This is a genomic window from Rhizobium sp. No.120 (assembly GCF_054558365.1).
Genome location: NZ_BAAJNQ010000015.1, coordinates 1 through 110715, shown reverse-complemented (window position 1 = coordinate 110715; position 110715 = coordinate 1). Strand labels below are relative to the sequence as shown.

The 110715-nt window shown below is 58.8% G+C and carries 99 protein-coding genes, 2 pseudogenes and 1 riboswitch; of the genes and pseudogenes, 36 read left to right on the top strand and 65 right to left on the bottom strand.

Features of this window, described 5'->3' with window-relative positions; translation table 11 throughout:
• From ACYJRZ_RS27815 to ACYJRZ_RS27765, 11 genes are all read right to left on the bottom strand, one after another.
• Positions 1 to 1149, bottom strand: a 1149-nt coding sequence (locus tag ACYJRZ_RS27815) for an ABC transporter substrate-binding protein (RefSeq protein WP_459464129.1), incomplete at its 3' end; no start/stop codon positions are given.
• Positions 1150 to 1165: 16 nt separating this feature from the next.
• Positions 1166 to 2218, bottom strand: coding sequence for a CobW family GTP-binding protein (locus tag ACYJRZ_RS27810; RefSeq protein WP_459464127.1), 1053 nt, complete (start codon positions 2216 to 2218; stop codon positions 1166 to 1168).
• On the bottom strand, positions 2208 to 2540 hold the full coding sequence (locus tag ACYJRZ_RS27805; RefSeq protein WP_459464125.1) for a hypothetical protein: 333 nt from the start codon (positions 2538 to 2540) through the stop codon (positions 2208 to 2210). Before ACYJRZ_RS27805 ends, ACYJRZ_RS27810 begins: the two co-directional genes overlap by 11 nt.
• A gap of 45 nt (positions 2541 to 2585) precedes the next feature.
• A complete protein-coding gene (locus tag ACYJRZ_RS27800) occupies positions 2586 to 3467 on the bottom strand; it encodes a polysaccharide deacetylase family protein (RefSeq protein ID WP_459464124.1) in 882 nt (293 codons plus the stop codon).
• A gap of 32 nt (positions 3468 to 3499) precedes the next feature.
• Positions 3500 to 4603, bottom strand: coding sequence for an ABC transporter ATP-binding protein (locus ACYJRZ_RS27795; protein WP_459464122.1), 1104 nt, complete (start codon positions 4601 to 4603; stop codon positions 3500 to 3502).
• A 78-nt stretch (positions 4604 to 4681) separates the two neighbouring features.
• Positions 4682 to 5914, bottom strand: a complete 1233-nt coding sequence (locus tag ACYJRZ_RS27790; protein WP_459464120.1) for an ABC transporter substrate-binding protein — start codon at positions 5912 to 5914, stop codon at positions 4682 to 4684.
• Between the two features lie 97 nt (positions 5915 to 6011).
• On the bottom strand, positions 6012 to 6779 hold the full coding sequence (locus ACYJRZ_RS27785; protein WP_459464118.1) for an SDR family NAD(P)-dependent oxidoreductase: 768 nt from the start codon (positions 6777 to 6779) through the stop codon (positions 6012 to 6014).
• A gap of 13 nt (positions 6780 to 6792) precedes the next feature.
• The gene (locus tag ACYJRZ_RS27780) at positions 6793 to 7557 is read right to left on the bottom strand and encodes an SDR family NAD(P)-dependent oxidoreductase (protein ID WP_459464116.1); all 765 of its coding nucleotides are present in this window, start codon (positions 7555 to 7557) and stop codon (positions 6793 to 6795) included.
• Positions 7557 to 8402 carry an ABC transporter permease gene (locus ACYJRZ_RS27775; RefSeq protein ID WP_069610139.1) on the bottom strand — a complete coding sequence of 282 codons (846 nt, stop codon included), beginning with the start codon at positions 8400 to 8402 and terminating at the stop codon, positions 7557 to 7559. Before ACYJRZ_RS27775 ends, ACYJRZ_RS27780 begins: the two co-directional genes overlap by 1 nt.
• 2 nt (positions 8403 to 8404) lie before the next feature.
• On the bottom strand, positions 8405 to 9304 hold the full coding sequence (locus ACYJRZ_RS27770) for an ABC transporter permease (protein ID WP_459464114.1): 900 nt from the start codon (positions 9302 to 9304) through the stop codon (positions 8405 to 8407).
• 48 nt (positions 9305 to 9352) lie between these two features.
• Positions 9353 to 10426, bottom strand: coding sequence for an ABC transporter ATP-binding protein (locus tag ACYJRZ_RS27765; protein ID WP_459464112.1), 1074 nt, complete (start codon positions 10424 to 10426; stop codon positions 9353 to 9355).
• Positions 10427 to 10980: 554 nt separating this feature from the next.
• Between ACYJRZ_RS27765 and ACYJRZ_RS27760 the strand changes: the two genes are divergently transcribed.
• Positions 10981 to 11991: a GntR family transcriptional regulator gene (locus ACYJRZ_RS27760; protein WP_459464110.1), complete on the top strand. Its 1011-nt coding sequence runs from the start codon at positions 10981 to 10983 to the stop codon at positions 11989 to 11991.
• 75 nt (positions 11992 to 12066) lie between these two features.
• Here ACYJRZ_RS27760 and ACYJRZ_RS27755 read toward each other — a convergent pair whose 3' ends face one another.
• Genes ACYJRZ_RS27755 through ACYJRZ_RS27735 form a run of 5 tightly spaced genes read right to left on the bottom strand, consistent with a single transcriptional unit; the run spans position 12067 to position 16320 of the window.
• Entirely contained in the window at positions 12067 to 13038 is a 972-nt protein-coding gene (locus ACYJRZ_RS27755; RefSeq protein ID WP_459464108.1) for a 5-oxoprolinase subunit C family protein, read from the bottom strand.
• Positions 13028 to 13903, bottom strand: a complete 876-nt coding sequence (locus ACYJRZ_RS27750) for a 5-oxoprolinase subunit B family protein (RefSeq protein ID WP_459464106.1) — start codon at positions 13901 to 13903, stop codon at positions 13028 to 13030. The genes ACYJRZ_RS27755 and ACYJRZ_RS27750 overlap by 11 nt, the downstream gene beginning before the upstream one ends.
• Positions 13903 to 15288 (bottom strand): acetyl-CoA carboxylase biotin carboxylase subunit, encoded by a 1386-nt coding sequence (locus tag ACYJRZ_RS27745; RefSeq protein ID WP_459464104.1) that lies wholly within the window; start codon positions 15286 to 15288, stop codon positions 13903 to 13905. Before ACYJRZ_RS27745 ends, ACYJRZ_RS27750 begins: the two co-directional genes overlap by 1 nt.
• A complete protein-coding gene (locus tag ACYJRZ_RS27740) occupies positions 15285 to 15527 on the bottom strand; it encodes an acetyl-CoA carboxylase (protein WP_113409448.1) in 243 nt (80 codons plus the stop codon). The genes ACYJRZ_RS27745 and ACYJRZ_RS27740 overlap by 4 nt, the downstream gene beginning before the upstream one ends.
• Complete coding sequence (locus tag ACYJRZ_RS27735) at positions 15514 to 16320, bottom strand: 5-oxoprolinase subunit PxpA (protein WP_459464101.1); 807 nt, start codon at positions 16318 to 16320, stop codon at positions 15514 to 15516. Before ACYJRZ_RS27735 ends, ACYJRZ_RS27740 begins: the two co-directional genes overlap by 14 nt.
• Before the next feature lie 259 nt (positions 16321 to 16579).
• Here ACYJRZ_RS27735 and ACYJRZ_RS27730 point away from each other — a divergent pair, with 259 nt between their 5' ends.
• Positions 16580 to 17488, top strand: a complete 909-nt coding sequence (locus tag ACYJRZ_RS27730) for a LysR family transcriptional regulator (RefSeq protein ID WP_459464099.1) — start codon at positions 16580 to 16582, stop codon at positions 17486 to 17488.
• Between the two features lie 282 nt (positions 17489 to 17770).
• Here the strand turns inward: ACYJRZ_RS27730 and ACYJRZ_RS27725 are convergent, their stop codons facing one another.
• The 14 genes from ACYJRZ_RS27725 to ACYJRZ_RS27660 all read right to left on the bottom strand — a co-directional run bounded on the left by ACYJRZ_RS27725 (position 17771) and on the right by ACYJRZ_RS27660 (position 30140).
• Positions 17771 to 18415, bottom strand: a complete 645-nt coding sequence (locus ACYJRZ_RS27725) for an NrsF family protein (RefSeq protein ID WP_459464097.1) — start codon at positions 18413 to 18415, stop codon at positions 17771 to 17773.
• A gap of 145 nt (positions 18416 to 18560) precedes the next feature.
• Entirely contained in the window at positions 18561 to 19073 is a 513-nt protein-coding gene (locus ACYJRZ_RS27720; RefSeq protein WP_459464095.1) for a DoxX family protein, read from the bottom strand.
• On the bottom strand, positions 19070 to 19873 hold the full coding sequence (locus ACYJRZ_RS27715; protein ID WP_459464093.1) for an HvfC/BufC N-terminal domain-containing protein: 804 nt from the start codon (positions 19871 to 19873) through the stop codon (positions 19070 to 19072). The genes ACYJRZ_RS27720 and ACYJRZ_RS27715 overlap by 4 nt, the downstream gene beginning before the upstream one ends.
• Complete coding sequence (gene bufB / locus ACYJRZ_RS27710) at positions 19860 to 20771, bottom strand: MNIO family bufferin maturase (protein ID WP_459464145.1); 912 nt, start codon at positions 20769 to 20771, stop codon at positions 19860 to 19862. Before bufB ends, ACYJRZ_RS27715 begins: the two co-directional genes overlap by 14 nt.
• Before the next feature lie 63 nt (positions 20772 to 20834).
• Positions 20835 to 21140, bottom strand: a complete 306-nt coding sequence (locus tag ACYJRZ_RS27705; protein ID WP_069610701.1) for a BufA1 family periplasmic bufferin-type metallophore — start codon at positions 21138 to 21140, stop codon at positions 20835 to 20837.
• A gap of 278 nt (positions 21141 to 21418) precedes the next feature.
• The gene (locus ACYJRZ_RS27700; protein WP_459464091.1) at positions 21419 to 21976 is read right to left on the bottom strand and encodes a sigma-70 family RNA polymerase sigma factor; all 558 of its coding nucleotides are present in this window, start codon (positions 21974 to 21976) and stop codon (positions 21419 to 21421) included.
• Positions 21977 to 22105: 129 nt separating this feature from the next.
• Positions 22106 to 22726 carry a TetR/AcrR family transcriptional regulator gene (locus ACYJRZ_RS27695; protein ID WP_459464089.1) on the bottom strand — a complete coding sequence of 207 codons (621 nt, stop codon included), beginning with the start codon at positions 22724 to 22726 and terminating at the stop codon, positions 22106 to 22108.
• Between the two features lie 483 nt (positions 22727 to 23209).
• On the bottom strand, positions 23210 to 23836 hold the full coding sequence (gene ribB, locus ACYJRZ_RS27690) for a 3,4-dihydroxy-2-butanone-4-phosphate synthase (RefSeq protein WP_459464087.1): 627 nt from the start codon (positions 23834 to 23836) through the stop codon (positions 23210 to 23212).
• Between the two features lie 112 nt (positions 23837 to 23948).
• A riboswitch (FMN riboswitch) is annotated at positions 23949 to 24096 on the bottom strand.
• A 100-nt stretch (positions 24097 to 24196) separates the two neighbouring features.
• Positions 24197 to 24979: a glucose 1-dehydrogenase gene (locus ACYJRZ_RS27685; protein WP_459464085.1), complete on the bottom strand. Its 783-nt coding sequence runs from the start codon at positions 24977 to 24979 to the stop codon at positions 24197 to 24199.
• 76 nt (positions 24980 to 25055) lie between these two features.
• Positions 25056 to 25793, bottom strand: a complete 738-nt coding sequence (tpiA, locus tag ACYJRZ_RS27680) for a triose-phosphate isomerase (RefSeq protein ID WP_459464084.1) — start codon at positions 25791 to 25793, stop codon at positions 25056 to 25058.
• A gap of 4 nt (positions 25794 to 25797) precedes the next feature.
• A complete protein-coding gene (locus tag ACYJRZ_RS27675) occupies positions 25798 to 26586 on the bottom strand; it encodes an SDR family oxidoreductase (RefSeq protein WP_459464082.1) in 789 nt (262 codons plus the stop codon).
• A 20-nt stretch (positions 26587 to 26606) separates the two neighbouring features.
• Positions 26607 to 28085, bottom strand: a complete 1479-nt coding sequence (locus ACYJRZ_RS27670) for a sugar ABC transporter ATP-binding protein (RefSeq protein WP_459464080.1) — start codon at positions 28083 to 28085, stop codon at positions 26607 to 26609.
• Between the two features lie 28 nt (positions 28086 to 28113).
• Entirely contained in the window at positions 28114 to 29043 is a 930-nt protein-coding gene (locus tag ACYJRZ_RS27665) for a sugar ABC transporter substrate-binding protein (RefSeq protein ID WP_113353195.1), read from the bottom strand.
• Between the two features lie 116 nt (positions 29044 to 29159).
• Entirely contained in the window at positions 29160 to 30140 is a 981-nt protein-coding gene (locus ACYJRZ_RS27660) for an ABC transporter permease (protein ID WP_459464143.1), read from the bottom strand.
• Positions 30141 to 30363: 223 nt separating this feature from the next.
• On the opposite strand from ACYJRZ_RS27660, the gene ACYJRZ_RS27655 reads away from it, so the two are divergent.
• From ACYJRZ_RS27655 to ACYJRZ_RS27595, 13 genes are all read left to right on the top strand, one after another.
• Positions 30364 to 31173 (top strand): transketolase, encoded by an 810-nt coding sequence (locus ACYJRZ_RS27655; protein ID WP_459464141.1) that lies wholly within the window; start codon positions 30364 to 30366, stop codon positions 31171 to 31173.
• The gene (locus ACYJRZ_RS27650; protein ID WP_459464077.1) at positions 31173 to 32129 is read left to right on the top strand and encodes a transketolase family protein; all 957 of its coding nucleotides are present in this window, start codon (positions 31173 to 31175) and stop codon (positions 32127 to 32129) included. Before ACYJRZ_RS27655 ends, ACYJRZ_RS27650 begins: the two co-directional genes overlap by 1 nt.
• Positions 32130 to 32306: 177 nt before the next feature.
• Positions 32307 to 33773, top strand: coding sequence for an FGGY family carbohydrate kinase (locus ACYJRZ_RS27645; protein ID WP_459464139.1), 1467 nt, complete (start codon positions 32307 to 32309; stop codon positions 33771 to 33773).
• A gap of 21 nt (positions 33774 to 33794) precedes the next feature.
• Entirely contained in the window at positions 33795 to 34748 is a 954-nt protein-coding gene (locus ACYJRZ_RS27640) for a sugar-binding transcriptional regulator (protein WP_069614393.1), read from the top strand.
• Positions 34749 to 35088: 340 nt separating this feature from the next.
• Positions 35089 to 35703, top strand: a complete 615-nt coding sequence (locus ACYJRZ_RS27635) for a cupin domain-containing protein (RefSeq protein WP_459464138.1) — start codon at positions 35089 to 35091, stop codon at positions 35701 to 35703.
• Positions 35704 to 35825: 122 nt separating this feature from the next.
• Positions 35826 to 36767 (top strand): ABC transporter substrate-binding protein, encoded by a 942-nt coding sequence (locus tag ACYJRZ_RS27630; RefSeq protein ID WP_459464075.1) that lies wholly within the window; start codon positions 35826 to 35828, stop codon positions 36765 to 36767.
• An 89-nt stretch (positions 36768 to 36856) separates the two neighbouring features.
• Positions 36857 to 37654, top strand: a complete 798-nt coding sequence (locus ACYJRZ_RS27625; RefSeq protein WP_459464073.1) for an ATP-binding cassette domain-containing protein — start codon at positions 36857 to 36859, stop codon at positions 37652 to 37654.
• A gap of 2 nt (positions 37655 to 37656) precedes the next feature.
• Complete coding sequence (locus tag ACYJRZ_RS27620; RefSeq protein WP_459464136.1) at positions 37657 to 38664, top strand: ABC transporter permease; 1008 nt, start codon at positions 37657 to 37659, stop codon at positions 38662 to 38664.
• A gap of 5 nt (positions 38665 to 38669) precedes the next feature.
• Positions 38670 to 39758, top strand: a complete 1089-nt coding sequence (locus ACYJRZ_RS27615) for a phosphotriesterase family protein (RefSeq protein WP_459464134.1) — start codon at positions 38670 to 38672, stop codon at positions 39756 to 39758.
• A 26-nt stretch (positions 39759 to 39784) separates the two neighbouring features.
• Positions 39785 to 40555, top strand: a complete 771-nt coding sequence (locus ACYJRZ_RS27610) for a glutamine amidotransferase (protein ID WP_459464071.1) — start codon at positions 39785 to 39787, stop codon at positions 40553 to 40555.
• A gap of 5 nt (positions 40556 to 40560) precedes the next feature.
• Complete coding sequence (locus tag ACYJRZ_RS27605; protein ID WP_459464069.1) at positions 40561 to 41475, top strand: PfkB family carbohydrate kinase; 915 nt, start codon at positions 40561 to 40563, stop codon at positions 41473 to 41475.
• Positions 41472 to 42314 carry a BtpA/SgcQ family protein gene (locus ACYJRZ_RS27600; protein WP_459464067.1) on the top strand — a complete coding sequence of 281 codons (843 nt, stop codon included), beginning with the start codon at positions 41472 to 41474 and terminating at the stop codon, positions 42312 to 42314. The genes ACYJRZ_RS27605 and ACYJRZ_RS27600 overlap by 4 nt, the downstream gene beginning before the upstream one ends.
• Positions 42311 to 43552 carry a Zn-dependent hydrolase gene (locus ACYJRZ_RS27595; RefSeq protein WP_459464065.1) on the top strand — a complete coding sequence of 414 codons (1242 nt, stop codon included), beginning with the start codon at positions 42311 to 42313 and terminating at the stop codon, positions 43550 to 43552. Before ACYJRZ_RS27600 ends, ACYJRZ_RS27595 begins: the two co-directional genes overlap by 4 nt.
• 229 nt (positions 43553 to 43781) lie before the next feature.
• Here ACYJRZ_RS27595 and ACYJRZ_RS27590 read toward each other — a convergent pair whose 3' ends face one another.
• The 3 genes from ACYJRZ_RS27590 to ACYJRZ_RS27580 form a co-directional block, all read right to left on the bottom strand.
• Positions 43782 to 44279, bottom strand: a complete 498-nt coding sequence (locus ACYJRZ_RS27590) for a GNAT family N-acetyltransferase (RefSeq protein ID WP_459464063.1) — start codon at positions 44277 to 44279, stop codon at positions 43782 to 43784.
• Positions 44276 to 44572, bottom strand: a complete 297-nt coding sequence (locus ACYJRZ_RS27585; RefSeq protein ID WP_459464061.1) for a type II toxin-antitoxin system TacA family antitoxin — start codon at positions 44570 to 44572, stop codon at positions 44276 to 44278. The genes ACYJRZ_RS27590 and ACYJRZ_RS27585 overlap by 4 nt, the downstream gene beginning before the upstream one ends.
• 276 nt (positions 44573 to 44848) lie before the next feature.
• The gene (locus ACYJRZ_RS27580) at positions 44849 to 45625 is read right to left on the bottom strand and encodes an SDR family oxidoreductase (RefSeq protein ID WP_459464059.1); all 777 of its coding nucleotides are present in this window, start codon (positions 45623 to 45625) and stop codon (positions 44849 to 44851) included.
• 786 nt (positions 45626 to 46411) lie between these two features.
• Between ACYJRZ_RS27580 and ACYJRZ_RS27575 the strand changes: the two genes are divergently transcribed.
• From ACYJRZ_RS27575 to ACYJRZ_RS27560, 4 genes are all read left to right on the top strand, one after another.
• Positions 46412 to 47395 carry an arabinose ABC transporter substrate-binding protein gene (locus tag ACYJRZ_RS27575; RefSeq protein ID WP_459464057.1) on the top strand — a complete coding sequence of 328 codons (984 nt, stop codon included), beginning with the start codon at positions 46412 to 46414 and terminating at the stop codon, positions 47393 to 47395.
• A gap of 71 nt (positions 47396 to 47466) precedes the next feature.
• Positions 47467 to 48972, top strand: coding sequence for an L-arabinose ABC transporter ATP-binding protein AraG (araG, locus tag ACYJRZ_RS27570; protein ID WP_459464055.1), 1506 nt, complete (start codon positions 47467 to 47469; stop codon positions 48970 to 48972).
• Positions 48973 to 48988: 16 nt separating this feature from the next.
• Positions 48989 to 49945: an L-arabinose ABC transporter permease AraH gene (araH, locus tag ACYJRZ_RS27565; RefSeq protein WP_459464053.1), complete on the top strand. Its 957-nt coding sequence runs from the start codon at positions 48989 to 48991 to the stop codon at positions 49943 to 49945.
• A gap of 119 nt (positions 49946 to 50064) precedes the next feature.
• Positions 50065 to 50847, top strand: a complete 783-nt coding sequence (locus tag ACYJRZ_RS27560; protein ID WP_459464051.1) for a FadR/GntR family transcriptional regulator — start codon at positions 50065 to 50067, stop codon at positions 50845 to 50847.
• 9 nt (positions 50848 to 50856) lie between these two features.
• Here the strand turns inward: ACYJRZ_RS27560 and ACYJRZ_RS27555 are convergent, their stop codons facing one another.
• The 8 genes from ACYJRZ_RS27555 to ACYJRZ_RS27520 form a co-directional block, all read right to left on the bottom strand.
• Positions 50857 to 51747, bottom strand: a complete 891-nt coding sequence (locus ACYJRZ_RS27555) for an aldose 1-epimerase (protein WP_459464049.1) — start codon at positions 51745 to 51747, stop codon at positions 50857 to 50859.
• Entirely contained in the window at positions 51747 to 52502 is a 756-nt protein-coding gene (locus tag ACYJRZ_RS27550) for an SDR family oxidoreductase (protein WP_459464047.1), read from the bottom strand. The genes ACYJRZ_RS27555 and ACYJRZ_RS27550 overlap by 1 nt, the downstream gene beginning before the upstream one ends.
• 7 nt (positions 52503 to 52509) lie before the next feature.
• Positions 52510 to 53241 carry an ATP-binding cassette domain-containing protein gene (locus tag ACYJRZ_RS27545; RefSeq protein ID WP_459464045.1) on the bottom strand — a complete coding sequence of 244 codons (732 nt, stop codon included), beginning with the start codon at positions 53239 to 53241 and terminating at the stop codon, positions 52510 to 52512.
• Positions 53238 to 54221, bottom strand: a complete 984-nt coding sequence (locus ACYJRZ_RS27540) for an ABC transporter permease (protein WP_459464043.1) — start codon at positions 54219 to 54221, stop codon at positions 53238 to 53240. The genes ACYJRZ_RS27545 and ACYJRZ_RS27540 overlap by 4 nt, the downstream gene beginning before the upstream one ends.
• Before the next feature lie 67 nt (positions 54222 to 54288).
• On the bottom strand, positions 54289 to 55263 hold the full coding sequence (locus ACYJRZ_RS27535; RefSeq protein ID WP_459464041.1) for a substrate-binding domain-containing protein: 975 nt from the start codon (positions 55261 to 55263) through the stop codon (positions 54289 to 54291).
• Positions 55264 to 55300: 37 nt separating this feature from the next.
• The gene (locus tag ACYJRZ_RS27530; RefSeq protein ID WP_459464039.1) at positions 55301 to 55993 is read right to left on the bottom strand and encodes a GntR family transcriptional regulator; all 693 of its coding nucleotides are present in this window, start codon (positions 55991 to 55993) and stop codon (positions 55301 to 55303) included.
• Positions 55994 to 56076: 83 nt separating this feature from the next.
• On the bottom strand, positions 56077 to 57279 hold the full coding sequence (locus ACYJRZ_RS27525; protein WP_459464037.1) for a mandelate racemase/muconate lactonizing enzyme family protein: 1203 nt from the start codon (positions 57277 to 57279) through the stop codon (positions 56077 to 56079).
• Positions 57279 to 57941 (bottom strand): FadR/GntR family transcriptional regulator, encoded by a 663-nt coding sequence (locus ACYJRZ_RS27520; protein ID WP_120296601.1) that lies wholly within the window; start codon positions 57939 to 57941, stop codon positions 57279 to 57281. Before ACYJRZ_RS27520 ends, ACYJRZ_RS27525 begins: the two co-directional genes overlap by 1 nt.
• A 174-nt stretch (positions 57942 to 58115) precedes the next feature.
• Here ACYJRZ_RS27520 and ACYJRZ_RS27515 point away from each other — a divergent pair, with 174 nt between their 5' ends.
• From ACYJRZ_RS27515 to ACYJRZ_RS27500, 4 genes and pseudogenes are all read left to right on the top strand, one after another.
• Positions 58116 to 59009 (top strand): SMP-30/gluconolactonase/LRE family protein, encoded by an 894-nt coding sequence (locus ACYJRZ_RS27515; RefSeq protein ID WP_459464035.1) that lies wholly within the window; start codon positions 58116 to 58118, stop codon positions 59007 to 59009.
• Positions 59010 to 59062: 53 nt separating this feature from the next.
• Entirely contained in the window at positions 59063 to 59845 is a 783-nt protein-coding gene (locus ACYJRZ_RS27510; protein WP_459464033.1) for an SDR family NAD(P)-dependent oxidoreductase, read from the top strand.
• Positions 59846 to 59873: 28 nt separating this feature from the next.
• On the top strand, positions 59874 to 61121 hold the full coding sequence (locus ACYJRZ_RS27505) for an enolase C-terminal domain-like protein (RefSeq protein WP_459464031.1): 1248 nt from the start codon (positions 59874 to 59876) through the stop codon (positions 61119 to 61121).
• Positions 61122 to 61263: 142 nt separating this feature from the next.
• Positions 61264 to 62252, top strand: a pseudogene (locus ACYJRZ_RS27500) (IS5 family transposase).
• Between the two features lie 218 nt (positions 62253 to 62470).
• Here the strand turns inward: ACYJRZ_RS27500 and ACYJRZ_RS27495 are convergent.
• The 8 genes from ACYJRZ_RS27495 to ACYJRZ_RS27460 form a co-directional block, all read right to left on the bottom strand.
• Positions 62471 to 62920, bottom strand: a complete 450-nt coding sequence (locus ACYJRZ_RS27495; protein WP_459464029.1) for a MaoC/PaaZ C-terminal domain-containing protein — start codon at positions 62918 to 62920, stop codon at positions 62471 to 62473.
• 4 nt (positions 62921 to 62924) lie between these two features.
• A complete protein-coding gene (locus tag ACYJRZ_RS27490) occupies positions 62925 to 64004 on the bottom strand; it encodes a Gfo/Idh/MocA family protein (protein WP_459464027.1) in 1080 nt (359 codons plus the stop codon).
• The gene (locus ACYJRZ_RS27485; RefSeq protein ID WP_459464025.1) at positions 63997 to 64326 is read right to left on the bottom strand and encodes an L-rhamnose mutarotase; all 330 of its coding nucleotides are present in this window, start codon (positions 64324 to 64326) and stop codon (positions 63997 to 63999) included. Before ACYJRZ_RS27485 ends, ACYJRZ_RS27490 begins: the two co-directional genes overlap by 8 nt.
• Before the next feature lie 13 nt (positions 64327 to 64339).
• On the bottom strand, positions 64340 to 65452 hold the full coding sequence (locus tag ACYJRZ_RS27480; protein ID WP_459464023.1) for a mandelate racemase/muconate lactonizing enzyme family protein: 1113 nt from the start codon (positions 65450 to 65452) through the stop codon (positions 64340 to 64342).
• 11 nt (positions 65453 to 65463) lie between these two features.
• Complete coding sequence (locus tag ACYJRZ_RS27475; protein WP_459464021.1) at positions 65464 to 66561, bottom strand: ABC transporter ATP-binding protein; 1098 nt, start codon at positions 66559 to 66561, stop codon at positions 65464 to 65466.
• Between the two features lie 5 nt (positions 66562 to 66566).
• A complete protein-coding gene (locus tag ACYJRZ_RS27470) occupies positions 66567 to 67433 on the bottom strand; it encodes a carbohydrate ABC transporter permease (protein ID WP_459464019.1) in 867 nt (288 codons plus the stop codon).
• 2 nt (positions 67434 to 67435) lie between these two features.
• Positions 67436 to 68329: a carbohydrate ABC transporter permease gene (locus tag ACYJRZ_RS27465; RefSeq protein WP_459464017.1), complete on the bottom strand. Its 894-nt coding sequence runs from the start codon at positions 68327 to 68329 to the stop codon at positions 67436 to 67438.
• 183 nt (positions 68330 to 68512) lie between these two features.
• Positions 68513 to 69823, bottom strand: a complete 1311-nt coding sequence (locus tag ACYJRZ_RS27460; RefSeq protein WP_459464016.1) for a type 2 periplasmic-binding domain-containing protein — start codon at positions 69821 to 69823, stop codon at positions 68513 to 68515.
• A 166-nt stretch (positions 69824 to 69989) separates the two neighbouring features.
• Here ACYJRZ_RS27460 and ACYJRZ_RS27455 point away from each other — a divergent pair, with 166 nt between their 5' ends.
• The gene (locus ACYJRZ_RS27455) at positions 69990 to 70775 is read left to right on the top strand and encodes an IclR family transcriptional regulator (protein WP_459464014.1); all 786 of its coding nucleotides are present in this window, start codon (positions 69990 to 69992) and stop codon (positions 70773 to 70775) included.
• 124 nt (positions 70776 to 70899) lie between these two features.
• On the opposite strand, the gene ACYJRZ_RS27450 is transcribed toward ACYJRZ_RS27455, so the two are convergent.
• The 3 genes from ACYJRZ_RS27450 to ACYJRZ_RS27440 are packed head-to-tail and all read right to left on the bottom strand — an operon-like array spanning position 70900 to position 73766.
• Positions 70900 to 72048, bottom strand: coding sequence for an extracellular solute-binding protein (locus ACYJRZ_RS27450; protein WP_459464012.1), 1149 nt, complete (start codon positions 72046 to 72048; stop codon positions 70900 to 70902).
• Positions 72045 to 73205, bottom strand: coding sequence for a CaiB/BaiF CoA transferase family protein (locus ACYJRZ_RS27445; RefSeq protein ID WP_459464010.1), 1161 nt, complete (start codon positions 73203 to 73205; stop codon positions 72045 to 72047). The genes ACYJRZ_RS27450 and ACYJRZ_RS27445 overlap by 4 nt, the downstream gene beginning before the upstream one ends.
• 6 nt (positions 73206 to 73211) lie before the next feature.
• Positions 73212 to 73766, bottom strand: coding sequence for a MaoC family dehydratase (locus tag ACYJRZ_RS27440; RefSeq protein WP_459464008.1), 555 nt, complete (start codon positions 73764 to 73766; stop codon positions 73212 to 73214).
• 252 nt (positions 73767 to 74018) lie between these two features.
• Between ACYJRZ_RS27440 and ACYJRZ_RS27435 the strand changes: the two genes are divergently transcribed.
• The gene (locus ACYJRZ_RS27435; RefSeq protein WP_459464006.1) at positions 74019 to 74270 is read left to right on the top strand and encodes a hypothetical protein; all 252 of its coding nucleotides are present in this window, start codon (positions 74019 to 74021) and stop codon (positions 74268 to 74270) included.
• Positions 74271 to 74677: 407 nt separating this feature from the next.
• Here the strand turns inward: ACYJRZ_RS27435 and ACYJRZ_RS27430 are convergent, their stop codons facing one another.
• From ACYJRZ_RS27430 to ACYJRZ_RS27400, 7 genes are all read right to left on the bottom strand, one after another.
• Positions 74678 to 75535, bottom strand: coding sequence for a transporter substrate-binding domain-containing protein (locus ACYJRZ_RS27430; protein ID WP_459464004.1), 858 nt, complete (start codon positions 75533 to 75535; stop codon positions 74678 to 74680).
• A 34-nt stretch (positions 75536 to 75569) separates the two neighbouring features.
• The gene (locus ACYJRZ_RS27425; RefSeq protein ID WP_459464002.1) at positions 75570 to 76337 is read right to left on the bottom strand and encodes an ABC transporter ATP-binding protein; all 768 of its coding nucleotides are present in this window, start codon (positions 76335 to 76337) and stop codon (positions 75570 to 75572) included.
• Positions 76334 to 77074 carry an ABC transporter permease gene (locus ACYJRZ_RS27420; protein WP_459464000.1) on the bottom strand — a complete coding sequence of 247 codons (741 nt, stop codon included), beginning with the start codon at positions 77072 to 77074 and terminating at the stop codon, positions 76334 to 76336. The genes ACYJRZ_RS27425 and ACYJRZ_RS27420 overlap by 4 nt, the downstream gene beginning before the upstream one ends.
• Positions 77074 to 77793 (bottom strand): ABC transporter permease, encoded by a 720-nt coding sequence (locus ACYJRZ_RS27415; protein ID WP_459463998.1) that lies wholly within the window; start codon positions 77791 to 77793, stop codon positions 77074 to 77076. The genes ACYJRZ_RS27420 and ACYJRZ_RS27415 overlap by 1 nt, the downstream gene beginning before the upstream one ends.
• A gap of 79 nt (positions 77794 to 77872) precedes the next feature.
• Positions 77873 to 78727 carry a transporter substrate-binding domain-containing protein gene (locus ACYJRZ_RS27410; protein ID WP_459463996.1) on the bottom strand — a complete coding sequence of 285 codons (855 nt, stop codon included), beginning with the start codon at positions 78725 to 78727 and terminating at the stop codon, positions 77873 to 77875.
• 59 nt (positions 78728 to 78786) lie between these two features.
• On the bottom strand, positions 78787 to 80463 hold the full coding sequence (locus ACYJRZ_RS27405; RefSeq protein WP_459463994.1) for a M28 family peptidase: 1677 nt from the start codon (positions 80461 to 80463) through the stop codon (positions 78787 to 78789).
• Positions 80456 to 81880, bottom strand: a complete 1425-nt coding sequence (locus tag ACYJRZ_RS27400; protein ID WP_459463992.1) for a M20 family metallopeptidase — start codon at positions 81878 to 81880, stop codon at positions 80456 to 80458. Before ACYJRZ_RS27400 ends, ACYJRZ_RS27405 begins: the two co-directional genes overlap by 8 nt.
• A gap of 176 nt (positions 81881 to 82056) precedes the next feature.
• Between ACYJRZ_RS27400 and ACYJRZ_RS27395 the strand changes: the two genes are divergently transcribed.
• Entirely contained in the window at positions 82057 to 82698 is a 642-nt protein-coding gene (locus tag ACYJRZ_RS27395) for a GntR family transcriptional regulator (protein WP_459463990.1), read from the top strand.
• 168 nt (positions 82699 to 82866) lie between these two features.
• Here ACYJRZ_RS27395 and ACYJRZ_RS27390 read toward each other — a convergent pair whose 3' ends face one another.
• Entirely contained in the window at positions 82867 to 83805 is a 939-nt protein-coding gene (locus ACYJRZ_RS27390; RefSeq protein ID WP_459463988.1) for a LysR family transcriptional regulator, read from the bottom strand.
• Between the two features lie 177 nt (positions 83806 to 83982).
• Here ACYJRZ_RS27390 and ACYJRZ_RS27385 point away from each other — a divergent pair, with 177 nt between their 5' ends.
• From ACYJRZ_RS27385 to ACYJRZ_RS27355, 7 genes are all read left to right on the top strand, one after another.
• On the top strand, positions 83983 to 84816 hold the full coding sequence (locus tag ACYJRZ_RS27385; protein WP_459463986.1) for an ABC transporter ATP-binding protein: 834 nt from the start codon (positions 83983 to 83985) through the stop codon (positions 84814 to 84816).
• Positions 84806 to 85618 carry an ABC transporter permease gene (locus ACYJRZ_RS27380; protein WP_459463984.1) on the top strand — a complete coding sequence of 271 codons (813 nt, stop codon included), beginning with the start codon at positions 84806 to 84808 and terminating at the stop codon, positions 85616 to 85618. The genes ACYJRZ_RS27385 and ACYJRZ_RS27380 overlap by 11 nt, the downstream gene beginning before the upstream one ends.
• Before the next feature lie 30 nt (positions 85619 to 85648).
• Positions 85649 to 86620: an ABC transporter substrate-binding protein gene (locus ACYJRZ_RS27375; protein WP_459463982.1), complete on the top strand. Its 972-nt coding sequence runs from the start codon at positions 85649 to 85651 to the stop codon at positions 86618 to 86620.
• A gap of 22 nt (positions 86621 to 86642) precedes the next feature.
• On the top strand, positions 86643 to 87476 hold the full coding sequence (locus ACYJRZ_RS27370) for a nucleoside phosphorylase (RefSeq protein ID WP_459463980.1): 834 nt from the start codon (positions 86643 to 86645) through the stop codon (positions 87474 to 87476).
• Positions 87473 to 88480 carry a nucleoside hydrolase gene (locus ACYJRZ_RS27365; RefSeq protein WP_459463979.1) on the top strand — a complete coding sequence of 336 codons (1008 nt, stop codon included), beginning with the start codon at positions 87473 to 87475 and terminating at the stop codon, positions 88478 to 88480. Before ACYJRZ_RS27370 ends, ACYJRZ_RS27365 begins: the two co-directional genes overlap by 4 nt.
• 13 nt (positions 88481 to 88493) lie before the next feature.
• Complete coding sequence (locus ACYJRZ_RS27360) at positions 88494 to 89099, top strand: deaminase (RefSeq protein WP_459463977.1); 606 nt, start codon at positions 88494 to 88496, stop codon at positions 89097 to 89099.
• A gap of 166 nt (positions 89100 to 89265) precedes the next feature.
• Positions 89266 to 93792 carry a molybdopterin cofactor-binding domain-containing protein gene (locus ACYJRZ_RS27355; RefSeq protein ID WP_459463975.1) on the top strand — a complete coding sequence of 1509 codons (4527 nt, stop codon included), beginning with the start codon at positions 89266 to 89268 and terminating at the stop codon, positions 93790 to 93792.
• Positions 93793 to 94391: 599 nt separating this feature from the next.
• Here the strand turns inward: ACYJRZ_RS27355 and ACYJRZ_RS27350 are convergent.
• From ACYJRZ_RS27350 to ACYJRZ_RS27335, 4 genes are all read right to left on the bottom strand, one after another.
• Complete coding sequence (locus tag ACYJRZ_RS27350) at positions 94392 to 94925, bottom strand: invasion associated locus B family protein (RefSeq protein ID WP_459463973.1); 534 nt, start codon at positions 94923 to 94925, stop codon at positions 94392 to 94394.
• 92 nt (positions 94926 to 95017) lie between these two features.
• Positions 95018 to 103168: an MBG domain-containing protein gene (locus ACYJRZ_RS27345; RefSeq protein WP_459463971.1), complete on the bottom strand. Its 8151-nt coding sequence runs from the start codon at positions 103166 to 103168 to the stop codon at positions 95018 to 95020.
• A gap of 10 nt (positions 103169 to 103178) precedes the next feature.
• Positions 103179 to 104930, bottom strand: a complete 1752-nt coding sequence (locus ACYJRZ_RS27340; protein WP_459464131.1) for a ShlB/FhaC/HecB family hemolysin secretion/activation protein — start codon at positions 104928 to 104930, stop codon at positions 103179 to 103181.
• A 255-nt stretch (positions 104931 to 105185) separates the two neighbouring features.
• Positions 105186 to 106058 carry a hypothetical protein gene (locus ACYJRZ_RS27335; RefSeq protein ID WP_459463969.1) on the bottom strand — a complete coding sequence of 291 codons (873 nt, stop codon included), beginning with the start codon at positions 106056 to 106058 and terminating at the stop codon, positions 105186 to 105188.
• 402 nt (positions 106059 to 106460) lie between these two features.
• Here ACYJRZ_RS27335 and ACYJRZ_RS27330 point away from each other — a divergent pair, with 402 nt between their 5' ends.
• Together ACYJRZ_RS27330 and ACYJRZ_RS27325 are read left to right on the top strand one after the other, a co-directional pair.
• Positions 106461 to 107768 carry an MFS transporter gene (locus ACYJRZ_RS27330; protein WP_459463967.1) on the top strand — a complete coding sequence of 436 codons (1308 nt, stop codon included), beginning with the start codon at positions 106461 to 106463 and terminating at the stop codon, positions 107766 to 107768.
• Positions 107769 to 107964: 196 nt separating this feature from the next.
• Entirely contained in the window at positions 107965 to 108561 is a 597-nt protein-coding gene (locus ACYJRZ_RS27325; protein WP_459463965.1) for a TetR/AcrR family transcriptional regulator, read from the top strand.
• Between the two features lie 299 nt (positions 108562 to 108860).
• Here ACYJRZ_RS27325 and ACYJRZ_RS27320 read toward each other — a convergent pair.
• Positions 108861 to 109356: pseudogene (locus ACYJRZ_RS27320) on the bottom strand (IS6 family transposase); the annotation flags it as partial.
• A gap of 83 nt (positions 109357 to 109439) precedes the next feature.
• Here ACYJRZ_RS27320 and ACYJRZ_RS27315 point away from each other — a divergent pair.
• Positions 109440 to 110563 (top strand): IS3 family transposase gene (locus ACYJRZ_RS27315; RefSeq protein WP_459463963.1). Its coding sequence is split into 2 segments (ribosomal slippage): positions 109440 to 109692 and positions 109692 to 110563, totalling 1125 coding nucleotides; the frame shifts between segments, so codons are not numbered across the junction.
• The last annotated feature ends 152 nt before the right edge of the window (positions 110564 to 110715 follow it).

Sequence of the window (110715 nt, the reverse complement as noted above, 5' to 3'; positions counted from 1 at the left end):
GATGCAATTGGCGCGCTGCCAATAGGATCCGCCGCTGCGCACCGAACCTTTCCTGATCCGCATCTGCCCATCCGGGCCAGGCAAGTCTTCGGTGGCCGCCGCACCTTCATACCAGTAATCCCATTCCGCCTGCGTCATGAACTGGCGCGAGCGCTGCGGCGTCGAAATATAATAGCCCTGCCGCGCCACGACGGCACCCGGCCAGCCCGATATCCACCAGTTCAGATAGTCGTAGGCAACGTCGAGGAGGCGACCGCTCAAGTGTTTCGAAAGGCACAAGCCGCCATGCCAAGCGCGATAGCCTTCGGCGGGCACGGCCTGCTCGACCGGCACACCCTTCGAATTCAGGATACCGATACCGGGCGACCACATGCTCTGGACGCAGGTCTCCCCAGCGATCATCAGCCGTGCCGCATCCTCGGCAGTTTTCCAGAAATCCCGGAAGAAACCAGCCTTCTTGCGCTCCTCCAGGAGATCGATCAACTGATCGATCTCCTGAATGGACATGTTGCCGATATCGTCGAACGACATGAGCCCGGCCGCCTGAGCCGCCAGCGCCGCATCGAAAATGCCGATAGCAGGCTCATCGACCAGCGCCACCCTGCCCGCCCAGCGCTCATCGAACAGCGCGCCCCAGGAATGCATCCCCACGCCATTCGGCGCCAGATCCGTCCGGTAGGCGAAACTGTCGAAATTATGAGTCGTCGGCAGCATCGAGATGAAGCGCGACGGCGTATCGCCCAAGGCGAGGTTCGGTTGCACGAAGAGCTTTTTCGCCGGCACATCGCCAAGCCCCATTCGCGGGTTGGGGCCGATATGGCCGGTCTTGGTGAGATCGTTGACCTCATCCCAGAGCACGATGCGCTGGGTGTCCACGGGCTGGATCGCGCGCCAATGCCAGACGATATCGAGATTGTGGAAGCATTGGTCGTAGATATCGTAGGTTTCCGGCTCGCGGGCCGCCTTGTACTGCGTCGTCAGGAAATCGTTGTTGTCGAAGGTGACATCGATGCCGAGATCGTCCTGTGCGCGCAGGCGCAGTTCCTCCAGCAGCGAAATTGCGGTGCCGAGCACGCGCAGGCGCGGCCGGCCTTTCAGATGCAGGGCGGGAGCGGACACGCTTTTAGCCACGGATTCATGCTTGTTCATGGAGATCCCAATTGTCTCATCGCGCCGCAGCGATCGGGTAAGACGCGGCAGGCACGCGCGCCAATGTGAAGGCTTCGAAGGAGCGTTTCAAGAGAGTGCCGTCGAGCCCATCCAGGATGAAGACCAGTCGCGAAGCGCGGTCTTCCGAGGGCCATCCGTCCATGTGCACCGGCGTGTGAACCAGATGCTGGACACCATGAACCGCAACCGGGCGCTCCTCGCCACTGAGATTGAGAATACCCTTCACACGCAGCACCCGTTCGCCATGCCGATTGAGCAGCATGGTCAGCCAGAGCCCGAAAGCGGTCCAATCGACAGGTCTGTCTATGACGAGCGAAATCGAGGAAAGGGCGGCCTGATGCGGCGCGCCATCCGATGAGACGAGCTGTATCGGTTCCTCACAATAGAAGCCGCTCTGCGACAGGCTACTGCTTTGCGAGGCCTTATTCTGGGCGGCAACAAGCGAGGAGAGATCGAGATCCGGGTCAGCCGCTATCAGGATCGGCGCATCGGGATTGAGCGTTCGAAGGCGAGCATGGAGACCACCTTCACCATCATCGGCCTGAAGATCCGTCTTAGTCACGATTAACCGGTCCGCGACCGCCGCCTGCCTGTTGGATTCGATATAGGTGTCGAGCTGACGCAGCCCGTTCACCGCATCGACCGTCGTAATGACGTTGCCGGCGCAGAAGTGATGACGAAGGACGGGATCGGCCTTGATGGTCGAAAGCACGGGGAAAGGATCGGCAAGGCCGGTGCTTTCGATGATGACGCGCCGGAATGGTGGCACCAGCCCGCGCTCGCGGCGGGAGTAGAGTTCCTTGAGTGCTGTCGCAAGGTCGTCACGCACCGTGCAGCAGACGCAGCCGGAGCGCAGCAGCACCATCTCGCCCTCGACGCTTTCGACGAGATCGTGATCCAGCCCAATCTCGCCGAATTCGTTGATGAGCACGGCGGTATCGGCGAAGGCCGGATCCGCCAGGATGCGCTTGAGCAGTGTCGTCTTGCCGGAACCGAGAAAACCTGTCAGCAGATTGATCGGCAGGAAGCCGCCCGCCTCAATCGACATGCCGCGCCTCCATCCTTGCGACGAAAGCAAGGTCGAGCGGGTCACAGGGCCGGCCGACGAGCCTTTCGGCCGCCGGCCAGAGATGACCGAGATCCTCGATGATCTCACTCCTGCCTGTTCGCGTCGACAAGACGAAGGAGGCGCCCTGCCAATCGGAGAGGACAAGGCCGAAACCCGAGAGCATTTCGTTGGCGGCGCGCACGCGCTCGGCACGCTCACGCCGCCGGTCAAAACTGGCATGATTGCGCGTGAACACACCTGGCCGTGCCGCGGCATCCGTCCAGTGCTCATTGCCGCCGAGCACGCCACACAGTGAACACATGGCAATCGCCTCCAACCTGATGCTTCGATACTTCAGCCTAGCCGGCTATTTCTTGCGCGGAAAGCGGGCTGCGAAATCGTCGGCAATCTCATTCATCGTAACGAACTTGACGCCGGGATGCTTCACCATATGCGCATAGAGCCGCTCCAGCATCATCAGCACCTGCGGCCGGCCGGCGACGTCGGGATGGATGGTGATCGGGAAGACGGCATAATCCATCTCGCGATAGACCCAGTCGAACTGATCGCGCCACATCTGCTCGATATGATGCGGATTGACGAAGCCATGGCTGTTCGGAGATTTCTTGATGAACATCATCGGCGGCAGGTCGTCGAGGTACCACGAGGCCGGGATTTCGATCAGATCGGTCTCCTGGCCGCGTCTCAGCGGCACCATCCAGTCCGACGGCTTGCGGGAATAGTCGATCTTCGTCCAGCTATCACCGACACGCACATAATAGGGCGTGAAATCATTGTGCATCAGCGAGTGATCGTACTTGATGCCGCGCTCCAGAAGCAGCTCATTGGTCACATTGGAGAATTCCCACCACGGTGCGACATAACCGGTCGGGCGCTTGCCGGAAAGCTTGGTGACCAGTTCGATGCACTTGTCGAGGATTTCCGTCTCCTGCTCGCGTGTCATGGCAATCGGGTTTTCATGGCTATAGCCATGGATGCCGATTTCATGGCCGGCATCGGCCACCGCCTGCATCTGCTCGGGGAATGTCTCGATCGAGTGGCCGGGAATGAACCATGTGGTCTTGATGCCGAAGCGTTCAAAGAGCTTCACCAGCCGCGGGCTGCCGACTTCGCCGGCAAAAAGGCCGCGCGAGATGTCGTCAGGCGAATCCTCGCCACCATAAGAGCCGAGCCAGCCGGCCACGGCATCAACGTCGATGCCAAAACTGCACAAGATTTCCTTTGCCATGGGATAACCTCCTTCGATTTAAGTTTCTGTAATCAATGAGCTGGGATGACGGTCGCGTCGGCCGGATCCCAGGTAAGCATGACCTCGGTGCCTAGGGGAAAGGCGCCGGGCCGGTATTTGTCGACATGCGCTTCCAGCGCCAAGCCTCGGCCATCAGGCAGGCTGATGCCGATCTGCGAGATATGACCGACCACGTCGAAGCGCTCGATGCGTGCGCCGACCACATTGCCGCCGAAAGCCCGTGCGAGATGTTCGCGTGCCGAGCCACCCGCCGCATGAACCTCGATCGCCTCCGAAGGAATGACGATGTTGACCTTGCTGGAGAGGCCGCCATTGGCACAGCCCGACAGGGTACCAAACGCGGTCGACACGAATGTGTTACCGACCTCGGTGCCGGCGACCTCGCCTTCGAAGATGGTATTGCGGCCAATGAACTGCGCCACGAATGGCGTGTCGGGGCGCGTATAAAGCTGAGCCGGCGGACTGATCTGCTCCACCCTGCCCTGGTTCATGACGACGATGCGGTCGGACAGCGCCATTGCCTCGGACTGAGCGTGCGTGACAAAAACGAAGGTCACCCCGAGCTTCTTCTGTAGCAGCTTCAGCTCATTCTGGATCGCCTTGCGCAGATTGGCATCCAAAGCACCCAGCGGCTCGTCGAGAAGCAGCACATCCGGCTCCACCGCGAGGCCGCGGGCAAGCGCGATGCGCTGGCGCTGGCCGCCGGAGAGCTTGTCCGGCTTGCGCTCGGCAATATCCTCCAGCCCGAGGGTCGCGAGAATACGGTCGACCCGCGCATCCCGCTCGGCCTTCGCCATGCCCTTGACCTCGAGACCATATCCGACATTCCGCCGGACGGTCATATGCGGGAACAGCGCATAGTTCTGGAAGATCATCGATGTCGGCCGCCTCTGCGGTCTGACATCGTTCATACGCTCGCCCTTGATCATCATGTCGCCGGAGGAAATGCTTTCAAAGCCAGCGATCATACGGAGAGTCGTCGTCTTGCCGCAGCCCGACGGGCCGAGGAAGGCGATGAATTCGCCCTTTCTGATCGATAGATTGAAGTCGATGACGGCGGGCGTGCCATTGTCATAGACTTTGCCGACATCGATGAGTTCCAAGTCATATATCATGGGAGATCTCCGGGCGTGGACGAGGAGGCGGACATCGCCTCCCCGCGCGGCATAGGATAGCTAGCGGCAGCCATCGGATCAGGCATTGAGGAATTCATCCCATTTCTGGACGAGATGGTCGTATTCATCCGGCCACTGGTGCCAGTAGGCAACGTTCTTGGCGCGTTCCGCCAGCGAGCCGCCGTCGCGCAGGTCGCCTTCCTTGATGCCGCGCTCGGCAGCACCGACCCAAGGCTTGCCCTCGTACCAGAAGGCATATTTCTCCGGCGCCATGACCTTCTGGATATTGGTCGACGGCGAATAATAGCCCTGTTCGGAAACGGTGATGCCGGGCTCGCCCGAGAGCCAGTAATCGGCATAGGCGATCACGGCTTCCTTGTTCGGCGTGCCTGCGATCATCGACGGGCCGATCGCCCAGCCGCGATAGCCTTCCTTCGGCACGGCATATTTGCATGCCTTGCCCTGGGCTTTGACCGCCATAACAGCCGGCTGCCAGGCGTCGCAGACGACCATCTCGCCCGATGCCATCAGGTTGACCAGCTCGCCGAAGTCACCCCACAGAGCGCGGAACTGCCCGTCCTTCTTCTTCGAAACGAGGAACTTCGCCGCTTCGTCGATCTCGGCCGTGCTCGGATTGCCGGGATTCTTGACATTCAGAAGGCCAAGCGTATTCATGGCCATGATGGCCTGACCGAAGGCGATCAGCGGATCGGTATTGAGGCCGGACTTGCCCTTCCACTTCGGATCGAAGATCGCCGACCAGGTATTGGCTTCCTCGGCGGAGAGAACCTCCGGATTGTAGCCGATGGAATCGTAGTTGTAGACCGCAGGCACCATGTTCAGCGTGGTCTTGGCGTCATCGGCCCAGATCTGGCCGACGATCTGTTGCTTCCGCTCCCACTTATCGGAAGGCGTGGTGAAGGTATCGCGGATATTGGCCCAGTTCTTCAAGGAGGCGGCCGGAACCGGCTCGACATTATTGGTCATGACGATCGACGGCAAGCGCTCGCCGATGATCTCCCAGCAATCGTAATCCTTGGAGCCGGACAGGATCTTGGTCTGTGCGTCCGGAAAGGTCGCTGCCGTGCCGGAGGTTTGCCCGACGCCGCTCACCTTGCGGAAGTCATCGAGGATCCGCTCCTGAACGGTGACCGAAAGGCCGATGGTGCGCAGCTGCTCCTTGGCGAGATTGGCAGCCTGTGCGTAAGCCGCGCGCGATGACAGGAAGGGTGTGCCGCCGCCGATCGCAAGCGCCATAACGCCGGCGGAATGCTTCAACAGAGAGCGTCTATTCAATTCCATTTTGGACATTTTTGTTCTCCAGTGCTGATTGCTGTTCCCTTGGCCCTTGCTGGACCTCTTCATTGCCGTATCGCCCTTCACCCGGTCGTTGCCGGGACGATGACGATCAGTACCGCCCCACAAGGAGGCCGCCATCCACGACCAGAACCTGGCCGGTCATGTATCTCGCGCCCTTAGAGGCGAGGAATGCGATCACGTCGGCGATGTCTTCCGGCTCGCCGAGCCGGCCCATCGGAATGAACTCGGCGGCCTTCTCCGCGCCTGCGGGGCCGAGCGAATTTTCTTCCGAAAGAAGCTGAGCCGTGCGGATATAGCCCGGCGCAATGCCGTTGACCCTGATGCCGTCCTTCGCCAGCTCGACGGCGAGCCCGCGCACCAATCCCACGACACCGGATTTCGCCGCCGAATAATGGACATGCTCGTCCCAGCCATAGGCGACGCCCATGATCGAGGAGAGCGCGACGATGCTGCCCGATCCGCGGGCACGCATGCCGGGTACCGCGGCACGCACCAGCTTGAAGATGCCCTTTAGGTCGACATCCATGGTCAGGTCCCACTTGTCGTCGGTGAGATTGTCGAGGGGCGTGCGATGGGCGATGCCGGCATTGGCAACGATGACATCGATCTTGCCGAAGCGTGCCTCGACATTGGCGACAAGTCGGTTGGCGGCTTCCGTCGAGCGGACGTCGTAGAGATGGAATTCGGCACAGTCGCCAGCGGCGATAATATCGCGAACGGTCTGCTCGCCTTCCTTCTCGAGGATGTCGGTGACGACGACATGGTCGCCGAGCGCTGCAAATGCCTTTGCTGTCGCCTGGCCGATACCGATGCCCGCCCCCGTGACGATGACGATCCGCTTTTCCATACTGTCCATCTGCTTGTCTCCCTCAGAGCATCACATCGCCGGAATTCGGCCCAAGCGTCTGGCCGACGAAAAGGCTCGCTGCCGGCGACGCCAGAAACGCCACGGTCGCCGCCACCTCTTCCGGTTCGCCGAAGCGGCCGAGCGGCAATTCGCGCTTCTTGCGTTCGCGCCATTCTTCGGAAAGACCCCGCACCAGCGGCGTGTTGATCGGTCCCGGCGCTACGGCGTTGACGCGCACGCCCCGGCTCGAGACCTCGCGAGCGAGCGCCTTGGTCATGCCGATGATCGCAGCCTTGGCACCGGAATAGTGAACCAGCTCGATGCCGCCGATCTGGCCGAGCTGGGAGGCGACGTTGACGATAACGCCCTCACCGCGCGCCAGCATCGAAGGGATGACGGCCTTGGTCATCAGGAAGGTACCGCGCACATGCACCGCGAACATCCGGTCGAAATCCTCAAGCTCGAGGTTTTCGAATGCTGCCTGATGCGCAATACCGGCATTATTGACGAGAAGGGCGACGTCGCCGTGCGAGGCCTTGGCAGCAGCATGGATAGCCGCCACATCCTCAGGCTGCGCGACGTCGCCGGCGATCGCGGCCGCCGCACCGCCCGCCTTGGTGATTTCCGAGGCAACAGTCTTGGCCCGCTCGCCCGAGAGGTCGTTGACCAGAACCGCATAGCCGTCCGCGGCAAGGCGCAGCGCAATGGCGCGGCCGATCCCAGAGCCGGCACCGGTGACGATGGCAGAGAGGGAAGCACAGATTGGAACGGAAACCTTCTCAGCCATCACGCGTCCTCCTGGATGCGGACGCGCTTGGCGCGCCTGACCGACAGACCCATCAGGATCGCGTAGGTGCCGAGAAGCGCGAAGGAAAACAGCGTGGTCAGCACCCCGAAAGCGAAGACGTTCGGATGCACCTCGACGGAGAAGGTGCCATAGATGGCAAGGGGCAGCGTCAGCTCGCGGCCGGAAGCAAACAGGGTGCGCGAGAACTCGTCATAGGAGAGCGTGAAGGCAAAGAGCATGGCCGAAAGCACGCCCGGGAAGATCAGCGGAAAAGTGACCTTGCGGAAGGTGCGTGCCGGCGTGACGCCGAGCGACCATGAGGCCTCCTCCATGCTTGGGTCGAACCTGTTGAAGATGGCGAGCATGACGAGGAAAGCAAAGGGGAAGGTGTAGACGACGTGCAGGACGAAGGCCGTGCTCCACCAGTGACGATCGATGCCGAAGGCATTGGCGACAAGCGCCATGCCGAGGCCGACAAGCACGCCCGGCACCATCATGCCGAGAACGATCAGATAGAAAGCGACGCCCGAGCCGCGGAACTTGCGACGAAAGGCCTGGGCGGACATGACGCCGAGCACCGTCGAGACGATCATGGTCATCAGCGCCAGAAAAAGCGAGCGGATCAGCGCCTGGTCGATCGGCAGGGGCGCGATTCGCGAGGGCGGCGTCAGACCGAAGAGATGCCGGTACCAGTAGGTGGACCATTCGATGATCGGGAATTGCGGACCGCCCTCCGGTCCGGTCTGGAACGACAGGATCGCCAGGACGACGAGCGGTCCGTAGAGGAAGATCAAAAAGAGGGTCGTATAGACGCCCAGGCCAAGCTTGATGCCACCGGCATTCATGATCAGAGCTCCTTTCTGAGGTCGACGACCTTGAGCAGGGCTGCGACAACAGCTCCCATGATGATCGTGAGCACAACGCCGGCGACTGCGGCAAAGGCCCATTTCAGCGAGCCGACCTGGGTGACGATGATATTGCCGAGCAGATTGACCTTGCGGCCGGACAGGGCAGCGGACGTTGCGAATTCACCGAGAACCATGACGGAGACGAAGATCGCGCCGACCACCACGCCCGGCATGGACAACGGCAGGATGATTGTGCGGAAGATGCGCCAGAAGCCGGCACCGAGATCCTGCGCCGCCTCGATGACAGAGGCGTCGATGCGACCCATCATGAAGGCGATCGGCCCGACCATGAAGACGCAGTAGATCTGTGTCATGCCGATGATCACGGACAGCTCCGAAAACAGCAGCACCTCGATCGGCTGCTGCACGATGCCGAGCTTCATCAGGATCATGTTGATGGCGCCCTCGGTGCCGAGCATCGGCCGCCAGGCAAGCACACGGATCAGGAAGGAGGTCCAGAACGGGATGACGCAGAGCACGAGCAACACGGTCTGCAGCGTCTTGTTCTTGATGAGAAGCCCGACGAAGAGCGCCGCCGGATAGCCGACGACAAGCGTCGATACCAGCACCAGCAACCAGATGCGGATCGTCGTCCAGAGCGCGCCGAGATAGGTGGGGCTCGTCAGGAAGGTGACCCAGCTCTGCAATGTTAGCGTCGGCTCGATCTTGAACGTCGTCTGTGTCCAGAAGGAAACATAGACCATCATCAGCATCGGCAGGACGAGGAAGGCCACCATCCAGATCATGCCCGGCGCCAGAAGCCAGAGCGTCTTGTTCGATTTCCGGCGTCTGGTTGCGCCTTCCTGCACGGCTTCCTCTGATGTCGCGACCATGGTCATCTCTCGCTCTCCTTGGAGGGTCCGGCGGAAGGGTTGGAAAAAGTCACATCAGCCGAAGACAAGGGCATCCTCCTTCTTCCAGACGAGCGCATAGCGATCCTTTTCGACAAAGACCGGCGGGCGGGCATGGCTCAGATGAGATTCGACCTCGAAGACGTGGCCGCCATCGAGCGCAAAGAAGGAGTTGACCGCCGCACCGGAATATTCGCTGGCGATGAAATCCGCCTCGATGCGCACTTCGTCATCCGATAGCACCGCATCGCGAGAGCGGATCGAAACGCGATCATAGCGGATTGCATAAGCCGGCTGCGGCGCCTTTCGGCGCGAACCATTCAGAGGGAAACGACCGGCCGGCCCGACGAAAGCATCCGCGACGACATCGCCGGCAAAGAGGTTATAGCAATTGAGAAAGCGGGCGACCGAGGCCGTGGCTGGGCTATTGTAGAGGACATCCGAAGCGGCGGCCTGCGCGATGCGGCCACGATCGAGAACAAGCACTAGGTCCCCCATCGCCAAGGCTTCGCTCTCGCTGCCAGTAACATGCAGGAAGGTCACGCCGCAGCGCTCGCGGATGATCTTGAGTTCGCTGCGCATACGGCCGCGCAGATTGGCGTCGAGCGCACCGAGCGGCTCGTCCAGCAGCACCATCTTCGGCTCCGTCACCAGTGTACGTGCCAGGGCGACGCGCTGGCGCTGACCGCCTGAAATCTGCGTCACGGCGCGGTCGTCAAACCCCTTGAGGCCGACCAGCGATAGCATGTCCTGAACGCGCTTTGCCAGGATGCGCGCATCCGTCACCGGATTGACCCTCCGATTGCGCAGGCCGAAGGCAACGTTTTCGGCAACGGAAAGATGCGGAAACAGAGCGAAGTTCTGAAAGACGAAGCCGATGCCGCGATCATGCGGCTCGACGCCATCGAGCCGTTTGCCATGGAAGAGGATCGAGCCGGCATCCGGCTCCTCGAAGCCGGCAATGACGCGCAGCAGTGTCGTCTTGCCGGAGCCGCTGGGGCCTAGCAGCGAGATATACGCATTGTCGGGCAAAGAGAAATCTATCCTGTCCAGCGCGGGCGCCGCGCCATAGGACTTGGTGACTTGGCTGAGCTGAAGAACGGTCGACACCGAATTCCCACCAGTTTCAAGGCAAGGATCATCCTTCGGGCAGAGCTCCGCCTTCGCCCGGATCACAAGTATCCGGACCTTCAGACGTCTGCCTGCGTTCGCGCATGCTCACATGCACGTCAAAGAGATGTTCCTTGGCGTTTCAAAGAGTTCCACCTGCGACGCTTCTGACGAGCGCCTTGATGTTGAGAGCATTGCATAAATGATTTTTGTATTCAATAGACTTTTTTACGAAAAAGCCGAGCTCCAAAGCACCATTTAAACAAGGGGTAATCGGCACAAGGTGGCGACGTTGGCGAGCACCCTCGCCTTCGCGTAGAATTGGCGAAAAAGCAGGCATTACGGGCGCCCGAGCGAGACGCGCCGCACCCGAATATCATTCAGAAAATAGCGCCAATCGAGGCGCTATGGGTCAGCAACCAGCAAAAAGAGATTCACCGTACTTGCTCGCAAAAACATATTTTGTATTCAATAATCATTTATTTTTGCGCTATGTTACAATTACAAAACGCGTAAGAGTGAGGCATCAGAACGACGTGAGTCCATTGCATCAGATGACCGAAAACCGTGCGCGCCCTAATGCGCAAAAGCGCTACGAGATCGCCGAGGATGTTCTGCGTGGCAATATCGAGGACAACACGCTGCCGCAGGGCGTGGTGCTGCTCGAAGGGCCGATCGCCGACATCCTGCAGATTTCGCGCGCGCCCGTGCAAAGGGCGCTGCAGACGCTGGAGAGCGAAGGGCTGGTGCATCGCTTCAACGGACGCGGCTATCTCGTCGGTCCCGCCGGCCAAGGCATCGAGCCGAAGCGCACCGATATCAAGACCCTCGGCCTGACCATTCCGCGCCACGCAGACGAAGCCTTGCAAAGCCGCGCCTCCTGGGAACGCATCTACAATACCGTCGAGGCCGATGTCGCCGGCTGCGTCGTCTTCGGCCAGTACCGCATCATCGAGATCGAGCTTGCCGATCATTTCAACGTCAGCCGCACCGTCGTCCGCGATGTGCTGACGCGGCTGCGCGAGCGTGGCCTCGTGCGCAAGAACCAATCGTCCCACTGGATCGCCGGCCCGCTGACGGCGCAAATGATCAAGGATCATTACGGCCTGCGCGGTATGCTGGAACCGCCGGCGCTTGTCGCTGGCGCGAGCCACGTCGACCGGGAGCGGTTGAACGATCTGTTTCTGCGCCTTTCCGATCTCGAACGGCACGAACCGGCGGATCATCTTGCGGCGCTGGAAGCCATCCATGCCGACTTCATCGACATCTGCATCCTTGCGACGCCGAACGAGCGGCTGAAGGAATCCATCCGCAATAACCTGCTGCCCGTCACGGCGACGGAGCGGTTGCTGCGGCGCCTCGGCTTGCCCGGAGATCCCGCCATCATCACGGAGCTCCGCCTGATCGCGGAACTGTTGCTGCGCGGCGCCGTCAAGGCGGCGGCAGCGATGATGGAGAACCATCTTGAAGCTTCCGTCGACCGCACGATCGCACAGATGAAGATCGTCGCGATCATCCCAGGCCCCGGCGTGACGGCCGCTTATCTCACCCGCGTTCTCGAGTAAGATGCAGGCGATCCCTGACCTATGCCATCTGTGCCGGAAACGCGGGATCGAAGGGGCAGCCATCCGCTTGATCCCTTACGCCAGAGTAGCGCGAAGGCGCGCAAGCAATGCCTGCCGGTCCGCCCGGGCCGCCAGCGCCTGATCCATGGAGACCTCCACGAATTGCGTTGGCGTATGCGGCTGCAGTTGGGCGATCAGATCCATGTCGGCCGAGATCACCGTTCCCAGCATGAAATAACCGCCGCCGGAGACGGCGTCGCGATGCAGGATGATCGGCTCGGTTCCGCCCGGCACCTGGATCGAGCCATATGGATAGCAGCTGTCGACGATATTCGACGGATCCGAGCCTGCACCGAAGGGCTGCTTGCGCTCGACGAATTCGAGCTTGCGGCCGCCGCGGAAGCGATACCCCATGCGATCGGCCTCCGGCGCCACCTTCCATTGATCGGCAAAGAAGTTGCTCTTCGTTTGCTCTGTCAACCGATCCCAATAGAGCCCCGGCAGAACCCGGAGCTCCGCCGGTGTACCGGGCTTGCGGCGCAGCTCCTCGGCAATGGATAGCCCCTCGTTCTTCATGGAACCGGAGCCAACGGGAAGCTCATCTCCGCCAGCGATAGCCTTACCATTCAGGCCGCCGAGGGCGCCGATCACATAGGTCGACCGGCTGCCCAGCGCTTCGGGAACATCGATGCCGCCCGACACCGCAATGCAGATCCGCGCCCCGGACCTCAGAAAGTCGAAGCTTACGGTCTGCCCCGCCCTGACCTTGAGTGCCGTCCATCCCGGTTGGAGCTCGTCATCGATCCTGACGGGCATGTCGGCGCCGGTAACCGCAATCAGCGCGTCGTCGAGAAATTCGAGCTTGGGCCCCATGAAGACGGCTTCGAGACCGGCCGCACCCTCATCATTGCCGACGAGAAGATTTGCCGCCCGCATCGCATAACGATCCATGGCGCCCCCAACGGGAATGCCGAGATGGAAATAGCCGGGTCGTCCGAGATCCTGAATCGTAGTGGAAAGGCCGTGATGAAGAACCTTAATGGCCATGCAGCGCGCCCTCCAGCTTGGCGTTGTAGCCGTCTATATCGGCCTGGTATTGCCTGAGATCGAAACTGACGTCGCGGATCGGCGGCGCGAAGCGGCCCTTGTCGACATCCTCGACCGCCTGGTCATAGCCGTCACGATCGATAGGCCGGAACTTCACGATATCGCCGGGACGGAAGAACACCATGAAGTCGCGGAGATAGCTCGTCGTTTGCGTGGGGTCGAAGATCGGCATCGGCGTGATGCCGAACATCTGATAGCCGCCTGCCCCGCGCACCGAATAGATGCAGCCGAAGCAGCCGCCGTGTCCCACCGTCAACCGTGGTGTGTCGGTTCGCGGGCGCAGATATTTCGGCACCTCGATCTGCCGCTGCCGCTCCACCATCTGGTACATGAACGGCAGGCCGGCAACGAAGCCGACCATCGAAACGAACCAGGGCGAGCCGGTATGAGCCGAAATAAAGTCCTCGACCGTATCATAGCCATTGATCCTGGTAGCGTAGTCGAGATCGGTCCCCGTCGGCTCCTGATGCCGCTCGCGGAAGCGCATCAGCGTCTCATGCGTCCAAGGATCATTGTAGAAAACAGGGATTTCGACGATGCGGGTGGTAATGAGCGGCTCCGCCTTTTCAGCCTCGCTCTCGATTGCCTTGACCTCGCGCAGGAGATCGTCCGGCTTGATTATGTCGGGATCGAACTTGATCTGAAAGGAGGCGTTGGCAGGGCAGATTTCGGTGACACCTTTGATGGCGCTCTCGCGCACCCCCTTGGCCATCGACAGGCTCTTGAAGAAGGCTTCGAGGGACATCTCGTCGCTGCATTCGACGAAAAGATGCTCGTCACCTCCGAACGTAAAGCGAGCAGGCATCAGGCAACCTCCGCCGATACGCCGTCAACCGCGGCAAAATCGGTCTCCAGCCAGGTTTCGAGAAAACGTGTGTGGAATGCGCCCTTGCGCACCGACGGGTCGCGGGCGAGCGCGAGATGCAGAGGGATCGTCGTCGGCAAGCCTTCGATCGCCAGATTGGAAAGAGCGCCGGCCAACCTGTGGAGGCAGGCATCGCGATCCTCGGCCCAGACGATCAGCTTGCCTAGCAGGGAGTCGTAGAAGGGCGGCACGGTATAGCCGGCGTAGAGCATCGTATCGAAGCGAATGCCTTCGCCTTCCGGAACCGAGAGCCGCGTCACAGTGCCGGGCGTCGGCAGAAAGCCCCTGGCCGGGTCTTCGGCATTGATCCTGCATTCGATGGCGTGACCGCGTGCCCGAATATCGGATTGAGAGAGCGACAAGGGAGCGCCGCCGGCCACCCTGAACATCTCCTGCACCAGATCGATGCCGGTAATCATTTCAGTTACCGGATGCTCGACCTGGATGCGAGTATTCACTTCGATGAAGTAGAATTGCCTGGTATCCTCGTCGTAGAGATATTCCACCGTGCCCGCGCCGCGATAACCGACTTCGGCGGCAAGCGCCACGGCGCTGGCGCAAAGGCGCTGCCTGATGTCATCGGGCAGCGTGGAGGCTTGCGCTTCCTCCCACACTTTCTGACGGCGACGTTGCAGCGAGCACTCACGTTCGAAGCAATGGACGAAATTCCGTCCATCGCCGAAAATCTGCACCTCGATGTGGCGGGCGCGGGTGATGACCTTCTCCATGTAGAGGCGGCCATCGCCGAAAGCGGCCGCCGCCTCCGCCGAGGCGAGCGGAAACTGTTCCCTGAGTTCGGTAAGTGACTGGACGATGCGGATACCACGTCCACCGCCGCCGGCGGCCGCCTTAATCATGACGGGAAAGCCGATGCGTTCGGCAATCGCTTCTGCAGCCGCAATATCCGCCACGCGACCATCACTTCCCGGCACCGTCGGGACGCCGGCCCGTTTCGCAATCTCGCGGGCTGCCACCTTGTCGCCGAGCAGCCGGATGGCCTCGCCGCTCGGTCCAATGAAGATCATGCCCGCCGCGTCGACGGCATCGGCGAAATCTCCGTTTTCGGACAGAAACCCATAGCCCGGATGAACGGCATCCACGCCCACCGACCGCGCCGCCGAGACGATGGCGTCGATGTTCAAATAGGATTTCTTTGGAGCCGGCGAGCCGATATCGATCGTCTCGTCCGCCAGTTTAACCGCCAGCATGTCGGCATCAGCGGCACTATGAACCTGCACGGTGCGAATGCCGAGCGCTTTAGCCGCCTCTATGATCCTGACGGCGATCTCGCCGCGATTGGCGATCAGAACGGAGCGGATCGTCATGGGTCCACCTCCGCTATGATCTGGCCGGCCATGACAGGCTCTTCATTATCGACGAGAAAGGTGATGTTCTTGCCATCGAGCCCAGCAGGGATCTGCTGGAAGGTTTTCATGACCTCGATGAGGCCGATCGTATCACTGGCAGCAACGGCATCGCCATCGGCCTTGAAGGGCGGCGTGTCCGGAGAGGAAGCCCGGTAGAAGGTTCCCGGAAGGGGTGATCTGATCTCAAGCTTGCTCATGGGACCTCCGCGCTGCGTCGCTGTTCAAAATCTGTGAAACGGGTGCAATCCTGATACCCTCGGCAATGAGGGCTTCGCGCATGTGGCGCACGATATCGAGCGCACCCAAAGTATCGGAATGAAAACAGATGGAATCGAAGGCGATGGGGATATCTGCACCGTTGACGGTACGCACGACACCTTCGGTGCAGGCTTTCACGACCTTGCGGGCAATTGCCTTTGGATCAGGGCGACCGGCATCCCTGGTAAAGACGATCCAGCCCGTATCATCGTAGTCTCGATCAGCATAGAACTCGCGCACGATAGGTTGGGCGGCCTCCTGCGCAGCAAGGCAGGTTGCCGAGCCATCCATACAGAACACGAACATGTTCGGCGCCACGGTGCGCATATATTGTATGAAGATCTGCGAGAGATCGGCGTTCGCCGCCAATTCCATATAGAGAGCGCCATGCGGCTTTACATGCTGGACGGGCACGCCATGACGTCTGGCAAATTCGCGTAGCGCACCGACCTGATAGACCAGATCATTGACGATCTCGCGGCTGGTGCCGTTGATCTTGCGTCGTCCGAAGCCCTGGAGATCATTATAGCCGGGATGAGCTCCGACGCCGACGCCGTGGGCGGCGGCCATCCGTACGGTCTCATCCATCAGATTGGGATCGCCGGCGTGAAATCCGGTGGCAATATTGGCCGAACTGATGAGCGAGATAAGCTCCTCGTCATGCGCATCGCCGATCCGCCACCGGCCGAAGGCCTCCCCCATGTCGCAATTGATATCGACAGCTTCCTTCAAACGCCTTCCCTCGCACCTGCATTCCAATCGGGACCGATATGTGAACGCTAGAGGCAAAGGCTGTCGTTGAAAAATACAATTTTTAAAACCATGATATCTGATAAACTGATATCTATGCTCAAAATAGCATCACAAAATATATTGTAATATCAACTATATATTAGAGTTGCGTACGGTTCTATCGAAAATCAGCTCGTTTTAGATCCATGAAATCTGAATCGCAGCAGATGTTTTCAGATAAATAGATGGGAAGAACTTCATGAGCTTGAGCCTGCGGCAGCTTCGCTACTTCGTCGCAACGGCGGAATATGGACAGATCTCGCATGCGGCCGTCAGCCTGTCGATCTCCCAATCTGCCGTCACTGCGGCGATCAAGGATCTCGAACTCACGGTCGGCGTCTCTCTGTTCAACCGCACGCCACAGGGCATGGACCTGACGACAGCAGGCCGGCAATTCCTGTCCCATGCCTATGAGATCTTGGCGAAAGTTGACGAGGCGACCCATCTCAACCTCGTTAGCAGCGACATCGAAGGCGAACTCGTCGTCGCAGCGACCTACACCGTCATCGGCTATTTCCTGCCGATGCACATCGAGCGTATCCGCCGCCTCTATCCGAAGCTGAAAATTCAGCTCTACGAAGTCAATCGCGAGTCGATCGAAGAAGGCTTGCTGACCAATCGCTACGACATCTCGGTCTTGCTGACCTCGAACATCCTCAATCCGATGCTGATGACCGAGACGCTTCTGAGTTCGGTCAGGCGCCTCTGGTTGCCAGCCGGCCACGACCTGCAACGTCGCGACGGGATAGGCCTGCGTGAAATCGCCGAAGAACCCTACATCATGTTGACGGTCGATGAGGCGGCACATTCTTCGCTGCGCTATTGGAGCCAGAGTTCCTATCAGCCCAAGGTGCTCCTGAGGACCAGTTCGATCGAGGCTGTCAGGTCAATGGTGGCAAACGGCCTCGGCGTCGCCATCCTTTCGGACATGGTGCACCGTCCCTGGTCGCTTGAGGGAAGGCGCATCGAGACCGTCAATATACAGGACCCGGTTCCGCCTATGGATGTAGGACTCGCCTGGCGAGCCAATGTCGACTTCAGCCCGCCCATGCTTGCCTTCCGCCGTTATTTCCAACAGGCCTACAGCCTGCCGGGTACGAACGCATAAATACCTGGCGGGTAAAACCAATGTAACGCAAGGAGCACCGCGACCTTTGAAGAAGCGAAACAAATTGGCTGTTATCAGGACGGAGAACATCTGTGCTCTTGACTGGATTCGAACCAGCGATCCGCGCGCTTAATGCACTAAGCGATTGAAAACCCGATCCGTTGATTAAGCGGAGCGTTGTTTGCAGCGTAATCAACATTTTGAAACTAAGTGACTGATGTTACTGGGATAATGGAGTCCGAATTATCTGAGTCTCATAGTAAATATGGAAATCGCAGCTGACTACCACCGTAGGAAACGTTTGCCCGCCAAATAGCTGATCGTCACCACGATAAGGGTCGCCAAAGGATACCAGGTGGTAACGAACAGCGGACTGTCGTCAAAGCAGTTCGTCGCGTAGAGTGTGGCAGCGATCCCGACTGAAACAAGGCCTGCAAGTGCGCCGGCGAGGCCTGGGTTTTCTGGCGCGCCTTGACGCATGGCGAGGAACAGAAACGTGCCGGGGAACGCAGATAGCGCCGGTATGATCGTGAGGCAATGCAAAGAGTTATGGCCTATCAATTTATCGAGCCAGACATCGGACGGCGTGACCAGTAACTCCAGGGCGGTTGCTGCGAGCAAAAGAACTGGCGCGATTAAAAGCAGAAACCGTCTCTTGCCAACATCCCTGCCCGGTCGAATTACCGGCCCCGTCAGGGATAACGCAGCCACAAAAAGGGAGAGAGTGACAACAAATTTGAAGCCGAACCGCACAGTCTCGATTGCCTGGCCGATGTCGTGTCGAAAGCCCAGCGTCAAAAAGAAGACAAGGCCGGAAACCAAAGAGCCAGCCGCAACGGCGACCGATAAATTTAAGGTCAAGTTGACGGGTCGCCGCGTGTCCTCTGCTATCAGGTTTATCAGATCTTCTGTTTTCACGCCGCTCATCCTACCGGACGATCCGATAGCACCGGATCGCAATCATCACCGCCTGTAATGGCACATATGATGTTTTACGCCAAAAGCATCAAGCGCCGTGTCTTCAACCTGGCCATCGCCACTCTGGCCTGGTCTGGGTTCCTAGTTATGGCTGTTATTCGCGAGCGACGATCCATCTTGAGAGAAGGTGGTCGACCGAGAATTTTCCGGGGCCCCAGGCCATCAACGACAACGCCATGGCTGCCCAGGTAATGTGGATCGGCCACCCATCCGGCACAGTCAGCTCGACGATCAGTGTCATGAGCAGTAGGCCAGTCGCGGCAAAACGGGTGGCGAAGCCAAGGACGAGCAGTATCGGAAGCGTGATCTCCGCTGAACCGGAAAGGAAGGCCATGGTCATCGGCGCCGGATACGGGTAAGGACCGCCCGGCAGATGCAACATGAACTCGTCGGTAAACAGGGTGACGGCCGTGTCGTTCAGCTGCAGAAAGCCGTCCCATTTCAGAATGCCGGATTTCCAGAAGGGCACGGCGAGAGCAAAGCGCATGACTGCTTGGACAATCGTCGGCTGCGCAACTGTGCGCACAGCGGTCTGGGCGAGCTCCACGAGCGTTACGATTGGCTGCAAGACCTTGATCGAAGATTGCGGAGGGGTGGTCGATGTCATGCTACGTCTCCCAGAGTGACTGAAGAAAATACGCCCGCTTCGACCATGCCCGCGACGCTGGCCGCGATATCAAAGGATGGGCAGGCTTCGATGGCCCTGGCTGCGGCAACGCCCAACGGCTCGCCAGAAACGAGGTAGCCCAGAAAATCCGCTCCGCCGGGAGGAAGGTGGCGCACCACCACCTCCATATCGGGTCGCGTGATCAGCGCGTCTTCCGGCTCAGTTGCTTCGATCTGACCGACCGGCTTGTCGCTGCGATTTGCGGCGAAGATTGTCAGCGCTGGGTAGCGGGAGCGAACGATCCTGGCGGACGGATGCGGCAGGAAGATCAGATCTGCGAGACGATCCGGCGGTACGGACGCCAGCACATCGGGTTGGAGCGGCTGCACATCCGCAGCATGGTAGGCGTCGAGCCAAGCTCGCTCAATTCTCGCGACATCGGCGAGCCATGGCAATGACTGGGCGTATTCATATCGCTCAATGAATGCCGGAAATTCTCGTCCATATTCGAAGAGCAGTGGCGAACTCGGCGGCGTTTCTCTGAGATGGAAACGCGCCATCGCCCGGAAGAAATCAGGACCGGTGAGGCGCTGGACAGCGGGGAAAATCCCTGCAAGGGCGTCGATCAGGCTGACGGTGACGTTGTTGCGGTAGACATTGTAGCGCTTGACAGCACCCTTGCCGTTCGGGCCGACAACGTCGGCGGGCGTGTCAACGTCGGGGTTCGTCAGGGCCGGCGCAAAGTCAGCGGCGTAGCTGAGGAGATTCGTCCGGCCGGACGGGATATCAGGCTGCTGCATAGCTTTGATCCGGTAAGGCGATGGACAGGTGGCGGTCGAGGATTGCCTGAGCGGCGAGCGCTTCGCTGCGTAACACCGGCCAATCCGGAATATTGCTGTCCCATTCGATAAGGGTCGGGATCGGACCGCAGCGGCTGATAACGATCTCATAGAGCTTCCAGACCGCGTCCGCGACCGGCCCGTCATGACTATCGATCAGCAGCAGATCGCCCTCGTCGTCGGCCTGTTCGGCATGGCCCGCGAGGTGGATCTCTCCGACCGCGGCAAGCGGAAAACCGGATAGATAATCCAGTGCCGAAAAGCCGTGGTTGGTCGCGGACACAAACACGTTGTTGACGTCGAGCAGAAGACCGCATCCGGTGCGTCGAGCGATTGAGCCGATGAAGTCGGTCTCGCTCATCGTGGATTGTCTGAAAGTCACATAAGTCGAAGGGTTCTCCAGAAGGATCGGCCGGCCGATGGCTTCCTGCACCTCCTCGATATGCTCACAAACCCGCGCGAGGCTTTCCGGTGTATATGGCAGGGGAAGCAGGTCGTTGAGAAAGGTCGTCTGATGCGTCGACCAGGCAAGGTGCTCTGATACAAGGGCAGGCTCATAGCGTTCGACGAGGGATCGGAAGCGCTCAAGATGCGCTTTGTCCAGCGGCTGAGGCCCGCCGATCGACATGCAAACGCCATGAAGCGACACTGGATTAGCGGTCCGGATCTGTTCGAGCGCTCGGTGCGGCGGCCCGCCTGCGCCCATATAGTTTTCCGCGTGGACTTCGAAGAAGCCTCTATGCGGGCCATCTGCGACGATCGCCGGAAAATGTTCATGTTTGAAACTGGTCCCCGCCAGACCTGCAATCGGGTGGGTCGGAAAGCGGAAAGGAAGCTCCGCTGATGGTGATGCGGCCATGGTTGTGTGGATCTGTTTCATGGTTCTTCTCCGCTTTCCAATTCTGTTGGCTTTCGTTTTGACTTAGATCGCCTTCAAAGAGCCGTGCTTGCCATTTGGCAGAACAATCGACGTGCAGGTGCCGCCCTGAACGAACTTCCAGGAATTGCCTTGGAAATCGACCGTCGATGTGCCCTGGCAGGTCGTTCCCGGACCAGCAGCACAATCGTTTTGTCCCTTAAGAGCGACGCCGAAGCACTTTTCCTTGTGAGCGGCGACGGCGGCACTCGCCTCTGCTTTCGTAAGCGGGGCAGCGCTGACCATCGAAGCAAGAGCGGTTGTGACCGCACCGGCGAGCACGGCACTATTGATGGCGGTTTTGATGGACATTTGATTCTCCTTGTCGAAACGACGCTCTGGTTGAGCGCATAAGGAGTTCGCAAAGCGCGAGGCGGATGTTACCGAAGTGATCATCACATGATCGTGATTGCCTCACGTGCCGTTTCCCAGATGGGCTCGCGCAAATCAGCAGCGGCTCCCACGGCTCTCACTCCAAAATGAGCCGTAGGCCTAGACTGCGCAAACGTCAGGAACAGCTTTCGGAAGCGAATTAGGCCCTGCTCAAAATGAGGCACTTTGTGCAATCCGCGAGATAAGGTCCTCTGTCTTCAATTTGTCGTTCCCACATACCGGGCCGAGAGGGCCTTTAATGCGCGATGGAGTGAAACCCGCACGGCCACCTCTGTCATGCTCATTCGTTCCGCAGTTTCCCGAACACTTATTCCTTCTATTGAAATCGATTGCACGATTGTTCGCTGAGGCTCTTTGAGACGAGCAAGCATCTTCTCAACATCCAGGCGATCCCCGGCATCCAGCCGCTCCTCGCTTTCCAGGAGCGTGATCACGTCCTCTAGCGGAACTCTGATTTCGTTGCCTCTACGCCGAAGGCTGTCCACCAATTTGTTGCGAACCAGAGCAGCCATCCACGGGCCTAGCGGCCGGGATCGGTCCCAGGTTCCGCGTTTAAGATGGATAGCTAGCAATACCTCCTGAACGACATCCTCAGCCTCACTTGCTGGCGCGCCGTATTGCTCGCACCGTCTGCGCGCCATGACACGAAGGTGGGGCGTCACGGCAGTTAGCAGCTTATGATAGGACCGTGCATCTCCGGCAATTGCCGACCGCATCCACCGCGCCCATTCTTCTTCACGCGCCGGATTTCTCATCCGATGCATCCTGTTTCGAGACCGAGAGGAGAATTGATACAGGCGGGATCGCTTTTTTTGCCATGGATATATCAGTGCGATGGAAAGAGCTCGCGATGAACGGAATGTGATGCGGATCTGACGTCTGGGTCACGTTGTGGCATTTGGTTCGAGAAGCCAGAAAACCGGCCTGATCAGCCCTTCGAGCAGTTCCCTTTCAGGCCGCGTACGTGCAAGAACCCGGATGCCGAGTAACGTACTCAAAAGCGTGCGAGCAAGGTCCGACGCGTTTAGCCGATCGCTTATGGTCCCGTCATCTTGGCCTTTCCGAACACATCGCCCAAAGAAGCCTTCGACTTGTAACAATACTCCTGCCACGACCCGTTGGAATTCTTCGTCGTGAGGCGCAACCTCGAGCGCAGAATTCACAAGCATGCAGCCCTTTCGTTTTACGTCGCCCAGCGAGCGGTCGATGATTTCATCAAAAAAGGCCTTGATCGCAAGCAGCGGTGGTTTTGATTCAAATCGCCCGACGCGGTCGCCAAAACTTCGCTCGACATAAAAATCAAGCGCTCGGCGGTAAACAGTTCGCTTATCGCCAAAGGCGTTGTAAACGCTCGCTGTCGTCAACCCCATGGCGTTCGCAAGATCTCGGATGGATGTTGCTTCGTATCCCTGTTCCCAGAACTGCTCCACCGCCAACTCAAGCACTCTTTCTTCATCGAACTCTCGTGGCCGAGCCATAGAATCAACTCTCAGGAATTCGGTCATGCATCCGGCAGATCCGTACTTCGCATTGGGATTTTATAACGCTCGATTTAAAATGCAACTCGTCATGCAAGGACGAGCGCGCGTGTGATTGCTGAAGGTTTAATTTGATCTGGATATGAACGAATTGGCCCTTATCAAACCTGGCTTCTTCCCAGATCGACTTCGCACTTATGGGACAAGCTCTCGGAAGAATCCCTTATCTGTACTCTTGATAGGATTCGAACCTGCGATCCGCGCGCTTAATGCGCTAAGCGATTGAAAACCCGATCTCCTGATTAAGCGGAGCGTTGTTTGCAGCGTAATCGGATTTATGGAACCGGCGAGAAGCGTGGCCTCGGTTGAAGGATCGAAGCCCGCTGCAGACCTCCAAGAATATTACGATTGAGGCGCTATACCTGGGCTTCGAGGCGCATCGCGTTCTTTCAGATTCGTTTCTGCGCTTTGGCGATCGGCCCTGGCCTGCTGGCGGAACGACCCGACAGGTCAAGCCGCTTTCTCAGGCATGTTCGCCAACCGATAGGCGATCAGGTCCTCGATGGTGATCAAGTGAAGATGGTGACGTTCGGCGAATACCTCGAGTTCCGGTAGCCGGGCCATCGTGCCGTCGTCATTTGCCACTTCACAAATCACGCCGGAAGGTGCCAAGCCGGCAAGTCTGGCAAGATCCACAGCTGCTTCAGTATGGCCGGGACGGGACAAGACGCCATTCGGGTGTGCGCGAAGCGGGAAAATATGACCGGGACGGGCAAATTCCTCCGGGCGTGAACCATCCGTGACGAGAGCTTTGACGGTTGCTGCTCTGTCAGCGGCGGATATTCCGGTGGTCGTTCCGGGGATGTAGTCGACCGAAACGGTGAAGGCAGTCTTGAGGACCTCCGTGTTGCGCGGCACCATCAACGGAATGTCGAGCTCGTCAAGCCTTTCGCCTTCCATCGGAACGCAGATGAGACCGCGGGCGTGGTTCATCATGAAGGCGATCGCCTGCGGTGTGACCGCTTCCGCAGCGATCACCAGGTCGCCTTCGTTTTCGCGGTCACGATCATCGACAACCACGATGATCTCGCCCCGCGCAATTGCAGCGATCGCATCTTCAATTTTCGAAATTGCCATTTTCCTGCCTTTCAAGGGTTGCCGTTTAAAACGGCGTGCATGGCCGGTCAAAGCCACCATTTTCCCTTGGGCGAACAAGCATGTGAACGCCACGGCGAAGCGGCGTCTCCTGCGTTGCTCTCTTCCATCCGGACTATGACCGTCGGCTCCGGCATCTCACCGGATCTGCTGACCCTTCCGAAAGCTCGAAAGGCGCTCGCGGGCTCAAGGAAACTCCTCATACCGCCGGTGGGGAATTACACCCCGCCCTGAGAACGATTGAAAGATAAGGGATCAATGCCTCATTCCGCAAGAGGCTTTGATCGCCAAATCGTCGAGAATCCGATCCACCCAATGAACGCACCGTTCCTCATTGTCGAACTACGACATGATCAAGCCGCCATCGACATTGATCGTCTGGCCGGTGATATAGGCCGCATCGTCGCTGGCAAGGAAAGTGACGAGACCTGCGACATCTTCGCCCGATCCGGCCCGTTTCATCGGAATGCCCTCGACCCATTCTTTCATGAGCTCGCCGGGGCCGTAATTGCCCAAAAGCTTGCCCCAAGCCTGGTCGTTATAGGCCCACATGTCGGTTTCGATGATACCAGGGCAAAAGGCGTTCACAGTGATCCCTTCGGTCGCAACTTCCTTGGCGAGGCTCTGGGTAATGCCGACGACACCCATCTTGGATGCCGCATAGTGCGGCGTGTAGATAAAGCCGTCTCGCGCCTGGCCGGAAGCCGTGTTGATGATACGGCCGCCGCGGCCATGCTTGCGCATGCGGGCAATTGCTTCCTGGGCGCAGAGAAAGACACCCTTTGTATTCACCGCCATGACCTTATCCCATTCGCGCTCGGTCATATCCTCGATGCGGGCAATGGTGATGACGCCGGCATTCTGGATGGAGACATCGACAGCGCCGAAGGCCGTCTCGGCCGCATCGTAGAGACCCTTCACGCTGGCCTTGTCGGTCACGTCACCGACGAAAGAAATCGCCTTTCCGCCGTCAGCCTTGATCGCATCGGCGACCGTTTGGACGGAATCCTCATTGGCCGAGACTACGAGATTGGCGCCCTCACGCGCGAACCGTTTGGCGATCGCGGCCCCGATGCCGCGGCTTGCGCCGGTAATGACGACAGTCTTGTTTTCGAAGCGTTGCATTCTCTATTCCTTTCGCGATGACAGCCACGCAAGGCGCCGGCTCAGGGGCCGATCGCCCCGCCTGTTGCTGGCGATTTCAAGCGGCCGCCGTAATAATCCCGGCAAACTCCGATGCCTTCAGCGACGCACCTCCGACGAGAGCGCCATCGACGTTGGAAACGCCGAAGATCGCCTTTACATTCGACGCCTTGACCGAGCCGCCATAGAGGATTCTGACACCCTGCCCATTTTCTCCCAGCCGCTTTTCAAGCGCCTGGCGGATAGACAAATGTATCTCCTCGATCTGTTCCAGGGTCGGAACCAGTCCTGTTCCGATCGCCCATACTGGTTCATAGGCGATCGTCGTGTTCGAACTGGTTGCAGTGTTGGGAATTGATGCTTCTAGCTGGGCACGAACCACTTCGATCGCCCTGCCCTCGTCCCGTTCTTCTCGCGTCTCGCCGACGCAAATGATGCTTACCAGCCCCGCCCCATGGACGGCGACGGCCTTGCCTGCGACCAAGGCATCCATCTCCTTGTAAGCCGAACGCCGTTCGGAATGTCCCAAGATTATAAAGCGAGCGCCGATTTCGACGAGCATCTCGGCAGAAACATCTCCGGTATAGGCGCCTGAGGTCTGCGCGTGGCAATCCTGTGCCCCGATGGCAATCCCCGACCCCCGCGCCCGTTCGACAGCTTTCTCGACCAGCGTGAAGGGCGGGCAGACGACGATGTCACACGCCGCCTCGCCCGTTAGCCCCTTCAGCGCCTCGATCTCAGCCAGGGAGGAAGCGAGACCGTTCATTTTCCAGTTGCCGACAATCAGTTTCTTCATCACATCACCAGCAGCAGAAGCCACCGTCGACGAGCAGATCGACGCCCGTCACGAAGCTCGCGGCATTCGACAGCAGGAAGACGGCGGGGCCGACCATCTCATCGACCGTTGCCATGCGGTGCATCGGCGTCTGCTCTTCGAAAAGTTTGGTCTGGTGAACCATTTCCGGACGCGTGTTCATCGGCGTCGCCGTATATCCCGGCGAGATGGTGTTGACGCGGATGCCGCGACCGACCCACTCCATCGCCAGCGACTTCGACATGTGGATCACACCGGCTTTTGAGGCGTTGTAATGGGCCTGGCTCAGGCCGCGATTGACAATGACGCCGGACATGGAGGCAATATTGACGATCGATCCGCGTCCATTTTTCAGCATGGCGCGCGCTTCTGCTTGGCAGGACAGGAAGACGCCCTTCAGGTTGATGTCCATCAGCGTCTGGTATTGGTCCTCTTCCATCTCCTCCGCAGGGTTGGCGTTGGCGATACCGGCGGCGTTGACGGCAAGCGTCAAGGCGCCAAGCTCCGCCTCTGTGCGGGCAATCGCATCCGCAAGAGAAGATTTGCTGGTGACATCAGCCGCGATCTGGATGGAATGGCGACCGGCCGCTTCGATATGCGAAGCCGTGTTCGCTAGACCATCGTCGGATCGACGGTCCAGAAGCGCGACGTTGGCGCCGCACTGCGCAAGGCCGATTGCGATGCGCTGCCCAATCCCGCTTCCAGCGCCGGTCACAAGCGCGACCTGTCCCTCAAGATCGAAAAGCTTCGGGGCGTTCAGAGTGATGTCGGACACCGCTCTTCCTTTCTGTTTGTCTAGATTGTCGCAAGTTCCATGACAGAGACGTCATTGGCCTCGTCACGATTGAGAATGCCTGCCTGTTTGCCCTGTGCAAGCACGAGAATTCGGTTAGAGACACCAAGAACCTCCTCGAGATCGGAGCTGACGACGATGACGGCTACCCCCTGCTTTGCGAGGTTGACGATGATGTCGTAGATGCTGGCTCGCGCGCCGACATCGATGCCACGGGTCGGCTCGTCGAGGACGACGACCTTGGGATCGCGCATCAGCCACTTTGCGATGACGACCTTTTGCTGGTTGCCGCCCGACAGGTCCGAGGCATATTGCTCGGCCCGGCCCTTGACACCGAACTTCGCCACAGCCTTTTCGGCGAAAGCACGTTTGATGCGTGATGTGATCCAACGCCCACCGAGTTTGTCGAGGTTGGCATAGATGATGTTCTCGCTGATGCGATGACCCACGACCAGGCCCTGTTCCTTGCGATCCTCGGGCACCATGACGATGCCCTTGGCGATCGCATCCGCCGGATCGCGAAGCTTGAGCTCTTCACCCTCCAGCCTGATCGAACCGGCGCTGATCGGATCAGCGCCAGAAATGGCGCGAACGAGTTCGGTGCGGCCGGCACCAACCAGCCCGGCAATGCCGAGGATCTCACCGGCGCGAACATCGAACGTCACGTCCCGGAAAGACCCGTCAGCCGAACTCAATCCGCTGACCTGCAAAACAGGGCGATCCGTCGGTTCGGGAAGAGCCGGGAACATCCGGTCCAGCGAACGGCCGACCATGCTTTCGACGATGGTACGGACGGGTGTGGCGCTGTCGGCAAACTCCTGGACGCGCTCGCCATCGCGCAGGACGACGATGCGATCGGTGATCTGCTTGATCTCTTCCATGCGGTGGGAAATGTAAACAATGCCGACACCTTCGGACCGAAGCTTTCTCACCTGCTCGAACAGCGCTTCCGTCTCCGCGCCACCAAGCGCGGCCGTCGGTTCGTCAAGGATCAGCAGCTTGGCATTGAGCGCCAGCGCCTTGGCGATTTCGATGAGCTGCTGATTGGCCGTCGACAGGCCCGCGACCTTTCGCGTCGCTGGAATATGCAGGTTCAGGCGGGCAAGCTGTTCCTGCGCACGCCGAACCATCTGGGGGCGATCGACAGCCCCGTTCTTCATCGGCCATCGCCCAATAAAGACATTTTCAGCGATCGAAAGATGTGGCAGGAGCTGCAATTCCTGATGGATCAGGACGACGCCCTTGTCGATCGCCTCGCGTGGAGTGGCCGGGGCATAGGGCTGCCCCAGCCATGTCATCGTTCCCTCGGAAGGCGTGCGTGATCCGGCGATAATGCCCGACAATGTCGATTTGCCGGCGCCGTTTTCGCCGAGAAGCGCGACCACTTCACCCGGATAGACATCAAGGCTGACATTCTTCAGCACCTGAAGCGGTCCGTAGCGCTTGGATATGCCTCTCAGGGAAAGAACGGGCTCAGTCACGGCACACCTCCTCAAGATTCCAGGACGATTACGGATGGTTGGCGATAAAGCCGGCCACGTTTTCCTTGGTCGTCAGCGTGGCGTCCATGAGTTGCACTGCGGGCACCTTCTCGCCGGCGACGAGCTTGACCGCATTGGCGACCGCATCGCGACCCATCTTCTGCGTCTGCTGTGTCGCAGTGACGTCGAAGACACCCTTGCTGAGTGCTTCGAGAGCGGCGGTATCGCCGTCAAAGCCGCCGACAACGATCTTCTGGGACGGGTTTGCAACCTTGATCGCCTGCGCTGCGCCGAGTGCAAGCGCGTCGGCCTGAGCAAACACGATCGATACGTCAGGATTTGCCTGCAGCATGTTCTGCATGATCTGGAATCCCTCGTCCTGGGCCCACATGTTGGAATACTGCTCGGCAACCACCTTCACGCCGGGATTCGCCTTCAGCGATTCAGCGCAGCCCTTGCTGCGGTCAACTTCAGGCGTCGTGCCCTTCTGACCGTGAATGATGACCATCTTGCCCTTGCCGCCGGCTTGTTTGAGGATGTAGTCGCAAACGGCCTTGGCGGACGCGACGGAATCCGTGGCGAGGAAGGTGTCGCCGGGGGCGCCGTCGGCGTTGCGGTCGACGTTGACAACCGGAATGCCGGCATTCTTGGCAAGCTTTACGGGAACGCTCGCGGCCGCAGCGCCGGCCGGAATATAGATCAAGGCATCTATGTTCTGGGTCAGCAGATCCTGGATCTGGTTGATCTGGGTCGGGCCATCGCCCTTAGCATCCACGGTAACCACCTGGATGCCGCGCTTCTTGGCTTCATCCTCGACGGATTGCTTGATCTGGTTGAAGAAGTTTGCCTGCAGGTTTGCGACGGCAAGGCCGATCTTCTTGGTGTCTTTTGCCTGAACAGAGCCCAATGACATCGCCAGCACGGCGGCCGAGGCCAGAAGAATGCGCGCAAGTTTCATTTCATTTCCTCCTTTTTTAGTGAACCCTTGGGCATATCCTCCCCCTCGGGCAAATGATCCGCTCCAAGCCTTTCGGAGAGGAAATCGCTAGGATCCGCCGGACGCGAACTCGAATATCAGGCCCGCCGCCTGCGGATCGTTTCCGCACCAACCGCAAGCACAATGACGATGCCGATGATGACCTGCTGCAGGAATGGCGAGACGTTGAGCAGATTGAGGCCGTTGCGCAGGACGCCGATGATCAGGACGCCGATCAGCGTGCCGCCGATACCGCCGGATCCACCGGAGAGCGAAGTGCCGCCAATGACGACGGCCGCAATCGTGTCGAGTTCGTATCCAAAGCCGCTGGATGGCTGAACGGAATCGAGGCGGGCCGCCAGCACGATGCCGGCCAGACCGGCGAGCGCTGCGCTTGCGACATAGACCGCTATCGTCACGAGCTGGACATTGATACCGGCAAGACGAGCCACTTCCGGGTTGCCCCCCACGGCATAGAGCATGCGCCCCTCGGAGCGGAAGTGCAGGAACACCCAGGCCACGGCGACGACCGCCAGCATCAGGAAGACCGTTGCTGTCAGCACACCGAAATGGCGATCGATCGCGAGCATCATGAACCAGTCGGGAAATCCGACGATTTGCTGCCCATCAGTGATCATGTTCGCGACGCCGCGTGCAGCCGACATCATCGCCAATGTCGCGATAAAGGCCGGAACCCTGAAAAGAGTAACGAGAAGTCCGACGATCAGTCCGCTCACCGCAGAGGCGACAAGTGCGACGGCAATCCCGGCTGCAAGCGGCAAGCCGGCAATATTTGCCGTCCAGCCCATGACCATCATGGACAGCGCAAGAACCGAGCCAACGGAAAGGTCGATGCCACCGATCAGGATGACGAAGGTCATACCGACGGCCATGATCCCAAGCACGGTGATCTGATCGAGAATGTTGAGGCCATTGCGGAGCGAAAGAAACGCGTCGGTGCTGATGCTCAGGAAAACGCAAAGAGCGAGCAATCCGACAAGTGGCCCGGTAGCGCCGGTGAGCTTTTTCAGCCACGCCACGGTCGGACGGCTCTGTTCATTGACGTCGATCGCCACCATCATTCCTCCCAGGGACCTGAGGCTAGCGGCCATGCCTGGCGGCTAGGTTTTCAAATTAGAATATTTATTCACATATGCTGGAAAATTCATTACCAACTCACCTTGGCGCTGTCAACCGAGTCTTTTCGGCCTGTTTTGACAACAACTCATCCACGGGGGCTTGACTAACGATCTTCCTGTGCAAAAATATAAATAGATGAATATTTATTCACACGAGGAAATGATGGAGCCTTCCGAACTTGAACGCGTTGCTCGGCAGATACGTCTGCGAGACCTCCAGGCAGTCTACGAGGCAGGGGCCGGACATATCGGCGGCGAGATGTCCGTGATCGATCTCCTGACCGCGCTGTATTTCCGCGTTCTGCGCGTCTGGCCGGATCAGCCGAAACACCCCGATCGGGACAGGTTTGTGCTGTCGAAGGGACATACGGCATGCGCGCTTTACGTCACTCTGGCGAAACGCGGCTTCATTCCGGAAGACGAGATTTCAACGTTCCTGAAGCCGCACTCGCGCCTCAATGGCCACCCCAATTGCAACAAGGTGCCGGGCGTCGAAACCAATACCGGTCCTCTCGGACACGGCTTGCCGGTTGCTGTTGGCATGGCCAAGGCGGCGAAACTATCGGGCGCCGGCTACCATACCTACGTGATCACCGGCGATGGCGAGATGCAGGAGGGCTCCAACTGGGAAGCGATCATGGCCGCGGCGCAGTTCCGGCTTGATAACCTCACCCTGATTGTCGACCACAACCGTTTCCAGCAGGGTGCCGCGCTTTCGGATACGAATGACATAGCACCTCTTCGTCCTAAGCTCGAAGCCTTTGGCTGGGAGGTTACCGAAATCGACGGCAACAACATGCATGAGGTCGTCCCGGCGCTCGAGCACCGAAGCGACCGTCCCCACTGCATTGTGGCCCACACCAACAAGGGACACGGAATCTCTTTCATGCAGGACCGCGTCGACTGGCACCACAAGGTTCCGAACAAGGAACAGTACGAAGTCGCATTGGCAGAATTGTCGGAGGCACTTTAATGAACGCGCCCGTGAATGCACCCAAGCTCCATGACTGCCGAGACGCTTTCGCATTAACGCTCGAACGCCTTGCCGCCGAGAACGAAACGATCGTCGCAGTCTGCAACGATTCGGTCGGATCTTCGAAGCTCGGCGGCTTCAAGTCGAAGTTTCCCGACCGCCTGGTCAATGTCGGCATTGCCGAGCAGAACATGGTCGGCGTCGGCGCAGGCCTCGCCAATGGCGGACGCCTCCCCTATGTCTGCGGCGCCTCGCCATTCCTCACAGGTAGATCGCTAGAGCAGATCAAGGCCGACATCTCCTACTCGAATGCCAACGTCAAGCTCGTCGGTATTTCCTCTGGAATGGCCTATGGAGAGCTCGGCCCGACCCATCACTCCATCGAGGATTTCGCCTGGACGCGCGTTCTGCCCAACCTTCCCGTGATCGCGCCATGCGATCGCATCGAGACGGCGGCCGCGGTGGAATGGGCGGCAAATTACAATGGTCCATGCTTCCTGCGCCTGTCGCGGGTCGGCGTGCCCGACCTGCTGCCGGAGGATTATAAGTTCGAGCTTGGAAAGGCCAATCTCTTGCGTGAAGGTTCCGATGTCACGCTCATTGCGAACGGAACGTTGACCCATCGCATGGTGAACGCCGCCGATATCCTCGCGCAACGCGGCATAGAGGCCAGGGTGATCAATCTCGCCACGGTTCGTCCGATCGACGAGGATGCCATCATTGCCGCCGCCAAGGAAACCGGCGCGATCGTGACGGCGGAAGAACATTCGATCTTTGGCGGGTTGGGATCGGCCGTGGCCGAGGTTGTCGTCGACAACGCCCCCGTGCCGATGACGCGCCTCGGCGTTCCCGGCATCTACGCGCCGACCGGTTCTGCCGAATTCCTGCTCGATGAATTCGGCATGGCCCCACCAGCTATTGCCGACGCCGCGCAAGCGCTTATCAGGCGCAAATAGACGAACAGCACGCATTGGAACCGAGGCGGATTACCGCCCGTCCTTGTCATTAGAGCCGGATGATTTTAGCTCGAATCGAGCTAAAATCTGAATCCGCTCTGAAATCAAAGAAGTAGAGCATGATGTCGCCCGAGAACCGCTCACACGTTTCGGCACCATGCTCCGGTGGAGGATATGATGCGGGCCATTCTGGCAATCGACCAGGGAACCACCAATTCCAAGGCGGTACTGGTCTCCGAGAGCGGAGACATCATGGCCAGAGGCTCGGCTCCGGTGGGCATCTCCTATCCGCAGCCCGGTTGGGTCGAACAGGATCCCGATCGGATTTACGCATCCGTCTGTGAAGCGATCGCACTATGCCTGCAAAGCGCGCCAGGCGCGACAATCGGGGCAATAGCGATCTCCAATCAGCGGGAATCCGTCACTATATGGGATGCCGAAACGGGCAAGGCGCTTGGGCCGGTTTTGAGCTGGCAATGCCGGCGCACGGCGCCGGATTGCGAGCGTCTCATCGCGGACGGACATCTCAAGCGCGTCGAGGCGTTGACCGGCCTCCCCCTTGATCCGATGTTTCCTGGCGCGAAGTTCCGATGGCTTCTCGATCGGGTCGCGCATGGGAAAAAGGTCCGCATCGGAACGATCGACAGCTGGCTGATTCACTGCCTTACCGGCGGCCGCAAGCATGTCTGCGACGCTTCGAATGCCGCGCGAAGCCAGTTGTTCGACCTTGAGGCCCAAGCCTGGAGCGAGGAACTGGGCGCGATTTTCGGAGTCGATATCCGGCTCCTCCCCCAAGTGCTCGACAGTTCCGAGGACTTCGGAACAACGCATGGTCTTGCCGGCGTTCCGGATGGCACGCCGATCAGATCGGCTATCGGTGACAGCCACGCAGCATTGTTCGGCCACGGAGCCTTCAAGCCGGGCGACGGCAAGGCGACCTTCGGAACGGGGTCATCCGTCATGACCACACTTCCGCGTTTCATCGCACCGCGCAATGGCATTACCACAACGGTCGCCTGGCGCATCGCCGGACAGCCAACCTTCGCATTCGAAGGCAATATTCTTGTGTGCGCCGCGAGTCTGCCCTGGATGGCCGGCATCCTGGGTCTTCCGGATGTTGGCTCCCTTATCGACCTAGCGGCGACCGCTGAGCCCGATGGCCCGGGCTTCGTGCCCGCCTTCGTCGGTCTGGGCGCCCCGTACTGGAATTCCGACGCCCGTGCCCTTTTCTCGCAGATCAACTTCAGCACCACGCGCGCGCAGATGGCGCGCTCGGTCACCGACTCGATCGCTTTCCAGGTTCATGATGTAATTACGGCGATGCGGGCACAGAGCGGTGGCGATCTCGGCACGCTTTACGTCGACGGCGGCCCGAGCCAGAACCGCTTTCTCATGCAGTGCGTATCAAACCTGGTAAAACACGCTGTCATCCAGTGCGAGGCACCGGAAGCCTCGGCGCTTGGAGCAGCCTATCTTGCAGGTCTTTCGATAGGCCTGTGGCCGGATCTCGATGCCATCGCGGCGCTTCCGAGAAACAATAAGGTCATCGAGCCGGAAAACATCGACAGTATGGGCCTCCTGAACAGGTGGAATGATGCGCTGGCCCGCTCGACGTTGCGCGCAACACCGGTTAAAGGTGAATAAAAATTCACCCCGGGATCAACGATGGCTCGCCTTAACGAACTCCGCCTCATCTCAAGAGTTGCCCAGATGTATCACATAGAGGGCAAGCGGCAGGCGGACATCGCGCAGCACCTTCGCCTGTCGCAGGCAACCGTGTCGCGAATGCTGAAGCGGGCCGAGGCGGAAGACATCGTGCGGACAAGCGTCATTCCGCCCGTCGGCACCTACAGCGAACTCGAAGGAGCGCTGCGCGAGAAATACGGTCTCCCCGAGGCAATCGTCGTCGAATGCACCGAGGACCGGGACGGCGCCATCATGGCCCGGATCGGCGAAGCTGCCGCGCATCTTCTGGAGGTGACGCTTGCGCCCGGCGAAATCATAGGTGTGTCGAGCTGGAGCCAGACGATCTTCAGGATGGTGGAAAACATTCATCCGCAGAAGAGCGCCCAGGCCAAATATGTCGTTCAGACGCTTGGCGGGATGGGCGACCCGTCGGTCCAGACGCATGCCACCCAGTTGACCACCCGCCTTGCCCGACTGACGGGTGCCGAGCCGAAGCTTCTTCCCGTGCAGGGCGTCACGACCTCACGCGAGGCCAAACTCCTGATGCAGGCGGATCCGTTCGTGCGGGAGACCATGGATCTTTTCGGCAGCATCACCCTCGCCATCGTCGGTATCGGCGCCGTCGAGCCATCGGAACTGCTGGCAAGATCCGGCAATATCTTCTCGTCGCGAGAGCTTGCCGATCTTGCCGAGGCAGGTGCAGTCGGCGATATATCGCTGCGGTTCTTCAACAAGGATGGCAAACCTGTCAAAACGCCGCTCGACGAGCGTGTCATTGGCTTCCCGCTTGAAGATCTGGAACGAGTCGATCGGGTCATCGCGCTTGCCGGCGGAGCGAAGAAGACCGCAGCAATCGCCGGAGCCCTCAGGATCGGAGTTATCGATACGCTGATAACGGACAAATTCAGCGCCGAGCGCCTGATCGAACTCTAGTCAATGACCGACGGCAACCTCCGGTCAGCAGCAATTGCCGCCTATCTGGCGACATGAAGAGCATTTTGTCGTTTTGCATTTAATCGGTGCGGTCACCATGCGGACAAAGATGCGAGCGGCGGCATTCGGCAGCGCGGTACGAACAAGGCTTGCTGGTGATAATCCGCTTGAGTAGCTGCCTGCCTTCTTCAATAGCCTGATCAGCAATCGCCTCGTGGCTTTCGTATCATGCCGGCTTTGAACCATCTCGAGAACTTAGCCGCTTTTCGTGATAGCTAGACAGACGCAGAGGGCTGGCGTTAAGCTTCAGCTTTGCAACAGCGATACCAGAACCATGAATATGATTGGATCCCCGGGGAAATCGGGAGAAGACAACGAGGAAAAGATACTGACCAATCCGGCGCGGCTTGGAGGCCGTCTGAGGCTTGCCAGGCAAACCCGGGGCTTGACCCTTAAGGCTCTCGCCCTGGCCGCGGATTGCTCAGAAAGCCTGCTGTCGAAAATTGAGAACGGCAAGGCTTCGCCGTCGTTACCGATGTTGCATAGACTTGTCGGTGTTCTGGGTACGAATATTGGCTGGATGTTCGAGGAGGCCGACGGCGAAGAAGGTATTGTCTTCCGTTCCGGGACAAGGCCTTTGATTGGACTAGACCCGTTGCGCCGAGGGGAAGGCATCTCTCTCGAACGGATAATCCCCTATTCGCAAGGTCATTTGCTTCAATGCAACATCCACCATATTGAGGCTGGCGGCCAAAGTGCCGGGCCGATCCAGCATGTCGGCGAGGAGGTTGGATACGTTCTTGCCGGCGAGATCGAACTCATGGTCGACGAACGGACATTCCGGCTTTCCGTCGGCGACAGCTTCGTCTTCAACTCCGAACTGCCCCATTGGTATCGCAATGTCGGATCGGAGCGCGCAAGCATCTTCTGGGTCAATACGCCGGCGACTTTCTAGCGCCGCCACTGCCCTGAAAACGAACTCGCGATCATCTTCAAAATCATCAATTCAAGTCACTTGACAATCATTCAAGTTACTTGAATACTCCCCTTGCAATCCAAAAAACATGGGGAACGATCATGCATCTCAAGAAATATCTGTTCGGTTGCGCGATTGGCGCAACCGTCGCACTTGCCTGCAGTGCCGGCGCCGCGATGGCGAATACGCTGGCTCTCGTGACGATCAACCAGCAGGCTCTTTTCTTCAATCAGATCAATGACGGCGCCAAGGAGGCAGCAAAGAAAGCCGGCGCCGATCTCGTCATATTCAACGCCAACAACGTGCCTAGCGCGCAGAATGACGCCATCGAAAACTACATCACCCAGAAAGTCGACGGCATCATTTTGGTCGCCATCGACGTAAACGGTGTGAAGCCGGCAATCACCGCCGCCAAGAAGGCCGGCATCCCGGTCATCGCGATCGACGCCCAGATTCCGAACGGCGACAACATAGCCTTCGTGGGTGTCGACAATACCAAGGCTGGTGAGGAGATCGGCAAGTTCTATTCCGATTACGTCAAAGACAAGATGGGCGGCAGCGCCAAAGTCGGCGTTGTCGGCGCACTCAATTCCTTCATCCAAAATCAGCGTCTTGATGGCTTCAAGGCGGCGGTAAAGGCTCGCGGCCAGAAGGTCGACTTCCTTGATACCGTGGATGGCCAGAACGTGCAGGATGTCGCGCTCAGCGCGGCGGAAAATCTCATTACCGCCAATCCCGACATGACGACGCTCTATGCGACCGGCGAGCCAGCACTCCTCGGCGCCGTTGCGGCCGTCACCAGCCAGGGCAAAACAGGTAACGTGAAGGTCTTCGGCTGGGATCTGACCAAGCAAGCGATCGAGGGCATCGATCAGGGTTGGGTGACGGCCGTTATCCAGCAGGATCCGGCCGGCGAAGGCAAGGCGGCCGTCGAAGCCCTCGTCAAGGTGAAAAAGGGCGAGAAGATCGATCCGATCATCAATGTGCCTGTCACCATCGTCACCAAGGAAAATGTCGACAAGTTCCGGGGCATGTTCAAGTAGCTCCCGCATCTCGTCACGTCATGGCCGATCGCGTCGGCCATGACGTTGTGGCATCATGGCTGAGGCCATTTCCGCAAGGCAGCATTGATATGACAAACGCTGATACCTACCGCGTCAGGATGACCGGCATTTCCAAACGCTATGGCACGATGCAGTCGCTGGACAATGTATCGTTGACCTTGAAGCCGGGCGAGGTCCTCGGCCTTGTCGGTGACAACGGCGCCGGCAAATCGACCTTGAGCAAAGTGCTTTCGGGCGCGGTGATCCCGGATTCAGGAACGATCGAGATCGACGGAAAACCAGTTTCCTTTGCCTCGCCCGCTGATGCGCGCGCCGCGCATGTCGAGATGGTCTACCAAGATCTGTCCCTTTGCGACACCGTTGACGTGGCAGGAAATCTCTTTCTGGGGCGTGAACCGAAATGGAAGCTTGCGGGCATTCCGATACTCGACAAGAAGACCATGCATGAACGGGCGCGCCATATGCTGGAAGGGCTCGGCATCGTCATTCCGGACACGCTTCTGAAGGTCGAGAATCTCTCAGGCGGCCAACGCCAGTCGATTGCGATCGGACGTGCGGCGTCGTTCAATCCTTCGGTCCTAATCATGGACGAGCCGACGGCGGCGCTTGCAGTTGCCGAAGTCGAGGCGGTACTGGAGCTCATCCGCACGGTCAGCGCCCGCGGCGTCAGCGTCATTCTGATCACGCATCGCCTCCAGGATCTCTTCCTCGTCTGCGATCGCATCCAGGTGATGTATGAGGGACAGAACGTTGCCGAGCGCCTTATCGCCGAAACGAATATCGAAGAAGTCGTCAACCTGATCGTCGGTCGCAAGTTCTCCGCGCGCTCGGCCGGCCAACATACCGAGCGAGGCGCGTCCGTATGACCATGACATCCTCTCACGCCCAAACCGCCCCTTCATCCCGTTTGCGGAAGGCACGCCTCTATGACAAGGCCATAGCCAATGGCGGCATTGTTTCGATCGCTCTGTTTTTCATCGCGGTCTGCATTTTCTTCTCCCTCTTTACAAATGTCTTTCTGACCGCTCCCAATCTCTTGAACGTGGTCAGACAATCCGCTCCCTTGTTGATCGTGGCCGCGGCCATGACCTTCGTCATCACGACAGGCGGTATTGATCTTTCGGTTGGATCCGTATTGGCCCTTGCCGCAACGCTTTCAGCGGCCTGCCTGCAGGCCGGTATCCCATGGCCGCTGGTTGTCGTTCTGATGATGCTCCTTGGCGCGGCGACCGGCCTGATCCAGGGATATTTCGTCGCCTACGAACGGATTCCAGCTTTCATCGTCACGCTGGCCGGGCTATCGGTCATCAGGGGCCTCGCACTACTTATCACCGGCGGCTACTCGATTCCCATCGATCCGCAGAGCCCGTTCACCGCGATTGGCCAGGCCTGGTTCTTTGGCATCCCTGCCCCCGCGATGATCGCGATCGTTGCCCTCGTCGCGGCCTATATCGCTTTCAACGAAACGCCGTTCGGGCGATATGTCACCGGCATCGGTGCCAATGCCGAGGCGGTGCGCCGCGCCGGCGTCAACACGCGGCGCGTCACCCTATTCGTCTATGTGATATCGGGGGTAGCAGCCTCCACCGCCGGCATCATTCTTGCCGCGCGCCTGGGATCCGGCTCTTCAAATGCCGGGCAAGGCTTCGAGCTCGATGTCATTGCCGCAGTTGTACTGGGCGGTACGAGCCTGTTCGGCGGGCGCGGTTCAGTGGTCGGAACGGTGCTCGGAGCACTGACGGTTGCCGTTATCGCCAACGGCCTGATCCTTTCGCACATGTCGCCCTTCTTCACGCCGATCGTCACCGGGGTCATCATCCTCGTGGCAATCTGGTTGAACTTCCGCCTTTTCAAAGGCGCAGCAAGGGGCCGCTGAGCATGATGGATCATCTCTTTGCCGAGGCGGCCAGAACGCGTCATGCCATTGGCGTCCACACCGGATGCGCAATGACCGTGCTTGGCCCCATTCCGGTCGCGGACATGGGCTTGACGCTCATGCATGAGCACATCTTCCTTGACGGAGCGACCTCATGGAAGTGCCCTTGCCATCCAGACGAAAAGGCGATCGCCGAACAGCCGGTTGGAATAGAGATCATCGGCGAGTTGCGGATGAACCCCTATATGAACCGCGACAACGTCTCGCTGGATGATCGGGATCTGGCCCTAGCCGAACTTTCCCGCTTCCAGAAGCTTGGCGGCCATACCGTGGTTGAAACCACCAACTTTGGCATAGGGCGTGATGCCGAACAATTGGCCCGCATCGCCCGCATGTCCGGCCTGAAGATCATCATGGGGACCGGCTTCTACCTGGAGCATACGCATCCGGAGTGGCTGAAGGGCATGGATCTGGACGAAGTTGCCGCCTTCATCGTCAACGACGTCGGCGGTGGCGAAACCCAGCCTGACATCATGGCTGGCATCATCGGCGAGGTTGGCATCAGCAAGGACTTTACGGCAGAGGAGCAGAAGTCTCTCAGGGCATCGGCGCGAGCTGCCCGGTTGACTGGCCTGCCTCTATCCATCCATTTGCCGGGATGGGAGCGCCTTGCCCATCGGGTGCTTGATGTGGTCGAGGACGAAGGCGCGGACCTGCGTCACACTGTGCTCTGCCACATGAATCCCAGCCATAATGATCTTCAATATCAAAAGAGCCTCGCAGAGCGCGGTGCCTTCCTGGAATACGACATGATCGGCATGGATTATTATTACGCCGATCAGAATGCTCAATCGCCGTCGGACGAGGAGAACGCCAGGGCAATCAGGGCGCTCATAGACCTGGGCTATGCCGATCGGCTGCTTCTATCTCAGGACGTCTTTCTCAAGATCATGCTGACCCGCTATGGCGGCTTCGGCTATGGCTACATTCTCAAGCATTTCCTGCCGCGACTGAAGCGTCACGGTGTCGATCAGCAGGCGATCGACCAAATGCTGATCACCAATCCCCAATCGGTATTTTCCGCCTCGGCCTGAAGGTCGGGTGCATTCAAGGAGCAGACATGAGCAAGAAAAAGGTTCTTCTGGCGGGTGAATCATGGGTTTCGACCGCCACCCACATCAAGGGTTTCGACCAGTTTCCGACGGTGACCTATCACACCGGTGCCGACGAATTGCTGAAGGCATTGAAGGACAGCGCCTTTGATGTCACCTTCATGCCGGCCCATGAGGCTCAGCGTGATTTTCCGCTGAGAGCCGAAGCACTCGCGGAATATGACGCGATTGTTCTGTCCGATATCGGCGCAAACACGCTGCTATTGCACCCTGACACCTGGATTCATTCCAGGAGGACCCCGAACCGGCTGAAGCTGCTGCGCGATTACGTTACAAATGGCGGCGCGTTGCTGATGTTCGGCGGCTATTACAGCTTCCAAGGCATCAATGGCGGCGCGCGCTATCATAAAACACCGGTGGAGGAGGTGCTGCCGGTAACCTGCCTTGCCTTCGATGACCGCGTTGAAGTTCCCGAGGGGCTTTCGCCCGTCGTGACGGGCAATGACACCCACCCGGTTCTCAAGGGCCTCGGAAAAGACTGGCCCTACCTTCTCGGTTTCAATGAGGTGAAGGTGAAGCCAGGAGCCGACGTGCTTGCGACGGTTTCAGACGAATATGGTTCGCAGCCACTTTTGGTAACCGGCACTTATGGCGCCGGCAGAACACTCGTCTGGACTTCGGATGTCGGCCCGCACTGGCTGCCGCCGGAGTTCATTGCATGGAACGGCTACAAGACGCTCTTCGAGCAGATGCTGGCCTGGGCAACACTCAAGGACTGACGCCCATGCGCCTCCATGTCGTCGGCAATGTCTGCGTCGATACGAGCTTCAGCCTGCCGCGCCTGCCGCGTCCAGGGGAAACGCTTAATGCGAGTTCGATCGTTGAAGGCGTCGGAGGCAAGGGTGCCAATCAAGCCGTGGCGGCGGCGCGAAGCGGGGCAGCGGTGTGCTTCTGGAGCGCGCTTGGCGACGACGCCATGGCGGGTGGCGTGATCGAGATGCTGAAGAGCGACCTCGAGGTTGATCGGCTGATCCGCCTGCCTCTTTCCACCGACCGTTCGACGATCCTGTTGGAAGAAGGCGGCGAAAATGCCATCGTCAGCGCCGTCGCCTGTGCGCGGGCCTTCGATCCAATCCGGCAATCGGCCCTGACGCAGACCTGGAGCAAGGGCGACATCCTTCTGATGCAGGGCAACCTCTCCGGGGAGGTCACCGCCACCTGTCTGGAGCTTGCCGGAAGGTCGGGCCTGAAGACGGTGCTCAATGCCAGTCCACCATCGGACATGACCGTCGAGGATCTTGCCGATGTGGATATCGTCATCGTCAATCAAGGCGAAGCCGCGGCGCTGACGGGCATGGAAAGCCCAACGGCAGCGGCAAAGCTGCTCTTCGGCAACGGAGCGAGAAGCGCCGTCGTGACGCTTGGAAGCCAAGGCAGCCTCATATGGGATCGGGCGGATCATGCGCCTGTTATCCTCGCAGCACCCGAGAGTGCGGTGGTTGACACCAGCGGTGCGGGTGACTGCTTTGCGGGCGTCCTCGTTGGCCTGCTCGCACAAGGAAAATCCCTGACTGCAGCTGCGAAAGTGGCCACCAAGGCCGCCGGCATCTCAGTCGGTCGCCTTGGAACGCTCGCCTCCTACCCCTCACGGGCGGAAATTTCGGACATCATCAAGATATCAGAACTGGAAAACACATGAGTGGGACAATGAAGCCCATTGGGCAGGTAGCTGGCAACGCGCTCATCGATCTTTTCGGGCGCGAAAAGGCGATAATAGGCGTCGTTCACTTGGCGCCTCTTCCCGGTGCGCCGCGTTACTCCGGCGAGGAGATTGAGACCGTCTACCAGCGCGGACTTGACGATGCTCGCGCCTACCTTGCCGGCGGCTGTGACGCCGTGATCATCGAGAACCACGGCGATATTCCCTTTTCGAAACCGGATGATATCGGTCCCGAGACACCGGCCTACATGGCTGTCGTTTCCGATCGCATCCGCCGCGAACTCGGGGGGCCGATCGGCATCAATGTTCTTGCCAATGCCGCCATTCCGGCGCTTGCAATCGCCAGCGCGGCAGGTGCGGGCTTCGTACGCGTCAATCAATGGGCGAACGCCTATGTCGCCAATGAAGGCTTCATCGAGGGAGAAGCTGCCCGCGCAATGCGCTATCGCGCACGGCTCAATGCTCATGGCATCCGCATCTTCGCCGATGCCCATGTCAAACATGGAGCACATGCCATTGTTGCGGATCGACCCGTCGAGGAACAGGTCAAAGATCTTGTCTTCTTTGACGCAGACGTGGTCATTGCCACAGGTCAAAGGACAGGACATGCAGCCGATCTCGACTACATCAGAATGATCAAGCATGCGGCGGGCCTGCCGACGCTCGTCGGCAGTGGTGTGACGCCTGAGAATGGGAACGACATACTTTCGGTTGCCGATGGCGTGATCATTGCAAGCTCGCTGAAGTATGATGGCGTCTGGTGGAACGCAGTCGATCCGCAACGCGTGAAAGACTTCGTGACGGGCATCCATCGATGACGTCATGCCCAAAAATCAATGCGCAGCGTCTGCTGCGGCGCATTGCCGATTTTGCAACGATAGGAGCGACGCCAGCGGGAGGGGTTAATCGTCAGACGTTGAGCATCGAGGACAGGGCGGCGCGGCGCCTGCTTGCGGACCTAGCCATTGCCCGCGGATTCAGCGTCCACCAGGATGCGATAGCGAACCTCTTCATCCGACGTGAAGGACGCAATCCCTCGGCTGCGCCAGTCCTGATCGGCAGCCATCTCGACAGCCAGCCCACGGGAGGCAAGTTCGACGGTGCGCTTGGCACGCTGTCCGCCTTCGAGGTACTGGAAGCCCTTGAGGATGCCGGAGTCGCTACGGAACGATCCGTCGAAGTTGTGTCTTGGACCAACGAGGAAGGGAGCCGCTTCTCTCCCGGCTGCATGGGATCCATGGCCTTTGTTGGCGCGGGCGACATGGCTGGGTGGCAGGATATGCGCGGCACCGACGGGGCGACACTTGGCAATGAATTGACAGCGACATTGAAGGCATTGCCGGAAGCCAAGGTACAGCCGGTTGGCCATGCCGTGTCTGCCTTCGTTGAGGTGCATATCGAGCAGGGACCCGTGCTCGAGCGCGCGGGCATCCCGATCGGCCTCGTCGCTGGCGTGCAGGGAACCAGGTGGTTTCAGATTTCCTTCAACGGCGAAGCCGCCCATGCCGGCACAACGCCGCTGGAATTCCGCAGAGATCCCATGGCGGCCGCTGTCGCGGCGATTGCACGACTCCAGCTCGTCGTTATGCCAGCCGATCCGATGGCGCGGCTAACTGTCGGACGAATGAGCGTCGAGCCCAGTTCCGTCAACGTCATTCCGAGCAGCGTTACATTCACCATCGACATCCGACATCCTCAAGAAGACGTGCTTTCTTCCATCGAGGCCCAGATCGATACAGAATGCCGCGCGTCAGCTAAGCGCCATAGGGTCCAATTGCACATCGAAAAGCGCTTCGACTTGGCGCCTGGAAAGTTCGACACGACAGTTCTCGATGTAATCGATAATGCGTGCGAAAGGGTCGGCGTTCCCAACATGAAATTGGTCTCCGGCGCCTTCCACGATGCACTTTTCATCAGCAGGGCTGCACCGACTGCGATGATCTTTGTTCCATGCCGAGACGGTATCAGTCACAACGAAGCTGAATTCGTCACCTCGGAGCATATCGAGATAGGCGCGAAGGTGCTGCTCGAGACCACCCTTTCTTTGACCCGATGAGCAATGGTCTATGCCACTTAAAGGCATGAGACAACGGCGATCAAAGAATAAAAACTGACGGTGCAAACACATGCCCTCGTAGAACACCAACATTTGAATGAAGTTCGATGTATGCTCTTGAAGGGATTAGAACTTGCGGCCTCATTTGAGGTCGGGACCATCTGCCGCAAATTCAGCGACTTAGAGCAGAGATAGAATGCATCCAACCGAAATTACTGATGAGTTTCGCTTAAGGGTTCAGCGCCTGATTGAGGTCATGCAATCCGACCATCAGCATCATGGGGTCGGACGGAGAAGACAGAAAGCCCACGGCCTCGTAGAAGGCTCGTGCGTCATCTGAAATCGCATGAACCAGCATGCCTCGGATGCCAAGCACTTCAGCGGCATTGAGCAGGCGCAGGCCCGCATCGCGCACTAATGCCCTGCCGAGACCACGCCCCTGGTAGGACTGATCAATGGCGAGGCGACCAAGCACAGCGACCGGGATTGGATCAGGCATATTGCGTCGAAAACGGCCGGGCGCTTCCGGCGGTTTGACTGCGCCCGAGGCGAGCGCGTAATAGGCGATGACGCGGCTCTCCTCGCACACGACGAAGGTCCGCGATGCGCCGCTCGTTTGATTAGAACGCGCGCGGCGTCGCAGCCAGTCGTCCAGCTCAAGGACACCGGAATTAAACTCGGCCAGCTGATGATGATCGGCCAGGGGTGCCGGTGCGCTGAGGGTCACGCCTCATCCCACGGTGCTTTGGTCGACATGGTGCGTGCCAGACGCTCATTGTGCTGCGTAGGTGCATCGAGCCGGGCAAGATATTCAGCATAGATTTCGGGGCTTACCGTGAAGATAGTGCGATCGAGCAGCACTTCCTCTGCTCGCCGCTCGGAAGCCTCCAACATGAAATCCGTGCGCGTCTTACCAAGCAACTCAGCGGCGCGATCGATCAAGTTGCGGGTCGCAGGCTTGATCCGCATATTCAGCGGTACGCTTGCGTCCGGGCTTTTGCTCGTGTGTGAGGTAGACATGTCAAACTCCTGTTTGCACCTCACATAGCGTAATGACATCATCTTTACAAGAGCCGCAACGACATTGTCGTTACACTCACCCAGCCCTCCACCCAAGGTGGAGGTTTGTTTATCGATATAATTATGCCGTCCATGCAGACGGCTCGTAGCACACTCCGTTCCACGCATCATTTGTTCAAGAACGCGGCTGCTGATCCCGCGGCGCCATTACCGCGAAACTGCCCCGCAATGATCGCAAGAACCTCACTGGCAAGCCGACAGTCTTCTCTCCATTTGTCATTGATGCTGCAGCACGCTTAGACCGCCATCGATCGTTAGGCAGGTGGCATTCATAAAGGAGCATTCGTCCGAGATCATGAAAACCGCAGCGAGAGCGATTTCCCGTGGCGTAGCGATGCGTCCGCTCGGATGCAATTTCATGGTCTCCGCTTTTGCCTTCTCCGGATCGGGAAAACTGTTCCAGTAGTCAATGACCTTTTGGGTTTCGACATAGCCAGGTGCCAAAGCGTTTACGCGGACATTCTTAGCTGCATATTCGATCCCGAGCGACTTGGTCATGCCGAGGAGAGCGTGCTTGGCAACTGGGTAAGGGAAGGTATGCGGAATGATCGTGAAGGCGTGGGTCGACGCGATGTTGAGGATAACCCCTCCTCCCTGGGCGATCATATTGGGCAGTACGGATCGGCAGCAGTTCCAGGCGCCTTTAACGTTGATGTCGAAGCATCGTTCCCAGTCCTTGTCCGTCGTTCGCAGTGGCTCAGTGAAGACGTTGGCGCCAGCATTGTTTACGAGCGCGTTGACGCTGCCAATTTCGCTCGCCGCCTTTAAGACCGCTGCCTGTATGCTTTCCGCATCGGTAATGTCGGCGGTTTGATAGCCAAGGCTGGCACCGTCTTTCTTCAGCCTTCCGGCGGCTTGTTCCAGTAGAGCTTCGTCTCGATCGATTAGGAAAAGGCTCGCATCTTCGGCCGCGCACGCCTCCGCGATTGCCAATCCGATGCCCTGTCCGGCGCCGGTGATGAAGATCCGCTTTCCTGAAAGCCGATTTGGCATTTACTGCTCCTCTCTGCAGTGGGACGACATTCTCCGATAGCCGCGCGCTGGCCTATGTGGATCTTTTATGGCCGCAGGCAGATCGATCCCGCAAGTAACTCTTCTGATTCCAGGATCTTCATATCTGAGAATCTGGACGGTTGTGCGTATTGGGTGGTGGGACATGGGTTCGAAGCGGCAATAGTTATGGCAAAAGATCGGCTTGGATCTGGTGTCGCGAATGACCACGAATGCATGTCGATAGGCGTGTCGACAGTCAGCAGCCGGCCAGGACGTCTCTCTGTAAGCTGAAATTTGGTGCATTCTCCCCGCGCCGGCCTTCCGTCTCAATCCACAAACGCTGCGACGGCGCAAAGTGCGGCGTTTGAGAGGTGTAGGGGCAGGCCTCAAGAACGCAATCCACGCCCGTCATCCACTTCTAGCAATAAGCAAGCAATACATTGCCAAGGTTGGTACGCAAACCGAAAGCAGCTCTTCTTGCAACTCGATGATACCCATTGGATGCACGCGTCCCGCCTATATACCCAGAGCGTCCTGAGCCGAAAGATTCGCTGCGATCAAGACCCCGCCTATCAATAAATATGATTTATTTTTTAAGTTGACCCGCGTCATTTGCCCGATTCCCGAAATTTCGCCTCGCAGTTTGAGTTAACAGCGTATTCCTTTCAACCATCTTTGCTGCATCAGTATAAATAATCCTACATAAATATTGACCTGTATGATTTTTATTCGTAATCAAACGCTGCTGCCGACCAATGGCAGAGCGAGGTTTTAGGGAGAGAGATCATGCGCCTTTTCAAAGCGGCAATCCTTGCCGGCACTTTTGCCATTCTGACGGCCGGCTCTGGTTTCGCGGGCGACGTCAAAATCGGGTTCATCGTGAAACAGCCCGAAGAACCGTGGTTCCAGGACGAATGGAAATTCGCCGACCAGGCGGCCAAGGAGAAGGGCTTCACGCTCGTCAAGATCGGCGCCGAGGATGGCGAGAAGGTTCAGTCGGCGATCGACAATCTCGGTGCGCAAGGTGCGCAGGGCTTTATCATCTGCACGCCGGACGTAAAGCTCGGCCCCGGAATCGTTGCCAAGGCTGCCGCCAATCAGCTGAAACTGATGACGGTCGACGACCGCCTGGTGAATGCCGAGGGCAAGCCGCTTGAAGATGTGCCGCATATGGGCATTTCCGCAACGAAGATCGGCGAGACCGTGGGCCAAGCGATCGTTGACGAAATCAAGAAGCGCGGCTGGGACAGGAAGAATGTCGGCGCGATCCGCGTGTCCTACGATCAGCTGCCGACCGCCGTCGACCGCGTCGAAGGCGCGATCTCGGTTCTGAAGGCCGCAGGCTTCCCGGCTGCGAATATCTACGACGCCCCGCAGGCCAAGACCGATACGGAAGCAGCGCTCAACGCTGCGACCACCGTTCTCAACAAGCATGCCGATATCAAATACTGGGTTGCCTTCGGCCTTAACGACGAAGCTGTGCTCGGCGCCGTCCGCGCCTCGGAATCGGTCGGCATTCCCGCAACGAACATGATCGGCGTTGGTATCGGCGGCGCGGATTCGGCGATCAGCGAATTCAAGAAGCCCGCCGCGACCGGCTTCTTCGGCACGGTCATCATCTCACCGAAGCGCCATGGCTATGAGACGGCGCTCAACATGTATGACTGGATCGCCAACAGCAAGGAGCCGCCGAAGCTCACGCTCACTTCCGGTTCCCTCGCACTGCGCGGCGACTATGAGAAGGTTCGCAAGGATCTCGGCATCGAATGATCATCCAGGCAGGATGATGTCCGTCCGGCGGCCTCATAAATACCGCCGGACCTTCTCTCGATGGAGCAAGCATGGCTTTCCTTGAATTCAAGGGCATTTCCAAGGGTTATCCCGGTGTTCAGGCACTGTCGAACGTCTCTTTCGATGTCGAAAGAGGTGCCGTGCACGGGCTGATGGGCGAAAACGGCGCCGGCAAGTCGACGCTGATCGGGGTTCTCTCCGGCGACCAGGCTGCCGATAGCGGCAGCATGGTCATCGATGGCGTGGAGCAACACTATAGCTCTGTCCGCGATGCCTTTCATGCCGGCGTCATCGTCATCCATCAGGAACTGCAGCTGGTGCCGGAACTGACGGTTGCCGAAAACCTCTGGCTCGGCCGTTTTCCCGGCAAGGCCGGCGTGATCGACGGCAAGACGCTGATCGAGACCGTTCGCACGAAGCTCAAGGAAATCGGCATCGATGTTGATCCCGCGGCAAAGGTATCCTCGCTGTCGATCGGTGCGCGCCAGATGGTGGAGATCACCAAGGCCGTCATGGTCGATGCGCGGGTGATCGCGCTCGACGAGCCGACCTCCTCGCTCTCGTCACGTGAAAGCGAAATCCTGTTTTCCCTGATCGACCGGTTGAGAGCCAACGGCACCGTCATTCTTTATGTCTCGCATCGCCTGGATGAGATCTTCCGGCTCTGCGACAGCCTCACCGTGCTGCGCGACGGCAAGCTTGCGGCCCATCATCCTGACATTGCCGATACGACGCGCGAACAGATCATCTCGCAAATGGTCGGCCGCGAGATCAACAATATCTGGGGCTGGCGCGAACGCCCGCTCGGCGAGGTGCGTCTGGAAGTCAAGGGTCTCTCCGGTTCGAAGTTGCGCAATCCCGTCAGCTTCTCGGTTCGCAAGGGCGAAATCCTTGGCTTTTTCGGCCTCGTCGGTGCCGGCCGAAGCGAAATGGCCCGGCTTCTCTATGGCGCCGATCACCGTCATCAGGGCAGCGTCTCGATAGACGGCGTTGCCGTCGCGCCGAACAATCCGAAGGCGGCCATCAGTGCCGGCATGGTTCTCTGCCCTGAGGATCGAAAGTTCGACGGCATCATTCAGGGGCGATCGATCGAGGAAAATATTGCGATTTCTTCGCGGCGGCATTTCTCGCCCTTCGGCATCCTCAATCCGAAGCAGGAAGCCTCGGTCGCCGATCAGTTCATCGCCAAGCTCAGGGTCCGTACGCCCTCCCGCAAGCAGGATATCGTCAATCTCTCGGGCGGCAACCAGCAGAAGGTCATCCTTGGCCGCTGGCTTTCGGAACAGGGTGTCAAGGTCCTCGTCATCGACGAGCCGACGCGCGGCATCGATGTCGGTGCCAAATCGGAAATCTATGAAATTCTCTACGAGCTGGCGGCTGGCGGCATGGCGATCGTCGTTATCTCCAGCGAGCTTCCCGAGGTCATGGGCATTTCCGATCGCATCATGGTCATGTGCCAGGGGCGCGTCGCCGCCAATGTCGCTCGCGCCGACTTCGACGAACGGGCCATTCTGACCGCAGCCTTGCCCGATAAGAATGCCGTCGGCACGATCTAATTCAGGAATGGTAGTGATGAATTCGTTGAAAAAAATTCTCCTTGGCGAACAGGGCCTCGTGGTGATCTTCGCGATCGCCTTTGTGATCGTCTCGCTCTTTGTGCCGAGCTTCCTGACGGAGCGCAACATGCTCGGCCTGCTGCAGTCGGTGGTGACGATCGGCATCGTCGCCTGCACTATGATGTTCTGCCTGGCCTCGCGCGACTTCGATCTCTCGGTCGGCTCGACGGTCGCCTTTTCGGGCATGATCGCCGTCATGGTGTCGAACTCCACCGGCTCCATTCCACTCGGCCTGCTGGCCGCACTGATCTGCGGCAGCGTCGTCGGCGTCGTCAATGGCGTCGTCATCGCCAAGTTCCGCATCAACGCGCTGATCACCACGCTCGCGACGATGCAGATCGTGCGCGGCCTCGCCTTGATCACGTCTGATGGCCGCGCCGTCGGCATCAACGATCCGGCCTTCTATCAGCTCGCGCTGTCGCGCTTTCTGACGGTGCCGACGCCGATCTGGATCATGCTGCTGCTCTTCATCATCTTCGGCTTCACGCTCAACCGCACCGTTTTCGGCAAGAACACGCTTGCGATCGGCGGCAATCCCGAGGCGTCGCGTCTGGCCGGCGTCAATGTCGTCAAAATGCGGATCTGGATCTTTGCCTTGCAGGGTCTCGTCTGCGCCATTGCCGGCATTCTGCTTGCCTCGCGCATCACCTCGGGCCAGCCGAACGCGGCAACCGGGCTCGAGCTCTCCGTCATCTCGGCCTGCGTGCTCGGCGGCGTGTCCCTGGCAGGCGGCCGCGCAGCGATGACGGGCGTGATTGTCGGAGTCCTCATCATGGGCATTGCCGAGAACGTCATGAACCTGCTCAATATCCAGGCCTTCTATCAATATCTCGTGCGCGGCTGCATTCTGCTGCTTGCCGTTCTGTTGGACAACCTGCGGTCGTCCGCGGCCGGGCGTGGCAGTCGCGTATGACGGTCGGATTTCCTTGGAGAAGTTTGGGGAGAAATTTATCGGGCTTGCAGTTACACGTTGATGCCGGGGCATGGTGCCGCTCATGATGGCTGCCGGGCCGGCGGAAGGGAGTGTTAGGGATGAGTACGCGTTTGGAGTCTTTACGGACGCATGCTGGGGCTGCGCCCGAGCAGGGAAGGCGCACCGTGCGCGAGGAGCTATTGAAGAAGCTCATCGGCCAGATCGTCTCGGGTGCTCTTGCCGAGGGCTCGGTCCTTCCCAATGAGGCTGAGCTTTCGGAGGTTTACGGCGTCAGCCGCACCAGCCTGCGCGAAGCCATGCAATATTTGTCTGCGCTGGGGATGGTTCGCTCGCGCACCCGCGCCGGCACCACGGTCCTACCACGAGAGAACTGGAACTATCTCGATCCGCTGGTTCTGGATGCGACCCTGGCACTGAGCAACGACCGCAGCTTCTACGATTCCCTGCTCGATGCGCGGCAAGTGCTGGAACCCGCCGCCGCCGCACAGGCGGCTGCCAATGCCACGGCAAAGCAGCTCGCACAGATTGCCGAGGCCTTCGAGGATATGGTTGCCGCCAATGCCCGGGACAACGAGGCATGGAGCCAGGCGGATCTGGAGTTTCATACTGCGATCATCAATGCCAGCGGCAACTGGGTTTTCCGTCAGTTCGCCACTGCGATCCGCGCCGCTTTGCTCGCGAGTTTTCGCCTGACCAACCGGGCCAGCCAATCGCATGACTACGCGATCGCGCGCCATCAGGATGTCCTGGATGCGATCCGCATGCGCCGGCCCGATGCCGCACGTTTTGCCATGGAGCAGCTAATCGGAACGGCGAGGATGGAGCTTAGCGACGCGCTGCGCACTGCAAAGTCGAAAGAACAATCGAATTCAAGCTTCTAAAAGCCCGCGCTAGCAATAGGATTTCCTTGGCCTGACAACCATTTGAACTCGTAGTTCAGCCCCTGGGTCCAGAATCTTCATGCCATGCGCCTCTGGTCCCTCCGGCAGGTTGAATGCATCGACGGGGTGCGAGACCGGCTCGAAGCAGAAAAAGTCAGCCTCACTTGATGGCGAGAAAACTACGTATTGGCAAAGATCCTTGCTCGCTTCCACCTCCACCGAAACACCGCGACCCGGCCAGTCAATCTGCGCCTTGCGGTCCCAGCCCGTAAACCAATTGTTGATCCAGGACGATGGCAGGTGTCGCTTTGTGCAAAAGTTCATATCGGGGTGGTGAGACAGCAATTCAATCGAGCGCGGTAGATGATCATCGCTTTCAAGCCAGACGCGTGTAGCGTTTGCTGTTAGATAGGTTTGTTGGTCGCGAACGAACCAGGGGTGAAATCCTGCGCCATAAGGCAAGCGAATGCTTGCGCGGTTTGTTATCGTCAGCTCCATCACCAAATCCAGGCCCTCAAGGCGATAGATTACATGAGCGTCGTAGCGAAACGGGCCTGGCCCATCACACCTCAATGTCAACGCGATGGCGTCCGCCGTGTGCTCGGCAATCATCCAAGCTGACGAGAAGGCGCTTCCGTGGATCGGGTATTCTTCCGTCGGCATGTTTCGTTCGATAGCGTAAAATGTACCGTCGAATGTGAAACCGCCTCCTGAAACGCGCCCACTAAAGGGCGCGAGAAGGATATTGGACAACGCAAAGGGATGTGCGGTCGTATCGCTGACACGCCGAAAGATCGGAAGCCATTCTCCGCTGCAAAGGACATCATATCCTGTTAGTCCGGCCCCCAGCTCCGGTCGAATGGTTATTGTCGCGACGCCGTTGTTGAGCGTAACGCCCATCACCAGCCGCCATCGATGGCAATGTTCTGCCCAGAAATCATATCCGACGCCGGCGAGACCAGGAATAGGACGAGCTGCGCAATATCCAAAGGTTGGATGCGCTTCTTCAGCGACTGGTTCTCGATGATCCAATCATTATATTGTTGCAGGCGATCTCCGAACACACGCTCCTCGGCTTCCGAGACGACGGCGCCGGGCGAGATCGCATTGACACGGATGCCATGTGGACCGAGTTCGCGGGCGAGCGATTTGGTGAGCCCATACATGGCGCCTTTGGAGGCGACATAAGGTACATAGCCGTCCCAGCGCCCATTAAGCGTAATCGAGCAGAAGTTGACGATCTTGCCGTAGGCTTTCCGTTTCATGTCGGGTATCGTGGCCCGCGTTAGCGCAAAGGCGGCCGACGAATTGACCCTCAACTGATCCTCATACTCCTCAAGCGAAAACTCTTCGAACGGTTTATTGATGATCAGCGCCGCATTGTTGATCAGGATATCGATGCCACCATGTGCTGCCGCGAGTTCGGCCACTTTTCGCTCGCTGTCTGCAAGCCGGTTGAGATCCTGCTCGATATAGACTGCTTTGCTGCCGGTTTCGGAGGCAATACCTTGAGCCAAGTCGTCGCCGCCCTCAACCCCGGGCCGATCCAGCAGCAGTAATGCCGCGCCCGCCGCCGCCAGTGACTTAGCCTGTGCTCGACCAAGCGTACCGAGCGCGCCGGTTAGTAGCGCAGTTTTTCCTGAAAGCACTGCCATGTTCGCCTCACAATAGATCGTGGACTTCGTCGATCGAGGTTTCTGCGGTGGGTCGATCAAAAACGATCTCACCGCGTGCCATCGCCACGATCCGGTCGCAGGATTGGAAAACGTGTTGCATGTTGTGCGAGATAAAGATTCCGGTAAGACCCTGTGCTTTCAGGCCACGAACAAACCCGATGACCTTGTTCGTTTCCTTGACGGAAAGGTGATTGGTCGGCTCGTCGAGGATCAGCACCTTCGATTTGAAGTGCATTGCTCGCGCGATCGCCACGCCCTGCCGCTGGCCGCCCGAAAGCTCTCCCACCAGTGCATCCGGCGAGCGCAAGTGCAGATCGACGTCGGCGATTGCCTGGACGCTTTCGTCCCGCATGCGCTTCTGGTCCATGATGCCGAAGTTGCCAATGCGCCACTTCATCGGCTCGCGACCAATAAAGAGGTTGCGCGCGATCGACATCGTCGGGACCATCGAATTGTACTGATAAATCGTCTCCAGCCCATGGTGCATGGCATCCTTTGGCGAGCGGAAATTCACCTCTCTACCCTCGATCAGGATTTGCCCTTCGTCCTGATGATGCACGCCCGAGAGGATCTTGATGAGGGTCGACTTGCCCGCGCCGTTGTCTCCCACCAGGCCGACGGATTCGCCGGGATTGATGGTCAGCGACACGTTTTTCAAGGCGTGCACGCCGCTGTACCACTTTTGTAAATTGCGGCATTCGATGATTGGCATTGTCATTTACGCGCCTCCACCTTGATCTTGCGGGACATCTTGCCCATCCAGGCATTGGCGATGACGGCAAACATAGTAAGCATGCCGATTGCAAATTTGAACCAGTTGGCATCGACGCGCGAGAGAACGAGGCCGTTATCGATCGTGCGGATCAGGAGTGTGCCGATGATCGCGCCGAACACAGTACCGATGCCGCCTGCCAATGCCGTGCCGCCGATCACGGCAGCGGCCACAGCCTGCAGCTCCAACCCCTCGCCGATCGACGGCAGCGGAGAACCGAGACGCAGTACCTGCAGCAGGCCGGCAAAACCTGCCAGCATCGAGCAGAGTATAAAGCAGACAATTTTCACCCGCCGCACGGGAATGCCCATCGATGCGGCAGCTTCATTGAAGCCGCCCACAGCGCGGATCCAGTTGCCGAAGTTCGTCAGAGACAGAAAAGCCGCAGCGATGATGGCAATCAATGCAAACCACAGGAAGGACATGCGCAGGATTGAGCCGTCCCAGATATAGTCCGTGAATAGCCAAGTCGGTAGATCATCTGGAAGAAGTGGCGGGAAGCCACCGGAAATGACAATTGTGAGAGACCGAGCAATGAACAGCATTCCGAGGGTGGTGATGAAACTCGGGATCGAGAACTGCAGGGTAATATAGCCGTTGATGAAACCGATGAACGCACAGATCATCAATCCAATCAGCAATGCAAGACTAAATGGAATTCCATCATTCAGCATTACCGCCATCGACATCGGCATCAAGGCGAAGACGGAGCCGACAGATAAATCGAATTCACCGCAGATCATCAGGATAGTCACGCCAATGGCAACGAGCGCCATTTCCGGGAGCAGTCCCATAATTCCGCGTATGTTCTCGAAGGAGAGCAGAACACCGCTCGATTTCAGCTGGAAGACAATGATCAAAATAGCAAGCAAAGCCGCGCCTGCCAGTTCTGGTTTGTCGAGGTAGATTTTTAGAAACCGTTTCATAAGCCCACGCTTGAGTTTTGGCGCCACGTTATAGAAACGTAGCGCCACTCGGGTTATAGGTGTTGGATCAACGCAATCCTTGTTTGGACATTTGCATGATCGTCGGAACGTCCTTAGATGTGACGATGCCCTGTCCCGTATCGATGTCCGATGGCGTCAGGCCGGCTTTTTTCCACAGATAGGTCTCCATGACCGGCATGAACCCTTGCATATAAGGCTGCTGATCGACCTGTACCTGAACATAGCCGGCCGTCATCTGCTGCAGTACCTCAGGGACCAGATCAAAGCCGCCGAGGAGCACTTTACCCGGCTTGATACCTCTGTCCTTTAGCACCTTGGCAACGCCTGCCCCCCAGAAGCCGGTGTCGAAATAAGCCGTCGTGTTCGGGTTGGCGTTGAGATAAGCACCGATACGATCGGCGGTCAGCGCCAGGTCGGTTGCTGCGTCGATCCGCGTGATGTTGACCTCACGTTCCTTGTGCTCGGCCTTATATTCCTCGAGAAATTTCGTGACACCGGCAGCGCGCTGCTCCGACCATGTCTGGCCGGGTGCGTTGACGCCGACGAGCAGGTTGAGCGGTCCATCCTTCGGGAAATTCAGCGACTGCGCCTTGGCAAGGGAGTAGCCGGCCGCGACGAAGCCTTGGCCGATGAAAGCCTTACGAGCGTTCCCCTTTGCGCCCTGGCTATCGTCGACATTAACGGCAAGGACGAGGATGCCTGCATCGGTTGCCTCCTTGATCGCGGCGTCATAGGCTTTGTCATCGACGATTGCTACAAAGATTGCATCGGGTTTGGTGGCGATCGCCGCCTGTAGGTTTGCGACGGCCTGCTCGACCGAACCTTCAGTCTGGGTGAGAACGAGCTGGCAATTGGCCTCAACGCGGGTGCAGGCGTCATCAAAGCCCTTCTTTACCGACTGCCAAAAGGTGTTGGAGGCGGATGAGTGGCTGATAAATGTAATGTTCAGTCCTGCGGCAGACGCGCCGGACGCCATTAACGACAGTCCGAGCGCTGTACTGACGATCAATTTCTTAAGCATTGCTTTCCTCCCTGTGTTGCAATGAATTGGGCTGTGATTACTCCGCGTCGTCGAACAACTCCGCGCGCGCACGGGCTATTTCGGGCAAGGATGTCAATATCTCCCGCAGATGCAGGCGGATCGCTTCCTCGGCGGCAGTTTTGTCGCCGACTGCAATGCCATCCACTATTCTTTCGTGCTGTTCGATCAACCGGCCCATATGCAGATCATCGACCGAGAGAAAGCGCACACGATCCATCTGCGCCTTGACGCTTTCGATCACACTCCAGGCATAGACTTTGCCGGCCGCGGCAGCGAGGGTATGATGGAAGAGCTCGTCGAGTCTTAGAAACCCAGCGCGATCGTCGAACGGCACCTTCCTCTGTTCCGCGAGCTGACGGCGCAACTCCGCGACTGTCTCCGCCGCAGGGTCTTCGGCAACCAGGCGTACGATATCGGCTTCGATAGCCTCACGCACGAAGCGCACGTCCATGACAGAGGCGACCGAAATCTTGGTGACGAAGGTGCCACGTTGCGGAAGCACCTGCACCAGCCCCTCCTCCGAAAGTTTGATGAAGGCTTCCCGCACGGGCTGTCGGCTGACCGCCAGGGACTTGGCAGCATCGGATTCCGACAGTCGTTCCCCGGGAAGGAGCTCGGCCTGGATGATCCGCTCCCGCAGGATGCGATAGACCTGGGGGCCAACAGATTCACTTATCGCGACAAGCTTGGCGGATCGGGTGTTTTGCATTTGAGGGGCGTCCTCCCGGTGTCGATCTCAGTGTTTGCTATGCTCTACCCTACTACCATACAAGTCAAGAACTTTTGCTCGCTTTACGTTTCAAGCCGTGCTATGCGACGAGAAACATTGTACTTTTTATCGAGATCTTCAGCCAACTCGACGCCATGCCCCGGCCCCGGCGGGACGGTAATCATGCCGTTGGTGACCGTCGGCAGTTGCGTCGTGAGATCGGCATACCAGGTGCGGTAATAGGCGCGCACACTCTCCTGCACGAGCGCGTTTGGTGCATTGAGCGATAGATGTGTCGATGCCGATAGGACGACCGGCCCGGTGCAATCGTGTGGCGCGACCGGCAAGTGCCAGGCTTCGGCCATGGTGGCGATCTTCTTCGCCTCGGAAATACCGCCGCACCAAGAAAGGTCGAGCATAACGACGCCGGCGCTGTCGGTTTCAAGCAGATCGCGGAAAGCCCAGCGGGTGGCTAGCGTCTCGGAAGCACACAGCGGCGCGGAACTCGCCGCCGCATAACGTTTCAAACTGGATAGCGAATCCATCTTGATCGGGTCTTCATGCCAGAAGGTACCGTAGGGTTCGAGTGCGCGCGCAATCTTGATCGCCGGCGTAAGCTGCCACATCGAGTGGAACTCGACCATGATGTCCATCTTGTCGCCGACACGCTTGCGGATCTTTTCGAACGGTTGGAGCGCCTTTCGCAGATCAGGCCCGGAAATATATTGCCCGCCACTTGCTTCTGCGGCGATGTCGAAAGGCCAGATCTTCATCGCCGAAATACCCTCGGAAAGTAGATCTTCGGCCAGATCGTCAGCGCGCTCGAGGAAGCCGTTCAGGTCGTCATAGTCGCGACGAGGGCCGCCTATTCCATAATTTCCCGTCTGCTGACCGCTCGCCTCACGCATGTACGTGTTGCCTGCACAGGTATTGTAGGTGCGGATTTCGCGGCGCGAAAAGCCGCCTAGCAATTGCGCGATCGGCAGGCTGGTCGCCTTCCCAAACAAGTCCCAAAGACCGATATCGACGGCCGAATTGCCACGCATTTCGGCACCCGTGGAGCGGAATCCGAGGTAACCAGTTAGGTCCTTTGAGATCCTGTCGATCTCAAGTGAATCCCGCCCGAGTAATTTCGGCGCAACGACCTCGTGAATATAAGCCTCGACGGTTTCGGCCATGAAGAAGGTTTCGCCAAGTCCGACGAGACCCTCGTCGGTATGGATGCGTACCCAAAGGATATTCGGGAACTCCTTGACGCGAACGGTTTCTAATGCTGTGATCTTCATCAATATACTCCGGCTGCCAATAAGGCTTTCACGGTGAGGTCAAAATGCTCGACCATCGCAGCCTCGCCTTTGGCCGGATCGCCGTTGGCGATTGCCTGAGCGATGGCAAAGTGACCGTCGATGCTCTCTTGGCGCGTTTCGTTGCTACCGCGGCTCGCCCAGCCGATCGGCCATGTGTGGCGTGTCACCACATGGAAGGAGCCGACGATCAGTGAGAACATCGGATTCTTTGAAGCGACTCCAATCGCTTCATGAAAAGCGATGTCATGCTCCATGACCTTCTGCGGATCATTGAAATCGCGCTGCATCGCTTCCGCCAACGCGTAGATTTCCGCGGCCTCGCGATCCGTGCGGCGCAATGCGGCGAGCGCCACCGTCCGCCGCTCGATGGTTCGCCTTACGTCGAAAATTTGCTGGATCGTGGCCTGATTTGTGTGAACCGCATGGTCGGTGATCATCGCCAGCACGTCGGCTTTTGGCGCCGCCACCCGCGCGCGCCGCCCGTTGCCGATGTCGATCAACGTCAGCGCGGCAAGCGAGCGATAGGCTTCGCGCACGATCGTTCGCGATGCGCCAGTCAGCTCTGCAAAGGCACCCTCACTCGGCAATTCATCGCCAACCTGCAGTCCATTGTCACGGATATGGACCTTTACGGCTTCCATCACGTCACCGAGCAATCCTTCAGCAACGCCGTGCCGCCCCACATCTTTCTTCGCACCCGGCAATGTCTCTATCAAGCTTTACCTCTACCTATCATATAGGTTTAATATAAGCTTGATTTAGATTTTATGTTGCCTATTGTCAATCCGAAGTTTCGAGAACAATTAGGAGGACAGATGCAGGCCGCTATTTTCTTCGAAGCGCAGGATATTGTCGGGGAAAGCATTATCTGGTCGCGTGACGAGCACGCGCTCTATTGGGTCGACATTGGCGGCAAGCGTATTCACCGCCTGGAAGTGAAAACAGCGCGGCACGACATGTGGTCGACGCCGGATTTTCCGACCTCGATCGGCATGCGCAGAAACGGCGGCTTTATCATCGGCTTAGCGCGCGAGGTCTGCTTCTGGCAACCAGACGAGAAATTCGAAGTGTTTGCCGTGCCTGAACCAGACAGGCCCAACAATCGCCTGAACGAGGGTCGCGTTGCACCCGATGGCTCGTTCTGGGTTTCTACGATGCAGAACAATCTCAACGTGGACGGCACACCGAAAGATATGACCTCCAACACTGGGGCAATCTATCGCATCGATCCTTCAGGTGCCATCAAGCAGCTTACGCCGAACGAATACGGCATCACTAACACCATGGGCTGGACGCGCGACGACCGCTTTCTCTTCGCAGACACTCTGGCGAACGAAATTTATTCCTTCGCCTACGATCCAGGAACAAGTGTCATTTCCAACCGCCGCACCATCGTTGGCGGCTTTGAACGAGGACTACCGGATGGCTCCTGCCTTGATGCCGATGATTATCTTTGGAATTGCCGCGTGGTCGGTGGGGCAGCTGTTGCGCGATTCAGCACCGACGGAATGTTGAGCCGTCTCGTCGAGTTGCCGGTTTCCTGGCCAACAAGCTGCACGTTTGGTGGTGCGGACCTTTCCACTCTCTACGTTACCTCGGCCCGCTTTACGATGACGGACGCGCACCTGCGTGCTCACCCGCTCGAGGGTAGCCTCCTGGCGATCAAGACTGAGTTTCGCGGCGTCGACGAGCCAAAATTTGGATATTGACATACTGGTATGGTAGAATGTTAATGCCATATCAGATGGAGGAGCGTGCGAAAATGGAATTCGACGGCAAGAGCATCATCATTACCGGCGGCAGCCTGGGTATGGGACGTGCTTGCGCAGAGCGTTTTGCAAACGCCGGTGCCAAAGTGCTGATTGTCTCCAACGATGCACAATCGACCGATCTCGCTGCGAAAGAGATCGGCGGCAAGACGAGCAGTTTTGTCGGCGATGTCCGCAATGCAGCAGACATGCGAAATGCCGTCGAACTGGCTGCAACAAGGCATGGAGGCGTTGACATCCTCGTCTGCAGCGCCGGTGTCCAGCGCTATGGCACGGTGGTCGATACCCCCGAGGATATCTGGGACGATGTGCTCGACGTTAACTTGAAAGGCGTCTACCTCGCATCAAAATATGCCATCCCCGAAATGAAGAAGCGCGGTGGCGGCGCGATCATCGCCATTTCCTCCATTCAATCCTACGCCTCGCAGACCAACGTTGCCGCTTACACTGCAAGCAAGGGCGGCATCAACGCACTGGTTCGCGCCATGGCACTCGACCATGCGGCGGACAACATCACCGTCAATGCAGTTTGCCCTGCCTCTATCGATACGCCGATGCTGCGATGGGCGGCGGATCTCTTCAAGGGCGACATGACCCAGGAAGAGATGATCGCCCAATGGGGTAAAGGTCACCCGATCGGCCGTGTCGGCCGGCAGGAAGAGGTGGCGGATCTGGTCGCCTTTCTCGCCAGTGACAAGGCCCGCTTCATTACCGGCGCCGACATGAAGATAGATGGCGGCACTATGGCCAAGCTGGGTATCGTTTTACCCGAGTGAACGACGGCATTTTCCAACGGAGACTGGCATGAAGCGTCCCAAAATCACCGACATCCGTGCAACAACTGTGACAGTGCCGCTCGAAGCGCCGTTGCGGCACTCCAATGGCGCACACTGGGGTCGCTTCGTGCGCACGATCATCGAGGTCGAAACGGATGTAGGTATTATCGGTCTCGGCGAAATGGGTGGAGGTGGCGAGAGTGCTGAGGCCGCGTTCCGCGCTCTCAAGACTTATCTTGTCGGACATGATCCCTTCGAGCTCGAGCAGCTGCGCTTCAAAATCTGCAACCCCACCGCCAGCCTCTACAACAATCGCACGCAGATGCACGCCGCTATTGAATTTGCCTGCATCGACATTATCGGCAAGTTTCTCGGTGTGCCCGCCTATGACGTGCTGGGAGGCAAGATGCGTGACGAAGTGGGCTTCGCCAGTTATCTCTTCTTTCGCCTGCCCAACAAAGAGACTGGCAAAGGCGAAATCCGCACAGCCGACCACTTGATCGAGCAAGCGCTGGAACTCAAGCGCAGCCACGGCTTTACGGCGCACAAACTTAAGAGCGGCGTCTTTCCGCCGGATTACGAGCTTGAGGTCTATCGAGCGCTGGCAAAAGCCGTCGGCACCGATTCCGTTCGCTATGACCCCAACGCCGCCTTCAGCGTCGAAGAGGCGATCCGCTTTGCCAAGGGGATCGAGGACCTCAACAACGATTATTATGAAGACCCGACCTGGGGCCTCAATGGCATGCGACGCGTGCGGGAAAACACCCATATGCCGCTTGCCACCAACACCATCGTCATCAATTTTGAGCAGCTTGCGACCAACGTCTTGAACCCGGCCGTCGACGTGATCCTGCTTGACACTACCTTCTGGGGTGGGATACGCCCTTGCATCAAGGCGGCGGGCGTCTGCGAGACTTTCCAGTTGGGGATCGCGGTCCACTCTTCCGGCGAACTTGGCATTCAGCTTGCCACGATGCTGCATCTTGGAGCTGTCCTGCCAAACCTCGTCTATACCGCCGATGCACACTATCATCAGCTGACCGACGACATCATCGTCGGTGGTCCGATGAAATATGCGAATGGTGCGATCACCGTGCCCACCGGCCCTGGTCTAGGGGTGGAGATCGACCGCGAGAAACTGGGCAAATATTCCGATCTTTATAAATCGCTAGGCGGCTATCTGTACGATCGCGATCCGGCGCGCCCCGGCTGGTTCTCTACCGTGCCAAATACGCGCTGGGCGGATCCGGCGGACGATCGGATCGTGGACTATTGAATTCGTGCGACACGAAGAAAAACTTCCGTAGTTGGAGTTTTCTAGGCTTACTCACTTTGTGTGGTGATCGGCGTTGGTGTGCGGATCGTTAATGGCGGTGTCGTAGGTGATCGGCAACCGCAATAACCGATCTCCAGCAACGATGCCATTCAAACACAATGCCTCCCGTCGCCATCGTATTGGCAAGATGAAGTTCAAGGTCACGAACTGGGCAGAGTACGAGGCTGGTCTTCGCCGACGTGGCGGCCTGATGCTTTGGATGACGCCGGAGGCGCTGTCGTCCTGGCAGGCGCCGAAGCGGACAACGCGCGGTGGACAGCCGCGTTATTCCGATCTGGCGATTGAAACTGCCCTGAGGCTGGGACTGGTGTTCGGCCTCCGGCTGCGCCAGACGGAGGGCTTTTTGAGGTCAGTGTTGACCCTGATGGGACTGGATCTCGCCGTCCCCGATCATACGACCCTGAGCCGTCGGGCAAGCAAACGGCGATTGCCGGACGGGCGGCGAAAGCACCAAGCCCCGGGAAAGGGACATGTCCACGTCCTCATCGACAGCACAGGGTTGGAAATCTACGGCGCGGCCAGTGGCTGGAGGAGAAGCACGGTGCCAAATCACGTCGGAACTGGCGCAAACTACACCTGGCACTCGATGCCGACAGCGGCGATATCATCGCGCACGTCATGACGGACCAGGATGCCGGCGACGCTTCGCAGGTGGAGCCGCTACTTGACCAGATCGACATGCCGATCGGACAGTTCACGGCCGACGGCGCCTATGACGGCGGTTCAACTTATGACGCCGTGGCCTGGCATAGTGCCGGTGCTACGGTGGTCATTCCGCCACGCGCGAACGCGGTGAAACGGCCAGACGCCGATCCCTCGAGCCAACGAGACCGCCACATCGCGGCGATCAACACCGATGGCCGGATGGGCTGGCAGGTCGCGACCGGCTACGGGAAACGATCACTGGTCGAGACCGCAATCTGTCGCTACAAATCGATCATCGGATACAGGTTACGGTCACGCACATTCGGAGCGCAGCAGACGGAAGTCGCCATAGGCTGTGCCGTCCTCAATCGAATGCTGGCATGCGCACGCCCGAAATCCGTCCGCTGCAAAACCGCCACCGCGTAGCCAGAGCATCAAAGACAGAAATCCGTTCTTTCAGCGACCAATGCACCAACCCCAAGAGACAGACGTGTGGATGAACGCTCTCAGAAGAAGTGGAGGATCTCGCCCACCCGTTCACAGACCGTGCGCCCACCATCATGACCCGTGACCCCGGCGCGGTCGAACTTCTGCCTACTGCGGCTATCAAAATAGTCTCGCCGACCAGATCCTGTGTCATCGCATTATTTATGTCTTCGTTCGACGAGCAGGATGTGGTCTGCGGCGAGTACGACTTCATTGCGCTGGTTCAGCACTTCGCAGCGTTCGACGACGCGGCCCATATCGGGCCGCCTCGGATCGTCTTCCTTGGACGAAATCGTCACGCGCGTACGGATCGTATCGCCGATATGGACGGGCCGGACGAAGCGCAGGCGGTCGTAGCCGTAGGAGAACGCGACCGGATTGATCAGCGTCGCTGTCAGTCCGACACCGATCGAGAACACCATTGTGCCATGGGCGATGCGCTGGCCGCCCGGAAGCGTCTTGGCGAATTCGGCATCCATGTGATGCGGAAAGAAATCGCCGGTGTGCCCAGCATGAACGACAAAGTCCGTCTCGGTAATCGTCCGGCCGGTCGTCAATCGAACAGCGTTCAGTTTGTAATCTTCGTAGTGTATGATGTGTTCGGACACGGGATCACTCTTCCGGCAGCGAACTTAGCGGTGTCGCCGGGTTCGCACTCGATTGATAAGCGGCTTCGACGAGCGCCATCGTCTGCCATCCGTCTTCGACGGATGCGATGAGCACGTCGTCTTCGCCGGAGGCAAAGCGCTGGAGGTTTGCCATGCGGTTGGCGAAGGCATCCGGAAACCAGGCCCCCTCGAGCGGCACGGAGACCCAATCACCGGCGCCATCGGCCCGGATCCACAGCTCATCGGGTTCGCCGCGCGGGTAGTCGAGATTGACGCCAAGCTTCAGATAGGCAGCCCCCTTCGTCCCACAGATACGGAATTCACAGGCCTGGAACCGTCGGCCGAAATCGTGGTCGTGGTTGATCGAAAGCGCGCAACGGATGGTGTCGCCAAAATCAAGGATCGCTGCTGTACGCGTCTGCGCTACCTCGTGGTTTGGATGACCGATCGTCTTGGCATGGACGCCGTGCGGATTGCCGAGCAGGTCCCTGACGAGATCGAGATAATGGATTGAGTGCATAGCGATCTCGATGCGCGGCAGCCCCTTCAGAAACGGCCAGAGGCTCCACGGCGTTGCCAGTGCCAGCCAGGCGTCGAAATCGACGACCTCGCCGAGATGCCCTTTGGCGATCGCGTCCTTCAGCGCCAGTATCATCGGCGCGAAGCGCAGCTGGAAATTGACTGCCGCCCTTATATTACGTGACCGGCAAAGCGACAGGATCTCCGTCGCCTCACGCAGATTGCTGCCCATCGGCTTTTGCAGCAGCGCAAATGAGCCTTTCGGAAGTTTCGACAGGATTGCGGCATGGGCAGCGGGCGGGGTCGCCAGATCGAAGATCGCGCCTTCGGTCTTGAGCGCCTGCTCTTCCGAGGTAAAGGCCACAGTGCCCCATTGCTGTGCAAGCGCACTCGCTTTGGCCGCATTGGGGTCGAAGATGCCGGCAACGGGAAAGTCAGCCTGTCTGTAGGCCGGAAGATGCGCGTCGCCGACGATGCTTCCAGCACCGAAGATGACAATCGGGCGCGGCTTGGCCGAGCGTGGCCATGACTGCTGTAGACGGCTCGGATCGAAGGCCTCAGTCATGATGGAAGACCTCTTCCATCATCGCCCACCATTCGCCCGGCTTGCGGGTTTCGAGCGGTTGCTGCTGGGGCATGCAGAGAGCCCACCATTCCTTGTTTTTCGGATGGGAAGCCATCTTTGCCATGTCCGCGTCGAAGTCATCACCGGTATATTCCCAATAGCCGAACAGTAGACTTTCCGGCTCCTTCAGGAAGATCGAATAGTTGGTGATGTTGCATTCGGAGATCAGCGCCAGGATCTCGGGCCAGACGGCGGCGTGAAGCGCCTTGTATTCCGCGACCTTGGCTGGCTCCAGGCCGATCACCATTCCCATCCGCTGCATGGTTAGCTCCTGCTCAGCCGTGAATTTCCCGGGTGAATTCGCTGATCGAGCGCGCCTTCACCGCTTCCCAGTCCCAGGCGATGCCGATGCCGGGCTCTGATGGGGCCACCGCCTTGCCATCGACGATTTCCATGCTCTTGGTGGTGAGATCGTCAAGCTGCGGGATGTATTCGACATATTTGCCGTTCGGCACGGCGCAGGTGAGGCTGACATGCAGCTCCATCAGGAAATGCGGGCAGACGGGAATGTCGAATGCCTCGGCCGCATGCGCCACCTTCAGCCAGGGCGTGATGCCGCCGATGCGGGCGACATCCGCCTGCACGATCGAGCAGGCGCCCTTCTGCATGTATTCGCGGAAATGCCGGATCGAATACATGGATTCGCCGACCGCGATCGGCGTCGGCGTCGATCGGGTCAACCGGATATGGCCATCGAGATCGTCGGCCGGCAGCGGCTCCTCGATCCAGGCGAGGTCCAGCTCCTTGAGGCGTGCTGCCCGGCGGATTGCTTCGTCGACGGTAAAACCCTGATTGCAGTCGGTCATGATCTCAAAGCCGGAGCCGAGTGCCAGACGCATCGCGGCCAGCCGGTCGTAATCCTCGGAGCCATGCGGCCTGCCGATCTTCACCTTCGAGCCGGAAAAGCCCTTGGCCTTCGCCTGCAGGGCGTCTTCGACCAGGGCTTCCTTCTCGATATGCAGCCAGCCGCCTTCTGTCGTGTAGAGCGGGCACCGATCCTTCGCGCCACCGGCAAGCTTCCAGAGCGGCAGCTTCTGCCTCTTCGCCCGCAGATCCCAAAGTGCCGTGTCGATGGCCGCAAGCGCCAGCGCCGTGATGGGACCGATCGTCGTAGCATGCGTGGCGAATTCCAGTCTGTGCCAGATCGCCTCGATGCAATTGGCATCCTCGCCGATCACCAGCGGCACCAGATGGTCAGACAGCAGCCGCATGACGGACGAGCCGCCGGTGCCGATCGTATAGCTGTAACCGATACCGACTGCCCCATCGCTGTCGGTGATGGTGACGATCGGCGTCTCCTGGCTGACGAAACTCTGGATCGCGTCCGTCCGCTTCACCTTCGGCGGCAGGTCGACCATGCGCAATTCAATTTTCTCGATACGTGCCATTGGTCGGTTCCTCAGATTGCCAGGCTCTTGCCGGTTTCGGTGGAGAAGAGATGCGCCTGGCTGAGATCGAAGCTCATCGTCAGGTGCTCGCCACTCTTCAGCGCGCGCGGATTGAGCATACGCGTCACCCATTCGCGCCCTGCGAATTCGACGAAGACCAGCGTTTCGTTGCCGAGCGGTTCGGTGATGGCGACCGGCAAGGTCAGTTCGTAAACAGCCGATTCCGCGCCCGAATGCAGGCCGTGGCCGGTTGGAAAAATATCGTCGGGCCTGAGACCGAAGGCGACCTTTTCTCCTTCCCTGACCTTACCGGCAAACTGGTTCGGCAGCGGCAGACGATCACCGTTCTTGAAGATGAGTTCGCCTGCCTTCAGTGTCGCCTCTTCGATATTCATCGGTGGCGAGCCGATGAAGCCGGCAACGAAGCGGGTGGCGGGTCGCTTGAACACCTCTTCCGGCGTGCCGACCTGTTCGATGTGGCCGTCGCGCATGATGACGATGCGATCCGCCAGCGTCATGGCCTCGACCTGATCGTGCGTGACGTAAACCACCGTCGACTGCACTTTGGCATGCAGTTTCTTGATCTCGGTGCGCATCTGCGTGCGCAGCTTGGCATCGAGGTTCGACAGCGGCTCATCGAAGAGGAAAACCTCCGGCTGGCGCACGATGGCGCGGCCCATGGCAACGCGCTGGCGCTGGCCGCCGGAAAGCTGCGCCGGACGACGATCCATGAGCGCTTCGAGGCTGAGGATGGCAGCCGCTTCGTTGACCCGCTTATCGATCTCCGCCTGCGGCTGCTTGGCGATCTTCAGCGAGAAGCCCATGTTCTCGCGCACGGTCATATGCGGATAGAGCGCATAAGACTGGAACACCATCGAAATGTTGCGATCGCGCGGCGGCAGATCGTTGACAACGGTATCGCCGATCTCGATCGTGCCGCCCGATACCTCCTCCAGACCGGCAATCATGCGCAGCGTCGTCGACTTGCCGCAGCCGGACGGACCGACGAGCGCGATGAACTCCTTGTCCGCGATGTCGAGATCGATCCCGTGGACGATTTCCAACGCGCCGTAGCGCTTGACGAGTTTTTTGAGGGAAACCTGAGCCATGGAGATCAACCTTTGACCGCACCGAATGTCAGACCCGACACCAGATGCTTCTGAATGATGAAAGTGAGAGCGAGCGCCGGAATGATCATGACAACAGCCAATGCACACATGCCGCGCCAGTCGATGGTGAATTCCGCCGTGTAGTCGAGAAGACCGACCGGCAGCGTCTTGGAATCGACGGAACGCGTCAGCTGCGAGGCGAGAGCATATTCATTCCAGCAGGTAAGGAAGGCGAAGATGCCGGCCGATGCGATGCCCGGGCCGGCAAGCGGAAATTCCACCTGCCAGAAAGCCTGCCAGCGCGTGCAGCCGTCGATCTGCGCGGCTTCGGCAAGATCCTTCGGCACCTGCCGGAAGAAGCCGTCGATCAGCCAAATCGTGAACGGCACATTCAGCGCGACATAGGTGAGGATCAGGCCGAAATGCGTATCGATGATGCCGAGCCGCGCATAGACCATGAAGAGCGGCAGCGATAGCGCCACACCGGGCACGGAGCGCGTCAGCATCAGCCCGAGGAACACGGCCGACTTGCCTGCAAAACGAAAGCGGGCGAAGGCGTAGCCGCCGGACATGCCGATGACGAGCGCAATCGCGGTCGAGGTGATGGAGATAATCAGCGAATTGCGGAAATAATCCCAGACGGGAATACCGCCCTGCCCCACGCCGCTGAACATGGCGCGATAGGCTTCCAGCGACAGCTCCTGCGGGATCCAGACCGGCGGCTTCGCCATGATTTCCACGGTCGGGCGCAGCGAGCTGATGACGATCCACAAACCGGGCAGGCAGATGATAAGCATCGCGAGGAAGAGGCCGATGAGATAGGCAACCTTCCAGAGGCGGCGCTGCAGGCGTTGTTGAGCGTTGCGATCCATGATTACCACTCCGCTCCGATCTGGGTGCGGGCAAGCGCCAGCTTACGGAAGAAATAGACGGTGAAGACGATAGAAAGAATGATCGAGACATAGGCCATGGCATTGGCAAGCCCCATCTGCGCATCGGCATAAGCGGTGCGCCCGACCAGCGTCCAGATCAGCTCCGTGCGCCGCGCCGGCCCTCCATCGGTCATGATCTTGACGATGTCATAGGCGCGGGCGACGTCGAGCGAACGGATCGTCATGGCGATGAAGGCAAAAGGCATCAGGAACGGCCAGGTCACATAGCGGAAAGTCTGCCAGCTGGTGCAGCCATCCACCTTGGCGGCCTCGACAGGCTCCTGCGGCATGGCGAGCAGGCCGGCTAGGATCAGGATCGCGAAGACCGACGTCGACGACCAGACCTCGGCAATGACGATGGACAACAGTGCCAGATTGCCATCGATCAGCCAGGGAATGGCCGTCTCGGTAATGCCCAGGGATTGCAGAGCATTGTTGATGATGCCGACATTGTCGTTGAACATGAATTTGAACTGGAAGCCGACGAGAACGGGCGAAAACATCATCGGGAACATCATCAGCGTGCGCAGCACGCGCTTGCCGTAGGTCGCCTTGTTGACCAGCAAAGCCAATCCGAGACCAAGCAGCATTTCCAGATTGAGCGCGATCGTCAAAAGCACCACGGTGCGCACGAAGGCGGCGAGGAACACCGGATCCGAAAGGATGCGCATGTAGTTGCGAAGACCGATGAAGGTGAAGAGTGTGGCCGGCCGCGTCAGGCGGAACGGCGTGAAGCTGGAATAGAAGGATAGAAGCAACGGAAACAGAACCACGGCCACAAGGACGATGATCGCCGGAAGAAGAAGCAGGACCGGTGGAGATATTCTTTTGAGCATGGTTTGCACCTGTCGGCATTCCTCGGCAGCGTGGCCCGGACTGTGTGGAATGGATTGCTTGGGACGAGACCGGCGCGAAACCGGCAACGCAGATGGCGCCTGACGGTGCCGATCGAAAGCGATTCTCGAAGTCAGATTGCGGAAGCCCCGCGCTCTGAGAGCGCGGGACTTCGGTTGCATCGCTTAGAGCGCGCCTGCGTCCTTCAGGACGTCGGTTGCCTTATGGGCAGCGGCATCGAGCGCCTGCTTAGAGCTTTTGTCGCCGAGAATGGCGGCCTGAAGCTCGGGATAGACGACGTTGGAAATCTCGATCCATTGCGGCGTGCGCGGAACCGGGAAGGCGTATTTCATCGATTCCTGGAAGGTGCTCAGCACCTCCTTCTTGTAAGGGTCGGAGGCGGCCTGCTGGATATCCCAATCCCATACGGCCTTGCGGGTCGGCAGGGTGCCGTTGGCCGCTTCGAGCTTCTGCGAATCGTCGTTTGTCAGGAACCAGACGAGTGAAGCGGCAGCATCCTTGTGGGCGCAGGCTTCGGTGACGGAGAAACCATGATGGCCGGACCAGCCGGTATGCTTGCCGGACGAGCCGGCAGGCTGCACCACGATGCCGACATTGCCGGCAATCTTCGAAGACTTAGGATCGTTGAAGTAGGTCGCCCAGCCTGGCCAGTCGAGATCGAGCGCGATGGAACCGGACGCGAAGCCGGCGCCGAGGTCGTCCCATAGATAGTTGGTCGTTCCGGCCGGAACGGCCTTCGCCTTGTACATGTTGACGAACCAGCCGAGCGCACGCACGCCGGCTTCGGAGTTGAAGGCCGGCTTGCCATCCTTGTCGAGATATTCACCGCCTTCCGCGATCAGCATTTCATAGAAGCGGCCATTGATCGCCTCTTCCTTGCCGGGGAATTGCGTGCCGAAGAAATTCGGCGGGTTGGAGAAGAAGATCGCCTGATCAGAGACTTCCTTCCAGGTCTTTGGCGGGGCGAGATCATAGCCGTACTTGGCCTTGAACGCCGTCTTCTTGGCCTCGTCGTTATAGAAGCTCTTCTGGTAGTACAGCGCTGAAACGTCGAACTGCGCACGCGGCAGCATGATCAAGCGGCCGTCGATGGTCGAGGCCTGAATGGTGGAATCGACGAACTGGGTGATTTCTTCCTTGGGCAGAAGCTTCGAAAGATCGGTGTAAAGGTCGGGATACTGCGGCGCGAAGGACGAATGGTTCGAGCCGACGCACCAGGAGATGCTGCCCGAGGCCATGTCCGACTTGATTTCCTTGTCGAGCTCAAAGTGGTTCTTCTTCGAGAGAATGTTGACCTTGGCGCCCGTCTCCTTCTCCCATTCGGCGATGCGGGCGTAAAGCGGCTCGTATTGCTGACCGCCGATGAGCTTGGCGTCGACCGTCACGCCCGGAAATTTGCCCGGCAGATCGGCCGCAGTGGCCACCGATGCAAATAATGAAATCCCAGACGCGAGACTGGCTATCAATCTTCTCATATTCCTCTCCTCCACAACGGCGACTTTGTTTGGCGCGCCGGTTCTCCTCACATATGAGTTTTATGTTTATATACAAACGACAAGAAAGGCGTCGCGTCAAGGGGAACTTTCTCTTCCCGAATGCTTCGTCTGCGTATATGCAGCTATCATTCACAGGAGAACGCACATGGAGATGGATGACGCAGACCGCTACCGCGCCCCAGCGCTCGACAAGGGTCTCGACATTTTGGAACTACTCGCCAGCGTCGAGGGCGGCCTGACACAGGCAGAAATATCTAAGCGGCTCGAACGCAGCCCGAACGAGTTCTACCGCATGCTCGACCGATTGGTGCGCCGCGGTTATGTGACGAAGCTCGAAGGCGATCGCTTCGCCCTGACGCTCAAACTCTTCGGCCTTTCGCAACTGCATGCGCCAACCCGGCGCCTGGCGTCCTTCGCGACATCTTTGATGCGCGATCTGGCGCAGAAGACCCGGCAGGCGAACCATCTCGCGGTTTTCGATCGGGGTTATGCCGTGGTCATCGCTCAGCAGGAAGCCCCGGATTACTGGGGGATTTCGATCCGCGTCGGCTCGCACGTGAACCTGTTTGACACCGGTTCCGGCCACGTCCTGCTCGCCTTCCGGAGTGCCGAAGAGCGCGAACTGATGATCGCGGAGCATGTAGGCGGCAAGGACGATCCGCGCCTTACGCCGGAATTCTACGAAAGGCTCGATCATATTCGCGAGCGGGGCTACGAAATGATGGCGAGTGTCCAGACCGCTGGCGTCTACAACCTCTCGGCACCGATCCTGGGACCGGACGGGCGCGGTATTGCGGCCTTGACCTGCCCCTACATCGCCTTGGTCAATGCACCGAACGCACCGGATATCACACGCACGATCACTCATCTGCAGAAGACCGCACAACAACTGTCGCTACTCGTCGGATCTGATGTCAACGTCAGGCACTAGGGGTCTTCTTATTTGAATAATCTCTGCATAAGCGCAGGGGCAGGACGCGTTGCTTATCGACATCCACCTGCATCTGATCATCAAAGCGAAACTGAACGATCCGTCGATTTCAGGCGTTCAGCGCTCAATCATGTTTTTTTGCCGCAAAGCTCTCCCCAAATAGCCTATTCAGATCGGCAACGATCGTCGTTGCGCTCTGCTTTTTCTTCAGACCCTCGTTCAATCTGTCGGAGGCCAGCTGCTGAAAAGCCATGTAGCCATCGTGCCGGGGCCGAACCCAGGCGCTCTCAAGTGTGGCGCGGGTAGCGCGATAGAAGTTGGCCGTCGCTGCGTTGGCGAGATCGTCTTCCCACGCCGCAGAATGCCCCGCCTGACCGCCTGCGCTGGTGTAGAGGCTGCGCTGAATATCTGCGCTGGAGATCCAATAAGCAAAGTCGATCGCCCGCTGCAAATGGTTTGAGAAAGCTGAAACCGCGATGCCCGTGCCGCCGAGTGCCGAACCGGCCGGACCAATATCTCCAGTGGCGGGAATGTCGGAGAACTTGATCAGGCTATCTCGAAAGCCCTCGATCGAATAATTGATGTAGCCGTAGATCAAAGGCGCGCATACGACCCGGCTGCTGGCAATCGCCATGCGCTCCAAGACTGCGATCGGATCCATCTCGAAGCATTCGGGATCGATCAGATCAGTGATCTCGCGCATCATCTCGATTGTCTCCGCACCGGCGACAAGATCTATCAATTGGCCAGCTTCGGTCCGGCACGGATGCCCGCGGTTCGCCGACAGTGTATAGAAGGACATCAGGGTATGCGGCGGACGAAGCGGCAGAAGCACCTGCCCCTTTCGAGCAAGCTCAAGGACATCCTGCCAGCTTGCCGCGCCACGCACGATCCTGTCTGGACGGTAGGCCTGCACTTGCGTCGCAGCGTCAATCGGGAAGGCCCATTGGCGTCCATCCCAGAAGTAACTCTGGTAGGATGCACCAAGGCTGCCCTTCCTCAAAGCTTCGCGTTCGGCCTCGCGGCCGGGCACATCAAGTGGAGTAAGGCACTTTTCATTGGTGATCTGGCCGACATGCGGATGGTCTATGACGATGAGATCATAGGCGCGGGCCAGTTCCTCGACCGGATAGCTCTCGAAATCCTGCAGCGAACGCCTCTCCCAATGGATATTGGTCCCGGTCTGCTCCTCGAACAGCCGCGAGCAGGCAACCATTGGATCGTAGCCGCGCGGGTGGTTCCAGGTCATTCCTTTCAGCGCGATCTTGCTCATAGCCCGAACTCCTCGCGGATCGCGGCGCTATGTTCGCCGATACGCGGGGCGGCGCGATGAAAGACCGATCGGACGCCATCGACGCGAATTGGCGAGCGGGTTGTCAGAATTGAGACGTTGTCCTCACGAGTCACCATTTGCAGCATGTCAAGCGACTTGAAGCCATCACTCTCCATCAGCTCGTTCCAGTCCAGCACCTTGGCGCACCAAATATCGGCGGGCTCCAGGATCGCCAGCCACTCGTCGATCATCTTCGTGGCGATACGCCTGGCTATTAGTTCCTTGATTACATCGCGCTGCTGGAACCAACTCGACGGCGCGTCGCAATATGGGGCGAGTTCCGGCATGTTAAGGAGATCGGCAAGTTTCCGGATCGGCGTCATGGCGATCGCCAGATAACCGTCCGCAGCGGCGTAGACACCGTAGGGAGCAGCAAGATAGGCATGCGCGCTTCTGAAATTCGACCGCTTCGGCAGCCGATTGCCGTCATTCAGATAGGTGGTCAGCACCTCGAACTGGAAATCGACAAGCGCCTCGAGGAGGCTGGTCTCGACCAAAGCCCCCCTGCCGGTGATCCCGCGGCGGACAAGGGCGGCGAGAATGCCCTGGCAGGCCGCCGCGCCGGCAAGCATATCGCCAATTGCCAGACCGAACGGAACCGGGCCCTGGCCTTCATCGCCATTCAGCCACATGACACCCGAGCGCGATTGCGCAAGCAGATCCTGGCCTGGACGTTTCACCCAGGGGCCCTCATCGCCATAGCCACTAATCGACGCATAGACGAGGCGCGGATTGATCTCCTTCACCGCATCGTAATGCAGCCCAAGGCGCTCGATGACACCGGGACGGAAGTTCTGGATCAGCACATCGGCCTTCGAAAGAAGCGCGCGCAGCACCTTCAGATCGGCCTCATTCTTGAGGTCGATCGCCAGGCTTTCCTTGCCGCGGTTGATGGCGTGGAAAATCGTCGAGTCGCCGCCAATTTCCGTATCGCTGAGATAGAGCCGACGCGAGAGATCGCCGCCGTCAGGCCGCTCAATCTTGATGACCCGCGCACCGAGATCCATCAGGCGCAGCGAACAATAGGGGCCGGAGAGGAACTGGCTCATGTCGACGACGACAAGGCCGCTTAAGGGAAGATCGCTGGACTGCGTCATCGCATTTTACTTTTCTGTCTGGCCGGCAAAATCGGCCGGATTCCTATATTTGACGGTTTGCAGGTGCTCGCAGTAGAGCACCAGCTCTCCGTCGCCCTTGAAGACCTCATAGCTCGCCCTGATCAAACCGAGTTCTTTATAGCGGGGGCGTTTATCGAGATTGGTTCGGATGGCGTAGATCGTGTCACCGATGAAGACCGGTTTAATGAAGCGCAACTTGTCGTAGCCGTAAGAAAAGGCATTGACACAGTTGGTGGCGACAAGGCCGAGCCCGGCGGAGAAGACGAAGGCGCCGGCGACAAGGCGCCGCCCGAAGGCGCCCTCCTTCTGTGCAAACATCTGATCCTGCACATAGGGATGAATGTCAGTCACTAGCACATTGAAAAGATGCCTATCGCTCTCGCCGATCGTGCGGCGCAGGGAGCGGATTTTTTGCCCCTTCGGCCAGTCTTCATAGAACCAGTTTTCCGCATTCCATACCGGCAGATCGGCATGCGCCTGCGGCATGTCGGCCGGATGCGTAGACGAAATTCCGACTGTCGGCTCCTGGCTCACGATCATGCCTCCTCCCGACCATGAATGTTCTTATGTGAATATCATTTTCACATATGAGTTATTTTTGCAAGCCCGGTGAGTTGATGCCAAGTCAGATAGGTTTGAGCCAATAACCGAGTATCGACGTCTTTTCGGAATAGGGACTTGATGAACAAGGGGCTCAGGACGCCGAGAGCCTGATCAAGCCGATGCCCGCCTATCAGATGAACCCGGACCGGATGGGACCGATCGTCCGAAACATTGCCGACGGAAGAAGACGTGCCGCTTGAGGCGGCCGAGCAGTGGCTCGAGCTTGGGCAGCCTTACGAAGCAGCGCTTTCTCTGTTGCAGGTCAGAAGCGAAAAGCAGCATTCGTCGCTCCGCCGGGCGATCGACATTCTGCATGAGATCGGTGCGCAACCGGCGATCGCGGTCGCGATGGAACTATCGCGCGAGGCCGGTATCGTCCATTTGCCGCCGAAGAGGCGACGGGGCCATACGCAGCCGCCCGGAAACATCCGCTCGGACTAACCCCGAACGAACAAAAGGTGCTTGGACTTCTGTTGGAGGGAATGAGCAACAAGGAATTGCCCGTCGCCTTTCACGTTCAGTCCGCACAATTGAACATCAGGTTTCATCGGTCCTTGGAAAATTCAACGCGGCAAGCCGGTTGGAAGTGCTTTTGCGCGCACATGGCGAGCCGTGCTGCTCAACGCATCTACCGAACCAAACACCGTTGCCAAATATGCCATCAGGGCAGCTCGATCCGCATCGATTTCTTCAGCGCGAAACCAATATACGTAGTTTCGCGGCGCAGCGAGGCCCGTGTCAGTTCGGCGGGTATCCTTCGCTACGCCAATCTCATGCAACCTGGTTAATGAAGCGCGTTACTTCAATGTCCCTCCAACCTCGCTCTGAATAGGGATTTCAATGAGGTTTTATTTCGGTGTAACATCAAAGCCGAACCACTTCTGAGAGAGCTTAGCGATCGTGCCGTCCGCCTTGGCTGCGGCGATCGCATCGTTGAACATGGCTTTCAGCTCCACGTCGTTCTTGCGCAAACCGACAGAACTGCCCCGGCCGAGCATGCCCCCCTGGAAACGCGGGCCGGCGACGATCATGTCCTCGTTGCCCGGCTTTGCCGCTGCTGTCGAAAGATAGGCCATGGATGCCATGATGAGATCGACGCGGCCGGCCTTCAGATCGAGATCGTGCTGTTCGGTTGTCTTGTATTCGCGGATATCGGCGATGCCCTCCAGGTATTTATCGAGGAAGGTCGCAGCGATCGATGCGGTCTGCACGCCGATCGTCTTGCCCTTGAGCAAGGGTTCAAGCTCTTTCACCCCCTTGGCGGCGCCGGCTTCGTCCGTTGCGAGCGAAAAGACTTCGCCTTTCAAAGGCAGGTTAGCAAGCGGGGAGTCTTTCAATGTCGCAAAAGTCTGCCCGGTCGTGCCGTAGGACTCGCTGAAGGCAATGACTTCCTCGCGCTTGGCAGTCGCCGACATGCCGGAAATGATCGCATCGAACTTGCCGGCATTCAGCGCCGGGATCATGCCGTCGAAAGGCTGGATCACGGTCGTGCATTCGACCTTCATGTGCGCACAGAAATATTTGATCAGCTCGATTTCATAGCCGTCGAGGCTGCCATCGGCCTTGGTAAAGTTCCATGGACGAAACGCGCCTTCGGTCGCGATCGTCACATGTGTCCATTTCTTCTCCTCAGCACGTACAGCCGTCGAAACGGCCAAGGTGGCGATCATCATGAACGCCGTCAGAATTGCAGTCAGATATTTCATGCTAAAGTTCCCCTTCTTGATTGAGCGTGATGCGTTATTGGCTGATGAACTGGCGGAAGCGCTCCGATTGCGAGTTCGAAAAGACGTCCTGGGGCTTGCCGTCTTCCTCGACGACGCCCCTGTGCAGGAAGATGACGCGGCTGGAGACGTCGCGCGCAAAACCCATCTCATGCGTGACGACCAGCATCGTGCGCCCCTCCTCGGCAAGCGAGCGCATGACGCGCAGCACTTCGCCGACAAGTTCGGGGTCGAGCGCGGACGTCGGCTCGTCGAACAGCATCACCTTCGGATGCATGGCGAGAGCGCGCGCAATGGCGGCACGCTGCTGCTGGCCTCCGGAAAGGTGGGCGGGATAGAAATTGCGCTTTTCGGCAATGCCGACTCTGGCGAGCAGCGCCTCCGCCTCCTCTATGCATTCGGCACGGGATCGGCGTTGAACGTGGATCGGCGCCTCGATCAGGTTTTCGAGAACCGTCTTGTGAGACCAGAGATTGAAGCTCTGGAACACCATTCCGAGCTGCGAACGGATCCGGTCGACCTGCTTTCCATCCGCGGCACGGTGCGCGCCGCGGGCATTGCGCTGCATGCGGATCGTTTCGCCGGCAACGGTCACCTCACCGGAATCCGGGGTTTCCAGCAAATTGATGCAACGCAGGAAGGTCGATTTTCCGGAGCCCGAGGAGCCGAGAATGGAGACGACATCGCCTTCGGCCGCATCGAGGGAGATGCCCTTGAGAACCTCGACAGGCCCGAAGCTCTTGTGCATATCACGCACGCTGAGTGCAATGGGCGTGGCCGTCATTGTTGTTCTCCTGCGGAGGTCGCCGTTGCGCCACTCTCTTGGGTGACGGCAAGAGGAGCGCGCAAATGCGGGCTCAGCCCGTATTCGGCAAATTGAATGAGACGCGTCAGCACGAAATTTATGGCGAGATAGATCGCCCCGGAGACCACGAAGACCTCAATTGCCCTATAGGTCTCCGAGATGATCTTGGCGGCAACGCCCGTTACCTCCATCAGCGTGATGATCGAGGCAAGCGACGTCGCCTTGACCATCGATATCATTTCGTTGCCATAGCCGGGCAAGGCCTGTCGGATCGCCAGTGGCAATATGATCCGGCGAAACATCAGAAAGCGATGCATGCCGCAAGCGCGAGCAGCCTCGATCTGACCGTACGGTACCGCGAGCAGGCCGCCGCGAATGATTTCGCTGGCATAGGCCGCGGTATTCAAGGTCAGCGCCAGAACCGCGCACCAGTAGGGATCGCGCAGGAGCGGCCAGAAAATGCTGTGCCGTATGGCCGGAAACTGACCGAGGCCGTAATAGATGAGAAATATCTGCACCAAAAGCGGTGTGCCGCGGAAGATAAAGACATAGAGCCGCGCGAACCAATCCAGCACGGCGATACCGGAGAGACGGGTAAGCGCCAGCAGCAGCGCCAGGATGGCGCCGAGGCAGATCGACGTCACGGCAAGCTCGATCGTCAGCGGGATTGCAGCGATCAGGCTCAGGAATGTTTCTGCGAGAAACTGCCAATCCATCAACGCCTCCTCACGCCGCGCGACAGGCGCCGCTCGGCCTGCTGGATGATGAGGCTCGAAAAGGTCGAGATCATCAGATAGATCGCGCCGGCAATCAGGTAGAAATCGAATGGAAGCCCGGTGGATCCAGCTCCGACCTGGGCCTGACGCAGGAGTTCGGCGACGCCGGTGATCGACACCAGTGCCGACTCCTTCAACACGACCTGCCAGACGTTGCCAAGACCGGGAAGCGCATGGCGCAGGGTCAATGGCGCAATGATCCGCCGCAGGCGAAGCCAGCGCGGCATACCGCAAGCAATGGCAGCCTCTATCTCGCCTGGGTGTACCGCCTTGAACCCACCCCGCAACACCTCAGTAAACTGGGCACCGGATGTGACGCCCACCGCCAGCGAACCGGCAAGAAAGCCCGGAAAGCCGAGGAACCCCTCTGCGCCGAAAAGCTTGCCGATCGCTGTGACCGCGGCACTGCCACCGAAATAGAAGAGATAGATGACCAGCAGATCGGGAATGCCACGCAGCACCGTCGTATAAGCATCGGCCGTGGCGCGAGCGAAACCATTGCCGGCGATCTTGGCCCATGCCCCGAGCGTTCCGATACAGGCGCCGACGGCATAACCGGCGATGGCAACCAGAATGGTCATCCACGCTCCGGCCAGAAGGGCATGCCCCCAGCCTTCTGGGCCGAAGCCAGCAAGCTCAAATAAACCCGGCTGGTTCATGATCCTGCCCTTGGATAGCAGATTTTTGCAGCAAGTGACATTGTCTAGCCTCGACTAAGGTGACGCGGACAAAAAGCGCTCAATTGGCGTCGAAGGTCGGCGTCAGGTCGATCTTGCTCCATTTCTCCGAGAGTTGCTTGATCGTGCCGTCCTTGGCCGCCTGCTTGATGGCATCATCGAATTTGGCCTTCAGATCGGTTTCGCCCTTGCGCATGCCGAGCGCGACTTCGGTTGCTAGCATCGCGCCCTTCACCAGCGGACCCGACATCATCAGATCGTCATTGCCGGGTTTGCCGAGCACGGAGGTTTCGTAAACACCGCTATCGAAACCGGCATCGATGCGCCCGGCCTTCAGATCGAGGTCACGTTCGCCGGAATTTTTGTAGGCGCGCACGGTGACATCGGATCCGAAATAGCTGTTGATCAGCTGCTCCTGGCTGGTCGATTGAACCACGCCAACGGTCTTCCCTTTGAGGGCCTTGCCGATTTCGGCCATCACAGGGTCGGCCTTGGCCTTGTCGTTCAGATTCAGCCGCTCGCCGGTCATCGGCAGAGAAGAGACCGGCCCATCCTTCACAAGCAGGAAGCTTGCAACGCCGCTTGCATAGGGCACGGTGAAATCGACCACCTGCTTACGCTTCTCGTTGATGCCGAGCGTCATCACCAGATCGAACTTGCCGGCATTGAGGCTCGGGATCATCGCATTCCATTCGCCGGCAATCAGTTCGCAATCGACCTTGGCGCGCTTACAGAGGTCATTGATGAGATCGACGTCAAAGCCGGCCAGCTTGCCGCTGGAATCCATGAGGTTCCAGGGCGGAAAAGCGCCTTCGATGCCGACCTTGACATGCGTCCAGTCCTTCGCGCCGGCCGCAAGCGGAGCTAGGAAAGCAATGGCGCCGAACAGGGCGGCAAACAGGTTTTTATTCTTCATTTTCAGTTCCCTCTTTTCGGCTTCGAAGTGCCGTTTGTTTAGTTTGAGATATGACTGCGTCAGTCCTCCAGGCCCGCATGCAATGCTGCGTTGGCTTCCCTCAGCACATGGGCGAGGCGATTTCTCACCTGACGGGCATGGACGGCGTAGAAAGCTGTCTCTGACGATGCCATAGGCAGCGCCGCCAGCGCTCGCAGCCCCTCCAGCGACGGCCAGGCCGGGTGCGGTAGGGCGGAATCATGATGGAAGCGCTCGCCGCTCGTATAGTTCAGCGGAACGAGATGGCGGCCGGCGCGCATGAGCGCAGTATTGATACGAGCCGCCTTGGCGGCAGACACCTCCTTCACCTCCAATATGGCTTTCGCATTGCCGCGCAGCTCGTCGATTGCGTTTGCAAGAACCGAGATGTCGATGCGGCCGGCGAGCTCTGTCTGCAGCTGAGCAACCTGTTTACCAAGCTCATCCGCATAAACGGTATAGTCCAATGGCAGGATCGGTGAGGTCAACAGGCGCCAGAGTATCTCCAGCACGATCTGTGTATCCCGGTGGAGATTGTCGGGATCGATATGTTCCACCGTGTCATGTGGGGTGTGCCACCACCAGCCGAGCGCCGTCAGCATTTTGACGGGACCGGGCGGCTGATGGCTGAGGCTTCCGAACATCGAGGGGATGCCGACACCCCAGAAGGATTGATCCGCGGCTCTGCCGTGGCGTCTGCCGGCATGCTTTTGCCCCGTCAGCCGCTCGATGACCTCGGCCGCCAGAGGCTTCAACTCGTCGATGACGCCGGAATTGGTGAGAATGGTCGCCCCCTCGCCGCCGGTGGAATCGACGTTGACATGAGCCACGCAACGGCGATCGAGCTCGTCAAAATATTCGTCGGCATACCAAGCCGAACCGGAGTAGCGTCCGTGTGAATGGCCGGACCAGAAGCAGACGCGCAAGCCGCGTTGCCAATCACTTGCCTGAAGGGCAAGCAAGCGTGCCGCCTCCAGCATCGTCGCGTTAGCACCGCCATTGTCCATGACACCGAAATGCCAGGTGTCGTGATGGCCCGAAAACAGCACGAAAGGCTCATTCTCACCCGCTGGCTGAAGCTCGGCAACAAGGAGCGGTGTCTTGCGCCATCCGGTGTCGACCTCTGCCATGAGCGTTGCGCGCACCTTTTCGCCGCGCGCCAGCCGTTCGCGCAGGCGCATGCCATCTTCCCTGGCGATGGTGCAGATCACCGTCTTCGGGAGTTGGGCCCGCGTATGTTGCGATGGGCTGCCCCAAACCGGCGACACGCACATTTCGTAGAGATGTTCGTTCGGACTCACATGAAGCTCGCCGCGAGCGCCGGCCACACTTGCGAGTGCGGCGACTTCTTCGGTGGCAATTCCGTCGACCAGAATGATTTTGCCGGCCACGTCCTTTCCGACGAAATCGGCTTCCGTCCCTTCGCCGACATAGACGAGGTCGCCGCTTATACCTCCTGCCCCACTCGAGATCGACATTGAATGAGTGATGCAACGAAGACTTTCGCCTTCGATCTCAACCTTTGCCGCGCCGGGCAGACTGATGAAGGCGTCATGCGACAGTAGCCGTGTGCGATACCCGTAACTGTCCATCTGCGCCTGAAGGTATTCAAAGCTCTCAAGCTCCTCCGGCGTTCCCGACAACTTCACCCGGCGGGCAAACTCGCGGATATGCACCATCAGCTGTTCACGGTCTGGCTGCAGGGCCAAGTCAGGCATAGGCCTTCTCCGGTAGCGGCGGCTCGACGTCATCGGGGATCGGGTTGACGAAAGGCGTCCCTTCAAGGCGCGCCTTGTGATCGGCCTTGGCTGCTTCGATCAATGCGGGATTACGGATGAGATCGGCGGCCGTGCTGGCCATCACTTTGGCGGCATGCTCGGTTCCCTTGTGAGCAGCCGGCAGCTTGCCTTGGGCGACCAGCTGCCAGGAATGGCCGGGCGTGCCGATGGCATAGGTCGCGCCGCGCATCTGCACTGTTGGCACCACCCAGCTCACAGTTCCGACATCGGTGGAGCCGACCAGTGTGCCATCGCCGGCGTTCAGCGGGAAAATCTCCTCGCAAAGCGGCTGGTCCTTCTTCGGTTTCAGCGCAAAGCGGCCGTAGGAGGCTGCGATATCCTCCGCATTAAAGGTCTGCTGGAACTTGCGGGCCATTTCCCGGTCCGCATCATCGAACTGTGGAGGGCCGAGCCGCTGCAGATGCGAGAACATGCATTCTTCGAGCGGCGTGTTGCCGACGAGATTGGCATCGCCGCTGATGATCTCGCTGCGAACAGTCGTCTCGGTCATCAGGGCCGCACCTTCGGCGACCTTCTTGACGCGGGCAACCAGAGACAGGAGCTCCGGCAAGGTTCTCGCGCGGACGAGATAGCGCACCGTGGCGCGTGCCTGCACGACGTTGGGCGCCGCGCCGCCCGCATCGGTGATGGCATAGTGGATGCGCGCGGTCGACGGCATGTGCTCGCGCATATAGTTGACGCCGACATTCATCAACTCCACCGCATCGAGGGCGCTGCGGCCGAGATGAGGCGTGGCGGAGGCATGCGAGGCGCGGCCTGAAAAATGGAAATTGATTTCGTTGCAGGCGAGCGAGATGGGATTGTTGACGCCGGCAAAGGCTGCCGGATGCCAGGAGATTGCGATATCGACATCGTCGAAAACACCGGCACGGACCATGAAGCCTTTGGAAGAGCCGCCTTCTTCGGCGGGACATCCATAATAGCGCACCCGCCCCTTCAAACCGTTCTCCGCAAGGAAATCCTTGACGGCAGCCGCAGCAAGCATCGATCCGGCACCGAGCATATTGTGACCGCAGCCATGACCATTGCCGCCGTCGACCAGCGGTCGCTCCTCGGCAATGCCAGCTTCCTGGCTCAGCCCCGGCAGAGCATCGAACTCGCCAAGGATCGCGATCACAGGGCCGCCCTCGCCCGCTTCCCCCATGACCGCCGTCGGCAAGCCGGCAATGCCGCGCTGAACGCGGAAACCTTCATTTTCCAGCAGGCGTGCATGCTCTTCGGCGGATTGGTACTCAAGGTAATTCGTCTCCGGAATGTCCCAGATCCGGTCGCTCAGCTCGAAGAAGGCCACGCGCTTTTTTTCGACAATATCCCAGACCGCATCGGAATTTTGCATGATTTACAAACCGCCTCATATAATGGTAATCAAATTGGCGCCAATTTATGCGCCAATTGGAATAACTACGCAAGAGAAAAGCATGAATATTTTTTCAGCACCGATATCGCGCTCGTTGTGGGCCAAAGAAGAGCTATGATAGTCATCGCCGAAACCGGGAGGCTGGGGAGAACTGCATGAATTCGCTGGAAGCCGAAGCGACAGCGCAAGCACAAGAGCCGCCAACGCCTGACGTGACCGAGCTCATCCTTCAGGATATTCTTGCCGGTCGACTCCCGCCCGGAACCTGGCTGAAGCAGATCGATCTCGAACGACGGTATAATTGTACACGGCCTGAAGTTCGACGGGCTCTCGACAGGCTGGTGCAGAAGCGGCTGGTGGAGCATATTCCCAATCGTGGCTATCACGTCCATGAGCAGGATGGACGCCGCGCCCAGGAGGTGAGCGACATTCGCATCATTCTTGAAGTCGCTGTCAGCGACCGTATCGTTGCGAATGCGAGCGCGGCAGATATTGCGAAGTTGCGGGTTCTTGCTTCACGCTTCGACGATCTGGTGCTGAACGGCACCATGCTTGAACTTTACGAAGCCAACCTCGCCTTCCACCGTCATTTGCTGGCTCTTGCCGGCAACCAAGAGCTCGTGGAGCTGATTACGGAAATTCGGCAGCGAACCTCGTCTGCCCCCGTCTCACAATGGCGAACACGCGCCCGCATCGAACAATCCGGCCGAGAACATCAGCAGATGGTGGACGCAATAGAAAGGCAAGATGTCGGTTACCTAATGGAACTGACGCGCAGGCACATTCTTCAGGCTTAACCGGTTTGGAATAGAAGGGTGCGGATTGGTGCTCTTGAAGGGCATCGAACCCGCGACCCCCGTAGTTCTAATCGGACGACAACCACGATTTATTGAATTTACGCTTAGCCATAGCCACGGCTTGCTTGAACAGACCCCTCGATTACCCAACCCCGACAGGCAGAGATCTCACATATGCAAGGTCCCAAGACCCTGACGATTGACGCGCAAATACTCGCTCAGCTCGCCCTTCACGATTTCTATGAATTCCATCATGTAGACGGGTTGTACGCGGCCACGTGGTATCAGCAGTGAAATCTGCGCCGGTTCCATGATACCTGGGCCAAGTGGTATCCACGCAAGCTTGCCTTCGGAGACTTCCTTTTCCACGCCAAGCAACGAGAGGAAAGCGATACCCAGGCCGGCTCGAACGAGAGCCTTGAGAATACCGGGCCGCTCCGCTCGAGCGACGATGCGGCCAGGAGCCTGCTCTCCCTCGAAAACATGCTTCAAACCGCTATGCCGGAGCCAGTCATGGCCAGGCGCAATGAGCGCCCATTCGGCAATATCGGCCTGCGTCGCAACCTCCTTTCTCGACAATGGATGATCTGGAGCGGTGATAATTCCGATCGGATCGATGATCGAATATGCTCTTTCGGCACGCACATGATCGCTGACATCATAGGCGAGCACGAGATCCGCCTCCTTTGCCAGAAGCTCGTTGGTGATGCGCTGGTTGTCGCCGGAGATAAGCGTATAACTCACATGCGGGAAAGTGGCCTGCAGTTTCATCATTGCGTTGGGTAACAGGTCCTCGGTAAAGGTCTCCGCGGCGGCGATGCGGATCGTGCCTCGCACACCGCCGCTGAGACTGCCAATCTCTTGCTTGACCAGTGCCACCTCCCTGCTCCAGCGCCGGATGTAGCTCAGAAGGACACCCCCCGCTGCTGTCGGACGAATACCACGCGGTAGTCGCTCGAAAAGTTCGACACCGATCTCCTGCTCGAGTTGGAGAAGCTGGCGGTTCATCGCCGAGGACGCGACGTTCAGACTTTCCGCCGCCTTACGGATGGAGCCATGCCGGATCGCGGCGTCGAAGTGAATAAGCGATGTCTTGAGAAGCGCCATGCCAACCTCCAAGCGAGCGAAATATTCGAGCAGAGAGCACCAATAAATCTGCTGGTGCAAGGCCATCCGACAGCCATATCATCGATATTACTGAAGAGAAGTCGATGAGGCGTCTTCAGCGATGCCACAAAATGGGCAGTGGATCATTTCAGGACAATCGCAACGCAGGGGATTGAAATGCTGATCAAACCCGTGGGGGAGGTTTTTTCCTCGATTGAACAGACGGTATCAGACATATCCCCACTGCGTGCCGCGATCGAGATCAGAAATGTGTCCATGTCCTTTCCCGGAAAGCGGGCAAGTGTCGAGGCGCTGGTCAGCGTCAACTTGAACATTCCTGAAAATCGCTTCATATCGATCATCGGTCGCAGTGGCTGCGGCAAGTCGACTTTACTCCGGATTATCAGCAATCTCCTTCCGCCAACAAAGGGTGAGGTATGCGTTCATGGCCTTTCCTCGGTCGAGTACCAGCGCCGCAAGAAATTCGGCTTCGTGTTTCAGGATGCCAGCCTCTTTGCCTGGAAGACGGTCTTCCAGAATGTAGAACTTCCTCTGGCCATCCTTGGTGCCGGATCTCCCGCTGAGCGTCGAGACAAGGTTCTTGATCTTCTTAATCTCGTCCATCTGGATGCCTTTGCCGATCATTATCCGGCCCAACTCTCCGGCGGCATGCGACAACGCGTGTCGATCGCACGCGCTTTGTCCTACGAGCCAGACATTCTGCTGATGGACGAGCCGTTCGGCGCGCTTGATGACCTAACGCGCAAGGAGATGCATGATGAATTGATCCGCATCTGGAACGCACGGGGTTTGACGGTCGTATTCGTTACGCATTCCCTCAGCGAGGCACTTTATCTTTCCGATCAGATCGTCGTCATGGCTCCCCGCCCCGGCCGGGTAAAATCGATCGTTTCCGTTCTCAATCCACGCGTCAGCGATCCCGCGTTGCGCGCCAGTCCGGAGTATGTGTCTCAAATGCGGGATCTGGAGGCATTGATCCATGAGCAATGATTCCGTCGCACCCTCCACGCAAATTGCCGTCGCCCGCGTTGTTTCACGCATCATCGATCTCGCACCGGCTATCGGACTGTTCGTTGCAATCGGGATCTTCTGGGAGGTCGCGGTCAGGGTCTTCTCCGTTCCGACCTATCTGCTGCCATCTCCCAGCGCCATCGGCGTGAAAATCTGGCAAGCACGTGACATGCTTTTGCAAAATCTAGCCTGGACCATGGCTGCTGCGGTTCTCGGCTTCATCATCGGCACGGCATTCGCAGTTTCGCTGGCTGCGCTATTCCTTTATTCCAGAGCCGCCGAACGGGCACTTTTTCCGTGGGCGATCACGTTGAAGGCAATCCCCATCCTTGCCATCGCTCCACTTCTCACCATCTGGCTCGGTTTCGGTTTACAGCCCAAAGTGGCGATCGCCGCAATCGCCTGCTTTTTCCCGACACTGGTCAACGCCGTAAAGGGATTGCGCACCGTCGATCGGCAAAGCCTGGAATTTCTTTCGGTCATCGGGGCGACAAAGGCGCAAGTCTTTCGTCATGCGCGGTTCTACGCCGCCCTTCCCTATATTTTCGCGGCCGCCAAGGTAAGCTCGAGTACCGCCGTTATCGGTGCCATCGTGGCGGAATTCACCGGCGCCAATTTTGGGATCGGCACGGTCATCGTCACGGCCGGTTACCAGCAGGATGCCGCCATGCTGTTTTCGGCGATCGTTGCGTCATCCGTCGCAACCATTCTCATGTTTTACCTGGTGGTCGTCGTCGAAAAAATCAGTCTGTTCTGGCCCGAAGCCAGCATGGACGCCTGAACCATTCACAACCTATTCGGAGACTTTGCAATGAGATCATGTGCATATGCCCTTTTTGCTGCCCTCATGCTGGCTCCCGTCATTGTTTCGGCGCCAGCTCTTGCGGCCGACAAGGTCTCGCTTCGCTTGCCGTGGCTCCTCAACGTGCAATCCGCCGGTTACGTGATGGCCCGCGAAAAAGGCTTCTACGCCGATGCCGGCCTCGACGTTGATATCATGCTAGGCGGGCCCAACCTGAATTCGACCGCTCTCGTGGCGTCAGGCGCCAATACGTTCGGAACGAATGATGTCGGGCAGATCCTGTTGGGGGATGCCAATGGCATGGACCTCGTCATGGTGGCGGCATGCTTCCAGCGGCATCCGGCCGGCGTGGTTTCCCTGGAGAAGAGCGACATCAAGAAACCCGCCGATCTGGTCGGCAAGACGCTCGCGTACAATGAAGGCGGTCCATGGGCACTGACCAAGGCGATGCTCGCCAAGGCTGGCGTACCGCTCGAGAAGATCAAACTCGTGGTGTCGCCGAGCGACCAGCTCCTGGTCAACGGCTCTGTCGACGCCAAAACCGGCTTCGTCATAAACGAGGCGGTCGCGCTCGACCTGCAGGGACACAAGACATCCACGCTACTGCCCTCCGATTTCGGTATCAGCACCTATGCCGAAGTAATCTTTGCAGCCCGCAAGACGGTCGACGGCAATCCGGATTTGGTCAAGCGTTTCGTGGCGGCCACGCAGAAAGGCTATGACTATGCCTACGCTCACAAGGACGAGGCCGTAAAGACCGTCGTCGGCCTCAACAACCAGCTCGATCCGGTACAGCAGGCCAAGCAGATGGAGCTGCAGGAAAGCTTCGTCTACACCGATTTCTCGCGCGCCAGGGGCGCTTGCGCCTTCGACGGCGCGGTGATCGGCGAGACCGAGAAAACGCTTCGGGAATTCGGCGATCTGAAGTCCGCGGTCGACGTCTCGAAGACCTATTCGACCGAATTCATCCCCCCGAAATAATTGCGCAGCTGAGGAGATAATCATGACGATCCAACACACGCCCATTCATCCTGGCGGCTTGCAAATGCACCTGAAGATCAGGCCCGGCGATGTTTCCCGCTACGTCCTGACCCCTGGCGACCCCGGCCGCGTGCCGGTCGTCGGAAGCTCCTGGGATTCCTATGAAGAGGTCGCCTATTTCCGTGAATACCGGACGGCGCGCGGCACACTCGATGGTGTCGACATTACCGCCTGCTCTCACGGCGTTGGCGGTCCTTCGACGGACATTGCTGTTGTGGAACTCTCGAATTGCGGAGCCGATACCTTCATCCGCGTCGGTTCCTGCGCAGCTCTTCAGCCGGAGATCGAGCCTGGCGACCTGGTCATCTCGACTGGCGCGCTCCGCCTTTCAGGCACCGTCGATGCCTATGTCGACAGATCCTATCCAGCGGTCGCCGATCATGAGGTGTTGATGGCGTTGATCCAGGCGGCCGAAGACATGGGCGAACGCTATCATGTGGGTCTCGCCGCCAGCGTCGACAGTTTCTACGCTGGTGAGGTCAATCCGATGCCGGGCGGTTTTCGCCAGTCGAAAATGGACCATGTCATCGATGACCTGCAGAAGGCCAAGGTCGCAAATTTCGAGATGGAAGCAGCCACCATATTCACGCTGGCACAATTGTTCGGGTTTCGCGGCGGGATGATATGCTCCGTGGGTGCCAACCGCATCACGCGCAAACGCGAGGATTCCGCCGATTCGATAAAAAGGTGTTGTGCCGTTGCCAGCCGCGCGGTGGTCATTCTCGCTGGCTGGGATGCGAAAAAAGCCGAAGCAGGCAAGAAACACTTCTTCCCGACGCTCCTGGCGAGAGCATGACGACGATGCGGAACCCGGAAACCCTTACACGGAACAGATCGCTCAAGGTCATTTTCGATACGGACCCTGGCGTCGATGATGCGACAGCGCTTCTGTTCCTTAACGCTTATCCCTATGTCACACTCCTTGGCGTTACCACCGTCTTCGGCAATGCCGACATCGATACGGTCACACGCAACGCTCTTTATCTCAAGAAACGTTTCGCCATTCCGGCACCGGTCGCGCGTGGCGCCGGCATCTCGCTTGCCGGCGAGACAAGCCTGCCGCCGGCTCATATCCATGGCCAGAACGGCATTGGAGACATTGTACTGGATGAGTCCCACCTCCCAGAGTTGGACCCGCGACCAGCGCACAGATTCATCATCGACACGGTGCGGGAAAATCCAGGTGAGGTCACGCTCCTGGCCGTCGGCCGATTGACAAATCTTGCACTGGCCCTGAGGGAGGCGCCCGATATCACCAGCCTCGTCAAGGACGTCGTCATCATGGGCGGTGCGTTTTCGCTCTCCGGACACAATGGAAACGTGACGCCGGTGGCCGAAGCAAACATCATCGGCGATCCTCTTGCGGCCGACGAGGTGTTCGGCGCGGCATGGCCTGTCACCGCAATTGGCCTCGATGTCACCCGACAGGTTGTGATGGGACCGGCAGAGCTCAATCGCCTGGCGGCGTATGGTGGCGAGGCAGGCCGCTTTATTGTCGAAATATCCAAAGGATACTGCGCGTTTCATGCGCAGTTCGGAATAGACGGCTACTACGTTCACGATGCTACCGCTGCCGTCTACCTGGTCGATCCATCCTTGTTCAAGGTGCGATCGGGGCCGATCCGCGTCGCAACGGAGGGAGTTGCGGTCGGGCAGACGATTCAACGCGACTGGGGAACCCTTTATCCACCCGGCGAATGGGATATGGCGCCCGACCAGAAGGTTGCAGTCAGCGTAGACGCCAATCGCGTGCTTGGCATGCTGCTTGGAACGCATATTCCCTGCCTTCTGGCATCGTGAGGAATGACACGCAATGGCTGTTCCGAGAGATGAAAACCTGCTTTTGAATGCACTTCTGGCCGCACTTGAGGACCATGTGCTGCCTCTGACACAGCAGGGCGTGTCGCGCGGCAACAAGATCTTCGGAGCCGCCTTGTTGCGAAAAGACGACTACTCCGTCGTACTGGCGGAAACGAACAATGAGATGGAAAGTCCGTTGTGGCATGGCGAGATCCATGCTCTCAAGCGGTTTTCCGAACAGCCGGCCGCAGAAAGACCGTCTCCGAAGGATCTGATCTTTCTGTCCACGCACGAACCTTGTCCCATGTGCCTTTCGGCAATCACCTGGGCGGGGTTCGACAACTTCTATTCATTCTTCACGCATGAAGATTCCCGCGACGCCTTCAGCATTCCGCACGACTTGAAGATTCTGAAGGAGGTTTTTGGACTGGCCCCTGGACAATACCGGCGCCAAAACGCCTTTTGGCATAGCCGGTTCATTCGCGACATGATCGCCGTTTCAGACGAAACGATGCGTTCGCATTTCGAAGAGCGCGCATCCGCAATAGCAGACAAATACGTTTCATTGTCGGCGCTCTGTCAGCAGGGCAAGCATCAAAACGCCATACCGCTGAACTGATGCACGGGCTGCGCCCTTCTATGCGCAAGAATAAGTTCACAGGCAGATTCCCGGTTCGAGCAGCCGGGTCCGCCGAGGACCAAGCCACCATAATATCATTCGAGGAAAGTGCATCGTCGCGGCACGGATCGCCGCCCAATCGTCGAAATCAGCCAGGAGATAGCAAATGCCGAACCAGAATTCCACTTTGCAGTTCTATCTTAATGGCGAGATGGTGGTGATCGAAAATCCATCTCCCTCCGCCCTCCTCGTCGATTATCTGCGCTCGCCCGAGGTGCGGCTGACCGGCACGAAAAAACCCTGCGGGCAAGGAGGATGTGGTGGCTGTACAGTCATTCTGACGGATTGGTCCAATGGTCATCCCAGCAGCCGCGCCATCAATTCCTGTTTGCGCAGGCTTTGCTCGTTGAATGGAATGGCGATCACGACGATCGAGGGAACGGGCGGATTGCCAGCCGATACCGCGGTCTATCCGGCACATCATCCGACAGCCTCCCGCTCCGCAGCACCCTTCAATGCCCCCTTGCCTCTCAACCTCCTTGGTGACGTGAAGACTGCCATCACGGATACCGCGCCAAGCGAAAGTGCCAGCGGACCTGACGGATCGCATGTCAATCCGGTCGCATATTGGCTCGCAATGAATAACGGCAGCCAGTGCGGTTATTGCAGTGTTGGTTTCGTGATGAACATGTCCGAATTCATCACCAACAATCCGCAGGCGACGAAAAAGGAGATCGAGGGAATCTTCGATGGAAATCTGTGTCGCTGCACGGGTTACAGGCCAATCCTCACTGCCATGGAAACATGGGCAAGCGACTGGGACGCCGCAGACGAGCAAAACCGCATGAAATGCCTGCAGGATAACCCGCTGAGCAACGTGCCGAAGACGGTGACGATCCCGGTCCCGGCAACGCCCCCGTCGGGACCGCCGCTTTGGATCGCAGGAACGGGCATAGAATGGTTCGCGCCTTCAAACATGACGGATCTTGAGGCCATCGACCTTACGCTCAGAAGCCAAGGAAAGAAAATCCGGCTCATCCATGGCGGCACCTCCTATGGCATCTACAAGACGGAATTTTCAGAAGCGGAAGTTGACGCCTTTATAGATTTGGCAAACGTCGGGGAGCTGCACGGCGCCATAGCCCACAATAGCGGCTATCTGCATATACCCGCGGGGGCAACATACAATCAGGTCATCGATGTCATACAGGCAGCTTATGATGCTGCCGGTAAGTCCGATGAAGCTCTGAGCGATCCGATCTTCTACATGTTGAGGCGGACAGCCGGTCGTATCGTGCGAAACGCCGCGACGATCGGCGGAAACCTGATGCTTTATCTGCATCACATTGCCAACGGCACCGGCGACCCATTCCCGTCGGATCTGGCGACCGCCGTCTATTACGATTCCAGCATCGACATTTATAATCTTAGCGGCGGCGTTTGGATTTCAAGTCCAAACACAGTTCTAAAAAATGTGTTTGATAACATCGCGAATGGAACGCAATCTCCCGACGATATCATCATCTCGGGAATTACTGTTCCCCTGGCACTTTCCTACAATCAAAGACACTTCTGGGTCGCCCAAAAAACCGCACTGAGAGAAGTCAATTCTCATTCCATCATAAACTCCAGCATCGCATTTGAGTGGGACGTTTTTTCTTTGAATATAAGTACCTCTGCCCATTTTGGCGGTGTCACCGGCGCCATCTGGACGCCGGACTCAAGCGTTTTTGATCCGTTTTCGGGCCTGATCGGTCTTAGCCTGGCAACCCTTTCGACTGCATGCGCGAATTTGCATGACGCGGCTTTAAACGCTCTTCAGCAAGCGGCCCAGGGCAGAATGCAAGCTGCAACGGACGAAGGCTTCACGATAGAATATAAAGCACAGTTGATCGCGAGCATGTTCTTCAAGGCCGGCATTGCGCTGTTGTCGGAATTGGGAGTATCAGTTCCCTCCAACCTGACATCGGCCGGGGAAATCACCTGGGGGACCTGGCCGGTCAGCGGCGGACATCAGGATTACGCAGCGGAGGACTATAAGGCTCCGGTGGGCCAACCCTACATCAAAGCCACCGCGCTCGAACAATGTTCCGGACGAACGCACTATACCCATGAGCTGGCCTATCCTCAGGGCACGCTGCACGCCGCCTTCGTCCAGAGCCGAAGCGCCTTGGCGCAGTTCAATTTCCAGTGGGGCAGCGCCGGGGTAACCGCCGATGAACTCAGCGATCGACTTCTAAGGATGTTCCCGACATTCCGGCGGCTGATCACCCATGCGGACGTGCCGATACAATCCGCCAACTTTCAAGGCATGGGCGGCGATCAGCCATTGTTCGCGGTGGACAAGGTGCTCTACTCGGGCCAGGCGATCGCACTCGTCCTTGCCGACACCGAGCAGGATGCGATCCTGATTGCCGACTATGTGTCGGCGAACTGCCTAGCCTATACACCGGTCGTCTGGGATGAAAGCTGGGACCCGAGCTGGCAAAACCCCATCCTGACCCTGGAAGACGCCATCCAGAAGGGCAGCATCTTCCCTGACACGCCGGACGCAGTTCCCTATCTCTGCCATATCTGGCAAATCAGGCGCCTGCGCAGCCGTATGGACTGGGCAACACCTCCCGAAGTCCCGGCAGATTTTGATGCTACTCCGACGACGGACACGAAAACGGTTGACGGGGTGAACTACGTCCACGTCGTCAGCAACCAGAAGACCGGCGGTCAGGCGCATTTCTACATGGAAACTCAGGCTTGCCTCGCCCTTCCCGCAGACGAGGGCCGCATCATCGTCAACTCTTCCACCCAGAGCCCGATGGAGATGCATCAGACCGTCTCATCGGCTCTCGGGAAGCAATACAATAAAGTCAAGGTCCAAACCCGATTGCTGGGAGGCGCATTCGGGGGCAAGACCGAGCAGGCGCGCTTCACCACGGGGCCGACCGCGATTGCCGCCTCGGTCGTGGATGCTCCGGTACGTCTCGCGATGCCCCGCGACGAAGACACGGCCATGATCGGCAAGCGGCATGCGCTTTATGGGGTCGGAGAAATCCTGGTCAATGACGGTTCGGCATCGCGAGAGGACAAGGGTGTCATCAAAGGCATGCAGCTAGCAATATGGGCGGACGGCGGTGCTTATTACGACTGTTCCTTCGTCGTCACCAATTGCATTCAGACTCGTATCGACAACGCCTATATGATCGACAATTTCCTGAGCCAGATCGATGTGTGCAGGACGAATACTTCTCCCAACACGGCGATGCGAGCCTTCGGCGATGTGCAAGCCACGAATATCCTGGAAAACGTGATCGATGATGCTGCGACAGCCTTGGGCATGCGCGCAGAGGACCTGCGCGAGAAAAATTTCTATCAGCGTGGTGATGTGACGCCATACGGCCAGACTCTGACGGCCTGCTATATGATCGAGGTGTGGCGTTACCTGAAAAACAAAGCTAATTTCGACGACCAGCTTACCAAGGTTCAAACCTTCAACGCGCAAAACAAGTGGCGCAAGCGGGGTATCTCGCTGATACCGGTCAAATATGGGTCTGGATACAACTTCGAGCAATTGAAGCAGTCTTCCGCCATTGTGGTCGTCAACCAGGCGGATGGTTCGATAGTCGTTCACCAGGGCGGTGTCGATATGGGGCAAGGACTTCTTACTCAGGTAAGGCAGGTAGCAGCCTATGTCTTGAACATTCCGCAAACGATGGTTCATGTGGAGTCGCCTCAGACGGATACGACGCCCAACACAAGTAGCAGTGGTGCATCCACGGGTACGCCCTATAGCGCGGAAGCGGTCAAGCGGACTTGTGAACAGCTGAGACAGCAGCTGCATGAGTTTGGATATCAATTGCTCAAGGATAATGGAAACGATTGGTGCAAGACCAATGGCATCGACTTCTGGAATTATGGAGTTGATGGCTGGAACACCCAGGTGACAACCGCTCAAGGGGTCAAGTTGATCTGGCAGAACCTGGTTAGCCTCGCCTATGTCAATCGGCTGCCGCTGACAGCCACATTCAACGCCAACATCGAGCACGGTGAATTTGACATGCCCGTCCTGCGCTTCAAGCAACCGGACGAGCAGCATGATATTCCCGGCATAACAAGAGCCCACGTTTCCACCGTTACCGACGTGCAGAACCAGTTCGTCGGCTTTACCTATTCCGCCGCCTGTTCCGTTGTGGAGGTGGATATCCTCACGGGCGAGACAACGATCCTGCGTTCTGACCTCGTCTATGATGTCGGCTGGAGCCTCAATCCTGCGCTCGATGTTGGACAAGTGGAAGGCGCTTTCGTCCAGGGAATTGGCTTCCTTCTAACAGAGAATCTCGTAACCCAGACGAGCGATATCGGACCGAATGAAAAAGGACATCTGAACACAACCAACACCTGGCGCTATAAAATTCCAGCGCATGTCACGATCCCCATCGAATTCAATGTTTCGCTTTTCCCTCGAAACGATCCCTCTGTGGTCAACATCCCGCCTGACGATCAGGGCGTGTTTTCCGCCAAAGAGGTCGGGGAACCACCTTTGGTACTTGCAAACTCGGTATTCTTCGCGATCAAGGATGCGATCAGGGCATCGAGGGTGGAACGCGGACATAGCGCGCTCTTCAATCTGCGCGCGCCGGCAACCGTGCAGGAGGTACGAAACGCCTGCGATGTTCAATGGAGTGAACTGGCAAGTTGACATCGTTGCCGCCAGCGCGGCATTTCGCATCGGCAATCGCATCCAGCCGGTCGCCGGACGTCGATCGCCATCCGCATAGGCGAACCCGCGCCGGGCACGCACCTGGTGACGGGCTAGGTGTGTAGTCCCTGAATGTTATGGTGCATCATTAATCCTGAGTCGTCAGGAAGAGGATGCATTATGGAAGTATTCTTCACGGCAGCGCCCGCACGCAATGGTAGCAGTACAAACGCTCGCACCTTTTCGCCGGCTATAAATGTTTCTACAAAGCGTCCCAGCCGCTGAGAGGGTTCAGAATCAGACATGGCCATAGTGTGATTTTTGATCGCTATTTAAGCAAGGGCCATCTCGCTTAAATAAGCGGCAGACTAAGGTAAGCGGCCTTAAATAAGCGAGTTTCGGATCGTCCTAGCTCTTGAAAGGGTGTGAACTAAGGACACACATTTTCCGCTCCCCAGGAGCCTCAAATGTTTGAAAGTCAATCCAATTTTGATTGACTTTTCCCATGCGCCACCATCCTAAGGATCGTCGCTGGCACCAATAGCAGGCTCCCATGACTCTGACCTCCAGATGCTTTCAGCCATCAGGGGTTGAGAGCGCTATTTGGTAAGGTCGGCAATACGAGTGAGCGCGCCGGCAAGGCCCTTGAGGGAGACAGCCAGGGTCAGCGGTTGGGCCGGGCTGGCGGCGGAAACGGTGACGTTGAGGGCTTTGCCGGTCCTGAGCTTTGCAATCGTGTCTGCTTCGAAGGTCAGCGGCACGAGGCAGCCTTGTGGCAGGCAGGTCGAGAACGGCAGAGTATTGCCGAGAGGGGCATCGTCGACCTTCAACTGAGCGCCCTGGGGTAGCGCCAGTCCGAGCGGTAGCACCAGCGTACCCCGAAACTTGCCGTCAGTTGCCTTGCCGATCTCGAGAGCCAGGACGGTCTGCTTCGTCTGATTGCTGGTTTGGACCTGCCGGGCGAGGCAGGATGGAGTATTGGCCTGCATCTGGCACACAACGCCCCAATCGTCGTAGGTCTCGACCAGCGAGCTGGCACCGCCCGGCAGCGAGGCGGCGGTCGCGGTACTGCCGACGAGAGCGAGCATTGCCGCCAGCACTGAAGCCTTCGGCGAATAGCGGGATGACGTCATTAGAATAGGTTCCTTTCATATGGTTGGGATCCGGCCGTGCGTGACGGTTCAGTCCGCCGGACGGCCAGCGTCCATTGGGTTGTATGTCGCAGCTACGGCGTCGCCTGGCCCGGAAGCGAAACGCAGCCGTTGCCATTGTCGAGGCAGACGAACGTGCCCTCGAAGCGTGGATCGGTGATCACATCGTGGCCGCCATCCGCGGTTTCCGTGCCGTCGGAGACCGGCGGGATCGGCGCAAAGCGGCCGGCATCGAAGCTCGGCATCACGGAGCTTGCCTGTGTGCCCGGTTCGGGGTTGGTGGCCTTTTCCACGGTCAGCACGCCTGGAACGAAGTCCATGCGATAATTGGCGGACGCCAGAAGCGTGCCCTGGGTGATCGCATAGGCACCCGGCTCACTGAGACGGGTTGCGGGCGTGGTAAGCCCTCCCGAAAGCCTGTCGCCGTTGACCAGGCCCGCACCCCCGACGATATAGGTCAGTGCCGGATTGGCGAGGCCATAGCGGCGGCTGAAAGAGTTGGCCGCAACCGTAATGGCACGCTGGTTCACCGTGAGGTCTGCGCCCATGTAGCTGATCGCGTAATTGGTGTTGGCCAGCGACCCTTGCGTGATCGCGTAGGCACCGACATCGGAATATTGCCCCGCCGTGGTCGAAAGCGAACCGGAGAGCGTGTCGCCATTCAGCAGGCCTGTCGCGGCATAGGTCAGCGTCGGATTGGCATCACCATAGGTCTTCGACTTCGCCCCCGCCGTCACCGTGAGCGCGCGTCGGTTCACGTTCAGGTTGGCTCCGACATAGGTCAGGGCGTAATTGCTTGATGCCGAGAACGAGCCGGTGATGGCGTAGCTGCCGACGTTGGAATACTGCCCCGCTGTGGTCGAAAGTGATCCGGACAGCATGTCGCCATTGATCAGGCCCGCTCCTCCGACGGTGTAGGTCAGCGCCGGGTTGGCATCGCCATAGGTCTTCGACAGCGTATCCGCCGTGACCGTGAGCGCGCGTCGGTTCACGCTCAGATTGGCTCCAACATAGGTCAGCGCGTAGTTGCTTGACGCCGAGAAGGAGCCGGTGATGGCGTAGCTGCCGACATTGGCATATTGCGCCGCCGTGGTCGCGAGTGATCCGGACAGCGTGTCACCATTGACCAGACCGGTCGCGGTATAGGTCAGCATCGGATTGGCATCGCCATAGATCTTCGACAGCGCGTCCGCCGTCACTGTCAGCGCACGCGGGGTGACTGTCAGGTTGGCGCCCATATAGCTGATGGCGTAGTTTGCATTGGCCAGAGTACCCTGGGCAATCGCATAGGCGCCGACATCGGAATATTGCCCTGCTGATGTCGAAAGCGAGCCGGCGAGCGTGTCGTTGTTGACCAGGCCCGAGGTCGTGTAGGTCAGCGTCGGATTGGCATCACCATAGGCTCTCGACAGCGCATCCGCCGTAACGGTTAGCGCACGCGGGGTGACTGTCAGGTTGGCGGCATTATAGGTGATCGCGTAATTGGCATTGCCGAGGCCACCGAGAGTGATCCCGTAGCCGCCCACATTCGAATATTGCCCAGCCGCGGTCGAAAGCGATCCGGAAAGCATGTCGCCATTGACCAGGCCCGAAGTTGTATAAGTCAGCGCCGGATTTGCATCGCCATAGGTCTTCGACTTGGCATCCGCCGTTACCGTGATCGCCCGCGGAGTGACCGTCAGGTTGGCCGCATTGTAGGTGATCGCGTAATTGGCGTTGCCGAGGCTGCCAAGGGTGATGCCATAGCTGCCAACATTCGAATACTGCCCCGCCGAAGTTGAAAGCGATCCGGAAAGCATGTCGCCATTGACCAGGCCCGAAGTTGTATAAGTCAGCGCCGGGTTTGCATCGCCATAGGTCTTCGACTTGGCATCCGCCGTTACCGTCATCGCACGCGGAGTGACCGTCAGGTTGGCCGCATTATAGGTGATCGCGTAGTTGGCATTGCCAAGGCTGCCAAGAGTGATCGCGTAGCCGCCCACGCCGGAATATTGTCCTGCTGAAGTCACAAGCGATCCGGAGAGCGTGTCGTTGTTGACCAAGCCTGAGGTTGTATAGGTCAGCGCCGGGTTTGCATCGCCGTAGGTCTTCGATTTTGCATCCGCCGTCACCGTTATCGCACGCGGAGTGACCGTCAGGTTGGCACCGGTAAAGCTGATGTCGTAGTTCGGGTTAGCAAGCGTGCCGAGCGTGATACCGTAGTTTCCGATCCCCGACGCCGTCGTCGCGGAGGTGGCCAGCGCCCCTGAGAGCGTATCGCCTGCGACGAGGCCGCTCCCGCCGGCGGTATAGGTGAAGCCCGGATTGGCATCGCCATAGGTACGGTGTGCGCTGTCGGCCGTGACCGTGATGGCGCGCTTGGCGATGTCGGCAAGTGTCGTGGCCGTGTTGGAAGCCAGCAGATAGTTGCCAGCATCCGCGCCGCCGAACGACAGGCCGGAGATAGTGACCGTCTTGCCAGTGCCGGCATTCTTGTCGGAAAAGGCGCCGCTGAAGCCATTGCCCAGCGTAAGCGTGTCGCCGGACACCATGCCGTTGAAGACGGCGCCCGCTGTGTTCAAAGTCGCGTCCGTCGTACCGTCATAGGTCTTGCCGTTGGCGGTGATCCCGCCGATCGATGAGATCATAGCCCTGGCGATATCGACCGTATCCGTGCCGCCCGCCAGGGTGTAGTTCGAGGCAAGGCCGCCATTCGTGCCATCGCCCAGAGCCAGCGACGCAAGCGTCATGCCCTTGCCCGAGCCGGCATTCTTGTCGGACATGGTGCCGGTGCCGGACAGCGTCAGCGTTTCGCCGCCGACCACGTTCGACAGCGTGAAGATCGAGGCATCGAGATCCGTTGAACCGTTATAGGTGCGGCTGCCCGAGAGGTTGACGACACGCTGGCCGATATCGGCCGTGGTCGTCGCCGTATCGGAGGCAAGCGTATAGTTGCCGACATCCGTGCCGCCGAGCGTCAGGCCGGAGATATTGACCGTCCTGCCGGTGCCGGCATTCTTGTTGGCGAAGGCGCCGCTGGAGGTTGCAACCGTCAGCGCGTCGCCGGCAACCATGCCGGTGAAGCCAGCGCCCGCGGTGTTCAGCGCCACATTGGTCGTGCCGTCATAAGTCTTGTTGCCGGCGGTGATGCCGGTGATCGCAGAGATCGTCGCCTTGGTGATGTTGGCCGTCGCCGTCACCGTATCAGAGGTAAGCGTATAGTTGCCGGCGTCTGTGCCGCCGAGCGAAAGCGAGGAGATGCTGACCGTCTTGCCGGTGCCGGCATTCTTGTCGGCGAAGGCGCCGGTGCCGCCGCTGACCGTCAGACTATCTCCGGCGATCATGCCGTTAAAGACGGCACCCGCCGTGTTCAACGCCGCATTGGTCGTGCCGTCATAGGTCTTGTTGCCGGCGGTGATGCCGGTAATCGCAGAGATCGTCGCCTTGGTGATGTTGGCCGTCGCCGTCGCCGTATCGGAGGTAAGCGTATAGTTGCCGGCGTCTGTGCCGCCGAGCAAAAGCGAGGAGATGCTGACCGTCTTGCCGGTGCCGACATTCTTGTCGGCGAAGGCGCCGGTGCCGCCGCTGACCGTCAGACTATCTCCGGCGATCATGCCGGTAAAACCAGCGCCTGACGTGTTCAGCACGGCAGTCGTGTTGCCATTATAGGTCTTGTTGTTCGCCGTGATGCCGGTGATCGCAGAGATTGTCGCCTTCGCGATATCGGCCGTGGTCGTCGCCGTATCGGAGGCAAGCGTATAGTTGCCGACATCCGTGCCGCCGAGCGTCAGGCCGGAGATATTGACCGTCCTGCCGATGCCGGCATTCTTGTTGGCGAAGGCGCCGTTGGAGGTTGCAACCGTTAGCGCGTCGCCGGCGACCATGCCGGTGAAGCCAGCACCCGCGGTGTTCAGCGCCACATTGGTCGTGCCGTCATAAGTCTTGTTGCCGGCGGTGATGCCGGTGATCGCAGAGATCGTCGCCTTGGTGATGTTGGCCGTCGCCGTCGCCGTATTGGAGGTAAGCGTATAGTTGCCGGCGTCTGTGCCGCCGAGCAAAAGCGAGGAGATGCTGACCGTCTTGCCGGTGCCGACATTCTTGTCGGCGAAGGCGCCGGTGCCGCCGCTGACCGTCAGGCTATCTCCGGCGATCATGCCGGTAAAGCCAGCGCCCGACGTGTTCAACGCCGCATTGGTCGTGCCGTCATAGGTCCTATTGATTGCCGTGATGCCGGTGATGTCGGAGATCGTCGCCCTGGTGATGTCGACCGTGTCGGTGCCGCCGATCAGCGTATAGTTCGAGGCAAGGCCGCCATCACCATTGATGCTGTTGCCCAGAGCCAGCGTGCCGAGCGACAGCACCTTGCCGGTGCCGGCATTCTTGTCCGCCAAGGAGCCCGCGCCGGTCAGCGTCAGCGTATCGCCATTGACGAGATTGCCGAGCGAGAGACCTGTGGCCGCGACATTGGTTGTGCCGTCATAGGTTCGGCTGCCGGTCATGCTCAGCACGCGCTGCGAAATCGTCAGCGTGCCGCTATAATCGATATAGGCCGTGCGGGGACCGTTCTCCGTCACCGAGACGATATCGGGGTCGGAATAATTGTAGGTCCCGGCATTGGTCGTGCCCGTAATCGCGCTGCCCCAGGCAAGCGAGACATTGCCTGTGCCGGCGCCCGACAGCGTCGCGCCGGTAATCGCAGAATTGGCGTCGCCATAGCTCCGCGTGCCGTTACCGATCTTGACATAGTCGTCATAGAGCCCGCTGCTGAGCGAGCGCAGCATCATGTAGCCACCATTGGCGCCGCTTGTCGATTTGCCCCAGACATTGGCCAAATCCCAGCCGGCATCGATGAAGCTGAAGGGATCGGCCATCTGCGCCGTAGTGAGGCCGGTTGCGGAAAATGTCCCGAGATTAGAACCATAACCGGAAGGCTGTCCTGTGGTGTCGATGTCCCAGAAACTATTGGTGAAATTGGAACCGCTGTTAGTGGCGCCCACCAAACCTCCGACGTTGGAGCTGCCGCCAACTAATCCGGTCGCATAGGCGTTGGAAATCGTACCTCCCTGGTCATAGCCCACCAGACCACCAACAACTTGGAAACCACCGCTGACGGCGCCGCTGGCATAGGAATTGCTGATTCTGCCGGAGTAGTTCTCGCCAACCAGCCCACCCACTTCTTGGCTGCCGCTGACGGCGCCGCTGGCATAGGAATTACTGATGCTGCCGGAGTTGTTCCGGCCGACCAGCCCGCCGACTAAACCTCCACCAGAGACGGTAGCGGTGCTGTAGGAATTACTGATCGAACCGGAATTGTAGCCAACCAGCGCGCCGACATACAAGTTGACGCCCCTGACCGACCCTCCAACAAGCCCCACATTGCTAATCAATCCCCTCGACACTCCGAACAAACCAACAAAGTCATTGCCGCTCACAGTGAGGGCGCTGATGGTGTGGTTGTTGCCGTTGAAGTTGCCGTTGAACGCCGCGTTCATCATGTCCCCGAGCGGCACCCAGCCGTTCGTCGACCAGATGCCGGAGGCGTTGGCACCCGACGTCTCGCTGGCGTCGATATTGTTGGCGAGCGTGTAGTTGCCGTTAAGGTTCGCGCCGATCAGCGCGAGTTGATGCAGATTGGTGATGACGCCGTTGGCGGCAGCCTCCGAGCGCAGGATCGGCCGCATGTCGCCGGCCTGGTACCAAGTGTTGGCAAAATCCAAGCCCGCGTAATTGGATGAATCGCGCGCCTGTGCCGTAGTCAGGCCGGTCGCGGAGACGATACCCCCACAGGATCCGCAAGCCGAGGACTGACCGGTGGTGTCCATGTCCCAGAACGAGGTCGTGACGGTTCCGTAGTTGTCACCGGTCAACCCGCCAAGGCTGCCCGGGCCGCTGACCGGGCCGCTGGCATAGGAATTGGTGATACTGCCCCGGGAACGGTTAGAACCCACCAGTCCGCCGACGAAGGAGTTCACCCCGCTGACCGAGCCGGTGGCATAGGAATTGGTGATCGTACCTTCGTTGATACCGACGAGCCCGCCGGCGTAGAAGTTCGCCCCGCTGACCGAGCCACCCCTGACCGTAACGCCGATCGCATACGCATTGATTATCGTACTCCCACTTGCGCACGCCAGCGCGCCGGCACAACCGCCGCTGATCGATCCGCCGACGAGCCCGACATTGCTAATCGATCCACCCAGGATGTAGCCGAACAAACCAGCTAAGGTCGGAGAACCCGGATAATGGGAATTGTCGGATTGGCTCTCGGCCAAGGAAACGGTGAGGCCGCTGATGGTGTGGCCATTGCCGTCGAACGTGCCGCGGAATTGGGTGTAGTCGTCGCCAATGGGCACGAATCCCGCGCCGTCATTCCAGATCGCGGTTCCGGAGGCGTCGATGTCGTTAGCCAAGATCCAATTGGCGGCGAGATTGGCGCCGCGCGAGCCGATGCCCTGCAGGCCGTAAACATCCGCGACCGTGTAGGGCGTGGCGCTTGTGCCGTCACCGCCGGTGACGCGCAGGAAACTGGTGCCATCGGTGATGCGGAAGTCCTTGGCCGAGAAGGCGGGCAGCGTCGCGCTATTCTGCACCCAGTTGCCCGAAGCCAGCACGAAGGCGCCGACATTGACCGCCGCCGGAGCAGAAATCGTACCGCCGGAAGATACGATGAGGCCGCCATTTGCTGTGATCGCGCTGTTGATGTTGATGTCCGATGCCGCCGCGAGCGTCAGCGTGGTGAGCGCGCTCCAGTTGATCGGCGCCGCGACGGTGATCGTGCCGGCCTGCGGATTGGTGGCATCCGACGACGATCCGGTCGTGACCGTGACGTTGGCGGTCGCGAGCGCGTTGGTGAGCGTGTTGACATTGATGACGCTGTCGTTGCCGGTGGCGTTAAAGCCGCCATCCGTGTTGCTGTCCGTCGCCGTCGAGATCGTCACATTGTAGGGATCGAGTAGCAGATTGCCGAAGGAGCCATGCGCTGCCGTCAGATCGGTGAGACCGGTATAGGAAAGCTTCGCCTTGCCCGATACTTCCGCCTCGCCGCCATTGCCCGAGATTGCGCCGCCCTTGGCCGTGATCGTGCCGGCAAAGTTCGTCAGATCGTCAGACCATAAGACGACATCGCCGCCATTGCCCGTGGTGACTGCATCGGCATTGATGACGGTTTGGGCATCGACATCAAGCGTCTCGGCATGCTGCAGCGGGCCCTTGCCCTGGCGGTTGCCGCCGATATTGACCGTGCCGCCGCCGGTCTTGCCGGACGCGTTGACCTTGGCGGAGGCAAGCTTGATCGACCGGCCCGTCACGGTGACCTTGCCACCCTTACCGGCGGCGTTACCGGCATCGAGCGTGCCCGAAACCGCCACTTCGCCGTCGCCGCCGGTGAGCGTGATATCGCCGCTCTCGCCGGAAACGCCGTTGGCCTCGATCGTGCCCGACATGTTGACCGCCTGCCGCGCCATATCCTTGGCCGCGGCGGCGGTGAGCTGCACCGTGCCGCCCCTGGCAGAAATCTTGCCGCTGTTGTCGACCAACGCCCCACTGCCGTCCGCCTTGGTCGGCACCGCCACCTGCAGGAAGCCGTCGCCGGACAGATCCAGCGTCGCCTGTTCGCCGGATCCCAAGGCCGCCTTGCCCATCGGCACGGTGATGACGCCGGCATTGGCGACCGTGCCGCCGATCAGCGCCATGTAGCCGCCGCGGTTGATGGTGATCGCACCGGCATTCGTCACCGGGGCAGAGGCGCCATTACCGGTGAACGTCCGCTTGCCGCCCATGAAGTCGTCATCGGAGATGCCGAGCGTCGAGGCGACGAAGGCGCCCGCCTTGACCGTGCCTGAACTGGTGATCGCAATGCCGTTCGGATTGATCAGATAGACTTGGCCATTAGCGTTGATCTGGCCTGATATGGTCGAGCTTGTGTCACCGGTCACACGATTGAGGATGGCGGCATTGGCATCGGGTTGGACGAAGGTGACGCGATTGGCCTTGCCGACATTGAAGCTCTGCCAGTTTACGACGGCGCTGCCGCTCGTCTGGTTGATGGTCAATGCGCCGGCCGACGGTGTCCCGATCGTGGCACTACCCGCTGCCACCTGCCCGCCTGAAGGCAGTGACTGGGCCGGCGCCACCGTCGCGTGGGCAAGCGCCGTCGATGCCAGAAGCGCGAGGAGCCGGACCTTGCGCGTCCGGGTTCCGTGCGAAAGCACTCCATTGCTGAACGTCCGGCGGTTCGTCTGTGGGGTCATCGCTGCTATCCTAAAACTGAAACGCCGCCGAGACGGTGAAGCGGTTGTCGTTGGAGCCATCGCCAAAGTGCTCGACACGGCCGTATTCAAGATTGACGTTGGTGCTGTTGAAGCTCGCCTGCTCGGCCGCTGCCAGCCGCAGGCCGAGGCCATAGGCCGCGCCGCGCGAGAAGCCACTTTCCAGCGCCGTCGGCTGGTAGAGCTTGACGCCGCCATAGGCGCCGAACAGGTAAGGCGAAACCACCACGCCGCCGGTTGTGGTCTTTCCATCCGGCAGACTGGTTCCCTGCTGCGCCAGGAATTCCGGCCAGCCGAACGGCAAGGTGAAACTGGTAACGAAGGGGAACTGCGCCTCCGCGCGCAGCACGAAGCCGGAATCGCCCTGCATCGAGCCGGTCGGAAAGCTCGACAGGCCCGAGGAGGAGACGAGGCCGATCTGCTCGGAATTGAGCAGCGGCTGGCCGAAGGAGGTCTGCGCCTTCGCGCGGAGATCGAAGACCAGGTGCTCTACGATCGGCTGGCGATAGCCGAGATTGACCTCGACCTTCTGGAAATCGGCGTCCGCGCCTTGGCGCGACAAGGGCGTGCCGCTGCCATTGGCATCGGCTGCACTGCGTGCGCCAAGCGCATTGAGGCCGAACGAACCGGTCAGACCAGCGCTGACGAGCGCATCGCCGGATACATACCAGGAAAGATCCGCGCCCGCGCGCAGGATGCGCAGCCGATCCTTCGACAGTACGGCACCGCCGCCATTGAGAAGCTGCAGTTCTTCGTCCTGCGCATCGAAGCCGCCATTGAGGTTGAACGTGAGCTCGCGCGAGCGGATCAGCGGATAGGCGAGCCGGGCCGAATAGCGGGTGAAGTCCGACATGAATTGCAGCCCGGATGCGCTCGCCTCCGGCGTCGTGCGCGAGGCGGTGGCTTCAAGGTTCAGCGTCAGCCCGTCGATGCCGATCGGCAGGGTTACACCGCCGGCCAAGGACCGGTTGCGCGGCGCGCCGGTAAAATAGCCTTCGTCACCGCCGAAACGCGGCGCACCCGAGGCTCTCAGATAGAAGAGTTCACCGAAGCCAAATACGGAATTGAAGTCCAGACCGACGCCGGTGTTATATTTGCCAAGCGCGTCGGTGGAATTGTTGTCGCCGGAGATGAAGCCCGTGACCGGCTTATAGCGCGCCTCGATCGTCAGCACGCTGCCGCCGGGCTTCGTGCCGCGCGACAGTGTCGAACGCAGCACCGTGCCCGGCAGGTCGCCGGCCAAAAGCAGCCGACGCTCGATCTCATCGTTGGACATCCCCTTCTCGCCCACCAGCGGCGAGAGCATCTTGGCAATGCGTTCGCGGATATTGTCGGGAAGATGCGAGGTGTCGATGCTTTCGACGAAGCCGTCGATGACGATGATGCGCAAGGTCGCTCCATCGACCAGGCGCTGCGCCGGCAGCACCACACGCACCAGGCCGTACCCCTTGGCGCCATAGGCCCGCTCGAGCTGACCCGCCGCATCGAAGAGGGCGGCCGCCGTCACCGGACCGCCGGTCAGGCTCTTCGTCACGCGCGCCTCGTCCTCGGCAAAGTCGGGAAACCCGCCTTCCACCTTGACGGCCTTCAGGCGGACGGTGAGCTTCTCGGCCCCCTTGGGCGCGACAGGGCCGGACGCTTCGGGAATGACGATGCCGCTGTTCTGCTTCTGCAACTGCGGTTCGAAGCTCTGCGGCGTCACCTGCGAGGCCGTCTGCGCAAAGGCAAGGCATGCCGGCGCCATCACAGCAACGCTCGCGGCCAGTCCCAAGGATCGGAAAAAAGCGGTATCCGAAAGTCAAAATGAACCTCAATCTCAGCATACGCAGTCGTGTTGGAAGGAATTCCGCAAGGAATGGTGGAAAGTTGCCAGCACAACCCCTTCCCGCAGCAGGACTAATAAAGTTGGCTACAGAGGTCAGCATCCATTTTTGACTTGGGAGATCTTGAGGAGTTTCCGCAGGCGAATGTCGGCAAACGCCAAGGAAGACAGACCGTCTTATTCGCAATTGCGGGCTCCTTGAGAAACCGGCGCGCCACCGCTTAAAGCGTTGGCGAGCGCGCCATCGAGGATGATCAGCTTCTGCGCCTGAAACGCCGCATACTCCTCGTAGAAGCCGCGCGAAATCCACATCGGCGAATGTCCCGGCCGCCCAGCCCAGCCAAGTCCTCCGATCGCTTGAGCTTCCGAGATCTTGCGGCTGGTATGCGCACTCGAAAGGCCGGTCGCCCGGGCCAGATATGCAATAGAGCTGACATCCGTAAGATATCGCTCTGGCTGCGGGAAGCTTTGCCGATCGACACCTGCGATCAGCCGGTCCATCACCCAGCCACCCGAATCGATCCAGCTGAAGATCCTGTAGAGCGGTCCCGGCGTGCGCACTTCGGGAGTGAAGAAAAGAGCATCCGCCACGACCGGCTGGATCAACGGAAGCAGGCTCTCCCATCGCGTGGAGAACTGCACGTATCTTTGTCCGTCATCGAGCAGATCGAGGGCCTGGAAATGTAGATTGTACCAGAGCGCCAGGAGAGACAGGGAATCAGGCGATGGTTTGGCCCATCCACGATGGCCAGCTATCTGACTGTCGATCGCCTGAATGACGCCATACTTCATCGATTCATCAAAGAAGGTATAGGCTGTATTGCGGCTCGCAAGACCAAGGAAGGTTGCCAGAAGGCCAAGACTTCTACGGCTAAGACCCGGCTCTACATCGCCGATGGGTCGAAAAAAGTGGGCGACTGCGGCATGGCTTAAGAGCCAACGCTGCTGTGTTGCAAACAGCGCTGCGGACCGCGGCGATTGCTTGTGAGCCTCGAACATCGCCGAAGCCAGGAAAAAAACAGCCGACGGGAAGGCAACGCGCGAAATCATGTCGCCCACGCTGCTCCGCGGCCGATCGTTTGTTCCCTCGCCTGCGAGAGGTGGAAATGCCTCCGGAAATTCTATTATCTGCCCCAAAAATGCGATCTCCGGCTAGCGCATCCGCCAATGAAACCATCGAAAGTCCTCGTCAGATCGTTCCGGTCCACCTGCTGACTAGGAGCGCTGCGCCGACCTGCAATTCTTTGGCGACGATTAAAAACTTCTCAGATTCTCAAAATATGAGAAGTAAATGCCGGATCGTAAGCAACTTGTCAACGAGAATGTTTCTCATATTATTGCAATCTGAGAAATCGACCGGTGTCGAATGGTGCGTGCGCAAGAAGGTGGGAAATTTAATGTACGCTTCATATCATCGCCAAAACCACAAGTTTGCCAAAAGGACCTGAGCGGATGCCCTCACCCAGACCGATCAACCCGTTCTACACCTTGGGCGTTCTGACCATCGCCTCCACCTTGTCCTATCTCGACCGGCAAATACTTGGTCTCCTGGCGGAGCCGCTGAGACAGGACCTTCATCTGACGGATCTGCAGATCGGCCTCCTTCAAGGTTTCACCTTCGCCATTGTTCTGGCAGCCACCGGATTGCCGCTGGGTCGCTGGGTTGATTTCGGAAACCGTGTGCGGATTGCCGCCATTGGAATCGCGCTATGGAGCATCATGACAGCCGCTTGTGGCTTTGCAGGCAGTTTCGGAGCTCTTTTGCTGTGCCGGGCGGGCGTCGCATTGGGAGAAGCGGCCCTCACACCCGCCGCCTATTCCCTGATCAGCGATTTGTTCCCAACTCGGCGACGCGGACTTGCAATAAGCATTTACAGCACAGGCGCATTCATCGGAGCCGGTCTATCGCTCGTTTTGGCAGCGACGGTTCTTCATGAATTGTCGAGCGCAGGAAACGCCTTCGTTCTACCCGGCATGCAGCACATATGGCAGATGGTATTCGTCTTCATCGGACTGCCTGGTATCGCGGTCGCCCTTTGGGCTGCAGGCCTTAAGGAACCTCGCAAACATTCCGGAACTGTTCCAAGCCCTATACCTGGCATAGGCGAGATCCGTGCCTATTTTTCGAATAACCGGGTAGAACTCGCGAGCCTTTATTTCTGCCTCGCCTTCGCGGCGACCCAAGCCTATAGCTACAGCGCATGGGTTCCCACCATGTTGATCCGCATCTTTCATATGCCGCCAGTCGCCGTCGGCTTCAGCCTCGGACCGCTCTTGATTGCCTCAAGTCTATCGGGGTTGATCCTCGGCGCGGTACTCGGCGATAGCCTGGTTCGACGTGGTATTGCGGCCGCTCGCCCCATCCTTATGTGCGGCGCTGCTCTGGTTGCATCGCTGTTCACTGCTGCAGTACCTTTTGCTTCGACCCTCAATGCTGCACTTGCCTTGATATCCATCTCAACATTTCTTTCCACCATCATTGTTGCGAACGGTCCTCCCGCACTTCAGGACATCACACCGTCACGCATGCGTGGCATCTCAAGCGCTGTCGGCGTCCTGATTGTGACACTCATCGGCATGGGCGTCGGCCCCACATTGGTCGGGTTCATCAGTCAGGACGTCATCGGCGATCCAAGCAAGATCGGCGTCGCATTGAGCCTCGTATCGACTGTCGCTCTTATCGTCTCGTCGGCTTTGGCGCTGGTAGCCATCTTCAACTACAAGCTCGAACCGGACAACACGGCAGCGCGTGCGGCATGAAATCGAAGCTATGGAGGCAAAGCCACATTGGAAGATCAGGGGGACTCCTCTCGCACTCCGCTCCAACGAGAACTTTGCACAACTACGGCAATCCTCAGAGGGGCCGTCGCCCGCGTATGGAATGCCCACTGTTCTTGCTCCATGTGCACGCCGCATCTTATAGATTGACCCGAGAGAATCGTTGAAAGTGCGTTGCATGTCGGCTTACGAAGTCCTGGTTTCCAATATTACCCAGAGCTTTCTCGATCATGGCTACGAGGCCATGACGATGAGCAAACTGGCAAAATATTGCAATATTACGCGCCGAGGTCTCTATCATCACTTCAGCAGCAAGGAAGAAGCCTTCCAGGCGATGGTCCGCCAAAACAACCAACGGACCCGGCAAGGCAGTCTTAGCGAGGGCACCAGACTGTTTTCGGCTGGCGCCGATCTGCTTGATATCGTCACCGCTGTCCTTGATGTCCGATATGGCGATACGAGAAGGAAATTGGTGCTTTCACCCTTCGCACTTGAAGTCAATGACTACGCGTTTCGCCTTTGCCGTCCGGAGATGGTTGAAGCTGCAACAGTTTTCCAAGCCGATTTCGCCGCATTGCTCGAACAGGTCATGGCAAACGGCCAACTGACACTTCGACCCACAATATCGGTCGAAACCTTGGTGCAGCTGCTCTGCGACGGTGCTCGTGGAACCAATCAAAGCTTTTTCGCACCGTCGCCAGAGGAAATTACTGCACGCTACCGGCAGATGAGCCAAGCAATCCTGTTCGGCTGTGCCGAGCCAGTTAAGCTGTGACGGGCTCATAGAGATTCGCAAGGAATGTTCGGACCGCTTTTTGCTCTTGAAGGGATTAGAACTTGCGGCCTCATTTGAGGTTGGGACCATCTGTCGAAAATTCAGCGAATTAGAAGCGAGATGAACGCATTCAACCGAAATTACAATGAGTTCCGCCTAACGGCTGAGCGCATTGTTGAGGTCATGCAATCCGACCATCAGCATCATGGGGTCGGACGGAGAAGACAGGAAGCCGACGGCCGGCACTGTAAAGTTAACGTCGTTTAGGCGACGGGATGCCTCCCAGCCTGCCGTGCCGATTACGTACGGGCGATTTCCGCCCACATGTGCATGGCTGCGGCACGCAGTTCGCGATGGTGGCTGGCGGAAATGTCGTGGCGAGGGATGTGGAAGAGGTTTGCTATTGGATCGTGAATGGAGACGAAGCGCTGCAACTGTCGTCGTGACTTGAAGCACTTCATGATCCGCTCTCGCTGTCGCACTAGCTGATGGGAGTTCTCCGCCCGGTTGTTGATCCCCTTGTGTGAACGGTGCTCGACGCCAGGCATGATCTCTCGTTTTGCGGCGTCATAGGATCGAAGCTTGTCGGTAACCATCACGCGTGGCGCACAGCCTTGACCCTTCAGCAGCTTGCGCATCAGCCGTTCGGCTGCCTTGGCGTTGCGGCGGCTTTGCACCAGCACCTCCAGCACAAATCCGTCCTGATCACCGGCGCTCCACAGCCAATGTTTCTCGCCTCCGATCGAAATGACGGTCTTCGTCGAGATACCATTTATCGCCGAGTTGGCCGCATGAACTGACTTGCCCCCGTTAAATTAGGCCATTCAGACCTGGAATTTTCCACTTATGATCCCTGAAGGGAAGAAGAGGAGAATTTGATGAAGGCCTCGAAGTTTTCGGAAGCGCAGATCGCCTTTGTTCTGAAGCAGGCGGAGGACGGGACACCGATCGGTGAGGTATGTCGCAAGGCAGGAATTTCGGACGCGACATTTTACAACTGGCGTAAAAAGTACGCCGGTCTGATGCCCTCGGAGATGAAGCGTCTGCGGCAGCTCGAGGAAGAGAACGCCAAGCTGAAGCGGATTGTTGCCGACCTGTCGCTGGACAAGGCCATGCTTCAGGACGTGCTGTCAAAAAAGCTCTGAAGCCTGCCCGCAAGCGCAAGCTTGTCGACACGGTCAAGGCGGACTGGAAGGTTTCTATCCGGCGCGCATGTTCGGTGCTGAAGATTGACAGGTCGCTTTATGTCTACAAGTCCAGGCGCGGCGAGCAGGCCGAATTGAAGCTGAAGATCAAAGACATTTGCCAGACACGGGTGCGCTATGGCTATAGGCGTGTGCATGTCCTGATCAAGCGTGACGGCTGGCTCGTCAATCCGAAGCGAATATATCGCCTTTACAAGGAGATGGGCCTGCAACTCCGCAACAAGGTTCCCAAGCGTCGGGTCAAGGCGAAGCTACGGGCCGATCGCACGGAGGCGACCCATTCCAACCATGTTTGGGCCATGGACTTCGTTCATGGCCAATTGGCCACGGGCCGCAAGATCCGGGTATTGACGGTTGTCGATACCTTCTCGCGCTTCTCGCCAGCAGTCGATGCCCGCTTCAGCTATCGAGGCGAAGACGTGGTGCAGACGCTTGAGCGGGTGTGCCGGCAAGTCGGTTATCCCGCCGCCATTCGTGTCGATAATGGCAGTGAATTCATCTCCCGAGATCTTGATCTCTGGGCCTACCACAAGGGTGTCGTGCTCGACTTCTCGCGCCCAGGCAAACCGACAGACAACAGCTACATCGAGTCATTTAACGGCAAGTTTCGCGCCGAGTGCCTGAACGCTCATTGGTTCATGTGCCCACGCCATTGCGACGCAATGGCGGATGACGACGCGCGTTCGAAGATGGAGGATTGGCGTAGAGACTATAACGAGTTCCGGCCACACAGCGCAATCGGTAACAAGGTTCCGATTGCGCTCATGAATGGCTCATCGGCACCCCCGCCGGCTTGAGCCCTAACCCCCGAAAATTCCAGCGCCCGCTGGCCCAAATTCGGGGTGCACTTCAATAAGTGGAGGTTCGGAATTGCGATGGTACCCGAGCCCCGCACTGATCCTCGACGATGCCAATGCTGTTGCCCGGACAGCAATCGCCGGTGTCGGCA

Coding starts and splice junctions, on each gene's coding strand:
- ACYJRZ_RS27715 (WP_459464093.1), bottom strand. CDS start 19,873: ATGCAGCAGCCTGATATCCCGTCCGGCCGGACGAATCTCCTCAGCTAC.
- ACYJRZ_RS27640 (WP_069614393.1), top strand. CDS start 33,795: ATGGCTCGCCTTAACGAACTCCGCCTCATCTCAAGAGTTGCCCAGATG.
- ACYJRZ_RS27400 (WP_459463992.1), bottom strand. CDS start 81,880: ATGCAAAATTCCGATGCGGTCTGGGATATTGTCGAAAAAAAGCGCGTG.
- araH (WP_459464053.1), top strand. CDS start 48,989: ATGAATTCGTTGAAAAAAATTCTCCTTGGCGAACAGGGCCTCGTGGTG.
- ACYJRZ_RS27655 (WP_459464141.1), top strand. CDS start 30,364: ATGGAGCCTTCCGAACTTGAACGCGTTGCTCGGCAGATACGTCTGCGA.
- ACYJRZ_RS27665 (WP_113353195.1), bottom strand. CDS start 29,043: ATGAAACTTGCGCGCATTCTTCTGGCCTCGGCCGCCGTGCTGGCGATG.
- araG (WP_459464055.1), top strand. CDS start 47,467: ATGGCTTTCCTTGAATTCAAGGGCATTTCCAAGGGTTATCCCGGTGTT.
- ACYJRZ_RS27810 (WP_459464127.1), bottom strand. CDS start 2,218: ATGTCGATTGAGGCGGGCGGCTTCCTGCCGATCAATCTGCTGACAGGT.
- ACYJRZ_RS27560 (WP_459464051.1), top strand. CDS start 50,065: ATGAGTACGCGTTTGGAGTCTTTACGGACGCATGCTGGGGCTGCGCCC.
- ACYJRZ_RS27345 (WP_459463971.1), bottom strand. CDS start 103,168: ATGACCCCACAGACGAACCGCCGGACGTTCAGCAATGGAGTGCTTTCG.
- ACYJRZ_RS27360 (WP_459463977.1), top strand. CDS start 88,494: ATGGCTGTTCCGAGAGATGAAAACCTGCTTTTGAATGCACTTCTGGCC.
- ACYJRZ_RS27745 (WP_459464104.1), bottom strand. CDS start 15,288: ATGACGATCCGCTCCGTTCTGATCGCCAATCGCGGCGAGATCGCCGTC.
- ACYJRZ_RS27340 (WP_459464131.1), bottom strand. CDS start 104,930: ATGGCGCCGGCATGCCTTGCCTTTGCGCAGACGGCCTCGCAGGTGACG.
- ACYJRZ_RS27620 (WP_459464136.1), top strand. CDS start 37,657: ATGACATCCTCTCACGCCCAAACCGCCCCTTCATCCCGTTTGCGGAAG.
- ACYJRZ_RS27490 (WP_459464027.1), bottom strand. CDS start 64,004: ATGACTGAGGCCTTCGATCCGAGCCGTCTACAGCAGTCATGGCCACGC.
- ACYJRZ_RS27485 (WP_459464025.1), bottom strand. CDS start 64,326: ATGCAGCGGATGGGAATGGTGATCGGCCTGGAGCCAGCCAAGGTCGCG.
- ACYJRZ_RS27415 (WP_459463998.1), bottom strand. CDS start 77,793: ATGAACCAGCCGGGTTTATTTGAGCTTGCTGGCTTCGGCCCAGAAGGC.
- ACYJRZ_RS27475 (WP_459464021.1), bottom strand. CDS start 66,561: ATGGCTCAGGTTTCCCTCAAAAAACTCGTCAAGCGCTACGGCGCGTTG.
- ACYJRZ_RS27550 (WP_459464047.1), bottom strand. CDS start 52,502: ATGGCAGTGCTTTCAGGAAAAACTGCGCTACTAACCGGCGCGCTCGGT.
- ACYJRZ_RS27630 (WP_459464075.1), top strand. CDS start 35,826: ATGCATCTCAAGAAATATCTGTTCGGTTGCGCGATTGGCGCAACCGTC.
- ACYJRZ_RS27635 (WP_459464138.1), top strand. CDS start 35,089: ATGATTGGATCCCCGGGGAAATCGGGAGAAGACAACGAGGAAAAGATA.
- ACYJRZ_RS27425 (WP_459464002.1), bottom strand. CDS start 76,337: ATGACGGCCACGCCCATTGCACTCAGCGTGCGTGATATGCACAAGAGC.
- ACYJRZ_RS27625 (WP_459464073.1), top strand. CDS start 36,857: ATGACAAACGCTGATACCTACCGCGTCAGGATGACCGGCATTTCCAAA.
- ACYJRZ_RS27440 (WP_459464008.1), bottom strand. CDS start 73,766: ATGATCGTGAGCCAGGAGCCGACAGTCGGAATTTCGTCTACGCATCCG.
- ACYJRZ_RS27420 (WP_459464000.1), bottom strand. CDS start 77,074: ATGGATTGGCAGTTTCTCGCAGAAACATTCCTGAGCCTGATCGCTGCA.
- ACYJRZ_RS27790 (WP_459464120.1), bottom strand. CDS start 5,914: ATGTCCAAAATGGAATTGAATAGACGCTCTCTGTTGAAGCATTCCGCC.
- ACYJRZ_RS27455 (WP_459464014.1), top strand. CDS start 69,990: ATGGAGATGGATGACGCAGACCGCTACCGCGCCCCAGCGCTCGACAAG.
- ACYJRZ_RS27470 (WP_459464019.1), bottom strand. CDS start 67,433: ATGGATCGCAACGCTCAACAACGCCTGCAGCGCCGCCTCTGGAAGGTT.
- ACYJRZ_RS27785 (WP_459464118.1), bottom strand. CDS start 6,779: ATGGACAGTATGGAAAAGCGGATCGTCATCGTCACGGGGGCGGGCATC.
- ACYJRZ_RS27335 (WP_459463969.1), bottom strand. CDS start 106,058: ATGATTTCGCGCGTTGCCTTCCCGTCGGCTGTTTTTTTCCTGGCTTCG.
- ACYJRZ_RS27555 (WP_459464049.1), bottom strand. CDS start 51,747: ATGGGCGTTACGCTCAACAACGGCGTCGCGACAATAACCATTCGACCG.
- ACYJRZ_RS27355 (WP_459463975.1), top strand. CDS start 89,266: ATGCCGAACCAGAATTCCACTTTGCAGTTCTATCTTAATGGCGAGATG.
- ACYJRZ_RS27760 (WP_459464110.1), top strand. CDS start 10,981: ATGACCGAAAACCGTGCGCGCCCTAATGCGCAAAAGCGCTACGAGATC.
- ACYJRZ_RS27780 (WP_459464116.1), bottom strand. CDS start 7,557: ATGGCTGAGAAGGTTTCCGTTCCAATCTGTGCTTCCCTCTCTGCCATC.
- ACYJRZ_RS27465 (WP_459464017.1), bottom strand. CDS start 68,329: ATGCTCAAAAGAATATCTCCACCGGTCCTGCTTCTTCTTCCGGCGATC.
- ACYJRZ_RS27705 (WP_069610701.1), bottom strand. CDS start 21,140: ATGTCCATCAAAACCGCCATCAATAGTGCCGTGCTCGCCGGTGCGGTC.
- ACYJRZ_RS27325 (WP_459463965.1), top strand. CDS start 107,965: ATGTCGGCTTACGAAGTCCTGGTTTCCAATATTACCCAGAGCTTTCTC.
- tpiA (WP_459464084.1), bottom strand. CDS start 25,793: ATGAAGAAACTGATTGTCGGCAACTGGAAAATGAACGGTCTCGCTTCC.
- ACYJRZ_RS27350 (WP_459463973.1), bottom strand. CDS start 94,925: ATGACGTCATCCCGCTATTCGCCGAAGGCTTCAGTGCTGGCGGCAATG.
- ACYJRZ_RS27615 (WP_459464134.1), top strand. CDS start 38,670: ATGGATCATCTCTTTGCCGAGGCGGCCAGAACGCGTCATGCCATTGGC.
- ACYJRZ_RS27515 (WP_459464035.1), top strand. CDS start 58,116: ATGCAGGCCGCTATTTTCTTCGAAGCGCAGGATATTGTCGGGGAAAGC.
- ACYJRZ_RS27330 (WP_459463967.1), top strand. CDS start 106,461: ATGCCCTCACCCAGACCGATCAACCCGTTCTACACCTTGGGCGTTCTG.
- ACYJRZ_RS27450 (WP_459464012.1), bottom strand. CDS start 72,048: ATGAGCAAGATCGCGCTGAAAGGAATGACCTGGAACCACCCGCGCGGC.
- ACYJRZ_RS27610 (WP_459464071.1), top strand. CDS start 39,785: ATGAGCAAGAAAAAGGTTCTTCTGGCGGGTGAATCATGGGTTTCGACC.
- ACYJRZ_RS27430 (WP_459464004.1), bottom strand. CDS start 75,535: ATGAAATATCTGACTGCAATTCTGACGGCGTTCATGATGATCGCCACC.
- ACYJRZ_RS27520 (WP_120296601.1), bottom strand. CDS start 57,941: ATGGAAGCCGTAAAGGTCCATATCCGTGACAATGGACTGCAGGTTGGC.
- ACYJRZ_RS27725 (WP_459464097.1), bottom strand. CDS start 18,415: ATGAGCGGCGTGAAAACAGAAGATCTGATAAACCTGATAGCAGAGGAC.
- ACYJRZ_RS27800 (WP_459464124.1), bottom strand. CDS start 3,467: ATGGCAAAGGAAATCTTGTGCAGTTTTGGCATCGACGTTGATGCCGTG.
- ACYJRZ_RS27770 (WP_459464114.1), bottom strand. CDS start 9,304: ATGACCATGGTCGCGACATCAGAGGAAGCCGTGCAGGAAGGCGCAACC.
- ACYJRZ_RS27375 (WP_459463982.1), top strand. CDS start 85,649: ATGAGATCATGTGCATATGCCCTTTTTGCTGCCCTCATGCTGGCTCCC.
- ACYJRZ_RS27755 (WP_459464108.1), bottom strand. CDS start 13,038: ATGGCCATTAAGGTTCTTCATCACGGCCTTTCCACTACGATTCAGGAT.
- ACYJRZ_RS27600 (WP_459464067.1), top strand. CDS start 41,472: ATGAGTGGGACAATGAAGCCCATTGGGCAGGTAGCTGGCAACGCGCTC.
- ACYJRZ_RS27575 (WP_459464057.1), top strand. CDS start 46,412: ATGCGCCTTTTCAAAGCGGCAATCCTTGCCGGCACTTTTGCCATTCTG.
- ACYJRZ_RS27445 (WP_459464010.1), bottom strand. CDS start 73,205: ATGACGCAGTCCAGCGATCTTCCCTTAAGCGGCCTTGTCGTCGTCGAC.
- ACYJRZ_RS27750 (WP_459464106.1), bottom strand. CDS start 13,903: ATGCCTGCTCGCTTTACGTTCGGAGGTGACGAGCATCTTTTCGTCGAA.
- ACYJRZ_RS27545 (WP_459464045.1), bottom strand. CDS start 53,241: ATGACAATGCCAATCATCGAATGCCGCAATTTACAAAAGTGGTACAGC.
- ACYJRZ_RS27395 (WP_459463990.1), top strand. CDS start 82,057: ATGAATTCGCTGGAAGCCGAAGCGACAGCGCAAGCACAAGAGCCGCCA.
- ACYJRZ_RS27605 (WP_459464069.1), top strand. CDS start 40,561: ATGCGCCTCCATGTCGTCGGCAATGTCTGCGTCGATACGAGCTTCAGC.
- ACYJRZ_RS27595 (WP_459464065.1), top strand. CDS start 42,311: ATGACGTCATGCCCAAAAATCAATGCGCAGCGTCTGCTGCGGCGCATT.
- ACYJRZ_RS27585 (WP_459464061.1), bottom strand. CDS start 44,572: ATGTCTACCTCACACACGAGCAAAAGCCCGGACGCAAGCGTACCGCTG.
- ACYJRZ_RS27645 (WP_459464139.1), top strand. CDS start 32,307: ATGCGGGCCATTCTGGCAATCGACCAGGGAACCACCAATTCCAAGGCG.
- ACYJRZ_RS27410 (WP_459463996.1), bottom strand. CDS start 78,727: ATGAAGAATAAAAACCTGTTTGCCGCCCTGTTCGGCGCCATTGCTTTC.
- ACYJRZ_RS27525 (WP_459464037.1), bottom strand. CDS start 57,279: ATGAAGATCACAGCATTAGAAACCGTTCGCGTCAAGGAGTTCCCGAAT.
- ACYJRZ_RS27480 (WP_459464023.1), bottom strand. CDS start 65,452: ATGGCACGTATCGAGAAAATTGAATTGCGCATGGTCGACCTGCCGCCG.
- ACYJRZ_RS27685 (WP_459464085.1), bottom strand. CDS start 24,979: ATGCAACGCTTCGAAAACAAGACTGTCGTCATTACCGGCGCAAGCCGC.
- ACYJRZ_RS27380 (WP_459463984.1), top strand. CDS start 84,806: ATGAGCAATGATTCCGTCGCACCCTCCACGCAAATTGCCGTCGCCCGC.
- ACYJRZ_RS27365 (WP_459463979.1), top strand. CDS start 87,473: ATGACGACGATGCGGAACCCGGAAACCCTTACACGGAACAGATCGCTC.
- ACYJRZ_RS27540 (WP_459464043.1), bottom strand. CDS start 54,221: ATGAAACGGTTTCTAAAAATCTACCTCGACAAACCAGAACTGGCAGGC.
- ACYJRZ_RS27795 (WP_459464122.1), bottom strand. CDS start 4,603: ATGATATATGACTTGGAACTCATCGATGTCGGCAAAGTCTATGACAAT.
- ACYJRZ_RS27530 (WP_459464039.1), bottom strand. CDS start 55,993: ATGCAAAACACCCGATCCGCCAAGCTTGTCGCGATAAGTGAATCTGTT.
- ACYJRZ_RS27695 (WP_459464089.1), bottom strand. CDS start 22,726: ATGACCGAATTCCTGAGAGTTGATTCTATGGCTCGGCCACGAGAGTTC.
- ACYJRZ_RS27720 (WP_459464095.1), bottom strand. CDS start 19,073: ATGACATCGACCACCCCTCCGCAATCTTCGATCAAGGTCTTGCAGCCA.
- ACYJRZ_RS27740 (WP_113409448.1), bottom strand. CDS start 15,527: ATGAGCAAGCTTGAGATCAGATCACCCCTTCCGGGAACCTTCTACCGG.
- ACYJRZ_RS27660 (WP_459464143.1), bottom strand. CDS start 30,140: ATGGTGGCGATCGACGTCAATGAACAGAGCCGTCCGACCGTGGCGTGG.
- ACYJRZ_RS27370 (WP_459463980.1), top strand. CDS start 86,643: ATGACGATCCAACACACGCCCATTCATCCTGGCGGCTTGCAAATGCAC.
- ACYJRZ_RS27775 (WP_069610139.1), bottom strand. CDS start 8,402: ATGAATGCCGGTGGCATCAAGCTTGGCCTGGGCGTCTATACGACCCTC.
- bufB (WP_459464145.1), bottom strand. CDS start 20,771: ATGGCCGCATCACCATCAGCGGAGCTTCCTTTCCGCTTTCCGACCCAC.
- ACYJRZ_RS27805 (WP_459464125.1), bottom strand. CDS start 2,540: ATGTGTTCACTGTGTGGCGTGCTCGGCGGCAATGAGCACTGGACGGAT.
- ACYJRZ_RS27460 (WP_459464016.1), bottom strand. CDS start 69,823: ATGAGAAGATTGATAGCCAGTCTCGCGTCTGGGATTTCATTATTTGCA.
- ACYJRZ_RS27390 (WP_459463988.1), bottom strand. CDS start 83,805: ATGGCGCTTCTCAAGACATCGCTTATTCACTTCGACGCCGCGATCCGG.
- ribB (WP_459464087.1), bottom strand. CDS start 23,836: ATGGCAATTTCGAAAATTGAAGATGCGATCGCTGCAATTGCGCGGGGC.
- ACYJRZ_RS27405 (WP_459463994.1), bottom strand. CDS start 80,463: ATGCCTGACTTGGCCCTGCAGCCAGACCGTGAACAGCTGATGGTGCAT.
- ACYJRZ_RS27505 (WP_459464031.1), top strand. CDS start 59,874: ATGAAGCGTCCCAAAATCACCGACATCCGTGCAACAACTGTGACAGTG.
- ACYJRZ_RS27580 (WP_459464059.1), bottom strand. CDS start 45,625: ATGCCAAATCGGCTTTCAGGAAAGCGGATCTTCATCACCGGCGCCGGA.
- ACYJRZ_RS27385 (WP_459463986.1), top strand. CDS start 83,983: ATGCTGATCAAACCCGTGGGGGAGGTTTTTTCCTCGATTGAACAGACG.
- ACYJRZ_RS27730 (WP_459464099.1), top strand. CDS start 16,580: ATGAGCTTGAGCCTGCGGCAGCTTCGCTACTTCGTCGCAACGGCGGAA.
- ACYJRZ_RS27535 (WP_459464041.1), bottom strand. CDS start 55,263: ATGCTTAAGAAATTGATCGTCAGTACAGCGCTCGGACTGTCGTTAATG.
- ACYJRZ_RS27700 (WP_459464091.1), bottom strand. CDS start 21,976: ATGAGAAATCCGGCGCGTGAAGAAGAATGGGCGCGGTGGATGCGGTCG.
- ACYJRZ_RS27510 (WP_459464033.1), top strand. CDS start 59,063: ATGGAATTCGACGGCAAGAGCATCATCATTACCGGCGGCAGCCTGGGT.
- ACYJRZ_RS27650 (WP_459464077.1), top strand. CDS start 31,173: ATGAACGCGCCCGTGAATGCACCCAAGCTCCATGACTGCCGAGACGCT.